Source organism: Nocardia sp. NPDC055053, from assembly GCF_053608285.1.
Map to the genome: position 1 here is coordinate 1 of NZ_JBSGVD010000022.1, position 102,595 is coordinate 102,595.

The 102,595-nt window shown below is 69.0% G+C and carries 99 protein-coding genes, 1 tRNA gene and 1 pseudogene; 42 read left to right on the forward strand and 59 right to left on the reverse strand.

Going from position 1 to position 102,595, the window contains the following annotated elements:
* Positions 1-164: 164 nt before the first annotated feature.
* Together ACWF82_RS22160 and ACWF82_RS22165 are read right to left on the reverse strand one after the other, a co-directional pair.
* Complete coding sequence (locus ACWF82_RS22160; RefSeq protein ID WP_452503886.1) at positions 165-1,292, reverse strand: transglycosylase family protein; 1,128 nt, start codon at positions 1,290-1,292, stop codon at positions 165-167.
* Positions 1,293-1,465: 173 nt separating this feature from the next.
* Positions 1,466-2,320, reverse strand: a complete 855-nt coding sequence (locus tag ACWF82_RS22165; protein ID WP_452503888.1) for a TatD family hydrolase — start codon at positions 2,318-2,320, stop codon at positions 1,466-1,468.
* Between the two features lies 1 nt (position 2,321).
* Between ACWF82_RS22165 and metG the strand changes: the two genes are divergently transcribed.
* The gene (gene metG / locus ACWF82_RS22170) at positions 2,322-3,890 is read left to right on the forward strand and encodes a methionine--tRNA ligase (RefSeq protein ID WP_452503890.1); all 1,569 of its coding nucleotides are present in this window, start codon (positions 2,322-2,324) and stop codon (positions 3,888-3,890) included.
* A gap of 43 nt (positions 3,891-3,933) precedes the next feature.
* Here the strand turns inward: metG and ACWF82_RS22175 are convergent, their stop codons facing one another.
* A complete protein-coding gene (locus ACWF82_RS22175; RefSeq protein WP_452503892.1) occupies positions 3,934-4,686 on the reverse strand; it encodes an isocitrate lyase/PEP mutase family protein in 753 nt (250 codons plus the stop codon).
* A 40-nt stretch (positions 4,687-4,726) separates the two neighbouring features.
* Positions 4,727-5,212, reverse strand: a complete 486-nt coding sequence (gene soxR / locus ACWF82_RS22180) for a redox-sensitive transcriptional activator SoxR (protein ID WP_452503894.1) — start codon at positions 5,210-5,212, stop codon at positions 4,727-4,729.
* 132 nt (positions 5,213-5,344) lie between these two features.
* On the opposite strand from soxR, the gene arcA reads away from it, so the two are divergent.
* Positions 5,345-6,586, forward strand: a complete 1,242-nt coding sequence (gene arcA, locus ACWF82_RS22185) for an arginine deiminase (RefSeq protein ID WP_452503896.1) — start codon at positions 5,345-5,347, stop codon at positions 6,584-6,586.
* 6 nt (positions 6,587-6,592) lie between these two features.
* Positions 6,593-6,952 (forward strand): GntR family transcriptional regulator, encoded by a 360-nt coding sequence (locus ACWF82_RS22190; RefSeq protein ID WP_452503898.1) that lies wholly within the window; start codon positions 6,593-6,595, stop codon positions 6,950-6,952.
* A gap of 46 nt (positions 6,953-6,998) precedes the next feature.
* On the opposite strand, the gene ACWF82_RS22195 is transcribed toward ACWF82_RS22190, so the two are convergent.
* Positions 6,999-7,202, reverse strand: coding sequence for a hypothetical protein (locus ACWF82_RS22195; RefSeq protein WP_452503900.1), 204 nt, complete (start codon positions 7,200-7,202; stop codon positions 6,999-7,001).
* 121 nt (positions 7,203-7,323) lie between these two features.
* Positions 7,324-8,919 (reverse strand): dolichyl-phosphate-mannose--protein mannosyltransferase, encoded by a 1,596-nt coding sequence (locus tag ACWF82_RS22200; RefSeq protein WP_452504065.1) that lies wholly within the window; start codon positions 8,917-8,919, stop codon positions 7,324-7,326.
* 185 nt (positions 8,920-9,104) lie between these two features.
* Between ACWF82_RS22200 and rsmI the strand changes: the two genes are divergently transcribed.
* Genes rsmI through ACWF82_RS22215 form a run of 3 tightly spaced genes read left to right on the forward strand, consistent with a single transcriptional unit; the run spans position 9,105 to position 10,994 of the window.
* Entirely contained in the window at positions 9,105-9,944 is an 840-nt protein-coding gene (gene rsmI, locus ACWF82_RS22205) for a 16S rRNA (cytidine(1402)-2'-O)-methyltransferase (protein WP_452504067.1), read from the forward strand.
* Positions 9,945-9,985: 41 nt separating this feature from the next.
* Entirely contained in the window at positions 9,986-10,528 is a 543-nt protein-coding gene (locus ACWF82_RS22210) for a helix-turn-helix domain-containing protein (RefSeq protein WP_452503902.1), read from the forward strand.
* Positions 10,425-10,994 (forward strand): PIN domain-containing protein, encoded by a 570-nt coding sequence (locus ACWF82_RS22215; protein ID WP_452503904.1) that lies wholly within the window; start codon positions 10,425-10,427, stop codon positions 10,992-10,994. The genes ACWF82_RS22210 and ACWF82_RS22215 overlap by 104 nt, the downstream gene beginning before the upstream one ends.
* A 33-nt stretch (positions 10,995-11,027) precedes the next feature.
* On the opposite strand, the gene ACWF82_RS22220 is transcribed toward ACWF82_RS22215, so the two are convergent.
* The 7 genes from ACWF82_RS22220 to ACWF82_RS22250 all read right to left on the reverse strand — a co-directional run bounded on the left by ACWF82_RS22220 (position 11,028) and on the right by ACWF82_RS22250 (position 18,928).
* A complete protein-coding gene (locus ACWF82_RS22220; RefSeq protein WP_452503906.1) occupies positions 11,028-11,474 on the reverse strand; it encodes a hypothetical protein in 447 nt (148 codons plus the stop codon).
* A gap of 41 nt (positions 11,475-11,515) precedes the next feature.
* Entirely contained in the window at positions 11,516-12,643 is a 1,128-nt protein-coding gene (locus tag ACWF82_RS22225; RefSeq protein ID WP_452503907.1) for a glycosyltransferase, read from the reverse strand.
* A gap of 78 nt (positions 12,644-12,721) precedes the next feature.
* A complete protein-coding gene (locus ACWF82_RS22230; RefSeq protein ID WP_452503909.1) occupies positions 12,722-13,705 on the reverse strand; it encodes a GAF domain-containing protein in 984 nt (327 codons plus the stop codon).
* A gap of 8 nt (positions 13,706-13,713) precedes the next feature.
* Positions 13,714-15,531: a putative bifunctional diguanylate cyclase/phosphodiesterase gene (locus ACWF82_RS22235; protein WP_452504069.1), complete on the reverse strand. Its 1,818-nt coding sequence runs from the start codon at positions 15,529-15,531 to the stop codon at positions 13,714-13,716.
* Positions 15,532-15,599: 68 nt separating this feature from the next.
* Entirely contained in the window at positions 15,600-17,738 is a 2,139-nt protein-coding gene (locus tag ACWF82_RS22240; RefSeq protein ID WP_452503911.1) for an Rv1355c family protein, read from the reverse strand.
* Positions 17,739-18,047: 309 nt separating this feature from the next.
* Positions 18,048-18,488, reverse strand: a complete 441-nt coding sequence (locus ACWF82_RS22245; protein ID WP_452503913.1) for an AraC family transcriptional regulator — start codon at positions 18,486-18,488, stop codon at positions 18,048-18,050.
* Positions 18,485-18,928, reverse strand: a complete 444-nt coding sequence (locus ACWF82_RS22250; RefSeq protein WP_452503915.1) for a GyrI-like domain-containing protein — start codon at positions 18,926-18,928, stop codon at positions 18,485-18,487. The genes ACWF82_RS22245 and ACWF82_RS22250 overlap by 4 nt, the downstream gene beginning before the upstream one ends.
* A 164-nt stretch (positions 18,929-19,092) precedes the next feature.
* On the opposite strand from ACWF82_RS22250, the gene ACWF82_RS22255 reads away from it, so the two are divergent.
* Positions 19,093-21,354 (forward strand): hypothetical protein, encoded by a 2,262-nt coding sequence (locus ACWF82_RS22255; RefSeq protein WP_452503917.1) that lies wholly within the window; start codon positions 19,093-19,095, stop codon positions 21,352-21,354.
* 2 nt (positions 21,355-21,356) lie between these two features.
* On the opposite strand, the gene ACWF82_RS22260 is transcribed toward ACWF82_RS22255, so the two are convergent.
* Positions 21,357-22,289 (reverse strand): alpha/beta hydrolase, encoded by a 933-nt coding sequence (locus ACWF82_RS22260; protein ID WP_452503919.1) that lies wholly within the window; start codon positions 22,287-22,289, stop codon positions 21,357-21,359.
* 331 nt (positions 22,290-22,620) lie between these two features.
* Here ACWF82_RS22260 and ACWF82_RS22265 point away from each other — a divergent pair, with 331 nt between their 5' ends.
* On the forward strand, positions 22,621-24,111 hold the full coding sequence (locus tag ACWF82_RS22265; RefSeq protein WP_452503920.1) for an MDR family MFS transporter: 1,491 nt from the start codon (positions 22,621-22,623) through the stop codon (positions 24,109-24,111).
* Between the two features lie 66 nt (positions 24,112-24,177).
* On the opposite strand, the gene ACWF82_RS22270 is transcribed toward ACWF82_RS22265, so the two are convergent.
* Positions 24,178-24,783 (reverse strand): hypothetical protein, encoded by a 606-nt coding sequence (locus ACWF82_RS22270; RefSeq protein ID WP_452503922.1) that lies wholly within the window; start codon positions 24,781-24,783, stop codon positions 24,178-24,180.
* Between the two features lie 244 nt (positions 24,784-25,027).
* On the opposite strand from ACWF82_RS22270, the gene lppU reads away from it, so the two are divergent.
* Positions 25,028-25,678, forward strand: coding sequence for an LppU family putative lipoprotein (gene lppU / locus ACWF82_RS22275; protein WP_452503924.1), 651 nt, complete (start codon positions 25,028-25,030; stop codon positions 25,676-25,678).
* 111 nt (positions 25,679-25,789) lie between these two features.
* Here the strand turns inward: lppU and ACWF82_RS22280 are convergent, their stop codons facing one another.
* Complete coding sequence (locus tag ACWF82_RS22280) at positions 25,790-26,434, reverse strand: DUF4097 family beta strand repeat-containing protein (RefSeq protein ID WP_452503926.1); 645 nt, start codon at positions 26,432-26,434, stop codon at positions 25,790-25,792.
* A 151-nt stretch (positions 26,435-26,585) separates the two neighbouring features.
* On the opposite strand from ACWF82_RS22280, the gene ACWF82_RS22285 reads away from it, so the two are divergent.
* Positions 26,586-29,723 (forward strand): BTAD domain-containing putative transcriptional regulator, encoded by a 3,138-nt coding sequence (locus tag ACWF82_RS22285; protein WP_452503928.1) that lies wholly within the window; start codon positions 26,586-26,588, stop codon positions 29,721-29,723.
* Here the strand turns inward: ACWF82_RS22285 and ACWF82_RS22290 are convergent.
* The 3 genes from ACWF82_RS22290 to ACWF82_RS22300 all read right to left on the reverse strand — a co-directional run bounded on the left by ACWF82_RS22290 (position 29,707) and on the right by ACWF82_RS22300 (position 33,110).
* On the reverse strand, positions 29,707-30,474 hold the full coding sequence (locus ACWF82_RS22290; RefSeq protein ID WP_452503929.1) for an ABC transporter permease: 768 nt from the start codon (positions 30,472-30,474) through the stop codon (positions 29,707-29,709). The genes ACWF82_RS22285 and ACWF82_RS22290 overlap by 17 nt on opposite strands.
* The gene (locus ACWF82_RS22295; protein WP_452503931.1) at positions 30,471-31,415 is read right to left on the reverse strand and encodes an ATP-binding cassette domain-containing protein; all 945 of its coding nucleotides are present in this window, start codon (positions 31,413-31,415) and stop codon (positions 30,471-30,473) included. The genes ACWF82_RS22290 and ACWF82_RS22295 overlap by 4 nt, the downstream gene beginning before the upstream one ends.
* A gap of 105 nt (positions 31,416-31,520) precedes the next feature.
* The gene (locus tag ACWF82_RS22300) at positions 31,521-33,110 is read right to left on the reverse strand and encodes an ArnT family glycosyltransferase (RefSeq protein WP_452503933.1); all 1,590 of its coding nucleotides are present in this window, start codon (positions 33,108-33,110) and stop codon (positions 31,521-31,523) included.
* Between the two features lie 376 nt (positions 33,111-33,486).
* On the opposite strand from ACWF82_RS22300, the gene ACWF82_RS22305 reads away from it, so the two are divergent.
* On the forward strand, positions 33,487-34,389 hold the full coding sequence (locus ACWF82_RS22305) for an alpha/beta fold hydrolase (RefSeq protein ID WP_452503935.1): 903 nt from the start codon (positions 33,487-33,489) through the stop codon (positions 34,387-34,389).
* Positions 34,361-35,200 (forward strand): MerR family transcriptional regulator, encoded by an 840-nt coding sequence (locus ACWF82_RS22310; RefSeq protein WP_452503937.1) that lies wholly within the window; start codon positions 34,361-34,363, stop codon positions 35,198-35,200. Before ACWF82_RS22305 ends, ACWF82_RS22310 begins: the two co-directional genes overlap by 29 nt.
* Here the strand turns inward: ACWF82_RS22310 and ACWF82_RS22315 are convergent.
* From ACWF82_RS22315 to ACWF82_RS22330, 4 genes are all read right to left on the reverse strand, one after another.
* On the reverse strand, positions 35,161-35,979 hold the full coding sequence (locus ACWF82_RS22315) for an SDR family NAD(P)-dependent oxidoreductase (RefSeq protein ID WP_452503938.1): 819 nt from the start codon (positions 35,977-35,979) through the stop codon (positions 35,161-35,163). The two genes, ACWF82_RS22310 and ACWF82_RS22315, sit on opposite strands and share 40 nt — an antisense overlap.
* A gap of 13 nt (positions 35,980-35,992) precedes the next feature.
* Positions 35,993-36,556, reverse strand: coding sequence for a DUF308 domain-containing protein (locus ACWF82_RS22320; RefSeq protein ID WP_452503940.1), 564 nt, complete (start codon positions 36,554-36,556; stop codon positions 35,993-35,995).
* Between the two features lie 133 nt (positions 36,557-36,689).
* On the reverse strand, positions 36,690-37,628 hold the full coding sequence (locus ACWF82_RS22325; RefSeq protein ID WP_452503942.1) for an alpha/beta fold hydrolase: 939 nt from the start codon (positions 37,626-37,628) through the stop codon (positions 36,690-36,692).
* A complete protein-coding gene (locus ACWF82_RS22330; protein WP_452503944.1) occupies positions 37,628-38,056 on the reverse strand; it encodes a hypothetical protein in 429 nt (142 codons plus the stop codon). The genes ACWF82_RS22325 and ACWF82_RS22330 overlap by 1 nt, the downstream gene beginning before the upstream one ends.
* Before the next feature lie 265 nt (positions 38,057-38,321).
* On the opposite strand from ACWF82_RS22330, the gene ACWF82_RS22335 reads away from it, so the two are divergent.
* The 4 genes from ACWF82_RS22335 to ACWF82_RS22350 are packed head-to-tail and all read left to right on the forward strand — an operon-like array spanning position 38,322 to position 42,544.
* On the forward strand, positions 38,322-39,158 hold the full coding sequence (locus ACWF82_RS22335; RefSeq protein WP_452503946.1) for an alpha/beta fold hydrolase: 837 nt from the start codon (positions 38,322-38,324) through the stop codon (positions 39,156-39,158).
* Positions 39,159-39,160: 2 nt separating this feature from the next.
* Entirely contained in the window at positions 39,161-39,607 is a 447-nt protein-coding gene (locus ACWF82_RS22340) for a VOC family protein (protein ID WP_452503948.1), read from the forward strand.
* Positions 39,608-39,629: 22 nt separating this feature from the next.
* Positions 39,630-41,105 carry a dihydrolipoyl dehydrogenase family protein gene (locus ACWF82_RS22345; protein WP_452503950.1) on the forward strand — a complete coding sequence of 492 codons (1,476 nt, stop codon included), beginning with the start codon at positions 39,630-39,632 and terminating at the stop codon, positions 41,103-41,105.
* Positions 41,102-42,544, forward strand: a complete 1,443-nt coding sequence (locus ACWF82_RS22350) for an aldehyde dehydrogenase (protein ID WP_452503952.1) — start codon at positions 41,102-41,104, stop codon at positions 42,542-42,544. Before ACWF82_RS22345 ends, ACWF82_RS22350 begins: the two co-directional genes overlap by 4 nt.
* A gap of 134 nt (positions 42,545-42,678) precedes the next feature.
* On the opposite strand, the gene ACWF82_RS22355 is transcribed toward ACWF82_RS22350, so the two are convergent.
* The 7 genes from ACWF82_RS22355 to ACWF82_RS22385 form a co-directional block, all read right to left on the reverse strand.
* Positions 42,679-43,716: an alpha/beta fold hydrolase gene (locus tag ACWF82_RS22355; protein ID WP_452503953.1), complete on the reverse strand. Its 1,038-nt coding sequence runs from the start codon at positions 43,714-43,716 to the stop codon at positions 42,679-42,681.
* 63 nt (positions 43,717-43,779) lie between these two features.
* Positions 43,780-46,494, reverse strand: coding sequence for an ATP-binding protein (locus ACWF82_RS22360; protein ID WP_452503955.1), 2,715 nt, complete (start codon positions 46,492-46,494; stop codon positions 43,780-43,782).
* A gap of 89 nt (positions 46,495-46,583) precedes the next feature.
* Positions 46,584-46,656 (reverse strand) — tRNA-Ala (locus ACWF82_RS22365).
* A 96-nt stretch (positions 46,657-46,752) separates the two neighbouring features.
* Entirely contained in the window at positions 46,753-47,802 is a 1,050-nt protein-coding gene (sepX, locus tag ACWF82_RS22370; protein ID WP_452503957.1) for a divisome protein SepX/GlpR, read from the reverse strand.
* A 136-nt stretch (positions 47,803-47,938) separates the two neighbouring features.
* Positions 47,939-48,589, reverse strand: coding sequence for a GNAT family N-acetyltransferase (locus ACWF82_RS22375; RefSeq protein ID WP_452503959.1), 651 nt, complete (start codon positions 48,587-48,589; stop codon positions 47,939-47,941).
* A gap of 12 nt (positions 48,590-48,601) precedes the next feature.
* Positions 48,602-49,861 carry a molybdotransferase-like divisome protein Glp gene (gene glp / locus ACWF82_RS22380; protein WP_452503961.1) on the reverse strand — a complete coding sequence of 420 codons (1,260 nt, stop codon included), beginning with the start codon at positions 49,859-49,861 and terminating at the stop codon, positions 48,602-48,604.
* A 54-nt stretch (positions 49,862-49,915) separates the two neighbouring features.
* Positions 49,916-50,842, reverse strand: coding sequence for a UTP--glucose-1-phosphate uridylyltransferase (locus ACWF82_RS22385; protein WP_452503963.1), 927 nt, complete (start codon positions 50,840-50,842; stop codon positions 49,916-49,918).
* Positions 50,843-50,929: 87 nt separating this feature from the next.
* On the opposite strand from ACWF82_RS22385, the gene ACWF82_RS22390 reads away from it, so the two are divergent.
* The 4 genes from ACWF82_RS22390 to mscL all read left to right on the forward strand — a co-directional run bounded on the left by ACWF82_RS22390 (position 50,930) and on the right by mscL (position 53,240).
* On the forward strand, positions 50,930-51,529 hold the full coding sequence (locus ACWF82_RS22390) for a 5-formyltetrahydrofolate cyclo-ligase (protein ID WP_452504070.1): 600 nt from the start codon (positions 50,930-50,932) through the stop codon (positions 51,527-51,529).
* 69 nt (positions 51,530-51,598) lie between these two features.
* A complete protein-coding gene (locus ACWF82_RS22395) occupies positions 51,599-51,880 on the forward strand; it encodes an FmdB family zinc ribbon protein (RefSeq protein ID WP_452503964.1) in 282 nt (93 codons plus the stop codon).
* Positions 51,881-51,969: 89 nt separating this feature from the next.
* The gene (locus ACWF82_RS22400) at positions 51,970-52,641 is read left to right on the forward strand and encodes an SAF domain-containing protein (protein ID WP_452503966.1); all 672 of its coding nucleotides are present in this window, start codon (positions 51,970-51,972) and stop codon (positions 52,639-52,641) included.
* Between the two features lie 155 nt (positions 52,642-52,796).
* On the forward strand, positions 52,797-53,240 hold the full coding sequence (gene mscL, locus ACWF82_RS22405; protein ID WP_452503968.1) for a large conductance mechanosensitive channel protein MscL: 444 nt from the start codon (positions 52,797-52,799) through the stop codon (positions 53,238-53,240).
* 78 nt (positions 53,241-53,318) lie between these two features.
* Here the strand turns inward: mscL and ACWF82_RS22410 are convergent, their stop codons facing one another.
* From ACWF82_RS22410 to ACWF82_RS22450, 9 genes are all read right to left on the reverse strand, one after another.
* On the reverse strand, positions 53,319-53,966 hold the full coding sequence (locus ACWF82_RS22410; protein ID WP_452504072.1) for an MspA family porin: 648 nt from the start codon (positions 53,964-53,966) through the stop codon (positions 53,319-53,321).
* A gap of 63 nt (positions 53,967-54,029) precedes the next feature.
* On the reverse strand, positions 54,030-54,698 hold the full coding sequence (locus tag ACWF82_RS22415; protein ID WP_452503969.1) for an MspA family porin: 669 nt from the start codon (positions 54,696-54,698) through the stop codon (positions 54,030-54,032).
* Between the two features lie 305 nt (positions 54,699-55,003).
* The gene (locus ACWF82_RS22420) at positions 55,004-55,663 is read right to left on the reverse strand and encodes an MspA family porin (RefSeq protein WP_452503971.1); all 660 of its coding nucleotides are present in this window, start codon (positions 55,661-55,663) and stop codon (positions 55,004-55,006) included.
* A 65-nt stretch (positions 55,664-55,728) separates the two neighbouring features.
* Positions 55,729-56,409 (reverse strand): MspA family porin, encoded by a 681-nt coding sequence (locus ACWF82_RS22425; RefSeq protein ID WP_452503973.1) that lies wholly within the window; start codon positions 56,407-56,409, stop codon positions 55,729-55,731.
* A 523-nt stretch (positions 56,410-56,932) separates the two neighbouring features.
* Entirely contained in the window at positions 56,933-57,124 is a 192-nt protein-coding gene (locus tag ACWF82_RS22430) for a hypothetical protein (protein WP_452503975.1), read from the reverse strand.
* A 5-nt stretch (positions 57,125-57,129) separates the two neighbouring features.
* A complete protein-coding gene (locus tag ACWF82_RS22435; RefSeq protein WP_229739653.1) occupies positions 57,130-57,624 on the reverse strand; it encodes a MogA/MoaB family molybdenum cofactor biosynthesis protein in 495 nt (164 codons plus the stop codon).
* Positions 57,625-57,671: 47 nt separating this feature from the next.
* Positions 57,672-59,219, reverse strand: coding sequence for a trypsin-like peptidase domain-containing protein (locus ACWF82_RS22440; protein ID WP_452503978.1), 1,548 nt, complete (start codon positions 59,217-59,219; stop codon positions 57,672-57,674).
* 96 nt (positions 59,220-59,315) lie between these two features.
* Positions 59,316-60,776 (reverse strand): ATP-binding protein, encoded by a 1,461-nt coding sequence (locus ACWF82_RS22445; protein WP_452503980.1) that lies wholly within the window; start codon positions 60,774-60,776, stop codon positions 59,316-59,318.
* Between the two features lie 8 nt (positions 60,777-60,784).
* Entirely contained in the window at positions 60,785-61,471 is a 687-nt protein-coding gene (locus ACWF82_RS22450) for a response regulator transcription factor (RefSeq protein ID WP_452503982.1), read from the reverse strand.
* A 302-nt stretch (positions 61,472-61,773) separates the two neighbouring features.
* Here ACWF82_RS22450 and ACWF82_RS22455 point away from each other — a divergent pair, with 302 nt between their 5' ends.
* The 6 genes from ACWF82_RS22455 (at position 61,774) to ACWF82_RS22480 (ending at position 67,429) form a co-directional block, all read left to right on the forward strand.
* Complete coding sequence (locus ACWF82_RS22455; RefSeq protein WP_452503984.1) at positions 61,774-64,542, forward strand: ATP-binding protein; 2,769 nt, start codon at positions 61,774-61,776, stop codon at positions 64,540-64,542.
* On the forward strand, positions 64,539-64,943 hold the full coding sequence (locus ACWF82_RS22460; protein ID WP_019049250.1) for a roadblock/LC7 domain-containing protein: 405 nt from the start codon (positions 64,539-64,541) through the stop codon (positions 64,941-64,943). The genes ACWF82_RS22455 and ACWF82_RS22460 overlap by 4 nt, the downstream gene beginning before the upstream one ends.
* Positions 64,944-64,949: 6 nt before the next feature.
* The gene (locus tag ACWF82_RS22465; protein WP_189025876.1) at positions 64,950-65,321 is read left to right on the forward strand and encodes a DUF742 domain-containing protein; all 372 of its coding nucleotides are present in this window, start codon (positions 64,950-64,952) and stop codon (positions 65,319-65,321) included.
* A gap of 4 nt (positions 65,322-65,325) precedes the next feature.
* Positions 65,326-65,925 carry a GTP-binding protein gene (locus tag ACWF82_RS22470; RefSeq protein WP_189027398.1) on the forward strand — a complete coding sequence of 200 codons (600 nt, stop codon included), beginning with the start codon at positions 65,326-65,328 and terminating at the stop codon, positions 65,923-65,925.
* A complete protein-coding gene (locus ACWF82_RS22475; RefSeq protein WP_452503986.1) occupies positions 65,918-66,703 on the forward strand; it encodes an MHYT domain-containing protein in 786 nt (261 codons plus the stop codon). The genes ACWF82_RS22470 and ACWF82_RS22475 overlap by 8 nt, the downstream gene beginning before the upstream one ends.
* 501 nt (positions 66,704-67,204) lie before the next feature.
* Positions 67,205-67,429, forward strand: coding sequence for a hypothetical protein (locus tag ACWF82_RS22480; RefSeq protein ID WP_452503988.1), 225 nt, complete (start codon positions 67,205-67,207; stop codon positions 67,427-67,429).
* 112 nt (positions 67,430-67,541) lie between these two features.
* On the opposite strand, the gene rpmF is transcribed toward ACWF82_RS22480, so the two are convergent.
* Genes rpmF through mrf form a run of 3 tightly spaced genes read right to left on the reverse strand, consistent with a single transcriptional unit; the run spans position 67,542 to position 69,286 of the window.
* Entirely contained in the window at positions 67,542-67,715 is a 174-nt protein-coding gene (gene rpmF, locus ACWF82_RS22485; protein WP_379311395.1) for a 50S ribosomal protein L32, read from the reverse strand.
* 3 nt (positions 67,716-67,718) lie between these two features.
* Entirely contained in the window at positions 67,719-67,985 is a 267-nt protein-coding gene (locus ACWF82_RS22490; protein WP_452503990.1) for a type B 50S ribosomal protein L31, read from the reverse strand.
* Positions 67,982-69,286: a ribosome hibernation factor-recruiting GTPase MRF gene (gene mrf, locus ACWF82_RS22495; RefSeq protein WP_452503992.1), complete on the reverse strand. Its 1,305-nt coding sequence runs from the start codon at positions 69,284-69,286 to the stop codon at positions 67,982-67,984. The genes ACWF82_RS22490 and mrf overlap by 4 nt, the downstream gene beginning before the upstream one ends.
* A gap of 103 nt (positions 69,287-69,389) precedes the next feature.
* On the opposite strand from mrf, the gene rpmB reads away from it, so the two are divergent.
* Genes rpmB through rpsR form a run of 4 tightly spaced genes read left to right on the forward strand, consistent with a single transcriptional unit; the run spans position 69,390 to position 70,400 of the window.
* Positions 69,390-69,626 (forward strand): 50S ribosomal protein L28, encoded by a 237-nt coding sequence (gene rpmB / locus ACWF82_RS22500; protein ID WP_019049258.1) that lies wholly within the window; start codon positions 69,390-69,392, stop codon positions 69,624-69,626.
* A gap of 8 nt (positions 69,627-69,634) precedes the next feature.
* On the forward strand, positions 69,635-69,805 hold the full coding sequence (gene rpmG / locus ACWF82_RS22505) for a 50S ribosomal protein L33 (RefSeq protein ID WP_068914580.1): 171 nt from the start codon (positions 69,635-69,637) through the stop codon (positions 69,803-69,805).
* Positions 69,805-70,110 carry a 30S ribosomal protein S14 gene (rpsN, locus tag ACWF82_RS22510; RefSeq protein ID WP_189025864.1) on the forward strand — a complete coding sequence of 102 codons (306 nt, stop codon included), beginning with the start codon at positions 69,805-69,807 and terminating at the stop codon, positions 70,108-70,110. The genes rpmG and rpsN overlap by 1 nt, the downstream gene beginning before the upstream one ends.
* Before the next feature lie 32 nt (positions 70,111-70,142).
* Positions 70,143-70,400 (forward strand): 30S ribosomal protein S18, encoded by a 258-nt coding sequence (gene rpsR, locus ACWF82_RS22515; protein ID WP_189025862.1) that lies wholly within the window; start codon positions 70,143-70,145, stop codon positions 70,398-70,400.
* An 82-nt stretch (positions 70,401-70,482) separates the two neighbouring features.
* Here rpsR and ACWF82_RS22520 read toward each other — a convergent pair whose 3' ends face one another.
* Positions 70,483-71,046: a LysM peptidoglycan-binding domain-containing protein gene (locus tag ACWF82_RS22520; protein ID WP_452503994.1), complete on the reverse strand. Its 564-nt coding sequence runs from the start codon at positions 71,044-71,046 to the stop codon at positions 70,483-70,485.
* 215 nt (positions 71,047-71,261) lie between these two features.
* Here ACWF82_RS22520 and ACWF82_RS22525 point away from each other — a divergent pair, with 215 nt between their 5' ends.
* Positions 71,262-71,705 carry a hypothetical protein gene (locus ACWF82_RS22525; RefSeq protein ID WP_452503996.1) on the forward strand — a complete coding sequence of 148 codons (444 nt, stop codon included), beginning with the start codon at positions 71,262-71,264 and terminating at the stop codon, positions 71,703-71,705.
* Positions 71,706-71,762: 57 nt separating this feature from the next.
* Here ACWF82_RS22525 and purH read toward each other — a convergent pair whose 3' ends face one another.
* The 6 genes from purH to sucC all read right to left on the reverse strand — a co-directional run bounded on the left by purH (position 71,763) and on the right by sucC (position 79,034).
* Positions 71,763-73,328 (reverse strand): bifunctional phosphoribosylaminoimidazolecarboxamide formyltransferase/IMP cyclohydrolase, encoded by a 1,566-nt coding sequence (gene purH / locus ACWF82_RS22530; RefSeq protein ID WP_452503998.1) that lies wholly within the window; start codon positions 73,326-73,328, stop codon positions 71,763-71,765.
* On the reverse strand, positions 73,325-73,981 hold the full coding sequence (purN, locus tag ACWF82_RS22535) for a phosphoribosylglycinamide formyltransferase (RefSeq protein WP_452504073.1): 657 nt from the start codon (positions 73,979-73,981) through the stop codon (positions 73,325-73,327). Before purN ends, purH begins: the two co-directional genes overlap by 4 nt.
* A gap of 58 nt (positions 73,982-74,039) precedes the next feature.
* Positions 74,040-75,566 (reverse strand): cell division protein PerM, encoded by a 1,527-nt coding sequence (locus ACWF82_RS22540; RefSeq protein WP_452504000.1) that lies wholly within the window; start codon positions 75,564-75,566, stop codon positions 74,040-74,042.
* Positions 75,567-75,678: 112 nt separating this feature from the next.
* Positions 75,679-76,743 carry a DUF5336 domain-containing protein gene (locus ACWF82_RS22545; protein ID WP_452504002.1) on the reverse strand — a complete coding sequence of 355 codons (1,065 nt, stop codon included), beginning with the start codon at positions 76,741-76,743 and terminating at the stop codon, positions 75,679-75,681.
* Positions 76,744-76,938: 195 nt separating this feature from the next.
* On the reverse strand, positions 76,939-77,856 hold the full coding sequence (sucD, locus tag ACWF82_RS22550) for a succinate--CoA ligase subunit alpha (RefSeq protein WP_452504004.1): 918 nt from the start codon (positions 77,854-77,856) through the stop codon (positions 76,939-76,941).
* A gap of 11 nt (positions 77,857-77,867) precedes the next feature.
* A complete protein-coding gene (gene sucC, locus ACWF82_RS22555; protein ID WP_452504006.1) occupies positions 77,868-79,034 on the reverse strand; it encodes an ADP-forming succinate--CoA ligase subunit beta in 1,167 nt (388 codons plus the stop codon).
* A gap of 520 nt (positions 79,035-79,554) precedes the next feature.
* Between sucC and ACWF82_RS22560 the strand changes: the two genes are divergently transcribed.
* The gene (locus tag ACWF82_RS22560) at positions 79,555-80,601 is read left to right on the forward strand and encodes a M23 family metallopeptidase (RefSeq protein WP_452504008.1); all 1,047 of its coding nucleotides are present in this window, start codon (positions 79,555-79,557) and stop codon (positions 80,599-80,601) included.
* Positions 80,602-80,761: 160 nt separating this feature from the next.
* A complete protein-coding gene (locus tag ACWF82_RS22565; protein ID WP_452504075.1) occupies positions 80,762-82,111 on the forward strand; it encodes a DUF1731 domain-containing protein in 1,350 nt (449 codons plus the stop codon).
* Here the strand turns inward: ACWF82_RS22565 and pcrA are convergent.
* The gene (gene pcrA, locus ACWF82_RS22570) at positions 82,108-84,693 is read right to left on the reverse strand and encodes a DNA helicase PcrA (protein ID WP_452504010.1); all 2,586 of its coding nucleotides are present in this window, start codon (positions 84,691-84,693) and stop codon (positions 82,108-82,110) included. The genes ACWF82_RS22565 and pcrA overlap by 4 nt on opposite strands.
* A gap of 298 nt (positions 84,694-84,991) precedes the next feature.
* Here pcrA and ACWF82_RS22575 point away from each other — a divergent pair, with 298 nt between their 5' ends.
* Complete coding sequence (locus tag ACWF82_RS22575) at positions 84,992-85,285, forward strand: chorismate mutase (RefSeq protein ID WP_022566231.1); 294 nt, start codon at positions 84,992-84,994, stop codon at positions 85,283-85,285.
* 90 nt (positions 85,286-85,375) lie between these two features.
* On the opposite strand, the gene ACWF82_RS22580 is transcribed toward ACWF82_RS22575, so the two are convergent.
* A complete protein-coding gene (locus ACWF82_RS22580) occupies positions 85,376-86,833 on the reverse strand; it encodes an NAD-dependent succinate-semialdehyde dehydrogenase (RefSeq protein WP_452504012.1) in 1,458 nt (485 codons plus the stop codon).
* Positions 86,834-86,915: 82 nt separating this feature from the next.
* Here ACWF82_RS22580 and pgi point away from each other — a divergent pair, with 82 nt between their 5' ends.
* Complete coding sequence (gene pgi / locus ACWF82_RS22585) at positions 86,916-88,556, forward strand: glucose-6-phosphate isomerase (protein WP_452504014.1); 1,641 nt, start codon at positions 86,916-86,918, stop codon at positions 88,554-88,556.
* Here the strand turns inward: pgi and ACWF82_RS22590 are convergent.
* The 4 genes from ACWF82_RS22590 to ACWF82_RS22605 all read right to left on the reverse strand — a co-directional run bounded on the left by ACWF82_RS22590 (position 88,525) and on the right by ACWF82_RS22605 (position 92,345).
* Positions 88,525-89,103 (reverse strand): potassium channel family protein, encoded by a 579-nt coding sequence (locus tag ACWF82_RS22590; protein ID WP_452504016.1) that lies wholly within the window; start codon positions 89,101-89,103, stop codon positions 88,525-88,527. The genes pgi and ACWF82_RS22590 overlap by 32 nt on opposite strands.
* A 50-nt stretch (positions 89,104-89,153) precedes the next feature.
* Positions 89,154-89,828, reverse strand: a complete 675-nt coding sequence (locus ACWF82_RS22595) for a nucleoside/nucleotide kinase family protein (protein ID WP_452504018.1) — start codon at positions 89,826-89,828, stop codon at positions 89,154-89,156.
* Between the two features lie 265 nt (positions 89,829-90,093).
* Positions 90,094-91,722, reverse strand: a complete 1,629-nt coding sequence (locus tag ACWF82_RS22600) for an acyl-CoA dehydrogenase family protein (protein ID WP_452504020.1) — start codon at positions 91,720-91,722, stop codon at positions 90,094-90,096.
* Between the two features lie 17 nt (positions 91,723-91,739).
* The gene (locus tag ACWF82_RS22605) at positions 91,740-92,345 is read right to left on the reverse strand and encodes a TetR/AcrR family transcriptional regulator (protein WP_452504022.1); all 606 of its coding nucleotides are present in this window, start codon (positions 92,343-92,345) and stop codon (positions 91,740-91,742) included.
* A gap of 63 nt (positions 92,346-92,408) precedes the next feature.
* On the opposite strand from ACWF82_RS22605, the gene ACWF82_RS22610 reads away from it, so the two are divergent.
* Together ACWF82_RS22610 and ACWF82_RS22615 are read left to right on the forward strand one after the other, a co-directional pair.
* Positions 92,409-93,176 (forward strand): crotonase/enoyl-CoA hydratase family protein, encoded by a 768-nt coding sequence (locus ACWF82_RS22610; protein ID WP_452504024.1) that lies wholly within the window; start codon positions 92,409-92,411, stop codon positions 93,174-93,176.
* On the forward strand, positions 93,173-94,477 hold the full coding sequence (locus ACWF82_RS22615; RefSeq protein WP_452504026.1) for a hypothetical protein: 1,305 nt from the start codon (positions 93,173-93,175) through the stop codon (positions 94,475-94,477). The genes ACWF82_RS22610 and ACWF82_RS22615 overlap by 4 nt, the downstream gene beginning before the upstream one ends.
* Here ACWF82_RS22615 and ACWF82_RS22620 read toward each other — a convergent pair whose 3' ends face one another.
* A complete protein-coding gene (locus tag ACWF82_RS22620; RefSeq protein ID WP_452504028.1) occupies positions 94,478-95,170 on the reverse strand; it encodes a TetR/AcrR family transcriptional regulator in 693 nt (230 codons plus the stop codon).
* A gap of 58 nt (positions 95,171-95,228) precedes the next feature.
* Here ACWF82_RS22620 and ACWF82_RS22625 point away from each other — a divergent pair, with 58 nt between their 5' ends.
* Positions 95,229-95,903 (forward strand): DUF4386 family protein, encoded by a 675-nt coding sequence (locus ACWF82_RS22625; protein WP_452504030.1) that lies wholly within the window; start codon positions 95,229-95,231, stop codon positions 95,901-95,903.
* On the opposite strand, the gene ACWF82_RS22630 is transcribed toward ACWF82_RS22625, so the two are convergent.
* On the reverse strand, positions 95,861-97,135 hold the full coding sequence (locus tag ACWF82_RS22630) for an alpha/beta hydrolase (protein WP_452504032.1): 1,275 nt from the start codon (positions 97,133-97,135) through the stop codon (positions 95,861-95,863). The two genes, ACWF82_RS22625 and ACWF82_RS22630, sit on opposite strands and share 43 nt — an antisense overlap.
* 237 nt (positions 97,136-97,372) lie before the next feature.
* Between ACWF82_RS22630 and ACWF82_RS22635 the strand changes: the two are divergent.
* Positions 97,373-97,651, forward strand: a pseudogene (locus ACWF82_RS22635) (phosphatidylglycerol lysyltransferase domain-containing protein); the annotation flags it as partial.
* 53 nt (positions 97,652-97,704) lie between these two features.
* Here ACWF82_RS22635 and ACWF82_RS22640 read toward each other — a convergent pair.
* Positions 97,705-98,397 carry a pyridoxamine 5'-phosphate oxidase family protein gene (locus tag ACWF82_RS22640; protein ID WP_452504034.1) on the reverse strand — a complete coding sequence of 231 codons (693 nt, stop codon included), beginning with the start codon at positions 98,395-98,397 and terminating at the stop codon, positions 97,705-97,707.
* Between the two features lie 79 nt (positions 98,398-98,476).
* On the opposite strand from ACWF82_RS22640, the gene pdxR reads away from it, so the two are divergent.
* The 3 genes from pdxR (at position 98,477) to ACWF82_RS22655 (ending at position 101,618) form a co-directional block, all read left to right on the forward strand.
* Entirely contained in the window at positions 98,477-99,868 is a 1,392-nt protein-coding gene (gene pdxR, locus ACWF82_RS22645) for a MocR-like pyridoxine biosynthesis transcription factor PdxR (protein WP_452504036.1), read from the forward strand.
* Between the two features lie 68 nt (positions 99,869-99,936).
* Complete coding sequence (locus ACWF82_RS22650; RefSeq protein WP_452504038.1) at positions 99,937-100,182, forward strand: DUF2630 family protein; 246 nt, start codon at positions 99,937-99,939, stop codon at positions 100,180-100,182.
* Positions 100,179-101,618: a dihydrolipoyl dehydrogenase family protein gene (locus ACWF82_RS22655; protein ID WP_452504040.1), complete on the forward strand. Its 1,440-nt coding sequence runs from the start codon at positions 100,179-100,181 to the stop codon at positions 101,616-101,618. The genes ACWF82_RS22650 and ACWF82_RS22655 overlap by 4 nt, the downstream gene beginning before the upstream one ends.
* A 1-nt stretch (position 101,619) precedes the next feature.
* Here ACWF82_RS22655 and ACWF82_RS22660 read toward each other — a convergent pair whose 3' ends face one another.
* A complete protein-coding gene (locus ACWF82_RS22660) occupies positions 101,620-102,489 on the reverse strand; it encodes an Fpg/Nei family DNA glycosylase (protein WP_452504042.1) in 870 nt (289 codons plus the stop codon).
* Between the last annotated feature and the right edge of the window lie 106 nt (positions 102,490-102,595).

Below are 102,595 nucleotides of genomic sequence, written 5' to 3' on the forward strand. Positions count from 1 at the left end.
ATGAGAGGCCGTTGCGCAAGCGACGAAGGAGCAAGCAACGGCCTCTCATCGGCGGGACATAAGGGGCCGCGAACACGCGCGCGCCAGCGCGCCAACAAACACAGCGCAGACTGTCCTGGGACCACCCGAACACCGGATCCGGAAATCCAGCGCGAACGACCCGATCAGCTCACACCGAGGCGACCCGTGCAGGCGGGCCAGGCGCCCCACCCCTGACGGGCGCGGGTCACTTCAGCGATGGCGATCTGCTCTTCGCGGGTAGCCAGATCCGCACGCGGCGCGTACTTCAACCCACCCTGGCGTTCCCAAGTGCTCTGGTCGAACTGGATGCCGCCGTAGTACCCGTTGCCGGTGTTGATCGCCCAGTTGCCGGTCGACTCGCAGCGGGCCAGCGCGTCCCAGATCGCGCCGTCGCGGACCGGGGGCACCTCGGTGCCGGGCTTGGCGCCCTTGCGGATGGTCTTGGGCTGGGCAGGGGTGATGACGTTGGAGTTGGTCTGCACGCGACCGGATTCGACGCCGTTGGTCATGGTGACCGCGAAGGTCGCCTCGTGCAGGCCGGGCTCGCCCGGGTTCTCGACCACGGTGCGGCTCATGTTCATGGTGACGTCCTCGATCACCACCTCGGCGGGATCGAGCGGCAGCGTCTCGGTGCGCTGCTCGATCCGCTGCCGGGTGACGGTGACCTGCATGTCGCCGGTCAGCGGGGTCTTCGCGGCGGGCTCGGCGAAGTCCTGATCCTTCAGCGGAACGCCCGCCGCGGTGAGGAATTCGCCGACCGTCGGCGCCGCGAGCCGAACGTCGACCGGGTCAGCGCCGCCGTCGAACAGCGTGATGGTGCGCGGGGTGTAGACGCTGAGCGCGGCACCGGCCAGCGGCAGCTTCTCGGTGCGGGTCGGCACGACGTGGGTGTCGGACGGGATCTGCATCTGGGCGAGCGCGTCGCCCGCGGTGATGCCGGTGGTCCACACCTTGCGTTCGGCGCCGTCGACGGTGATCGTGATCTCGCGTCCGCGGTTGAGGGTGATGGTCGCGCCGTCGCCGACCTTGGCGCCCGCCGCGGGGCTCACCTCGTCGTGTTCGGAGAGCTCGAAGCCCGCGTCGGCCAGGATGGCGCGCACATCACGGGACATGGTGCTGTGCTCGATCCGCTCACCGTCGACGACGAGCGCGACCGTCTTGTGGTTCGTGATCGCCGTCGCGGCGCCGACCAGCAGAGTCAGCAGCAAAGCCGCCACCGCCGCGTACAGCAGCGGCGAGCGTGACGAGTTGATCCGCGCAAAAGCCGACATGGTTACAGAACGATAACGACAAGGTTTGCGCCAGACAACACCGATGCGCCCGATCAGCGGGACCGCAGATCACGATTCGGTATAGACATCGCTGGTAGATAACAACCCGAACACGCGAAAGTGAGCCGAATCACGTTTGCCGTCCAGTCCCCTACCGACCAGACGAAACGCACCTAGCGGATGCGGTACAGCCGTCGCGCGTTCGCGGTGGTGATCTCGGCCAGCTCCGCCGGGTCCTGCTCGCGGACTTCGGCCAGCGCGCGCACCGTGTACGGCAGGCAGTACGACTCGTTCGGCGCACCCCGATACGGGTGCGGCGTCAGATACGGCGCGTCGGTCTCGACCAGGATCTGATCGTCGGGCACCAGCTGGGCCGCCTCCCGAAGTTCGTGCGCGTTCTTGAAACTGACCGTGCCGGAGAAGCTGAGCACATAGCCCTCGGCCACGCAGGCCTCGGCCATGGTGGCGTCGGAGGAGAAGCAGTGGAAGATCACCGTGTCCGGCGCGCCCTCGTCGAGCAGCACCGTGAGCAGGTCGTGGTCGGCCTCGCGGTTGTGGATCATCAGCGGCTTGCGGACGCGTTTGGCCAGGTCGATGTGCCAGCGGAAGCCCTCGATCTGGGTCTCGATGTCGGCGCAGCCGTCGAGCTTGCCTGGCCAGTAGTAGTCGAGGCCGGTCTCGCCGACCGCGACCACCCGCGGGTCGGTGGCCAGGCGTTCCAGCTCGGCCTTGGCCTTGTCGTCCAGTGCGTTGGCCCGCGTGGGATGCAGCGCGACGGCGGCGTAGACCCGCGGATCCCAGTTCGCCGCCTCGACCGCCCACTGCGCGGCGGCGAGGTCGTCGGCGACCGTCACCACATGCCCGACACCGGCCGAGGCCGCCCTGTCCAAGATCACCGCGGTCGACCCGGCATCGGTCGCACCGCAGGCATCGAGGTGGGTATGCGCGTCGATCAGGGGCGCGAGCGGCGGCGGAAGGGGTGGAGCCGGACGATTCTGGTTTGGCACGCGGATTACAGTAGTTCGCATCATGAGCGCACCTGAAGGCGCCGAGGCGCCCGCCTTCTACGTCACCACCGCCATCGCGTACCCGAACGGTGCGCCGCATATCGGGCACGCGTACGAGTACATCTCGACCGACGCGATCGCCCGGTTCAAGCGACTCGACGGTTATGACGTGTTCTTCATGACCGGCACCGACGAGCACGGTCAGAAGATGCAGCAGACCGCGGCCACCGAGGGCATTCCGGTGCAGGAGCTCGCGGCCCGCAACTCCGACGTCTTCGAGGCGATGGACAAGGCGCTCGACATCTCCTTCGACCGCTTCATCCGCACCACCGACGAGGACCACAAGGCCGCCAGCGTCGCCATCTGGGAGCGCATGCTCGCCAACGGCGACATCTACCTGGGCAACTACTCGGGCTGGTACTCGGTGCGCGACGAGGCCTTCTACACCGAGGAGGAGACCACCCTCCTCGACGACGGCACCCGCGTCTCGACCGAGACCCAGACCCCGGTCACCTGGACCGAGGAGTCGAACTACTTCTTCAAGCTCTCGGAGTACCAGGACAAGCTGCTGGCGCTCTACGAAGAGCGGCCCGAGTTCATCGCGCCATCGACCCGGCGCAACGAGATCGTCAGCTACGTCAAGGCCGGGCTGAAGGATCTGTCGATCTCGCGCACCACCTTCGACTGGGGTGTCCCGGTCCCCGGTCACCCCGATCACGTGATGTACGTGTGGGTCGACGCGCTCACCAATTACCTGACGGGCGTCGGCTTCCCGAACACCGATTCCGCCGGGTTCCAGAAGTTCTGGCCCGCGAACCTGCACATCATCGGCAAGGACATCACCCGTTTCCACACGGTGTACTGGCCCGCGTTCCTGATGTCGGCCGGCATCGAGCTGCCGGACCGCGTGTTCGTGCACGGGTTCCTGTACAACAAGGGCGAGAAGATGTCGAAGTCGACGGGCAATGTCGTCGACCCGCTCGCGCTGGTGTCCACCTACGGCCTGGACCAGGTGCGGTTCTTCCTGCTCCGCGAGATCTCCTACGGCCAGGACGGCAGCTACAGCAACGACGCCATCGCAGGCCGGATCAACAGCGACCTGGCCAACGAGTTCGGCAACCTGGTGCAGCGCAGCCTGACCATGGTCAACAAGAACTGCGACGCGAAGGCACCAGCCCCCGGTGAGTTCACCGAGGACGACCGCGCCCTGCTCGACCGCGCCAACGCCCTGCTGGACAAGTGCCGCGCCGAGTACGACGTCCAGCAGATGCACCTGGCGCTGGAGGCCATCTGGCTGACCCTCGGCGAGACCAACCGCTACTTCTCCGCCAACGCGCCGTGGGCGCTGCGCAAGTCGGGCACCGAGGAAGACCTGGCCAGGATGGCCACGGTCCTCTACGTCACCCTCGAGGTGGTGCGCATCGTCGCGATCCTGGTGCAGCCGGTGATGCCGGGTTCGGCCGCCAAGATCCTGGACCTGCTCGGCCAGGAGGGGCGCACGTTCGCCGATATCGCCACTCCCCTGGTCCCCGGTATCGACCTGCCCGCGCCGGAGCCGGTGTTCCCGCGCTACGTCGAGCCCAAGGAGTAAGAGGTTGTGGCGCACGGCTTCTCACCGTGCGCCACACCGCATCTCAGGTCCAGGCGGCCAGGAGCTTGCTCGCTTCGGCGCCCAGCGCGGCCTGCAGGAACGGACCGAAGCTGATCCGGGCGACGCCGAGTTCGGCGAAGTGGTCCTTGGCCGGAGTCCCCGGCTGCCCGATCGCGTTGACCGGCAACGGCAGTTCGCTCGTGAGCCTGCGCGCCACGTCGTCGGCATGCATGCCCACCGGGTACAGCACGTCGGCGCCCGCCTCGGCGGCCAGCGTCAGCCGGGCGATCGCGCGGTCGACGCGGTCGGCCTCGTCCCCGTCCTGACGCAGGAACAGATCCGTGCGCGCGTTGACGACCACGTGCACCCCCGCCGCGTCGGCGGCGGCGCGCAGCCCGCGCACGAGCTCGGCGTGTTCCTCGGGACTACGCAGCCGCTTGCCCTCGCTGTGCACGGTGTCCTCGATATTGAGCCCGACCGCGCCCGCCGCGAGGAGCCCCTCGATGAGCCGCGCGGGCTCGAGCCCGTAGCCCGATTCGATGTCTACCGACACCGGCACGTCCACCGCCCCGGTGACCTGGGTGACGCGCGCGAGCAGCTCGTCGTAGGTCATCCCCTCCCCGTCGCTACGCCCGACCGAGTCGGCAACCGGGTGACTACCCATGGTCAAGGCCGAAAAACCAGCGGCCACAGCAATATTCGCCGACCACGCGTCCCACACGGTCGGTAGCACCACCGGGTCCCCCGGCCGGTGCAGTTCGAGCAGAGTCTTCGCTTTCGCGTCCAGAGAGGTCATACCGCGATGATGCCGCACCGCGAGTATCCGCGCCGCCGGACTAGACGCAGCCGGTCCGCGGCGGGCAGTTCAGCTGGACATCGAGCACGCGCGCACCGGGGCCTTCGGCGCCGAGCCGGTCGTGTTCGTTGACGAGCTTGCACGAGCCGAGCGACAGGCAGCCGCAGCCGATGCAGCCGGTGAGATTGTCGCGTAGTCGGGTTAGCTGGGTGATGCGGTCGTCGAGGTCCTCGCGCCACGTGGTGGACAGCGTTTCCCAGTCGCGGCGGGTGGGCGTGCGGCCTTCCGGAAGCCGGTCCAGCGCCGAACGGATCTCGCTGAGCGGGATCCCCACCCGCTGTGAGATTCGGATGAAGGCGACCCGGCGCAGTGTTTCGCGAGCGTAGCGACGTTGATTGCCGCTGGTTCGACGACTCGATATGAGACCTTCGCGTTCGTAGAAGTGCAACGCGGACACTGCAACTCCACTACGCTCGGATAGCTGCCCGGGGGTCAGCTCCTTCGTTTGCCAATCGGCCGTCGTCATCTGCGCTCCTCCCGTTTTCGCCCTCAACAATACTTGAGGTATTCGTGTCGTGTACGAAAACGGCCGGACTCTCCCAGGCCAGGTCTGCGGGTCTTCCGTGCCGACACGGGCTCCTCGCATTACGGTTTCCGCATGGGAACCGCCCCCGACTCCCGCCTGGCCGTCACCTCCGAGGTCGGCACGCTCCGGACGGTGCTGCTGCACCGGCCCGGCGACGAACTGCGCAGGCTCACCCCGAGCAACAATGATCAGCTGCTCTTCGACGGCATTCCGTGGGTGGAACGCGCCCAAGCCGAGCACGACGCCTTCGCCGCCCTGCTGCGCGAACGCGGCGTGGAAGTGCTGCTGCTGTCCGAGCTGCTCGCCGACACGCTCGAGGTGAGCGGGGCGGCCAGAATCCAGGGTATCTCCGCCGCCGTCGATGCCCGCAGGCTCGGACACGGCCTGGCCGACCAGCTCGCCGCCGAACTGCGCAAAGTCGAGGCGCGCGAGCTCGCCGACATCCTGATGGCCGGGATGACCTTCGACGAGCTGCCCTTCGGCCCCGACACCACCTCGCTGGTGCGCCGAATGCACCACGGCGCCGATTTCGTCATCGACCCGCTGCCCAATCTGCTGTTCACCCGTGACTCGTCGTTCTGGGTCGGGCCGAAGGTGGCGATCACCTCCCTCGCCCTGCCCGCCCGGCACCGCGAGACCTCGATCACCGATCTCGTCTACGCCTTCCACCCGCGCTTCCTCGGCGTGCGCCGGGCCTACGAATCGCACACCGCGCCGATCGAGGGCGGCGACGTGCTGCTGCTCACCCCGGGTGTGGTGGCGGTCGGCGTCGGCGAGCGGACCACGCCCGCCGGCGCGGAAGCCTTGGCGCGCAGCCTCTTCGACGACGATCTCGCCCACACCGTGCTGGTGGTGCCGATCGCGCAGAACCGCGCGACCATGCACCTGGACACCGTCTGCACGATGGTCGACACCGACGCGGTGGTGATGTATCCGGGCGTGCGGGAAACCTTGCAGGCCTTCACGATCCGCCGGGAAGACGGCTTCTCCGCGCGCAGCGACCTCGACCGGATCAGCATCACCGGACCCGACCCGTTCCTGCCCGCCGCGGCCGCCGCCATGGGCATCGCGCGCCTGCGGGTGATCGACACCGGTCGCGACGGGCCGACCGCCGAACGTGAACAGTGGGACGATGGCAACAACACCCTGGCCCTCGCGCCGGGCGTGGTCGTCGCCTACGAACGCAACGAGATGACGAACTCGCGGCTGACCGACGCGGGGGTCGAGGTACTCACCATCCAGGGGTCGGAGCTGGGCTCCGGCCGTGGCGGTCCGCGCTGCATGTCCTGCCCACTGGCCCGAGACGAGGTGTGAGCGATCATGTTCCACGTCGAGCTGTCCGCCGATTCCACTCAGCCGCCGTATGAGCAGCTGCGCATGGCCGTGATCGAACAGGTCCGCGCAGGCACCCTCACCGCGGGCACCAAGATCCCCACCGTCCGCGCGCTGGCCGCCGACCTTGGCATCGCCCCCAACACCGTCGCCCGCGCCTACCGCGAACTCGAGGCCGACGGCGTCCTCGAAACCCGGGGCCGCCAAGGCTCCTTCATCGCCTCCTCCGGCGACCCCACCCGCGACGTCGCGGGACGCGCCGCCGTCGACTACGTAGCGACAATCCGGCGCCTCGGCCTCGACGACGCCGCGGCACGACATTTCGTGGAGTCGGCGCTGGACGGCTGAATCCGCCCGCCCGGCAGGTCCGCCGGGCGGGCGGCAATGCGCCGGACTAGCGGTACTTGAAGTAGTACTTGCCGTTCGACATCAGGACACAGTCCTGCGTGCCGCTCGGATGTGCCCGGTAGTCCGCATGGCACTGCGCCTTGTCATCCGGCGAATAGCCACGTGACAGGTTGTCGGCGAGCGCCGTCGCGGCAAACCCCGTGGTGACCGTCAGTGCGATCCCCGTGCCGATGAGCAGACGTGTGAACATGATGGGTCCCCTCCCAGAATGGTCGCGCCCAACTACGCGATCCGCCCGCCATCCTAATCGATGGTTCGGCTCTCCAGAAGATCAATCACTGTGCACCGCAAAGCTGTTCGGCGGCGACAGGTCACCGCCAGCTCGGTAGCCAGAGGTGGTCTTGCCAGCTGGCGGGGCTGATCGGCTGGGCTGTCAGGATCGGCCAGAGCCAGACGAAGTTCGCGATCACCAGGCCCAGGTAGATGCTGACGATGAGCAACCCGAGCGCGTACCGCTCGTTCACCGGGGCGGGCAGGTAGGTGCCGGTCGGGCTGCGCGGAATCCCCGCCGGTCTGGCCGAGCCGAGGATGTCGCCGAGGATCAGGGCCACGCCCATCGCCAGGAACGGCGCGAGTACCACCGCGTAGAAGAAGTACATCTGCCGGTCGAGGGTGAGGAACCAGGGCAGCAGGCCGGCTCCGTAGCCGACCAGCACGGCGGCGTAGCGCCAGTCCTTGCGCACGACCGAGCGCCACACCATCCAGCCGAGCGCGGGCAGCGCCAGCCACCACAGCGCGGGTGTGCCGACCGCCATCACGGCCTTCACACACTGTGCCTCGCCGCAGCCGGTGACGGAACCGTCGGCGTAGTAGTAGAGCATGGGACGCAGGCCCATCGGCCAGGTCCACGGCTTGGATTCCCACGGATGGTGGTTGCCCGAGGAATTGGTGAGTTCGGTGTGGAATTCCATCGTCCTGGCGCTGTAGTACCAGAGCGAGCGCAGCGCGTCCGGTGCGATGTGCGACCAGAATCCGCCTGGGCCGATGGGGTCCTTCGTCACGGCGGGGTTGCCGACGGTGTAGCGATACGCGCTGATTTCGTTGGCGAACCACGCCCAGTACGTCGCGATGTAGACCACGAGGGGAACCACTACGAGCGCGTACAGCGCGGGGCCCACGTCTCGAACCAGAGTGCCGACCCACGGCTTGCGCACCCCGTACGCGCGCCGGGCGCTCACGTCGAAGGCCACGCTCAGCAGCCCGAAAAACATGATGAAGTAGAGGCCCGACCATTTGGTGCCGCACGCCAGCCCGAGCAGCACGCCCGCGCCGAAGCGCCACCAGCGCACGCCGAGTCGTGGTCCCCAATCGGTGATTCCGATACGGCCTGCCAGATCGGCGGCGGCCATCCGTTCGCGGACCTCGTCGCGGTCGACGATCAGACAGCCGAAGGTGGCGGTCACCAGCAGCGCCATGAAGATGTCGAGCATGCCGATGCGGGAGGAGACGAAGGTCAGCCCGTCGGCGATGAGCAGGATGCCCGCGAACGCGCCGATCAGCGTCGAGCGCGACATGCGGCGCACGATCCGGATCACCAGCAGCACCAGGATGGTGCCCGCCAGGGCCGCGGTGCCGCGCCAGCCCCAGGCGTTGTAACCGAACAGGGCCTCGCTGATCGCGATGAACTGCTTGCCGACCGGCGGATGCACCACCAGGCCGTAGGCGGGGTTGTCCTCCACGCCGCCGCCGGTGACCATCTGCCAGGCCTGCGGCGCGTAGTGCTTCTCGTCGAAGACGGGGGTGCGCGCGTCCGTCGGGTAGTTCAGGTTCGCGAAGCGGGTGATCGCCGCGATCACCGTGAGCACGGCGGTGACCGCCCAGCCGCGGGCGGTGTCGAGCGGGCCGAAGTCGGGGGCGGGTCGCAGCGGAGCCGGCGCGACCAACGCCGCCGACCGCGACGGTGGCATCGCGCGCGTTTCGGTCACCGGGATCACGCACCGATCGTAGGCGGTGCGCCCAGCGAAGTCCGACCCGACACTGTTCCCCCTTGTTTCCCTGCAGATGCGCGATCCGGCGCGGCGGGACCGCCTGACAGAATGGCCGAACACCCCCGCCGCCGCACTCGATCGGTACGGCCAAAATACCGGAGAGGCTGGACAACACTGTGTTGGTCTTAGCGGCTACACCGATGGGCGACATCGGGGACGCGTCCCAGCGACTGCGCGACGCGCTCGGCTCGGCCGATGTGGTCGCCGCCGAGGACACCCGCCGGACCAAGTCGCTGGCGAAGGCGCTCGGCGTGGAGATCACCGGCCGGATCGTCAGTTTCTACGACCACGTCGAGACGGCCCGCATCCCCGCCCTGCTCGACGACATCGCGAGCGGTCTCACCGTGCTCCTGGTGACCGACGCGGGCATGCCCTCGGTCAGCGATCCCGGCTACCGGCTGGTCGCCGCCGCCGTCGAACGCGACCTCCCGGTCACCTGCCTGCCAGGCCCGTCCGCGGTCACCACCGCCCTGGCCCTGTCCGGCCTGCCGGTCGAACGCTTCTGCTTCGACGGTTTCGCCCCGCGCAAGGGCGGCCAGCGCCGGGAATGGTTGCGCACCTTGGCTTCCGAACAGCGCGCCTGCGTCTTCTTCGAAGCGCCCCACCGCCTCGCCGACTGCCTCGCCGACGCCGTCACAGTCCTCGGCCCCGACCGCCGCGCCGCCGTCTGCCGCGAACTCACCAAGACCTACGAGGAAGTCGTTCGCGGCACCCTCGCCGAACTCGCCGCCTGGGCGGTCGAGGGCGCGCGCGGCGAGATCACCATGGTTCTCGCAGGCGCCCAACCGGTTTCGGCTGACCCGGCCGACCTGGTCACCGAAGTGGAAACCCTGGTCGCAGGCGGCATGCGCCTCAAAGACGCCTGCGCCGAAGTCTCCGCAGGTCGCGGCGCCTCCCGCAAGGATCTGTACGAAGCAGTCCTGGCCGCCCGCTCCGCCGAGTAATCCGGTGTTGCGATTTTTTCGAATTTGACCCATGCTGGGGTATGGCTACTACGCATCGTGAGACCCTGCGGAAGGGCACAGTCCTTCCGCCGGAAGACCTGCGTGAGCTGCTGGACTTGTCCACCTTCCTCGAGCAACACGGTGAGCCCGCCGCGTTGCTGGGACCTGACGGCGCGCAGATTCCACTTCCGGTCGAGGTCTACGAGGTGCTCGTTCAGGTTGTCGCCGCGATGCGGAAGCGTCGCGCCGTGACCATCGCTCCCATCGAGCAGTGCTTGACCACGCAGCAGGCGGCTGACCTGCTCGGAATCAGCCGTCCCACCCTCGTGAAGCTGTTGGAGCGAGGGAAGCTGCAGTGTGAGAAGCCCTCTGGTTCGCGACACCGCCGGTTGCTCCTGAGTGACGTGCTCGACTATCAGGAACGTCGGCGCGCCGAGCGGAACGACGTGTTGAACGATCTGGTCCGCGACGCAGAAGAAGATGGGCTCTACGATCCTCCGGCCGAGGACTATCTACAGGCAGTCAGGGAAGCGCGGGCGGGCTGCACTGGCCAAACGGCATGCCTTCTGCCCGCTGTGGAGTGAACGAATCCTCGACGAGGTCTCGCGGGCGGTCGTAAAGGTCAATCCGCGTATCACCGAGGAGCGGATAGCGCGACGTGTCGACGGGATGAACGCGGCGTTCGAGGACGCCTGCGTGGAGGGCTGGGAACCGTTGGAGCAGTGCGTAACCGGACTGAGGGACGCGGCCGATCGGCATGTCGTCGCAGCTGCTGTCCGGGGGAATGCGGCCGCAATCGTCACCGACAATGTCAAGCATTTTCCGATCGAGGCGCTGGACCGTTGGGGGCTGCACGCGATCAGCTCAGATGACTTCCTGCTCGACGTGCTCGATCTGAATCCGAGCATGGTGCTCTCGAGCTTGATCGAGATGGTCGGGCGGCGAAAGAACCCGCCTGTCACGGTTGACGACATCCTCGTGGCTCTCGACTCGGCGAACGCACCGAGGTTTGTCCGGGAGGTCAGCTCGATCCTGGTCGAGGGAATCTGATCCGCACGGATGATGGCGCGGCGGGAGAGCAGCTCACTTCAGCGGCTGGACTCGCACACGTCCAGTCCATGCCTTCGACGATTGACTGTTGGACAGCAGCAGCACAATCCCTGGAGCCGCTGCGACAACCGCGACCTGCAACGCCGAATCGATTTCACCGTCAACCGCCTGACCCACGGCTATCAGGCCGGTGAGTGCCGTCCCGAGCGCTGCGGTCACCGAGACCATGATCCGCCCGGCAACATGTCTGCGCAGCATCAGGATCGCACCACCGGCCATAACGAGCACGGGGCACAAAAGAACCACCGCCACGGCCAGCACCCATCCGGAAGACTGTCCGCTCGCATTCACGTGGCGCTCGAGGCCTGTGATCACCAGAGCGAAGCCCAGGATGAAGACTGCGGCCACGACAGACACGGCAAGTGCCGCAACCGCCGCGGAAACAGGCACGATCCGCCTCGAGCCCACGGTGGAACTCATCGTCGGAATCCCCTTCATGATCTGCCCAGGCTACAGATAATTCAGCGGTCCAGGACCGCGAGCATGCCTGCTACCGCTCGGGGCCAGGTGAATTGCTCGGCGCGGGTGCGGGCGGCTTGGCGGCGGCCGGTGGTCGGCAGGGCGAGGACGTCGGTGACGGCTCGGGCGAAGGCGCGGGGGCGGTCGGCGGCGATGGCGCCGCATTCGGCGGTGACGATGTCGGCCAGGGCCGAGGAGCGGCTGGCTACGACGGGGGTGCCTGCGGCGAGGGCTTCCAGGGCGGCGAGGCCGAAGGTTTCGTGGGGGCCCGGCGCCAGTGAGACGTCCGCGGTGGCGAGGAGTTTCGCGACCATGGCGCGGTCGCTGATGAATCCGGTGAAGTGGACCGGCGGTTCGCCGCCGGGGAGGGCCGGCAGGGTGCGGGCGCGGCGTTCGAGTGACTCGCGGCGTGGGCCGTCGCCTGCGACGACCAGCCGGGCGGGGACGCCGGCGCGGTGCAGGGCGCCGACCGCTTCGATGCTGCGGTCGACCCGCTTCTCCACCGACAACCTGCCGCAGTGCACCAGCATCGGATATCCGGCGACGCCGAGGTCGGCGCGCAGCCGGTGGTCGCGGCGGCGGGGACTGAACAGGTCGAGGTCGACGCCGAGGGGCACCAGTTCCACATTGGGTGCGCCGATCCGCTGGAATTCCTCGCGGGCGAAGTCGGTCGTGCAGACGACCATGTCGTAGTCGTCGGCGGTGCGCCGGTTGGCGATGTCGGCGAAGCGGCGGGCGGCGGGCCCTGGCAGGAACTGGCCGAGCAGGCGGTCGAGCCGTTCGTGCGAGATCATCACGCTCGCGACCCCGCGTCGCCGGGCCCAGCGGCCGAAACCGCGCAGGGTGAGCCGATCGGAGACCTCGAGCACGTCGGGCCGCAGCCCGCAGAGCACATCGGCCACCCGCCGCGGATCGGCCGCGCGGTAACCACCGGTGCACGGAATCGCCAGCGCGGGCAAGGTGATTCGCAGTGCGCCGGTAGGCAGCACTTCCTCGCTGCGCCGCGGCCCCGGCACAATCAGCACCACCTCGTGACCTGCCGCGACGTAGCCCTCACCGAGGTGGTGCAAGGCGGTGCGCAGCCCGCCCGATCGCGGGCCGTAGAAGTTGGCGAGCTGCACGATGCGCACTCCCCGATCGTTCAGCGACGCGGGTGCACCCGGGAACCAGGCCGTGGAACAGCGCGTGAACAGCGGCGAAAGATGCGGCTAACCGGGCTCCGGCGCGCCGTCGAACCAGACCCGCAGCAGGCCGTGTCCGAACGCGGCGGTGGTCATCGCGACCAGTTCGGCCTGCGCGGTGAGCCATTCACCGTCGGCGAAGCGCACCCGCAGCGCGAGCCGCCGTGCCGTTCCCGGCTCGCGCGCTACATCGGCGCAGGCGGCGCGCAACGCGGCCAGGTCGTCCGGGTCGACGGTGGGCCGTTCCACCGCCCACCGGTCCAGCGGGGGCAGCGGTTCGGCGGCCCATTCGTAGATGATCGCGCTGGACAGCTCGACCAGGCCGATACCGACACCGGCGCGCTGCGATACCGCGCGCAGCATGGTCACGTCCGGGTCGGGCACCCCGTTGTGTTCGGGGACGGCGTGCATCAGGCCGCTCACCCGGCGCAGCCGCGGTGCGGCCCTGGCGACCATCTGGAACCGGCGCACCGCGTCGTCGTCGCCGAGCATGTCGACCTCGCCCTGCCAGTGCCCGCCGGGCACGAGCCCGGTGGCCATCGCGAAGTACTCGACCCTGCCGTCGAACCGCACCATCCGGCCGAAGGCGTCCGGCGGCGTGCGGACCACCCGCACCTCGGCCGGATCGCGGGCGAAGATGAGCTCCTCCAGACCCGGTCCGTGGTAGGCGAGTTCGCTGTCGGCCTCCCAGTCCCACGCCGCCACCTGCCGACGCGGCGGCACCGGCGCCGCGACCGGTCCGGCCCACAGCTGGACACCGTGGATCCCGTCGAACGCGCAGCGGACCGGCTCGGCCAGTACCAGCAGGCCGTCGGTCTCGACCCGCACCGAGACCTGATCGGCCTGACAGCGCCGCACCGCCGCCGCGGCGACACCCGCGCGCGCCTGCCCGAGTCTGCGGTGCAGCCACACCGGTCCGGCCCACTGCCTGACCTGCGTGCCTTCCGCGACGACGGTGGGGTCGAGATCCTCGACGAGGGTCTCGATCAGCAGCCACTCCCCGGCAGGCATCGCCGCGATCAGTTCGGCGCCACGCCGCGTCCCGCGCGTGGCAGATCGAGGTCGAGGGGGATGCGTCCCTCCCGCAGTTGCGCCTCGACTTCCTCGGCAGGCATGGGCCGGGCGATGAGGAAGCCCTGCGCGCGATAGCAACCGAGGCCGACCAGCGTCCTGGCCGCCATCGGCGTCTCGACGCCCTCGCCGACCACGCCGAGCCCGAACGAACCGGCCAGGCCGATGATCGACTTCACGATCGCCAGGTCGTCGTTGCTGTCGCCGAGGCGCTGCACGAAACCACGGTCGATCTTCACCGCGTCGACGGGCAGCGCCTTGAGGTGCGACAGCGAGCTGTAACCGGTGCCGAAGTCGTCGATGGCGATCTGCACGCCCATCCGCTTGAGCCCGCGCAGGGTGAGCCTGGTCCGCACGAGATCCTGCACGACGACATGCTCGGTGATCTCGAGGCAGACCGAGCTGCCGTCGATCCCGAAAAGGCGAAGAATGTCTTCGATGCGCTCGACGAAATCGGCGCTGACCAGCTGCACCGGCGACACATTGATCCGGATCACCACATTGGCTGCCAGCCCGCGGCGGCGCCAGTCGGCGAATTGCGAACAGGCCGAACGGATCACCCACCGGCCGAGTTCACCGGCCAGGTTGGTGGCCTCGGCCACCGAGACGAACGCGCCGGGCGGCAGCAGTCCGCGCGTCGGATGCTGCCAGCGGACCAGCGCTTCCAGCGCCACGATCCGGCCGGTGCGCAGGTCGACCTCGGGTTGGTAGTGCAGCACCAGCGAGCCGTCGGACACCGCGCTGCGCAGATTCAGCTCAACGTCGTCCTGGAGTTCGAACTGCGCGCGCATGGCGTCGGTGAACACCGCGACCCCGTTGCCGCCACCGGATTTCGCCGACAGCAGGGCATGGTCGGCGCGGCGCAGCACGTCCGACACCGAGGTCTCCCCCGGAATGCCCAGCGCGACACCGACACTCACCCCGCGGCTGACCGATTCCTGCCCCACCGAGACCCGGCGGCCGATGAGCTGCTGAATCCGGGTCGCCTCCAGCTCGGCCGCCACCGCGTCCATCGGCGCCGCGGGCACGATGACGAACTCGTCGCCGCCGAGCCGCGCGATCATGTCGCCGGGCTCGAGGTTCTGTTTGAGCCTGCGCGCCAGCGTGCGGATGAAATTGTCACCCGCGCTGTGGCCGAGGAAGTCGTTGAGCGCCTTGAGCCGGTCCAGGTCGAGGAAGAAAGTAGCGATCGGGCCCGGTTCGCCAGCCCGCAGCCGCTCCTCCATGTATTCGAGCAGGGCGCGGCGGTTGGCCAGGCCGGTCAGGTCGTCGTGCAGAGCGATGTAGCGCAGCTTCTCCTCGGCGACCACGCGCGCCTGCAGCTGGGCGAACAGCGCGGCGATGGCCTTGAGGACATTGAGTTCGCGCTTGGACCAGGCGCGGTCGCCCATCTTCACGAAGCCGAGGACACCGGTCGACTCGCCGCGCGAGACCAGCGGCACGCAGGCCATGGCCACCTCGGGAATGCCCGAGGACTTGCGGATCGTCTCCTGGTAGTCGGCGCTGTCGCGGCCGGGGCGCACGATCAGCGGCTCGGTCGCGTATTCGAGCGCGCGGAAGACCGAGTCGGCGTGCTCGAATTCGACCGTGTGCAGCGGGTCGGGATCGGGGACCTCGGGCCTGCGCGGCCATTCGGCGACGAGCACGGTCACGCGGCGCGCCCGGTCGGTGTGGCGCAGATAGCTGACGTCGACGTCGAAGTGCTCGACAAGGGCGGCGAGCACCCGCTCGCTCGCCGCCACCATGGTCGTGGCGTCGACACCCATCAACTCGGAGGCGACCTGCGTCACCAGTGAGTCGAGCGTTTGCCGAGGCACGTTGTCTCCGATCCGCGCTATCCGTCGTTCCTACTGCCGGGCACCGGCAACCGTCGACTGCGAACGCTCGCAGCCGCGGCGTAGCTCAGACGAAGAACCAATGCCACGTTCTCATCCTCAGGGATTCCCAACAGGTCCTGGAAACGCCTCTGAATGCTGGCAAGTGTATCTGTGAACTCGGGAGAAACGATGCGCAAATCCTCGCGTCGGTCGGCATACAGGAACACCGGGGACACGGGCTGCACCGCCAGCCCCAGCAGTTGCGCCCGTAGCCACACTCTTTCCGCCGCGGCACCGGCTCTCGCGTAGTCGGTCAAATCCGGAATACCCCCTGCGCGTGCGCGGAAACCGATCGCCACCAGAGCCGAGCTGGCCCGCACCCGGTCGACGGTGGATTCCCCGAGCGCGCCGCCCGCCGACCACTCGCGCAGCCGGTCCATCACATCGGTGCGGCGGCCGACCTGGAGCTTGGCCAGTTCGTCCGGCGCGGGTTCGAGGGTGCGCACGTCGATGCCGGTGCGCAGATCCTCGCCGGGCCAGCGCAATTCGGCGTAGAGCTGCCCGTGCAGCTGGGGTGTGAGATAGCGGACCCGGTCGCTCGCGCCCAGCAGCGCGGCCGCTTCGGCCAGTTGTTCCGCGCCGGTGATCGCGTGCACGGTGGCGTTCTCGGCCGCCGCGGCGGTGCCGAGCGCGGGCACGACGGTGCATGACAGCGGTGTCATCGCGCCGAGCCTGCGGTTGGTGTGCCGTTCCAGGGCGAGGGGATAGTCGGCGGCCAGATCGGGGTCGGTCCCCTCGCGCAGCGGTAGCCGGGCGAGCAGGGGCGCGGCCGGGTCGTCGAGGCGCCATTGCGGCTCGCCGAGCAGGCCGTTGGCGGCCGCGGCGGCGCGGGCGTTGTGCACGGCCGCACCGACCGCGACGGCGCTGCCACGCAGCTCGATGTCCATCGCGGTGGAGCCGGTTGGGTCGAGGGCGATCTCGATCAGCCCCGGTTCGCCGCGTAATCGCCACGGCTGCACATTGCCGCCCGACGGCGCGCGCTGGGCGCAGGCCAGGATCGCCGCGACGGGGTCGGCCGGTGGCGTGTCGGCGGGCGGCTCTGGCACGGTGTCGATGCCCTCGTCGAGGTAGCCGGGTTCGGCCAGCGAGTCCAGCGCCGCCTCGAGGTCGACGCGGGTCCGGCCGGAGGACAGCTTGGCGCCGAGCCCGATCCGGCGCACCGCCGCGGTCACGATGGCCGCGCCCAGCTGCACGTCGCTGCCCAATTGCGGCCAGGTGGTGATGGTCTCGCCGACCTCGGCCAGGCTGGCTGCCATCCGTGAGGAGAGCTGGCCGGGGTCGAGGATGCGCAGCACGTGCGGCGCCTTGGCCTTGGTGTCGAGGTCGGCCAGCTGGGCGCCGGTGGTCGCGCCGAGCAGGCCGTGGAAGGGCTCGCGGCCGGGTTCGAGGTCGTACCGCTCGACGTCGAACAGGCCGCGGTCGCTGGTGTCCATGAGCAGCGGGATCCGCCGCCTGCGCGCGGCCTCGCGGACCGCGAATTTGATGTCGAGCGAATCGCATTCCTCCACAACCACCGAGAGCCCGTCGAGGAACTCGTCGACCGTGTCGATCAGCACGCCCGCCTGCCAGATCTCGACCGGCAGATACGGATCGAGTTCGGCGATCCGGCGGGCGGTGACGACCGACTTGTTGACGCCGACATCGAACAACCCGCCCGGCACCCGGTTCAGATTCGACAGCTCGATGGTGTCGAAGTCGGCCAGGCGCAGCAGTCCGCACGCGCCTTCGAGCGCCAGCGTGTACGCGACCGAATGGCCGACGCTCTGCCCGACGACACCGACCGCCAGCTGCGCGAGGCGCTGCTGTTCGGCGCGGGTGAGCTTGTTGCGATTGCGGTCGGTCCGGATCGCCCGGAACGCGGCGGGGCCGAGGATCCCGACGAGGGCGTGGCGCCACGGGTAGTAGACCCACCGTTCCTCACCCGGATCGAGTCCGGACGGCGGCCCGGTGAGCTCGGCCAGTTCGGCGCGCATCCCGGCGCGCAGGTCGTATCGGCGGATGCCTGCCAGCTGCCGCAAGGTTGCCGCGTCGGCATGATCGGCCGGATCGAGCACAAAGGGGCGGTAGTCCGCCGTCTGCGGGTCCGGTTCGATCATCGGCGGATCCGACCCACGAACCACGTCATCGCGTGCCATCCGGCGCCGCGGTGAACGCGCCGCAACCCCGCGTCGTTGCGCGCTGCTTCGACAGCCATCGTGTTCCTAGCTCCGTGCTACGCGCCCGCGCGCGGTCGGCGTCCTACCGATGCCGACTCGTGCAGTATCCGTCATCCGAATGGAATGCACCAGGCGAGTGGCTAATTTTCCGGAAACCCCGCGCGACGGGTGAAGTATTCGCAGGTCAGAACATGCGCTCGGAGCGGTGGCGTCAAGATCCAAACCGATCGGTTCGAATCTGGCTACCCCTTAGCTATCGGCCGTGATCGAAACGAACAATTCTACGGTGTCCGGGCCGTGCCAGACCTCGATCTCCTCGCGATAGGCGCGCGAGATCTCCGCCGACGCCGTCGCGTCGTCGACCTGGGCCCACACATCCTCGACCGGATCGTGGTAATCGCCGTTGGGCGCGAAGCGCGCGTAGATGCCCCGGGGCACCCGCACCATGAGATCGCCGACCGGCACGTCGTCGGGGGTCGCGTATTCCCGTGCCACCAGCGCGTTCCAGTTGCCCGCCGGGTCGGGGACATAGACCGTGTGCAGCGGTTCGCCGCCGCCGGGCCGGTCGCGCAGGCGGTCCTTGAGGAACTCGATCAGATCGCTGTTGCTGACCTTGAAGCTCGGATGGACCCGCGGCACCGCCAGGCCACCGTAGAGTGCGCTGCCGCGCACGACGATCGTGTAGCTCATCGCGGATCGACCGCCAGATACAGGTCGATCTTGTACGCGTGCGGGTAGCACTCGAAATCGCCGGTGAAGGTGCGCTTGATCTGTTTGTGCTCCTCGGCATAGGCGATCTGGGTCCACAGATCCGTCATCACCTGCGGAAAGTTACCGACCGAGGAGAACCGCGCGTAGGTGCCGCGCGGCAGGCGGGCCGCCAGATGTCCGCGGGTCACCTGATCGAGCGACTCGCACTGGTAGCCGACGATCTGGGTGTTGTAGGTGCTCAGCTCACCGGTGTAGTCGGTGTAGGCGCTGGCCAGTGGACCGCCGAGGTCCTGGTGCAGGACCGCCGACCACGCGGCTTCGAGATCCCGGTCGCGCAGCTCACCGAGGGCGCGCTTGGGACTGCGGACCGGTAGACCGGCCACCCATGTCTCGTCCCGCTCGACGATTTCGAACTGCATTGATGACTCTCTCGAAGGGTCGGCTCGGTTGCGCCATGCTATCAACTTCGAACCCGACAGCGCTGACACACCGAGTTGTGCTTACCCCAACCTAACCACACCTGAGCTGGACAAACGTCCACCACCACGCCGTGACATCCCCACGTATTGTCCGATTCACGTCTATGCCCTATGCTCCCGCGCTCGTGTGGATACGCGCGGCGCTCGAACCGCGAAAGCAAGTGGTGCAGTGGGCGATTATCGTCGTGATCGCGGTACTCGCCGGCTATCTCGCGGTCTTGCTCGGCGACCCGCGACACTTCTACACCGACGACACCGAGGCGCAATACGTGCCGATGTGGCAGCTGCTCGGTACCGAACTGCGGGCGGGCCGGTTCCCGGCGATGGTGCCGTGGGAATGGATGGCGGGCAACTACAGCCTGGAGGAAGCCGGGCTCTACAACCCGGCGCAGCTGCTGGTGTATCTGCTCGCGCCCTCGTTCGACAATCTCGCGCTGTACGCGACCGCGGTGAAGCTGGTGTTCTCCGCGATCGCGGCGCTCGGCGTGTTCCGGATCTGCCTGGCCTACGGCGCCAGGGCACCCTGGGCCGCGGTGGCGGGCATCGCGTTCCCGTTCAGCGGCTGGTTCCTGTTCTTCGACGAGGCCAGCTGGTTCACCTCGCACACCGGCACCGCCTGGCTCGTGCACGCCTGGGCCTCTGCCGTGCTGTACGCGCGAGGACGGACAGGGCCGATCCCGCTGTTCGTGTTCCTGTACCTGGCGCTGACCATCCAATACGCCTTCCCCGCTGTCGAATCCGGCCTGATGATCGCCGCCGTCGCCGCGGGCGAGTACCTGTACCAGCGCCGGTGGGCGCCGGTGCTGCGGCTGCTCACCGCGTCCGGGCTCGCGGTGCTCGGCGCCATGGTGGCCAACCTGCCGATCCTGCTGTCCTCGCAGGCGACGTGGCGCGGTGACGTCTCCACCATCCACAACGACCCGTTCCTGACCGTGCCGTGGTCGGAATCGCTGAATGCGAGCCTGCCCAGCACGGTGCCCGCGTTCACCGCCTGGTGGGGCCATGTGCAGCCGTTGCCGATGGTCTATATCGCGTGGTTCGTGATCCCGGCGCTGGCCTTCATCGACTGGAAGGCCGCCGCGCGCGCCGCCGCCGACTGGAGCGGGATCGCACTGTTCGCCGTCGCCGCCCTGATGTGGACGGCGGGTCCGGGCGCGATCGGACCGCTGCGCTGGCCCGCCAGAGTGCTGCCGATGCTGGCGATCGCGCTGCTGGTGCTGGTGTGCGTGCTGATCAGCCGCTACGGCGTGTTCGCCGCGTCCAGGCGGCGGTACGCGGCGGCGGGCGCGCTGATCGGGTTGCTGTTCGTCCGGTCGTTCTCCGCCGCACCGAAACTGCTCGAACGGCATGTGCTCGCGGTGGCCGTTGTGGTGGCGCTCGGCGCCGGTGTCGTCTGGCTGGCACGCACCCGCGGAGTCACCGCCGCCGCCGCGCTGACCATTGTCGCGACCTTCCCCATCGCCTTCGCGCAGGTGGCCGCGGCGCCCTCGACGCCGATGTCGTACGGGTTCCCCGAACGCCGCTCCGAGATGACGGCCGCGTTCCCCGATTTCGGCGGCCGCACCCTGCAATTGGCCGACCGGATCATGGTGCGTGACGAGGAGCGCACCCTCGCGGCGACCTACGGTTCGATCGCGCTCGGCAGCTATGCCAAGAATCTCGGCCTGCAGTACGTCAACGGCTACACCCCCGTCGGGCACGCGGCGTTCGCCGGGTTGCTGTGCATGGCCTGGGACGGCGGCACCTGCCCCGACGCGTATCGCAGGGTGTTCGCGGTCGAGCCGTCGACCGATATCCCGATCGTCGATCTGATGCGGCTGGATCGTGTTGTCCTGCAACGTACCCAGTACCCCGACGCGGGCGCCAAGCCCGCTCCGGCGGGCTGGAAGTTCGTCGGCTACCCCGGTCACGAACAGCAGATCTGGGTGCTCGAGCGGGTCAACCCGCTGCCCTCCCCCGGTGACCTCATCGCGCACGAGTCGGGTGTGCACGCGACCGTGATGCCGGAGGCGGGCCTGACCAACCGGGCCACCGTGTCCTCGGGCACCGGCGGCCGGATCGTGTTGTCCCGCTTGGCCTGGCCGGGTTACACCGCCATGCTCGGCGACCGCGAGGTTCCCACCAAGGCGGTCGCGGGCGTCTTCCTCGCCGTGGATATCCCGCCGGGCACCAAGAACGCCCAGCTCACCGTCACCTGGCGGCCGCCGGGTCTGTCGATCAGTCTCACCAGCGCCCTGCTGGCGCTGATGGGCATCGGTGTCCTGCAGTGGTGGTTCCGGCGGGGCAGGCGCGACAACGAGATCGGGCCGGAACCCGTGGCGACCCCGCCCGCGCCGGTCGGACAACCGGCCACCGTCGAGGCCTGAGCTCAGGCCCCGATGGCGGCGGCCAGGTGCGGCCAGGCCTCGTGCAGGTCGGCCTCGAACTGGCCCCACGTGTGCGCGCCGGTCGGCCGCTGGATGTAGGTGGCCGGGATACCGAGCTGAGCCAGGCGGCTCGCGAAGGCGGCCGTGCACGCCCCGGCGATCGCTTCGACCGGCGGCATCGGCATCCCCCGGTCGGTCCTGCCGGGCAGGCCGCTGGCGGCGGACAGGAAGATCGTCTTGCCCGCGAGCCCGCCCGCGTTGGCGAAGACATCGTGTTCGCGCCACCCCGCGCTGCCTGGCACGCCCCACATGTTGCCCGGATTGCCGCCGCCGCGGACGGCCTGGGCGCTGGCCATGCCGATCCCGAGCGGGTCCGCGGCCCACGGGCAACCGCTGAACGCGGCGACGGCGGAGAACCGGGAACCGCCGCGGATAGTCAGATCCAGCGCCGAGGCCGCGCTCATCGACACGCCGGCGATGGCATTGCGTCCGCTCGTGCCGAGCACGCTATCGATCACGCTGGGTAGTTCGTCGGTGAGGTAGGTCTCCCAGCGCACCCGGCCGACAGTGGGATCGTCGGCGATCCAGTCGGTGTACAGCGTGAACGCGCCGCCGACGGGCATGACCACGTTGACGTTCTTGTCGGCGAAGAACCGCTGCACATCGGTGTCGTCCCACCAGGAGATCCCGTCGGCCCCGCCGCCGACGCCGGTCAGCAGGTACAGCGTCGGCGCTCCCGGACTCGCCGCCTTGATCACCCGGTTCTGGATCATCCGACCCATCGCGGGCGAGTACACATCGATTTGGACGGCCCGCTCTCCGAGCGGCGCCTCCCCCCTGACATGGGCCCCCGTTGTTTCGGCCTTCGCCTGGACACCGCCCAGCGAGGCGACGATCGCGCACACCACAGCAAGCCACACTCTCGATGTAGTCACCGATCCGGTATACCCCGTCAGGTCGGCGCACACACTCAGCCACGCCCGCCCCGTCGATTGCTTTCCGGCGCCGATTCTTCGAGAGTGACCAGGCTCACCATCAGTCGGATCTGCGAGTGAGAAGCCCGCTCTACCTGCGCGTTTACCTCATGCCGGTGCGGTGCTCGCGCCGAAAACAAGGTGATTTGTGTCGGTGGTGAGCGGAATACTGGCCCGCGCCCGATGAGTTGGACCGACGAAATCCGTCTTCTCTCTCGTGGTGCCGGGACACAGTCGACTCGGCATCGGGCCACCGCTCGCCCGCCGACCCCGCTGCTCCTGGAGGTACCCGATGCCAGCCGAACTATCCCCGCCGATGACGAAAGGCCGGACACCGACCGTCATCCGGGTGCTGGTGCTCGCGACCTTCGTCGTCATCCTCAACGAAACCATCATGATCAACGCGATCCCGCGGCTGATGAGCGACCTGCACGTCACCGAGGTGGCCGCGCAGTGGGTGTCGACCGCGTTCATGCTGACGATGGCCGCGATCATCCCGACCACCGGCTGGTTCCTGCAGCGGGTCACGACCCGCCAGGCCTACGCGGTCGCGATGGGCGTGTTCATCGCGGGCACCGTGCTCTCGGCGCTCGCGCCGACCTTCGCGGTGCTGCTGATCGGCCGCATCATCCAGGCGGGTGGCACCGCGGTGATGATGCCGCTGCTGATGACCACCCTCATGACCGTCGTCGCGGAGCAGGATCGCGGCCGGGTGATGGGCAACGTCACGCTGGCCATCTCGGTGGCGCCCGCCATGGGCCCGGTCATCTCCGGCCTGATCCTGCAGATCAGTATCCCGGCGCTCGACTCGTGGCGGTTGCTGTTCGTGGTGATGCTGCCGATCACCGGCGTGGTCACCTGGCTGGGTCTGCGGCAGCTCGAGAACGTCGGTGAACCGCAGCCGGGCGTGCTCGACATTCCCAGCGTCTTCCTGGCCGCCATCGGCTTCGGTGGACTCGTGTTCGGTCTGAGCAAGTTCCACAGCGGCAGCTACACCGTCCCGGCGCTGATCGTGGCCGGTGGCGTCGCCCTGATCGCCGCGTTCGCGCTGCGCCAGGTGCGGCTGCAGCGCGACGGCACCCCGCTGCTGGACCTGCGGGTGCTGCTGTCGGGCACCTACGCCAAGGCGCTGGTCCTGATGTCCATCGCGTTCCTGGCGATGATGGGTTCGATGATCCTGCTGCCGCTGTACCTGCAGAATCTGCGGCACCTGAGCCCGCTGGAGACCGGCCTGCTGGTGATGCCGGGTGGTCTGGCGATGGGTCTGCTCGGCCCGACCGTCGGTCGCCTGTTCGACAAGTTCGGCGGCCGCGCGCTGGTCATCCCCGGCTCGATCGGCATCGCCGTCTCGCTGGCAGGCTTCACCCAGGTCTCGCTGACCATGCCGTACTGGCAGCTGCTCGGCCTGCACATCCTGCTGATGGTCGCGCTGGCCGCCACGTTCACCCCGGTGTTCACCCTCGGCCTCGGCGCCCTGCCGATGCACCTGTACTCGCACGGCAGCTCGATGCTGGGCACCCTGCAGCAGGTGGCGGCCGCCTTCGGCACCGCTCTGGTCGTCACGGTCATGTCGGCCCGCAGCACCTCGCTCATCGCCGACGGCACCGACCAGATCACCGCCACCCTCGACGGTATGCGCCTGGCCTTCCTGGTCTCGGCTGCGCTGGCCCTGATCGTCATCGCCATGGCGGTCCTGCTGCCGAACCGCTCCGGCAACCCGCACGGTGCGCACGCTCCGGAACAGTCCGGCGAACCCGAGTCGCCGGAACTCGTCAAGAGCTGACAGTCCCTGCGAAAACCGCCACCCCCGGATCGCGTCCGATGCGATCCGGGGGTGGCGTTTTTCGTATCAGGGCTGGCCGCTGACGACCGCCGTCACCGCGTCCATGAACGACTGTCCACCGGTGATGGCGCCGCCCGCGATCGCGCCGACGACCAGGCCGACGGGCCCGGTGATGATGCTGAAGAAGCCGAAGCCGAGCACGGTTCCGATCAGCCCGCCGAGCAGGCCGCCGACGACGACGCCGACCACGTTCTGATTGACCTCGGCGGCAAGGCGTCCCATCGAGTTGATGGGCTGCATCTCACCGATGTTTTGCGCGGTCACTTTCGGGGTAAGAGTGAGTTTCCGGCCGTCTTCGCTGATTTCCTGCGCTACCGCCATACGACTTTCGGAAACAATGTAAGTCAGCGGTATTTCAGTAATCACGACACCGTTATCCGACTTCAACGACACCTTGCCACCGTTGTCGGTCAGTTCGAATTTGCCGTGGTCCACGGTGGTCGTGACGACCTTGGAGAAATCGGAGACAACGGTGTGGTAGGCGACGCCATGCTCGACGCCGGACGTCGAAACATCGTGGTTGTCCTGCGGTTTCGCATTCACAGTCCCCGCGGCGATGCCAACGGCCGCGACGGCCAGGAGGGTCGCCGGGATCAACGGGCCGAACTTCATACTGACATTTTCCTTCTCGGGTACCTCCGGTCGGCGTGACCGAATGGCGAGCAGCTGTACAGCGTCCGAAGCTTGTGGCAGAGAATGGCGATCGACCAGACCTGGCCGCGCATTGTTGCCGGATCGTGACCTAGTCGTTTGACCGAATCCGTTTGACCGAACAGGTGATTCGACTAGCGCGCGTCACATGGTGTAAGCATTTGCTTGATTCGAGGTGCAACAGTAAAGCTCTGGAGGACTGTCCGTGTCACGCCAACGTGTTCAAGCCGGTTTAGTCCTGACGGTCTTCATCGCTTCAGCCGCCCTGCTCGCGACCGTGGTGATGGTCGCCGCGATCTCCCTGACCTCGGAAGACATCGCGGGCAGCGGGCATCCAGCCGAGAACGTGAGTGCGGCAGCCGCATCGGGTGCGAACATGCCGTCGGCGCCGGTCGAACCTCAGCTACCCGCCCCCGTCGCCACTCTCAGCTCGGCAGCCAAGACGCCTATCGCGATCCAGCTGGCCGTCGATGACTGCGTGGTGGCCGACGGTGAGGGCGAGCAGGTCACGGTCGAGAAGACCGCCTGCGGCAGTGCCCCTTCCAGCTACAAGATCTTCGACAAGGCGCCGGCGGGCGGCGCCTGCCCGACCGACACCGATCAGACCTACAGCGAGCGGGTGGGTGCGGTCGAGCAGGGTTCGCTGTGCATGGACATCGACTGGGTGGTCGGCGGTTGCCTGGAACTCGGCGAGAAGAAGCCGACGCACATCGACTGCGCCACCGGGGGCACCACCGAGGGCGTGAAGGTGCTCGAGGTCAAGCACGGTGTCGCCGACGCCAACCAATGCGAGTCGGGCAATTTCGGATTCGTCTACAACCAGCGCAAATTCGTCGTCTGCGTAGCGCGGCTCTGAGGTCGTGCTCTTCGAGCTGCTTCAATCTCCTTGTCGAAGACACGCGCCGGAGCGCTGAATTGGCATGGGCCGCACCGGTTCGGCGCGGCCCATGCCAATGGCCGAGGCGGTTCACGCGGCGACGATGTGCCCGATGACGATGTCGCCGACGCTGTTTCGCGCGAACACCGCGACGGTGTCGGCCGGGTCGTGCGCCGCGGCGACCGGGCTGATCATGTTGTGCACGGTGCCGCTGGTGGTGTTGGTCTCCAGGCGCACCGCGCTGGTGGGGCTGATGCCGACCTCCAGCTCGCCGACGGAGGTCTCCAGGCGCAGTTCGCCGCGAACTGCTTCACCGATGCGGATGTTGCCCTTGGCCGCCTTCGCGGTCACCGAACCCTGCGGGCGCTCGATGACGATGTCGCCGAGCGAGACCGTCACGTCACACGAGCCGAGCGCACCGGCGCCGAGCAGGTGCCCGACACCGGCGGTGCTCTTCAGCTGCGAGCCGGCGGGGACCTGGATGGTCACCTCGATGGTGGGATTGCCACCGAAGGGGGTGTGGGTGCGCCAGCTCTTCGGCGTGGTCACCGTCAGAGCGCCGTCGATGAAATCGACGGTGGTCTGCTCGGCGGCGCGCACGTCGGCCTTCTTGGTCGCGTCGGCCGGCTTGATCTCGACGGTGGTGTCGCTGCGATCGGAGGCGATGACAGTGACACCGGCGGAGAGGACATCGACGGTGACGGCGATCGGGGCGGGGGTCTGGAAGGTGATCATTTCGTGCTCCTCGGTGGGTGTTGCTGTTCGGTTGATGTGACTACTGTCGCGAGCGCCGCTGACACGGACCTGACACCGGCCTGACGCACCCGCTGATACGAATTCCGGCCGGTCGAAGCAGGTGTCGCGACCCGTTGACGTCCGAGGCACAATGGGCCGGGTGCAGATCGGGATGCTTGGACCGCTGGAGATCCGAACAGAGGACGGTGGATCGATAGAGGTACCGGGCGCTCGGTTGCGGGCGCTGTTGATCGCGCTGGCACTGGAAGCAGGCCGCGCGGTCCCGAAATCGAAACTCGTCGACTGGATCTGGGACGAGCAGCCGCCCGCCGACGCGGCGAACGCCTTGCAGGCACTGGTCTCCCGCTTACGCAGGGCGCTGCCCGACGGGGCCATCGAGGTGCAGGCGGGCGGATACCGGCTGACGGCGCAGCCTCGCGCGGTCGACGCCATCCGTTTCGAACAGCTTCTCGACCAGGCGCGCGGCGGCGACGACGCGCACCAGGCGCGGCTGTTGCGCGAAGCCCTCGACCTGTGGCGCGGTCCGCTGATGCAGGACATCGGCGAGAGCGCGGCCTTCGACGCGGTGATCACGCGCTTCGACGGGCTGCGCCTGGCCGCCATGGAGGATCGCTACGAAGCCGAGCTCCGGCTGGGCCGTGGCCCCGAAGTCGTCGCCGACCTGACCGAACTCGTGTCCCAGCATCCGGTGCGGGAACGGCTCGTCGCCGCGCTGATGCGGGCACTCGGCGCCGCGGGCCGTGGCGCGGAAGCGCTGACCGTGTACCAGCGCGCCCGCGAGGCCCTCGCCGACGAACTGGGTGTCGACCCGTCACCGGAGCTGTCCGCACTGCATGTCGCGCTCTTGCGCGGCGAGGTAGGGGCCCGGCCCGCGGAACGCACGACGAACCTGCGCGCCGAGTTGACCAGCTTCGTCGGCAAGCGCGCCGACATCGCCGCGGTCCGCGAACTCATTGCGACACACCGGCTTGCCACGCTGACCGGGCCGGGCGGATCAGGCAAGACCCGGCTGGCCGTGGAAACCGCGCGCACCATGCTCGGCGACCTGCCCGACGGCGCCTGGCTGGTGGAACTGGCCTCCGCCGACGGCAGTGGCGACCTGGCGCAATCGGCCTTCGCCGCGCTCGGTCTCCGGGACGCGCTGCTCGGCGACGCCCCCAACGCCGACCCGATGGACCGGCTGATCGCGGCGATCCGCGACCGCGAGACGCTGCTGATCCTGGACAACTGTGAGCACGTGATCGAGGCGGCGGCGGCCTTCGCCCACCGCATACTCGGCGAGTGCAGGCGACTGCGGATCCTCGCGACGAGCCGGGAGCCGCTCGGCATCACCGGCGAGGCGCTGTGGCAGGTCGAGCCGCTGACATTGCCCGCCGACGACGCGGACGCCCGCGAGATCGAGACCTCCCCCGCCGTCGCGCTGCTGCGGGACCGGGCCGGCGCGGTGCGCAAGGACCTCGCGACCGATGCGGGCACCCTGGCGACCATGGCGCGAGTCTGCCGGGCACTCGACGGGATACCGCTGGCGATCGAACTGGCCGCGGCCAGATTGCGCACCATGTCCCTCGATCAGCTCGCGCACCGCCTCGATGATCGGTTCCGGCTGCTGACCGGCGGCAGCCGCACCGCGATCCCGCAGCACCGGACGTTGCGCGCGGTGGTCGACTGGAGCTGGGAACTGCTCAGCGACGCCGAGAAGAGGGCCCTGTGCCTGCTCTCGGTGTTCTCCGGCGGCGCGAGTCTGGAAGCGGCCGAACAGGTCTGCGCGGGCGAGGTCGAGCAGTGGGAGGTACTCGAGCTGCTCACCGCCCTCACCGAGAAGTCGTTGCTGCTCGTCACCGAGGACGAGATCCCGCGCTACCGCATGCTCGAGACGATCAAGCAGTACGCGGCCGACCGGCTCGCCGAGGCGGGTGACACGGAGTCGGCGCGCCATGCGCATCTGGCGTACTTCACCGGACTCGCCGCCACCGCGGAACCGCACCTGCGCCGTGCCGAGCAATTGGAGTGGCTCGCCGTCCTCGCGGCCGAGCACGACAACATCTCGACGGCGATGCGTGGCGCGCTCGCGTCCGGTGACGCGGCCGGGGCGATGGGACTCGCGGCGGCAGCGGGCTGGTACTGGTGGCTGGGCGGGCACAAGGCCGAGGGCACCGAGTTGGTCGTCGCTGCCGCCGAGGTACCGGGCGAGGTCGACAACGAGACCAAGGCGACGGTGTATGGCTTGGCCGTGCATTTCGGGACCTCGGGCCGCAACGGCGAATATGAGGTGCGGGATTGGATCCACAAGGCGTACCAGTTCGGCCGTGACAGCCGGAGCAGCCATCCGGCGCTGCGATTCACCGCCGCACTGGAACGCATGCTGGCCGGCCCGGACGAATATCTGCCCGCCTTCGAAGCGGTGCTCACCGACGACGACCCCTGGGCACGGGCATTGGCGCGCCTTCAGCTGGGCAAGCTGCGCACCGTGCTCGGCCACGCCGGGCCGGAGGCGGACGAATATCTCGAACAGGCGCTCACCGAGTTCCGTGCCCTCGGTGAACGCTGGGGGATATCGTTCGCGCTGACCGAACTGGCGAACCGCACCGCCATGCGCGGCGAATTCGCCGCCGCGTGTGAGCTGTACGAGCAGGCGATCGGGGTGGTCACCGAGGTCGGCGCGATCGAGGACGTGGTCGGGATGCGATCCCGGCAGGCCCAGCTGTACTGGCTGCTCGACGATGCCGAGGCCAGCGCCGCCGCCCTGACCGAAGCACAGCGCTGCGCGGACCGGACCAGCTGGCCGACCGCGCTGGCCGAAGTCGCCTTGGCGCGTGCGGAACTGGCTCGCTGGCGCGGCGACACCGAACTGGCCCACCGGCAGATCGACCTCGCGCGCACGCTGTTCGGCAGTGATGCCGAACAGCCGAATGTCAGTGCGATGGTGCACGGCCTGCTCGGCTACCTCGCCGATGACCTCGACAAGGCTCGCGCACAACACACCTCGGCCTTCCAGGCGGCCTCCGCGGCAGGCCATGCTCCGCTGATAGCCCAGGTACTCGTCGGCATCGCGGACCTGGCGCTGCGCGCGGAACGGTACGAGCAGGCCGCGCGCCTGCTCGCGGCGAGCACCGCGACGCGCGGGGTGCCCGACCGTTCCCAGCCGGATGCCGCCCGCATCGAGCGGACAGCACGACATCGCCTCGGTGATGTGGGATTCACCGAGGCGATGCGGGAGGGTGCGCTGGCGAGCAGGCAGGATCTGGTCGCACTCACGCTCGCTTCGTGAACGTCGCACGCGACCACAGGTATCCGACAACGGCGAACCCGGCGCACCAGGCGAGTGCCGCCGCGGTGTAGCCGCCGGACGGGGTGCCTGCGAGGAACCCGCGCAGGGATTCGATGATCGGCGTGAAGGGCTGGTACTGCGCGAACTGCCGGACGCCGGGCCCCATTTTCTCGGCGGGGACGATCGCGCTGCTCACGAAGGGCAGCATGATCAACGGCACCACCGACATTCCCGCCGCTTCCGGGGTCTTGGCTGCCATCCCGAGTGCGACGGTGAGCCAGGCCGCGGCGAAGGCCGTCGCCAGCATGACGCCGATCGCGCCGAGCCAGTGCGGCGCGCTCGCCGGGGAACGGAAACCCAGCGCGAAGCCGACACCGAGGACCGCGGCGATGGCGACCACATTGGTCAGGATGCTGGCCACGACATGGCCGGTCAGCACGGCGCCCCGGGACACGTCCATGACCTTGAACCGGTTGATGACGCCCTTGGTCATGTCGGAGCTCACCGAGACCGCGGTGCCGGACAGGCCGTAACTGATGGCCAGCATGAGCATGCCGGGCACCGCGTAGTCGATGTAGTTCTCGCCGACGTCGAACGCGTCGCCGAACACGTAGACGAAGATCAGCATCATCACCACAGGCATCAAGGCCGCGTTGAAGATCGTGACCGGGGTGCGGGCGATGTGGGTGAAGTTGCGGCGCAACATGACCGATGCGTCGAACAGGGAATCGGTGACGGAAAGAGTGCTCATCGTGCGTCGGCCTCCGTGGTGGCGTGCCCGGTCAGGGCGAGAAAGACATCGTCGAGATCGGGGGTGTGGATGGAGACCTGGTCGGCCTCGAGCGAGTGGGCGGCGAGCCGGTCCAGCAGCGCCCGAAGGGATTTCGAGCTGCCGTCGCCGGGAACCCGCAGGGCCAGCGTCTCGTCGTCGGGGGTGGCGCCGGGCAGGATCCGTGCCGCCGCCGCCAGTTCCGTGGTGTCGGCGAACCGCAGCTGGATGTGACTGCCGGGGACGCGGCGCTTGAGCTCGTCGGCGGTGCCTTCGGCGACGATGCGGCCCTGGTCGAGGACAGCGATCCGGTCGGCCAGCTGATCGGCTTCCTCGAGGTACTGGGTGGTGAGGAAGATCGTCACGCCGTCGGCGGTCAGCTCCCGCACGATCTCCCACATGGTTCGCCTGCTGCGCGGATCGAGTCCGGTGGTCGGCTCGTCGAGGAAGACGATCTCCGGCTTGGTGACCAGGGTCATCGCCAGATCCAGTTTCCGGCGCATACCGCCGGAGTAGGACGCCGCCGGCTTGCGCGCCGACTCCACCAGGTCGAATCGTTCCAGCAGTTCGGTGACCACCCGCTTGCCCGCCTTGCCGCGCAGACGGTGCAGATCCGCCATCAGCTTCAGGTTCTCCTCGCCGGTCAGCAGATCGTCGACCGCCGCGAACTGCCCGGTGACCCCGATCGCCGCGCGCACCGCCGCGGTCTCGGTGTCCAGGTCGTGGCCTGCCACGCGGGCGGTTCCACCGTCGGCCCGCAACAACGTGGTCAGGACGTTCACCGTGGTCGTCTTGCCCGCACCGTTCGGACCGAGCAGCGAGAAGATCGTGCCCGCCCCGACGGTGAGGTCTATGCCGTCGAGGATCGTCTTGTCCCCGTATGACTTCCGCAGCCCGGAGGCCGCGATCGCTGTGCTGTTCATGGGGACAACCGTCGCCGGTACAACTGATACCGCGCTGACACCGCCCTGACACGGCCGTGCCGGTGGTGTCTCAGGGGATGTCAGCGCGGCCTGGTGTGCTGAGCCTCAGTGCGTGGGTCGAGTAGTGGCCCGAGGGTCACGCCAGAGGCCCAGATCGAAGTAGAGCGTTGTCATGGAGTCCCACAGGGCCGGCCACGGCTGCTTCGGCCCTGTGCATCGCCAGACGGCGACCATGCGGTCGATGCCGGGGATACCCATGGGATCGTCGAGGTGCACCACGCGCTCCACCTCGGCGAAGCGGGATCGCAATTCGGGCTCGGCGGTATCCAGCCCGACATAGATCACCGAGGTCGTCGAGTCCGGTGGCGGGCCGAAGAAGCCGAAGCCCCGGCTCGGGCTGTAGGTGGCGGGCAGGTCGTACTGCGCGCCGAACTGCTCGACAGCGCCCGCCTGCCAGTAACCCTGGGCCATGATGACAGCGTTCGCCTTTTCCGCGGGCGTCAGCGTGTCGTACCCGGTATCGACGGCGGAAACCATGTCCGACCAATTGGTGGTTCCCCAAAACGCCGACCGGATGCCGAGATCGATGGCGTTCTCGGCCGGGCTGCGCCAACTGGGCGGCAGGGGCGTGACGGTGATCATGGCGATGAACGTCAGTACCGAGAGCCCGGCGATCGGAATCAACGCCACGTTCATCCACCGTTTCCGGTCGTACTGCCACAGGCCGACGGCACCGATGGCGAACATGGCGGGAAAGAAGCCGGTCGGATAATAGGGGCGACCGTGCGTGATGATGACGAATGTGGTCATGATCACCAGCGCGACCGCGATAAAGCGATACGGACGCAGCGACTCTTGTTTGAACACGGCCCAGAATCCGACGGCGATCAGCAATACGCCGAGGAAACCCGCCAAGCCGAGCCACTGCGGAATGAACCCCGGCGGACCGTAGCCCGTGGCGTCCTGCTCCGCGCCGATGATCGGGCCCATGGCCAGCTGTGGCCAGTTGTTGCGTGACTGCCAGTAGAGAATCGGGATCACGGACGAGGCGAGGATGCCGGTCGATACCCACAGCGCGGGGCGACGCAGGATTTCCCGGGGACCGCACAGGATGACGGCAAGGCCGAGGCACGCCCAGACGATCGGGATCATCCATTTCACCTGCATGTCAACGGCGGCAACCAGTCCCGCCACGACGAGCAGCCAGTCCTTGCGGGTACGAACCCAGCGGATGAACAGCCAGGTGATCACGGCCGTGAGGGTGGCGTCGAAGGAGAACGTGCTCAATATGACCTGGGTGGCCACAAGATAGGACGTCGCATAGGTGCCCGCGGCGAGCATCTGGACACGGTGGCTACCCCTGAGCTCGTAGGCGATCAGCGCCGACACCACGATCGCACCAACGCCCATCACGACCGCGGGAATGCGCAGTGCCGTCGCCGATCCCGGTGCGAGCTGGTCCGCGATCCAGGCGAACAGGGGCACCACCACACCCTGATCCGCGTAGGTGTAGTCGAGTCGTCGTCCAGCGGAAAGGAAATAGAGTTCGTCGCCGAAGAATTCGTACCTTCCCACCGTCACCGTCAGCGCTATCGCGGCGATCGAAGCGATCAGCGCGACGCCGCGAAAAGCGAACGACGGGTCGGTATCCGGAATATCTTCGGGCGCGGTGCGAACCGCGACGACCGCTGTCATGAACTGCCCCTGATGCTTTTCGACAGACGCGTTCGACACCCCCGCCCCGCGGTGGCGTCACGCTCTGTTCGCTGATGAACCGATTCCTCCCCGGCAGCGAACTTGATGAGCGCGAGCGCCCGAGGTCCTGCTCGGATTATTCAGTTTTACGAAACGTTAGTGGCTGCCGACATGGTCCGCAAATACACCGCACACCAATAGCCGTTCGCTGTGATTAGACCGGGTTCGGCGGGGTAATAAGTGATCTCGGCGATACATTGCGCGCGCCATGTATAAATGCCCCGAATTGATGAATTCGGCACGTAAATTGCAGAACGAGCCTTTCATCTGAAAGGACCTTGACCTTGACCGTGCGTCAGGGTTGCAGGGTTGCCGCATGACGAACAACAGCACTCCCCCGACTCGGCCTGCCGCGCCGATCGGCGGGTTCCAGGAAGTCGACGGCCACCGCGTCTACGTGCACCGCTCGGGCAGCGGCGGGCCCGCCGTGGTGTTCCTGCCGGGCGCGAGCGCGGTCGGCCTGGACTACTTCGGTGTCCAGCAACAGGTTTCACAGTTCACGACCGCCGTGGTGTACGACCGCGGCGGCACCGGCTACAGCGACGCCCTCCCACTACCGCGCACCGCCGCCGCCGTCGCCACCGAGCTGCGCGAGCTGCTGCGCGCCCAGCGCATCCCCGGCCCCTATGTTCTCGCTCCCCATTCGCTCGGCGGCTTCTACGCGCACCGGTTCGCGCAGCTGTACCCGCGGGATGTGGCCGGGCTGGTCTGGATCGACGGCCTGCACCGCGACTGGGACGAGTTCATGCCGCCCGCGATGCGGCTGGCCGAGGCGGAGCGGATGGGCACCGATCCGGAGCAGCTCGAACAGCTGCGCCCGGCTCTGCGCCAGATGCGCACCGAGTTGCTCGCGGCCTACCCGGAGCACATCCGGCGATCGCTGGTCGAGGCCAAGGAGAGCGACGAATGGACCCGCGTCGGCATCGCCGAGCGCAGCAATCTGACCGCATTGGCCGCCGAACTGCACGCCGGGCCTGGCCTTCCTGATGTCCCCGTTGTCGCGCTCAGCGCGCTGGGCCCCGACCCCACCCAGCCGCCGGAAACGCTGCGGCGGATGCAGGACGGCAGGCGGCGAATGGACGCGGCCCTGGTGCGCGGCCTCTCGCAGGGGGACCACCGCATCCTCACCGACACCGTGCACCACCGGCTCTGCTTCGACCGTCCCGACGCCGTGGTCGAGGCGATTCGCGATGTCGTCGACCGCGCCGCACGCGCCTAGACTCGACGTGATCATGTTCGGCGTAGACCCGAGGAGGACGGTGCTCACGATCGGCCGGCTCGCGGCCACCGCGGGCGTAACCGTGCGCACCGTCCGCCACTACCACCACATCGGCCTGCTCCCCGAGCCCGACCGCGACGCCTCCGGCTACCGCCGCTACAGCGCCCAAGCCGCAGTGGATCTCATCCGGATCAGAACCCTCGCCGACGCCGGTGTTCCCCTGTCCCGCATCGACGCGCTGCTCCACGCCCAACCCACCGAATTCGCCGCGGCCATCACCGATATCGACGCCGAGCTCCAGCGCAAGATCGACCAGCTCACCGAATACCGGAGCCGGATAGCCGAATTGGACAGCGGCGAACGCCTCGTCCTGCCACCCGAAGTCGTCGCCATCCTGAACCGCATGCGCGGCCTCGGCATCGGCGAACAACGGGTACTCCTCGAACGCGACTCCTGGATCCTGCTGCAAGCCCTCGACCCGGACGCCGTCCCCGACCGTATCCGCGAGAAGAACGCCGAGTTCGACGACCCCGAAACCACCCGCCTCTACCTCGCCGTCGACCGCTCCGCCACCTGGGACCCCCACGATCCCCGCCTGGACCAGCTCATCGACGACCTGGACGCCTGGGAAATCGCCCACGAACGAGACACCGCCGGACAGGCGACCCGCAAGCTGATCTCCTCGCGCATCTCCGAGGCGTCCCCGTCCTGGCAGCGCATCGTCGACGCCCTCACCCACCGAGCCGAACAGCGCAGGCACTCGAACCCGGATCAGCCCCGGGCGATCACGGCCTCGTCGCGTGTGGTGTGAAAGGCGGCCGCATCGGCGACGACCGCGACGCCGGTGCGGCCACCGTCGACGTCGATGACGGTGCCGTGGACGAAGGCAGCGTCATCGGAGGCGAGGAATACCGCCGCGGCGGCGACGGCATCGGGGTGACCGGTTCGCCCGGCCGGGGTGCCGTGCATCAGCAGTCCCACCGGCGGGTCGGTGTCGTTGCCGTCGTCGGGAGCCAGAATGACCCCCGGTGCGATGGCGTTGACCCGGACGCCCTGGCTCCCGAACTCGGCCGACCAAGCGCGGGTGAGGGTTTCCATCGCGCCCTTGGTCGAGGCGTACAGGGCGCCGACGGGCAGGCTCAGGCGCGCGACCCATGATCCGAGATTGACGACCACACCGCTACCTCGGCTGATCATCGCGGGCACGATGGCCTGGGTGAGGAAGAAGGCGGCTTTGACGTTGACGGCGTAGACGCGGTCGAAGGCCTGCTCGTCGGTGGTCAGGGTCGTCCCCGGCGGAAAGATGCCTGCGTTGTTGACCAGGATGTCGATGTGTCCGCCCAGTTGTTCGATCGCCGCCGCGGCGAGTGCCTGGCTGGCGGCGAGGCTGCCGTCGAGGTCGGCGCGGATGAAGTCGGCCTGCCCGCCCGCTCGGCGGATGTGGTCGACGACGGCCTCGCCGCGGGTTCGGTCGCGCCCGGAGACGATGACGTGCGCGCCTTCGGCGGCGAAGGCCAGCGCGGTCGCGCGGCCGATATTGCTGGTAGAGCCCGTGATCAGAGCTTTCCTGCCATGCAGTCGTGGTGCCATGGGGTCCTTCTTTCTATCGGGCCTTCCACGCCAGCAGCGCGGCTTGCGCGAGGAAGAAGACGCCGCCACCGGTGGCGTAGATGGACAAGACATCCAGGGACGGCGATTCGCCCGCGGCCTTGGCGACATAGGTCGCGCCGACCAGGAAGGACAGTCCGCCGGAGATCAGCGTCGGCCATTGCTTGCCGAGCACCGCCCCACGCCTGCGCAACCCGACAGCCAGCTGGGCCGCGCCCGACAGCACCGCCCAGATACCGAATACGCCCAGTACCGCGGCGGCACTGCCGGTCGTCCCGGCGATACCGAGAGCGACAGCGGTGACCGCGCTCAGCACGCCGTTGGCCGCGGTCACCCGGCGCTCGGGGCCTTCGGGCACCGCGCGGAAGTCGATCAGCGACGACACGGCATCGATCAGCGGGTAGCCGACCAGCAGGATGACCGCGACCGCATCCAGGGGGTCGTGAGCCGCCGCGAAGGCGAGCGCCCAGCCGATCGCCAGGACACCGCGGCCCAGCGACAGGCGGATCAGCGACGAACGCTCGGCGGCCGAAACAGTCGGTGTCGCAGTGCTGTTCATGAGGTACGTCCTACGAATTCCGGTGCCGACGGTCCGCGACCGTGCAGCACGGCGGTCTCCGACCAGATCAGCATCGCGATCGGTCCGCAGACGAAAAGCTCTGCGACAGGGGGTCGTTCGGTCTTGCGAGGATTCATGGCACGAGCCTTTCCTTGCTGCCGCCACGCGGCATGGATTGTGGTGAGCGGGCGAAGTCGCGGACCGCGGCGGCGAAACGCCCTGGTTCCTCCAGATGCCCCAGGTGACCGCTGTGCTCCAGGATCACCAGGCGCGAATCGGGGATGAGGTCGTGCAGCTCCTGTCCCCAGCACGGTCCGCAGATGACATCGAAGCGACCGACGACGACCAGCGCCGGGACGGTCAGAGCGGGCAGATCGGCGCGGTCGTCGACGAGATCGGGAGATCCGATCGCGTCCAGTCCCGAGATGTAGCCGGCGCGCAGCGCAGCGCGCACCGGAGCCCAGCGCGGTTCGTCACCCCAGTAGTCGGCGAGGTAGGCGGGCAAGATGCCGCGGGCGACGGCCAGGGTCTGCACATCGTTCGACATAGCCTGCATCGCACCGAAAGCCGCGAGCACCTCGGCCAATTCGGGGCGATCGGCGTTGGCGGCGGCGAAATCCCGGAGCCGCCGGGCGGCCTCCGCGCCGTGCTCGGGTCCGGTCACCGGTGCACCCTCGTAGAGGATGACGCCCGCGAGGCGGGCCGGACGGTGGATCGCGTGATAGGCGGCGACGAACGCGCCGTGCGAGTGACCGAGCAGATACACCGTCGGCACCGCGAGGTGATCGATGATCCGTTGCAGCGCGATGCTGTAGCGCTCCCGGGTGTAGCCGTGCGGATGTGTCGGCAGACGGCCGGATTCGCCGGTGCCGATGGCCTCGACATAGACCATGGTCAGGTGCTGTTCCAGCTCGGGCATGCGCAGGTACTCCCAGTGGATGCCCGGTCCGCCCGGATGGGCGAGGCAGACCGGGCCACTGCCGTACACGTGGTACCGCTGGGCGACACCGTCGGAGTCGAAGACGTGCGCACCCGGCGCGAGCACGCCGGAGTTCTGGTGCGGGAGCGACATCACGCGGCCCGCAACGGCCCGGCAAAGGACTTGCGCAGCGAGGACGGCCCGACCAGGGGCAGCAGCGCCGCCAGGACCTTGCCCTTGAACGCCCGCGGGGTCCTGGTCAGTTCGATATCGACACGGGTGCCCGCCTGCGTCGGCGTGGCGCGGAAGACCCAGCCGCCGCCGGCACCGAAGAGTTTGGAGTCCAGCGTGGTGATGGTGACGGTGTCGCCGGCCGGGTCCCACTCGTAGCGGGCGCGCTCCCAGGCCGCGGCGGTGCCTTCGGTGACCTCGGCCCAGGTCTCGCCACGCTCGTGGACGGCGAAGTGCTCGGCATCGATCGTCGGCCATGCCTCGGGACGGGTTGGCCCGAAGTCGGTGAGCACGTGCACGACCTCGGCGGGCGACAGGGTGGACATCAGGTGAAAACGGACAGTAGCCATGAGAAAACGATCGCCGTCCGGGACCTCGCCCCGAATCTGTCGGATGACGCTGGGACTGACGTATTCCAGCCCGTCCCAGCCGGTAGGGGACGCTCCCGCAGTGTGTGCGCGCCGGACAGCCCCCACCTGGGCTTCGTGCCGGACACCGCCGGTCCGGCGATGGTGACTACGTCATGGTCGGCGTCAGGTGACAGATGTGGCGCCGTGGCCGCGCGACCCATTGTGGAATCCGCACTGCTTCACCGTTCCCCGAAAGGACCATGACATGGTCGACATCCGACGCTCCAGCCGAGCGGTCGCGGCGATCACGGCCGTAGTGGCCGCGGGCAGCCTCGCCGTCGCCTGCACCGCGAGTACCACCACCAACGCCGGCCCCACCTTGGACGCGCCGAAGCCGACCATCGTGCTCGTCCACGGCGCGTTCGCGGACGGATCGAGCTGGAACGACGTCATCGACAAGCTCATCGAGAACCGGTATCCCGTTGTCGCGGCGGCGAATCCGCTGCGCGGGCCGGCCGCCGACGCCGCCTCGGTGCGCGGGTTGATCAGCCACATCGACGGCCCGGTCGTCCTGGTCGGGCACTCCTACGGCGGATCGGTCATCAGCGCCGCCGCGGCGGGCAACGACCAGGTCAAGGCGCTGGTGTATGTGGCGGCCTTCCTGCCGGCACCGGGAGAAACCGCGCTCGAGCTGACCACCAAGTTCCCCGGGACGACGCTGCCCGGCACGCTCGACCCGGTCGCCTTCACCCGCCCGGACGGCAGCGCCGGCACCGATCTGTACATCCAGCAGAGCAAGTTCCACGACCAGTTCGCCGCCGACGTTCCCGCGGACCGCGCGACCCTGGCCGCGGCCGCCCAGCGTCCGATCGATCAGGCCGCGCTCGAGGAGAAGGCCACCGTCGCCGCCTGGACCGACAAGCCCAGCTGGGACGTGATCACCACCAAGGACCTCAATATCCCCGTCGCGGCACAGCGGTTCATGGCCGAGCGGGCGCATTCCCAGGTCACCGAGGTCGAGGCCTCGCACTCGGTCGCCGTCTCGCACCCCGACGTGGTCGCCGATGTGATCGAGCGGGCCGCCCAGGGGGTCACCCCGTGATCATGGATTTGAAGCTCGAAGTCATCGTGCTGCCCGTCGCCGACGTCGACCGCGCGAAGGCCTTCTACAGCGATCGGCTCGGATTCCGTCTCGACGCCGACTTCGCGGTGGACGAGGGCTACCGCGTCGTGCAGCTCACCCCGCCCGGTTCGGAATGCTCGATCATCATCGGCACCGGTGTCAGCGCGGCCGCGCCCGGATCCGTGCGGGGCCTGCACCTGATCGTCACCGACATCGAGCAGACCGTCGCGGAGCTGACCGAGCGCGGGATCGAGGTCGACGGACCGTTCCGCGACGCCACCGGCGTGTTCCATCACCCCGGAACCGAAAACCGTGTCCCCGGCGTGGATCCGCAGCGCCGCTCCTACGGTTCGTTCGCCGCGTTCACCGATCCCGACGGCAACGGCTGGTTCCTCCAGGAAGTCACCCAGCGTGCACCCGGCCGCTGATCCGGCCGGCGAAGGCGAACCCATGTCCGAGAAGGAAACTCGTACCTACGATGTCGTGGTCATCGGCGCAGGGCCGATCGGCGAGAACGTCGCCGACCGTACCCGCGCCGCCGGGCTCAGTACCGTGATCGTCGAATCCGAACTGGTCGGCGGCGAATGCTCCTACTGGGCATGCGAACCCAGCAAGGCGCTGCTGCGTCCCGCCCTGCTCTATCGCGAGGCCGCGCGCTTCCCCGGCGTCGGCGGCGCGGTGACCGGCCGCCTGGACGTGCCCGCGGTACTGAAACACCGTGACCGCATGGTGGCCGACTGGAACGACCGGGACCAGGTCGACTGGCTCGACTCCGTGCGGGTCGACCTCATTCGTGGCCACGGCCGCCTCGACGGACCGCGGCGGGTGACGGTTCATACGCCCGAGGGCGGCACCGTACGGATCGCCGCCCGGCACGCGGTGGCGGTGTGCACCGGCACGTCGGCGGCCCTGCCGCCGCTACCGGGCTTGGACACGGTGCGGCCGTGGACAAGTCGCGAAGCCACCGCCGCCGATGACGTGCCCGGCAGGCTCGCGATTCTCGGCGCCGGGGTGGTCGCCGTCGAAATGGCCACCGCCTGGCAGGCGCTGGGTGCGCGGGTCACCCTCATCGCTCGCGAATCCCGGCTGCTCGGCCGGGTCGAGGCATTCGCCGCGGACCTGGTCGCCGAGCGGCTCAGGGAGGCCGGTGTGGAACTGCGGTTCGGTACCACCATCACCGCGGCGGAACGGGCGGGCGGCCCCGACGACGGTGTCCACCTCACCCTCGCCGACGGCACCCGGCTGGTCGCCGACGAACTCCTGCTCGCGACCGGACGCGCACCACGCACCGCGGACCTCGGCGTCGAGACCGTCGGCCTGACGCCCGGCCAGTGGCTCGACACCGACGACACCTTCACCGTGACGGCGGTCGACGGCGCGTGGCTGTACGCGGTCGGCGATGTCAATCATCGTGCGCTGCTCACCCATCAGGGCAAATATCAGGCCCGCATCGCCGGGGCGGTCATCGCTACCCGAGCGCGGGGCCGGACGTTGGACACCCAGAAGTGGGGCCCGCACGCCGGAACCGCCGACCTGGAAGCGGTGCCGCAGGTGGTGTTCACCGACCCGGAGATCGCCGCGGTCGGACTCACCACCGAGGACGCCGCCCGCGCCGGGCGGGTGGTGGATGTGGTCGACTACGACATCGGCCGGGTCGCGGGCGCGATCCAGCACGATCCCGGTTATCGAGGACGGGCCAGGGTGCTGATCGACCCGGAACGCCAGGTGATCGTCGGCGCCACCTTCGCCGGACCCGGCGTCGCCGAACTGCTGCATTCGGCCACCATCGCCATCACCGGCGAGGTTCCGATCGAGCGGCTGTGGCATGCGGTGCCCGCGTTCCCCACCATCAGCGAAGTCTGGCTGCGGCTGCTGGAAACCTATCGCGACCAACAGAATCCGGCCGCACCGGGAGAAACTGGATGATCACCTACGAACGGCTCTACATCGGCGGATCGTGGACCGAACCCAGCGAACCGGCGCTACTGGAGATCCTGTCCCCGCACGATCGATCGCTGCTCGGCGCGGCGGCACAGGCCCAGCCCTCCGATGTGGACCGCGCGGTGACGGCGGCGCACGCGGCTTTCGACGGCCGCGAGTGGCGCGACACCCCGGCCACAACGCGAATCGCGATGTTGCGACGGTTCAACCAGCTGCGTGAGGAACAGGCCGACCGGATCGCCGAGCTCATCACCACCGAAAACGGTTCCGCGGCCTGGTTCACCCGGGCAGGCCAGGCCGGTCTGACCCGGCAGGCGAATGCCTACTTCGCGGCCGCCGAGAACTTCGACTGGGAGCACACGCTCACGCCGTCGGACCCGGATGCGCGTGTGCGCAGCGTGGTCCGGCGCGAACCGGTCGGCGTGGTGGCCGCGGTGATCCCGTGGAATTCGCCCTTCTCCGCCGCGACATCGAAGCTGCTGCCCGCCTTGCTTACCGGAAACTCCGTGGTACTGAAGGTATCTCCGGAGAACTCGCTGAGCATGGGGCTGCTGGCCGAGCTGATGGATCGGATCGGCCTGCCGGACGGCGTGCTCAGTGTGCTACCCGCCGAACGGGATACGAGCGAGTACCTGATCTCCCATCCGCTGGTGGACAAGATCGCGTTCACCGGCTCGACCGGCGCCGGTCGCCGGATCGCGTCCATCGCGGGCTCCCAGCTCAAACGGGTCAGTCTCGAACTGGGCGGCAAATCGGCGGCGGTGATCCTGCCCGACGCCGATCTGACCGTGGTGATGAAGGGCCTGAAGTTCGCTGCGCTGCTGAACAACGGCGAATCCTGCATCGCCCACACCAGGATCCTCGCCCCGTGCTCCCGCTACGGGGAAGTGGTCGCGGCGCTGAGCGCGCTGGTCGAGTCCTTGCCGGTCGGCGACCCACGCGACCCGGAAACCTTCATCGGGCCGATGGTCCGCGGCGATCAGCAGCAGCGGGTCCGCGACTACATCGAGGCCGGAATCGGTGAAGGCGCGCGCCTGGTCTGCGGTGGCCCCCAGCTGCCGCCCGGCCTGCGGGACGGCTTCTATGTCACACCAACGGTTTTCGCCGACGTGACACCGGCCATGCGCATCGCACGGGAGGAGATCTTCGGCCCGGTCCTGGTCGTCATCGCCTACGACGACATCGACGACGCGATCCGCGTCGCCAACGATTCCGACTACGGCCTCTCCGGCGGCGTGTGGTCGGCGGACGAGGCCGCCGCGATGGCAGTGGCCCGCCGGATCCGGGCAGGCACGGTCACCGTCAACGGCGCGCCGGTCGGATTCGACGGCCCCTTCGGCGGCTTCAAGGCCAGCGGAATCGGCCGCGAATACGGCACCGTCGGCCTCGGCCAGTACACCGAATACCAGACCATCACCGTCTGACACCGACGGTCATCTCGACTACGGCGCGCGAACTCGCGGCCGCTCGTTCGCGAGCACCGGGCGCCGCATCGAGGTGCGCATCGGCCTGTGACCGCGTCCGGCTCCGGGCACGCCGAGCGCCCGGAGCCGGATATTCACAGCCGGTCGGCGTCGATGATCGCCTGTGCGAAAGGCTTCGGCGCTTCCTGCGGGACGTTGTGGCCGATGCCGTCGAAGACGCGATGCTCGTACTTGCCGGTGAACTTGTCGCGGTATCCCCTGCCGTCTTTGGCCGCGCCGTCGAAGTCGCTGCTGATGGTGATGGCGGGCACGGAGATGGCGGGGCCGGTGGCGAGAAGCTGTTCGTAGGCGTCGTAGTGCGGTTCGCCCGGCGCCAGGCTCAGCCGCCAGCGGTAGTTGGAGATGACGATGTCGACGTGATCGGGATTGTCGAAGGCCGCGGCGCTGCGACCGTACGTGGCGTCGTCGAAATCCCAGGCCGGGGAGGCGCGCCGCCAGATGAGCTTGTTGAAATCGTGGCGGTTGCGGGTGTATCCGAGGCGTCCGCGTTCGGTGGCGAAGTAGTACTGATACCACCACTCGAGTTCGGCTTCGGGCGGCAACGGCTGCTGCTGCGCGGCCAGCCTGGTGATGATGTATCCGCTCACCGCGACCATCGCCTTGACGCGTTGTGGCCACAGCGCGGCGACGATGTCGACCGTGCGCGCACCCCAGTCGAATCCGCCGAGGACCGCCATGTCGATGCGCAGGGCGTCCATGAAGTCGACGATGTCGCGCGCGATGGCCGATTGCTGTCCGTTGCGCACGGTCTGCGCGGACAGGAAGGTGGTCTCGCCGTAGCCGCGCAGGAACGGGACGAGCACCCGGTATCCGGCCGCGGCCAGCAGCGGGCCGACATCGGCGAAGCTGTAGGGGTCGTAGGGCCAGCCGTGCACCAGGATCACGGGCTGCCCGGTGACCGGCCCGAACTCTGCGTAAGCCACCTCGAGGACGCCTGCCTCGATCTTCTTGATGGGGCCGAGGCTCGTGTTGGCTCCCGATCCCACTCGCAGGGCCGCGCCGGGTGTGGCGGTGGCGGAGTCGGTGGCGCAGGCGCCGAGGGAAGTCACGGCCAGGCCGGCGGCGCCGGCCGCGAGCGCGCCGCCGAAGAGCCGTCGTCGATTGATGTCCATGTCATCGACGCTAGGCAGCGCACCAACCCCGCCGCGAGCGTCGGATGACGTACTCGGTGTCGCTCAACCGGCCGTTTCGTCCAGGGTGGGCAGCAGCGCCGCGAGGTCCCCACGTGCGCTGATCCCGAGCTTCGGGAAGATCCGGTGCAGGTGCGTGCTGACGGTCCGGTGCGACAGGTAGAGCCGCTGCCCGATCTCCCGGTTGGTCAGCCCCTGTGCCGCCAGTTGCGCGATGCTCAGCTCGTGCGGGGTGAGCCGCTCCCTGGCATCGGGGTCGCGATTCGGGCTCGATTCGCCGGCGCTGCGCAGTTCCAGGCGGGCCCGTTCGCTCCACGCGGTGAAGCCGAGCGCATCGAAAACCTCGCGCGCCGTGCGCAAATGGGTGCGCGATTCCACGACCCGGCGCTGTCGCCGCAGCCACTCGCCGTACGCGAGATGCAAGCGGCCGCGTTCGGCGGGCCAGCCGGTGAGATCCGCGGCCAGTGCGGCGGCGAACAGCTCCGCGGCATTGTCACCGGCGAGAACCGCTCTGGCGTAGCGCATTCCGATGTGCAATGCGGGCGAGGAGGTGGCTGCCGCCGCGGGTTCCAGTCCGCGCAGCAGTTCCGTCATGGCGTCGGTCTGCCCGGCGCGGACGGCGGCCTCGGCGAGTTCGGTGAGGAAATACGCGGCCAGCGCCGGTGAATGCGCCGGGTCGCGCGGATCGTGGACGCGGGCCAGATCGGTGAAGGCGTCATCGAAGCGGCCCTCACCGAGCGCGATGAGTCCGCGGGTGAGCTGCGTGGTGGCCAGCACGGGCCGCACGGCGGCGGCCAGTCCGATGCGTTCGGTCTCCGCGACGAGCGCCGCGGCCTGCGCGTAGTCCCCACGCAGCGCGGCGATCTCGGCCTGCACGCCGATGGCGGACGCGTGCATGAAGGGCTGCCCGGTCTCCAGCGCGAAAGCCGCGGCCTCGGCGGCGATCGGCGCTGCGGCGGCGAGGTCGCCGATCCGGGCCAGGCTCCAGGCCTGGATCGCGAGTGCCCTGGTCAGCAGCCCCAGCTGCCCGGCGGCACGGAATCCGGGCGCGGCCGCACCGGCGAAATGCGCGGCGAGATCGAAAGCGCCGACCTGGTAGGCCGCGCTGCTGAGAAAGTGATCGACCTCGGTCTCACGCCCGGTGGTCGCGGCCAGCGCCCGCAGGTGGCCGAGTACCTGTTCACCGCGTTCGAACGGGGCGACGATCGAGTCGATCGCGAGCTTGCGCGGATCGCCGTCGGGGATGCCGAAGGTGTCGGCGACCGTGAGCACCGCGCGCCGGGTATCGGGTCCGGGTTCGGACCAGAAGCACCGCGCGGCCGCACCCCACAGGATTCGCAGCGCGGCATCCGGAAACCCGTTCGCGGCGACCGAGGCAGCGAGGACGGCCAGTTCGCCGATGCGCGAAGGGCTTTCGCGCATTCCGTCGTCGAACCCGCTGGCCAGCCAGTTCGCGGTGGCCTCCTGCCCGGCCGTGAGGGGAAGCGTGCGCGCGGCGTCGACCAGTCGTTCGGTCGTCTCGCGACGCCCGGCGTCGATGGCCAGCTCGGCCGCGCGCAGCAGGCGATCCGCGCGCCGGCCTGGCGTGGCGCTGAGCGACGCGGCCCGTTCCAGCGCCGCGATCGCCCCACCGTGATGCCGGGATCGTTCGGCGGCGTCCTCGAGCGCCGCGGCGACCTCCTCGTCGGCTCCGGCGGTGCCCGCCGCCCGATGCCACACCTGCCGGTCCGGGGATTCCGCGAGCAGGTCGGCGATCGCCAGATGCGCCTTGCGGCGTTGTTCGGCGGTCGCCGCCGCCACGAGGGCCGAGCGGACCAGTGGATGACGGAACGTCACTGTGCCGGAGCGGATATCGATCAACCGGGCCGCCACGGCGGGGGCGAGAATATCGGCCTCCACGGTCGATCCGAGGAGAACCCCTGCGGCAGCGAGTGTTTCGGCGACCGCGTTGCCGTCGTCGAGCGCCGCGACCAGCAAGGCCGACCGGGTGCGTTCCGGCAGCTTCGCGCCGCGCGCCGAGAACGCCCGCTCCAGTCGTTCTGTCAACGGGAGGATCTGGGTAGATTCGGCGAGATCCGCTACGGCCGTTGGCAGTTCGGTCAACGCGAGCGGGTTTCCGTGCGCCTCGGCCAGCACCCGGCGGCGGAGCTGGGCAGGCAGGTCCGGTGCGGTGCTGTCGAGCAGCGCGTTCGCGTCGTCATCGGTCAGCGGACCGAGCCGCATCACGGTCAGCTCGGCCTCACACAGCGGTGAGTTCGTGCCATCGCGCACGGTAGCGAGCAAGGCGGCGGGTTCGGAGTGGATACGGCGCGCGACGAAGGCGAGGACCTCCGCGCTGGCGGAATCGAGCCAGTGCGCATCCTCGGCGACCACCAGCAGCGGCCGTTCGGCCGCCAGATCGGCCAGCAGTGTCAGGGCGGCGAGACCAACCAGGTGTGGGCTCGGCTCGGCGACGACGTCCGACATACCCAGAGCGGTCGTCAGCGCGTCGAGCTGGCGCGCGGGGAGCGCGTCGAACGCGTGCCGCAGTGGGTACAGCAGCCGATGCAGCCCGGCATAGGCGAGGCCGTGTTCAGCTTCCGCGCCCGAGGTCCGCAGCACCCGCAGCCCGGCGGAGGTCGCGATGGCGACCGTCTCCTCGACGAGCGACGACTTTCCGATTCCGGGTTCCCCCTCGATCAGGATGCCGCCGCGGTCGTCGGGGCCGTCCACGAGCGCGGCCAGTTCTTTCAGCTCGGCGACTCGTCCGAACGTCGGCATAGGTGGCGCGCTCCTCCCGGCCCCCTGACGGCATAGGGGCATACAGGGACAAAAAATCCCCAGGCTGTTGCCTGGGGATTTCCGGTGGGTGGAGCTAAGGGGAATCGAACCCCTGACCTTCTCGATGCGAACGAGACGCGCTACCAACTGCGCTATAGCCCCGTGCGGCTCTGGCGAACCGCGCTGTGACACTGTATCAGGCGTTGCGCCCGGATACCGAATCGGTACTCTGAACTGCTGTTATGCGGGTTCGACCAGTTATTCGCCGACTGCGCGGCCGAGATCTTCGACCCGGGTGCGTAGTGCGCGTGCGGTGGCCGGATCGAAGGTTTCCAGGTGCTCGAACATCGGGTCCTCGTCGTCGGTGTCGAGCAGGGTGGAGCGGCGGCGCAGGGCGCGGGCGGTGTCGCGGTCCATGGTGCGCCGGGTCGTCGCGGCCTCGGGGGTGGAGGTGGCCTCGCGGCGCTTGCCACGGGTGAGGCGGGCCGCGCGCTTGCGGCGGATCTCCTCCTCCACGTGGACCTGCTTGCGTAGGTAGGCCAGATAGCCGACCAGCACGGCCGTGGACAGGCCGCACGCCCACCAGAACATCGAGTTCAGCAGCAGGCCGAACGCGGCGAACAGGATGGTGGCGATGATGAGACCGAGGACGGCGCGCTGCCGGAAGCTGTAGCGGGCCGCGCGGGCGATGGCGTCGGCCTCGGGGTCGTAGCCGCCGCGGCCGCGCCTGTTCGGCACGAAGTCCTCGTCGAAGTCGTCGGCGTCCTCGGTGATGTCTTCGGTGACGTCTTCGAGGCGGGCCGGCGGCGCGGGCGGTATGCGCGCGGCGACCGGTGGGTCGGCCTCGTCATCGGACTCCGCGGAGTCCGGGTCCGGTTCCGCCGCAGCGTCATCGAGTTCGGCATCCGCGGAATCTGCAGTCTCGGTAGGCTCTTCGGGCTCGTCGACGACCGCGTCGCCGCCGAGATCGACCTCGGTGTCGGATGCGGCTTCGAGTTCGGGTGTGGGGGTGAGCTTCTCGTCGTCAGCTTCGGTGACGGGCTCATCGGCCGATGTCGTCATCCGATCCTCCGAATCAGTACGGTGGGGGTGCTTGCTCAGCACACGGGGGCGATAGTCGGGGTCACTCTCGTGACCGCCTGCCGCCCCGATGCGGATCCGCCGTTCGGCCCCGCCACGGTGCAGCACGCGCGTGGCGAGTGCGGCATCGGTGGTGCGGCGGATCCGGGGATGCCGGTCCGCCAGGATCGGGAACAGGACGAAGACCCAGAGCACGACGAGTCCGATCCACAGGATCGAATTCGGCATCGCGGTCATCACCTCCCGTCCCCGCCTGCGCGTTGTCCATCGTTGGACGCACTACCGACGTCCGTAGGTTAATTCGGGCACGCCTGCCCGCGCGGCAGGCGCGCCGTGCACACCTGCCACATGAGTAACAGAAATTTCACGGCAGCGCCGCTCGACCCTCCCTGACCAGGCGGTCAACCACCGTGCCCATGACTTCCTCGACCGTCAAGCCCACCAACAGGTGATCGCGCCATTCGCCGTCCACATCGAGGTAGCGGCGCAGCATGCCCTCCTCACGGAAACCGACATTGCGCAGGACCGCCTGGCTGGGCAGGTTCTCCGGCCGCACCGTCGCCTCGACGCGGTGCAGGCCGACCGGCCCGAAGCAATGATCCAGCCCCAGCGCCAGCGCGGCGGTCGCCACGCCCTGACCGCCGAGGTCCTTGGCCACCCAGTAGCCGATCCAGGCCGAGCGCAGCGCGCCGCGCACGATATTGCCGATGGTCAGCTGCCCGCTGAACTGCCCGTCGACCTCGATCACCAGCGGAATCATCGCGCCCCGCCGCGCCTCGGCCTTCAAGCTCGTCCACAGCGACGGCCAGTTCGACGCGTGATTGCGCGCCTCCCAGCTGCCGCGCCCGGTCGGTTCCCAGCGCTCCAGATGGTCCCGGTCACGCAGCCGGATGCGGCTCCACGCGGCGGCGTCGCGAAAACGCACCGGCCGCAGGGTCACTTCCCCGGCCGCCACCACTACCGGACCGAGCCGCGCGGGCCAACCGGGATGCTGGCCTGCCCGGAATACGTTCATCGACTCCACGTTTCAGCCGCGCTGCGCCAAGAACGCGACCCGCACCTCGTCACCGGTCCGGAAATCGGTGTCGTCGGGTTCGACGACGATCAAGCTGTTCGCCTCGGCCAGCGTCGCCAGCAGATGCGAGGATCCGCCGTTGCCGTTGCCAAGCGGCTGCACCAGGTAGTCGCCGGTCGCCTCGTCGCGCAGCAGCTGCGCGCGCAGGTAGCCCTTGCGGCCCGGCATCGAGGAGATCGGAGTGATGGTGCGGGCGTTGACGATTCGGCGCATCGGCTGCCTGCGGCCCAGCGCGATCCGGATCAGCGGACGCACCATCACCTCGAAGACCACCAGCGCGCCCACCGGATTCGACGGCAGCAGGAAGGTCGGCACCTCGTCGCGGCCGAGCCTGCCGAAACCCTGCACCGAACCCGGATGCATCGCCACCCGGTCGACCTCGAGCTCACCGAGCCCGTCCAGCGCCTCGCGCACCTGCTCCGAGGCCCAGCCGCCGACCGCACCGGCGATCACGACGACCTCCGAACGCACCAGCTGTCCCTCGACCACGTCACGCAACCGCCGCGGATCGGCGCTGATGATGCCGACCCGGTTCACATCGGCGCCCGCGTCACGCGCGGCCGCGGCCAGCGCGTAGGAGTTCACGTCATAGACCTGACCGGGGCCGGGCGTGCGATCGATATCGATCAGCTCGCCGCCGATGGAGATCACCGACAGCCGCGGCCGGGGATGCACCAGTACCTTGTCCTGGCCGACCGCGGCCAGCAGGCCGACCTGGGCCGCGCCGATGATGGTGCCGGCGCGGACCGCCACGTCACCGGGCTGCACGTCGTCACCGATCCGGCGCACGTAATCGCCCGAGCGGACCGGCTCGAAAACCTTGATCCTGGCGCGGCCACCGTCGGTGAATTCCAGCGGAAGCACCGCGTCGGCGAGCGTCGGCAGCGGAGCGCCGGTGTCGACCCGCACGGTCTGGCGCGGCTGCAACCGGATCGGCTGACGCGAACCGGCCACCACCTCGCCGACCACCGGCAGGGTGAGGTCGATCAGCTCGCCCTCCTCGTCGCGCACATCGGTACCGGCGGCGGTGACGTCGACGCTGCGCACCGCGTAACCGTCGATGGCGGCCTGATCGAAGCCGGGCAGCGGCCGCTCGGTGACGACGTCTTCCGCGCACAGCAAACCCTGGGCCTCGGATATCGCGACCCGGACCGGCCTGGGTGCGACCGCGGCCGCGGTGACCTTGATCAGCTGATCCTCAACCGAGCGCATCGAGCTCCTGTGTCTATCGGCGACTGCCTGCCTGTGTTCTACCGCGTACCGTACTCAGGCGTTCGGGGACTGGGGGTCCCACTCCGGGCTCAGCCGGAACTTCAGCCACTCGCGCAGTTGCGGACCATATTCCTCCCGCTCGAGGGCGAAATCGACGGCAGCTCGAAGATAGCCGCCCGGGTTACCCAAATCGTGGCGCGACCCACGGTGGACGACCACATGGACCGGGTGTCCTTCCGCGATCAGCAGGGCGATGGCATCGGTGATCTGCAGTTCCCCGCCGGCGCCCGGCTCGATCCGGCGCAGTGCGTCGAAGATCACTCGGTCGAGCAGGTAGCGGCCCGCGGCGGCCAGGGTCGACGGCGCGTCGGCCAGGTCCGGCTTCTCGACCATGCCCTTGACCCGCAGCACGTCGGCCTCGGCGCCCTCGGTCAGATCCTCCACGTCGAACACGCCATAGGCGCTGACCTGCGACTTCGGCACGTCGATGGCGCACAGCACCGAGCCACCGCGCTCCTGGCGCACCCGGCTCATCGTCTCGAGCACGCCGCACGGCAGGACCAGATCGTCGGGCAGCAGCACCGCGATGGCGTCCTCGTCGTCGTCGAGCACCGATTCGGCCTGGGCGACCGCGTGCCCGAGGCCGAGCGGCTCCTCCTGGACGACCGAGGTCACATCGAGCAGGCCGGGGGCCTTGCGGACCTTCTCCAGCAGCGCGAACTTGCCGCGCTCGGCCAGGGTGCTCTCCAGGACCAGGTCCTCGACGAAATGGGCGACCACGCCGTCCTTGCCCGGCGAGGTCACGATGACCAGCCGGTCGGCGCCGGAATCGGCGGCCTCGGCGGCGACCAGTTCGATGCCGGGGGTGTCGACGACCGGCAGCAACTCCTTGGGCACTGTCTTGGTGGCAGGCAGAAACCGCGTCCCGAGTCCGGCCGCGGGTACCACCGCAGTGCGGAAACCGGAAGTCTTCTCTGTCATGCGCATACCCTATCCATTCAGCGTGCCGTCCGATCGCCCGTCGCGACGATCCGGCGTCGGCAAGAGCTTAGGGTGGTCGCTGTGGAGATGCCCGGTGAGCGCACCAAATATGCGTGGCGCAGCCAGATCCTCGCCGAGCGCGCGCTGGTCGGGGCGGCCGAGCACGCACGCGAAGCGGCCGAGCTGGCGACGGTGATCGGGCCGCTGGCCGGGGCCGACGAGGTCGTCTGCGCCTACGTCCCGATCCGTGGCGAACCCGGCGATCTACGCATGCTCGACGCGCTGCGTGTGCGCAACGCCACGGTGTTGCTGCCGGTGACCGGGGAGCCGGGACCGCTGAGCTGGGCGCGCTACGAGGGCCCCGATTCCCTGCGCAAGGCCCGCTTCGGGTTGCTCGAACCGACGACAGCGACCCTGCCGCCGGACACCGTCGCCACCGCGACGACCGTCCTTGTCCCCGCGCTCGCGGTGGATCTGCGCGGCGTCCGGCTCGGGCGCGGCGCGGGCTACTACGACCGGACATTGGGCGCCGTCGAAGACGGGACCAGGCTCATCGCCGTCGTGCGGGATAATGAACTGGTCGACCGGCTGCCGGAAGAACCACACGACCGGCGGATGGGCTGGGCAGTGACGCCCGGCGGCGGACTGCGTGAACTGGGCCATGAGCTGCCCGTTTCGCCGGAATGAAACGGCGATTCGCGACGTTGGCAGTGTCGGCGGTAGAGTGCTAGATCGACGAGACTTGCGGAGGATCCTGTGCCAACTTATTCATACGCGTGCACCCAGTGTGACAACCGCTTCGACATCGTTCAGTCCTTCTCCGACGACACGCTGACGGAATGCCCGCAGTGCACGGGGAAGCTGCGGAAGCTGTTCAACTCGGTCGGCATCGTGTTCAAGGGCAGCGGTTTCTATCGCACCGACAGCCGTGGTGGCGCGTCCACCGCGAGCGAGCCCGCGAAGACGTCCTCGGATTCCAACGGCAGCAGCGGCACCAGCACCCCCGCGTCGAGCTCGGCGCCCGCCGCCGCGAGCTGATTTTCCCGGAGTTATCCACAGCCCCGAAGTTGTCCACAACCTGGACTTTCGGGGGCTGTTCCCCGCTGCCACGCTCCTAGGCTCGGAGCATGACTCGCAGTCTCGCCGATCTGGGACGTGGCAGTTCCTGGCGTTTCGCCCTCGGTAACCGGCCTGCGTGGGCCGATGCCCTGCTCGCGCGGCGCATCGCCGCCGCGGTGCTGGCACTGCTCGCGCTGGCGATGTTCGTCCGCGGCGATCCCGGTGATTCCCGGCGCGCCGTCGTGGTCGCCGCCCGTGATCTGGCGCCGGGCAGGCTCCTCACCGCCGACGATCTGCGCGTCGACCATCACCAATCCCGTTCGCTGCCTTCGGGTTCCGTCACCGAGACCGCTCCGCTGCTCGGCGCGACGCTCACCGGCGCGATGCGAGCCGGGGAGACCTTCACCGATCTGCGCGTGGTCGGACCGCGCCTTGCCGCCGCCGCGACGGGCAGCGCCGACGCGCGGATCGTGCCCATCCGGCTGGCCGATCCCGCGGTCGCCGATGTGTTGCGCGCGGGCGATCGGGTGGATGTCGTCGGCGTCGAGGACGCGGGCGGCCCCGGTGCGGCGAAACCCGCCCGCACCCTCGCCACCGACGCCGCCGTGGTGCTCGTCACCGCGACGGGCGAGGGGCGTTCGGGCGCGGAACGGGTGGTCCTGGTCGCACTGGGCGCCGAATACGCCACCGCGGTGGCCGGTGCCTCGCTGCGCACCGCGCTCACCGTCGTCTTCCATTGACCCCATGACACGGACCGCCACTGCCATCCCGGCACAGTTCGCGAGATAATTGCCAGAGCTCTGGTTAGCATCACCCAAACAGCACGACCGTTTCACATCATTCGCACCAGGAGCACAGCGCCTCCGGCCGGCTCCGAAACGAAGGAGATATCGGCATGCTCAAAGGCTTCAAGGACTTCCTGCTCCGCGGCAATGTGATCGACCTGGCGGTCGCCGTCGTCATGGGTACCGCGTTCGTCGCCATCGTCACCGCGTTCACCAGCGGGATCGTCAACCCGCTGCTCGCGGTCTTCGGCGGAAGCAACGAGGCGGGGCTCGGCATCCAGCTCGTCGCCGACAAACCGGCCACCTTCATCGCGATCGGGCCGATCATCACCGCGTTCATCAACTTCCTGTTGATCGCCGCGATTCTCTATTTCGTCCTCGTCCTACCCGCGACCATGGCGAAGAAGCGGTTCTCCGAGGAGGACGAGAAGCTCTCCGACAACGAAGTGCTCATCGAGATCCGGGATCTGCTGGCTCAGCAGGGCAGCACGTCGAACGGCAAACACGGCATGCTCACGGAACCGGCCGGAAGCGACGGGGAGCACAAGCACTGAGCCCCGCACGCGGCGAGATCGGGGCGGGTCTCGGCGGACTCACCCCGATCTCGTTGTGCTGGAGTCTATTTCAGAGCCTCAGCCGAGGCTGAACGGCTGGCCCCACAGGGTGACCCAGCTGATCACATTCTCGGTCTCCACCTCGACGCTCACGAACGAGCGCGCCTGCGCGTAGCCGCCACAGCCGGACAGGCCGATGGTCTCGTCGGCCCAGGTAACCGAGCCGCTGCCGCCCTCGAAGTAATTGCGGACCCGGTGGGATTCGTTGCCGTAATCGTCGGGCGCTTCCAGGTCGAGAACGTAGAAGGACCGCGTCTGGCCTGGGCCGAGAGTGAGTTCGCCGCCCGCGGCCCCCGCGGCCTCCACCGCTGCGCCGCCGGTCACCGCTTCGCCCTCGCCGGCCGCCCGGCCGCCCGCGATATTGACCTGGCAACCCACGGTGTAGCCGGGGTAGATCTTGCCGCCGCCGTCACCGGACACCGACACCTGCGCGCTCCCGGACACCCACGCATTGCGGTGTGCCGGCGTCGATCCCATCGACGGGTTGATATTGGCCGACTCGCCGACCATCTTGATGTTGACGACGGTGCCGTCGGACAGCACCTTGGTGATGTCGCCACCCGGCAGCGGAACGAAGGTGTCGGCATCGGCCGCGCCGGTGGAAAGCAGTCCCACTGCCACGGCCGCGAAACCGGCCGCGCGCGCCATGCTCTTACGGTTGATCAGCACAGTTGACCCCTCGAGGGTGAATTCGTGTGAACTAGCGAGAGTTTCGGTTCGGCCGCGGGATCAGCCGATGCTGAACGGTTGCCCGTACAGGGTGGTCTTGGAGTAGTGGTCACCGATGATCTCGACCACCGTGTACGAGCGTGCCTGGGCGTAGCCCGCGCAGCCCTGGATCTCGATCTCGGCGTCCTGGTACTCCACCGAGTAGACGCCCGGCTTCAGGATGTCCTTGGCGTCGATCTGGACGAAGGCCACCTCACCGGGGCCGAGGTCGACGCCGACCGCCCCGACCACCCCGGGTCCGTCCGTCGACAAGACACCCTGGAGACCGGCGCGGACCGCGTCGTCCCCGATGCTCACCTGGCAGCCGACGATGTAGCCCGTATTCAGTTGCGAGGCACCGTGCGTCGAGGAATTGTTGGAGCCGGAACGGTTGCGGGGCCCGTTGTTCGGCCCGACCTCGCCCTCCGGCGTGACCTGCACATCGGCCCTGGCATTGCCCGAGACCCAGACGACGCGGCCGACACCGTTGGCGGCCATCGACGGGGAGATGACGGCATGCTCGCCGGTCCGGGAGAGGGTGACGCCGGGGCCGAGCTTCTCACCGTCCGGCAACGGTACGAAGGTGTCCGCGTTGGCAGCACCGGCCGACAGCAGGCCGATCGTCACGGCCACTGCGGCGCAGGCGCCGACGGCGCCGCGACGCACGCGGATGGTGCGGTTCTCGCTCATACTTCCCCTCGAGGTGTACGCAAAATCGACCTCGACCGTCGAGGTCGATATCTGTGCTGCGCCCGGACCCAGCCCAGGCGGGTCCGCGAACCGCACCGCTGGCAACAGGGCAGGTACGCCCAGCCGGGAGGTGAATCGAGAAGCTGAAAATCACGAAACTCGTGGCGACATCGACTGTCTGGCAGTCGATTCGACATAAACATAATGAGGCGGACCGGCAAAGTCCAGCGAAACAGCATGGCAGGCACGACAAAACGGGCCGGTCGCGGAAGCGACCGGCCCGTGTGTGTTCGGGATCGAACAGATCAGCCGAGGCTGAACGGCTGACCCCACAGGGTCACCCAGCTGATGACGTTGTCGGTCTCGACCTCGACGCTCACGAAGGCGCGAGCCTGCGCGTAGCCGGCGCAGCCGGTCAGGCCGATGGTCGTGTCCGACCAGGTCACCGAGCCGCTGCCGTTCTTGAACTTGTTCGACTTGCCGTGCGACTCGCTGCCGAAGTCGTCGGCCTTCTCGATGTCGAGCACGTAGAACGACTTCGCCTGGCCGGGGCCGAGCGAGAGCTCGCCGCCGGTACCGACGCCACCGGAAGCGTTGCCCTCCCAGTCGCTTTCGACGGTGCCCTCACCGGAGACAGCGCCGCCGGCGATGTTCACCTGACAACCGACGGTGTAGCCGGGGAAGATCTTACCGCTGCCGCCGTCGGAGACGGTGACCTGCGCGCTACCCGAGACCCACGCATTGCGGTGGACGGGGGTGGAGCCCAGCGACGGGTTGATGTTGGCCGACTCGCCAACCAGGCTGATGTCGACGACGGTGCCGTCGGACAGCGTCTTGGTGATGTGTCCGCCCGGCAGCGGAACGAAGGTGTCGGCGTTGGCCGCGCCCGTGGAGAACAGGCCGACGGCCACGGTGGCCGCAGCGCTGACGCCCGCCATCCGCGCCATGAACTTACGGTTGATCATTGGATTCATCCCTCGAGGATTGAGTTCGCCGCAGCGAGAAGAAGATTCGTACAGTTCGAAAGACGTCAGCCGATGCTGAACGGCATGCCGTAGAGGGTGGTCTTCGAGTAGTGGTCGCCGATGATCTCGACCACGGTGTACGCCCGGGCCTGCGCGTAACCGGCGCAGCCCTGGATCTCGATCTCGGCGTCCTGGTAATCGATGGCGTAGGTGCCGGCCTTCTGGATGTCCTTCGAGCTGATCTGCACGAACTTGACCTCGCCCGGGCCCAGGTTCACGCCGATCGAACCGCCCGCGCTCACGCCGCCGGTGCTCACGCCACCGGACACACCGGCACCGATCGCGTCGTCGGCGATGCTCACCTGGCAACCGACGATGTAGCCGGTGTTCAGCTGGGAGGTGCCGTGGGTGGAGGAGTTGTTGGAACCGGGACGGCCGGTCGGGCCGTTCCAGGGGCCGACCTCGCCCTCGGGGGTGTCGGCGACCTCGGCGATCGCGGAGCCCGAGACCCACACGACGCGGCCCGCGCCGTTGGCGGCCAGCGACGGCGAGATCAGGGCGTGCTCACCCGTGCGGGTGATGGTCACGCCGGCAGGGCTGACCTTGTGGCCGTCCGGCAACGGCACGAAGGTGTCGGCATTGGCGGCACCGGTCGACAGCAGGCCGAAGGCCACGGCGGCCGCGGCAGCGCCGACGCCCGCGGCACGGGCTCCGCGGCGCACACCGGTGGTGCGGTTCTCGCTCATACTTCCCCTCATCAGGTGTCTAGCAGCCGGCCTCGACTTTCGAGGCCGAACGGATGGACCTCACAGGCCCAGCTCAGTGTGTCGCCCCTTTGTTGCCGTTACGTAACCAACTGTTATTTCGACGATACGGCCGGGGCCGGTGTGATGAACCCGAGCCAGGGTTCCACCGGGTGGTTCAACGCATAGAAGTTGGGGTACTGCGGGGACCAATAGTTGATGGCTCGATGGCGAACATTAAACGCTGCGCCGTCGTTCCGGCAACGAAAGAGTTCGTAAATTTCATTGTGACCCCAGACACAGGTGCGCACATCGCCACATGCTTTGACGTGCATCAATGCATCCGGGATGGGTCGTGTCAACGGGGATGGACCGGAGGTTGGTTACCGACCGGTTTCGAACGCTTATACGACAAAGGACCACGCTTTCGCGTGGTCCTGAGGAATTGTCACCTGGTCGCCATCACACCGAAAACCGCATTTCGGTGAGGGCTTATTACGTAGCAGCTACGTAGATAACGGTGCGGTCACCCGTGATGCGGCGGTACCTGCGAACGTAACCATTCGTCGTTGTCCGAGCGCCCGCCGCCATCGCCGCGCTCGTCGCCGGTGGTCTCGGGCAGCACGTCGCCGAAGATCCGCGCCAGCCGCGCGGCCTCGGCGGCCTTGCGCCTGACCGCCTCGGGATCCCGCGGCGACGTGCTGTCCTGGGAAGTCACTGCCCTCACTCGTCCAATCCGGAGAGCTCGCCGATCGCCCGGCTCGCGAGCGGGCCGAGGGTCGCCATGCCGTCGCGGATGGCCGCGCGGCTACCCGGCAGGTTCACCACGAGGGTGCTGCCGGAGATGCCCGCGACGCCACGCGAGAGCCCCGCGTCCAGCGACCCGGCTACCCGGCCGGACGCGCGCAGCGCCTCGGTGATGCCGGGCAGTTCGCGGTCGAGCACCTGCGCGGTGGCCTCGGGGGTGACATCGCGCGGGGACATCCCCGTGCCGCCGACCGAGATCACCAGGTCGACGCCGCCGATCACCGCGGTGTTGAGCGCGTTGCGAATCTCGACCTCCTCGGCCTGCACCGTCACCGAGGCGTCGACGAGAAAGCCCGCTTCGCTGAGCAGTTCGGTGACGAGCGGGCCGAGCGAATCCACGCCGCCATGTGCCGTCCGATCGTCGACGACAACAACCAGTGCACGCCCTGCCACGGGAGCATCGATGTCCATGCTCATCACCGTAGCGCTTACACACGACAGTGCCGCGCTCGAACGCATCATCGGCCGCCCTCCGCCGCGGCGGCGGTGAGCGTGACCTCGACGGTCTTGGCGTTGCCGCCCTGCTCGTCGGTGTAGGTGAGCTTCACCTTGTCGCCCGGCTGATGCGAGCGGACCGCCGCGATCAGCGCGTCGCCGGAATCGATCGGCCGGTCGTCGAGCCGGGTGACGACCGCGCCCGCCGGGATGCCCGCCTTGGCGGCGGGGCCGTCCGGGGTGACCTCGAGAACCCGGGCCGCGGTGTCCAGCGGCCGCAGCTTGATGCCGATCTGGGCGTAGGTGGCGTGCCCGGTCTTGATCAGCTCGTCGGCGACCCGGCGGGCCTGATCCACCGGGATCGCGAAGCCGAGGCCGATCGACCCGCTCTGCGCGCCCGCCGCTTCGCCGCCGAGGCTGGCGATGGCGGTGTTGATACCGATCAGCTTGCCCTGGGCGTCGACCAGGGCGCCGCCGGAGTTGCCCGGGTTGATCGCCGCGTCGGTCTGGATCGCGTCGATCACCGGGTTGACCTGGCTTGGCGTGCCCTCGCCGCTGGTGGAGACCGGGCGGTTGAGCGCGGACACGATGCCGGTGGTGACAGTGCCCGCGAGGCCGAGCGGCGAACCGATCGCGATCACCGGCTGACCCACCGCGAGACCGTCGGACGTGCCGAGTTCGATCGGCGTGAGCCCGCTCTTGCCGGTGGCCTTGATGACGGCCAGATCCGAGACCGGATCGGCGCCGATCATGGTGGCCGGGGCGGTGCTGCCGTCGCTGAACACCACCTCCATCTTCGCCGAGGCGCCGGCGCCCGCGGCGACGTGATTGTTGGTGAGGATCAGCCCGTCGGAGGACAGCACGACCCCCGAGCCCTCGCCGGAGGCGCGCGTACCGGCCACCTTGATCATCACGACACTGGGCAGCACCCGCTGGGCTACCGCCTGCGTCGAGCCGGCGGGCGCGTTGACGGCGTTGTTGACCGCGGGCTTGGGGACATCGAGCGCGTTGGTCACCGTCGCGGAGTCCGAGCCGGTGGCGAGCACGCCGACCACACCGCCGACACCACCGCTGACCAGGGCCAGCGCGGTCGCACCGGCGACCAGGCCGAGCCGCAGCGGCTTGCGCTGCGGTGCTTGCGCGGGCGCCGCGGCGAACGGGCCGGGCTGCGCCCCGAAAGGCGGCTGACCCGGCGCCTGGTGACCGTGCGGCGCGCCGTAAACCGACACGCCGGGCAGCGGAGCGGTGCCGTGCGACTCCGGCGCGCCGTAATGCTGCGCCGCGCCGGACGGCTGCTCGCCATAGTGCTGCGACGGGCCGGAAGGCTGCTCAGCGCTGTGGGAGTACACCGAGCCGTAGGGCTGCTGCGCGCCACCGTACGGCTGCGGGTGATGGGAGGGACCCGCGCCGAATGACTGCTCGGCACCGGACGACTGCGCCGGGCCCTGCGGCTGTGCCTGGCCGGGGACAGGGGCTTGCTGCCCGTGCTGTGCCTCGACGGGGTGATCCGCGCTGCCGGATCCGGGATCGGCGGGCCGGTCAGCGGGTCGCTGCTGGGGATCGTCGGTCATGGTTGTCTGTCTCCTCACGCTTGCTGACCAGCTTCGTGACGGCTACTGAGAGGCGGCTGAGATCGCCCCGTCAGTTCGCCGAGACTCCGTAGCCGATCACACCGGTCCGGCCTCGGAATCGTCCGGGACCACCGGCGCCTCACCGGGCAACACGATCCGGACCAGGGCGCCGCCGCGGTCGGAGGTGTCGACCGCGATCGTGCCACCGTGCTTGGTGACCACCTGCTTGACGATCGCGAGCCCCAGTCCGGAGCCGGGCATCGAGCGCGAGGCGGTCGTGCGGTAGAAGCGCTCGAAGACCAGTTCGCGCTCCCCCGCCGGAATTCCGGGACCGGCATCGGCCACCGCCAGTTCCAGCAGGCCTGGTCCGGCCGGGCGCATGGTGATGCGCACCCCGGCGTCGCCGGGGCTCCACTTGGCCGCGTTGTCGAGCACGTTGAGCACCGCGCGTTCCAGCCCGGCCTCGTGGCCGTAGACGAACCAGGGGCGCAGCTCGGCGGTGAAGGTGATGCCGGTGCGCCTGCGGCGGGCCCGCTCCAGCGCCCGCTCGGCGACCTCACCGAGATCGACCCGCTCGTAGACGGTTTCGGGCGCGTCCTCGCGAGCCAGATCGACGAGGTCGCCGACCAGCGTCGACAGCTCCTCGATCTGGGCGACGACATCGGCGCGCAGCTCGGCCATGTCCTCGTCGGGCAGCTGGGGCGCGCCCGGCCTGCCGGAGGCGATGAGCAGTTCCATATTGGTGCGCAGCGAGGTCAGCGGGGTGCGCAGTTCGTGGCCGGCGTCGGCGACGAGCCTGCGCTGGCGGTCGCGCGATTCGGCCAGCGCCCGCAGCATCGTGTTGAAACTGTCGGTGAGTCTGGCCAGTTCGTCGTCGCCGGTGACCGGGATCGGGGTCAGGTCGTCGGTGCGGGCGACCCGCTCGGTGGCAGCGGTCAGCCGGGCGATCGGGCGCAGGCCGGTGCGGCCCACAGCCGTGCCCGCCGCGGCGGCGAGCACGACGCCGCAGGCACCGACGACGAACAGCAGCCAGGCCAGCCGGTCGAGCACCTCCCTGGTGCGGTAGAGCTTCTGCGAGATGATCAGCGTCGCGCCGCTGTTCGTGCGTGCCGCGAGGACCCGCTGGTCACCGACGGTACGCAGCGAGGAGCTGTACTTGCCGTCGGCGACGGCGAGTTCCTGGGCGCCCACCGGCGGAATCGTCTGCTGCGGCGGCATGTACGGCTTGTGGTCGGCGTAGATCAGCGCCACGCCGACATCGTTGGAGAACAACCCGGCCAGCACGATCGTCTGGAAGCCGAGCGTCTCGAAGTTGTTGTTGATCATCGTCGCCGCGCGCGCCTCGAGCTGGGCGTCGACGTCGGCGTAGAGCGCGCGCGCCACCATCGCGTAGGCCGCGATCGAGGTGACCGCGACGGCGATGAGCACCACCGACGCCGCGAGCAGCGTCACCCGCCAGCGCAGCGACACCGAGCGCGTCAGCGGCATCGGCGGCCGCATCTCGCCGCCGTCCGGCGGCCGCCGCAACACCGCGACCACGGGTTCCTTGTGTGCCATCGCGCCGCCTACGGAGGTGTCTCGCGCAGCACGTACCCGACGCCGCGCACGGTGTGGATCAGCCGGTCCTCGCCGTCGGCCTCGGTCTTCCGCCGCAAATAGCCGATGTAGACCTCCAGCGCATTTCCCGAGGTGGGAAAGTCGTAGCCCCAGACCTCTTCGAGGATGCGCCCGCGGGTGAGCACTCGGCGCGGATTGGCCATCAACATCTCGAGCAACGAGAACTCGGTTCTGGTGAGGCTGATGGCGCGATCGGCACGCGAGACCTCACGTGTCACCGGATCCAGCGACAAGTCAGCGAACACCATCGCTTCCGATGCTTCCCCCGGGTCGGGCGCCCGGCGGCGCAGCAACGCGCGTAAACGCGCCAGCAATTCCTCCAACGCGAAAGGCTTCGGCAAATAATCGTCGGCGCCCGCGTCGAGGCCCGCGACGCGTTCGGAGACCGAATCGCGCGCGGTCAAAACGAGAATCGGCAGATCGTCGCCGGTGCTGCGGAGTCTGCGGCACACTTCCAGACCGTCCAGTCTGGGCATCATCACATCGAGAACCAGGGCATCGGGCCTGGCCGCGGTGACTTTCTCCAACGCGTCCATGCCGTCGACCGCCAGGTCCACGGTGTAGCCGTTGAAGCTCAGCGACCGGCGCAGAGATTCCCGCACGGCGCGATCGTCGTCGACTACCAGAATGCGCATGTGCTCAGTTTGCCGTGATCGACTGAGAACGCACTGAGAGGGTCGCGCCCGGCGGGGCTCACGACGACCCGAAGCAGAGCGGCGCGGCGGCCTGTCGCCCTTGACAAATCCACGTGAATCGTCTTTGTCTCAGCGCATATTCGGCGAATTACAGACCGAGTGGCCCGGATTGCCGTTGACCACCCGGCACGGTATCTTTCCTGCGATAAAAGAAGACCTCCAGTTGGTTCTGCGCTCGCATCGCTCCGCGACCTCCCCGCGCGGGCCGGGGTCACACGTGGAAGCAGAGGCAACGCACGCGGATGGAACCTGCATCGCGCTCCTGGCAATTCAGCCTGTCGAACTGGTCGGTAACGCGCAAGGTCGGTGTGGTGCTGGTGCTGCCGGTGATGCTGGCGACCACGTTCGCCGTGCTGCGGATCAACAACGAGCTGCAAACGATGACGCAGCTCGGCGCGGCCACCGAGCAAGCCACCGTCATCCGTCCCGTCGTCAAATTCGCCACCGCGACCGAACAACTCGCGATCGCGGCGACCGCCAACTGGGGTGCGATCGCCGACCCGCAGACCGACGCCGCGCTGACCACCTACGACCAGGCTCTCGCCGAGGTCCAGAACGCGCTGCGCTCGGCCAGGATCGACCCCGCCGTCGCGGCCGAACTCACCGCGGCCACCGCCACCGGCTCCACCCTGCGCAACACCGTGCGCGGCGGCTCCCCGGCGATGGTCGGCGAGCAGACCGACGAGATCGGTGAACGGATCGGCAACGCGCTCGCCAAGACCCCGCAGGTCGAGGACTTCGTCGTCCAGCGCTACTTCCTCCAGGTCACCGCGCTGCACCAGGCCAGAAGGGTGCTCACCCGCGAGCGCACGCTGGTCGTCTCCCCCGACGCGGGCCGCAGCCAGAGCGCGCGGGCGAAGATGCTCGTCGAGCTCGGCTCCGAGTCCACCATGATCAAGACCTACGGCATGATCCTGCCGGACAACGCGGGCAGCATGGCCGCGCTGCTCGACGCGGTCCAGACCAGGATCAGCGTCTTCAGCCAGAACAACGGCGATCCGACCACCAACGCCGCGGTGCTCAACACCCTGCAGGTCAGCGCCGACACCTACGCGTCGAGCATCGCCACCCTGCTCGACAACATCGACCACACGCTCGACACCAACACCGCGAACGCGCAGACCGCGGCGCTGCGCGAGACCACCCTGGTGCTCGGCATGCTGCTGGCGGGCCTGGCGCTGGCGCTGGCGGTCGCCCGCACGCTCGTCGTCCCGGTGCGCAGGCTGCGCCGCGACGCGCTCGAGGTCGCGCACGTGAAGCTGCCCGAAGAACTGTCCGTGGTCCGCAGCGGCGGCGCGACGCCCGAGATCGCCCCGGTGGGCGTGCACTCCACCGACGAGGTCGGCCAGCTCGCCCGCGCCGTCGACGAGATCCACGAGCAGGCGCTGAACCTGGCCGCCGACCAGGCCCGCCTGCGCCTGCAGATCGGCAACATGTTCGAGACGCTGTCGCGGCGCAGCCAGTCGCTGGTCGAGCAGCAGCTCGCGCTCATCGAGGAGCTCGAGCACGACGAGGACAACCCCTCGCGTCTGCAGACGCTGTTCCGGCTCGACCACCTCGCCACCCGCATGCGCCGCAACGGCGACAACCTGCTCGTGCTCGCCGGCACCGCGCTGCGCCGCGGTCATCTGCCGCCGGTGCCGCTGTCGGACATGCTCTGGAGCGCGGTCTCGCAGGTGGAGGACTACCAGCGGGTCGAGATCGGCAATGTGCCCGACGGTGTCGTCGCCGGTGAATCCGCGGTCGACATCGAGCATCTGCTCGCCGAGCTGATCGACAACGCGCTGCGCTACTCGCCGCCGAGCACCTCGGTGGCGGTCATCGTCGGGCGCGCGGTCGACGGCGGCTACCTGATCGAGATCACCGACCGCGGTCTCGGCATGTCGGCCGAGGATCTGCAGACGACCAACGACCGGCTCGCCTCCGGTGGTGAGGTCACCATCGAGACCGCGCGCCGCATGGGTCTTTTCGTGGTCGGCAGGCTCGCCAAGCGGCACACCATCACCGTCAGCCTGCGGCGCACCGCCACCCAGGCGCCGCAGCCGGGCATCACCGCGAGCGTGCATCTGCCCAGCACACTGGTCTCCCCGCCGCCCGCGTCGTCGGGTCCGGCGACCGGTCCCAACCCGATCGTGTCGACCGGTTCGCACGCGCTGGTGTCCCCGGCCATCGGCCCGCACGCGCTGACCCCGGCCGACATCACCGGACCGAACCCGATCATGCCGCCGAACGGCACCGGGCCGATCGGCATCCCGCTGCCGACCGGGCCGAACCCGCTGGTGCCGACAGGACCGGTCGCACCCGGTCTGGACTCCGAGCCGTCCATGGCTCCGTTGACCAGTGCCGGTCTGCCGCAGCGTCGTCCGGCGAACCCGCCGGCGGCCGAGCCGGTGGTGCCCGCCGCCGCGCCCGAACCCGCGGAACCGACCGGGTTGTGGGCCGAGCACGAGCACGACACCGACGACTTGCCGGTCGCGACGACCACCGCCTCGAACGGCACGGCGGACAGCTCCGCCGGCCTGCCGCAACGCGTTCCCTCCTCCGCGCTGAGCGAGCTCGCCGCGGCCAGGCAGACGCCGCGGCTCCCCGCACCCGAGCCAGAACCGGAGCCGGTCGCCGATGCCGACCCGATGCCGACGTCGTCCACCCGGCTGGCACCGGTGCCCGGCGAGGCGCCGACCCCCATCTACCAGCGGATGGTCTCCGAATGGCTCGTCGAACCCGCTTCCGCCGCTGCCGAATCCGGCGGCAACGGCGCATCATGGAGTTCCCCCGGCGACGCGGGCTGGTCGGCAGCGGCCAGCGCGGGTAGTCCGCCGACTTCCTCGCGCACCGTCGGCGGGCTACCGATCCGCAAACCGGGCGCTCAGCTCGTCCCCGGCGGACTCACCCCCGCCGAGGAAGCGGGCGCCCGCGATCCCGAGGAGATCCGCAACAACTTGACCAGACACCTCAGCGGCGTTCGCAGTGGCCGCGCCGAGATCCAGTACAACGACGGAGGCCTCGAATGAGCAACGCGCATCCCACGGACGAGAATCTGAACTGGTTGGTCGCCCGCTTCACCCGCGACGTGCCCGGCGTCTCGCACGCGGTGCTGGTCTCGGCCGACGGCCTGCTGCAGGCGACCAGTCCGCACCTGCCGTCGGACCGGGCCGAGCAGCTGGCCGCGGTGACCGCGGGCCTGGCGAGCCTGTCGATGGGTGCGGCGCATCTGTTCGACGGCGGCAAAGTGATGCAGTCGATCGTGGAGATGCAGCGCGGGTACCTGCTGGTGATGAGTGTCGGAAACGGCTCGCACCTGGCGGTTCTGGCCAACAAGAGCCACGACATCGGCCGTATCGGCTACGAGATGGCGTTGCTCGTCGACCGAGTGGGCTCGGCGGTCACCGCCACCGCCCGCTCCGCCGGCTGAGGTGAGATGTCGAGCCCGTACGGATCAGAAAACCGGCCGACGACCAGGGTCAGGCCCTACGCCCTGACCTCCGGCCGCACCGAGCCCGCGATCTCGCTGCCACTGGAGGCAGTAGTGGAAACGGTCTCTTATACCGCGCACCTGGAATGGCCCGCAGGGGATTTGCGCACCGAAATAGTGCGTCTGGGCACACATAGACTGTCCGTCGCAGAAATAGCTGCATACCTTGGCCGCCCACTGGGTATGGTCCGGGTGATGATCGGCGATCTCGTTGTCGGCGGGATTCTTCGAGTGCATTCGACGCTGACCGAGCAGGCGAGCTACGACGAACGCCGATCACTGATGGAGAGGACTTTGCGTGGACTCCGTGGCCTCTGAGGGCATGCGCCCGCCGAACCCCGATCAGCGGGTCGCGTCGACCAAGATCGTCGTGGCCGGTGGATTCGGCGCAGGCAAGACAACTTTCGTCGGTGCGGTATCGGAGATCGTTCCGCTGCGCACCGAAGCGATGGTGACCCACTTCTCCGACGGGATCGACGATCTCGCCGAGACGCCGGAGAAGGAGACCACCACTGTCGCCATGGACTTCGGCCGCATCGTGCTGCCGGGCAACCTGGTGCTGTACCTGTTCGGCACCCCGGGCCAGAAGCGGTTCTGGTTCATGTGGGACGACCTCATCCGCGGCGCCATCGGCGCGGTGGTGCTGATCGATACCCGCAGGCTGGAGGACAGTTTCGCCGCGGTCGACTTCTTCGAGGCGCGCGGCCTGCCGTTCCTGATCGCGGTGAACCGCTTCCCGAACGCCCCGCGTTTCCCGATCGCCGAACTGCGCGAGGCGCTCTCGGTGCGCGAGGGCATCCCGATCGTCGATATCGACGCGCGCAATGCCGTCGAGGTGCGACAGGCGTTGGCCGCGGTGACCGAATACGCCATCGCCCAGCTGGAGCCGCAGCAGTTCGAGGGGGCCGGCCGGCGTGGTTGACCTGCTCGCCGCGACGGGGGCCGAGACGTTCGGGCGTGGCACGGGCATCGCCTGGCTCGCGCTGGACATGTCGGGGCTCGGCGCGCTGGTGGCGTTCGCCTGTGTGCGGCATGCGAAGTACTCGGCCAAGTTCCGGCTCGTCTGGCTGACGATGGCCGCGGTCTCGCTCGGCGGGGTCGGGCTGTGGCTGGCGAATTCGCTGGCACTGCTCGGCATCCGGGTCCAGGACAGCATCATGCGGTACAACGTCGCGCTCGGCGCGGCGTCGCTGGCGATCGCGGTCCTCGGCGTGCTGGCCGGGTTGCTGATCGGCGGGCGGACACCGCACCTGCCCCGGCTGATCGTCGGCGGGCTGACGATGGGGTTGAGCGTCGGCCTGTCGACCTACCTGACCCTGGACGCGCTCGAAGTGCAGGGCCAGGTCGAAGAGTCGCTCGGCCTCATCGGGCTCGCCGTGCTGCTGTCGATGGCGCTGTGCGTGGCCACGCTGTGGGCTTCCCAGGTGGTCCGCCTGGTGGCGTTGCGGGTCGCGGCGTCCTTGCTGTTCGCGCTCGGCGTCGCGGCGGTGTACTACACGGCGGTCGCCTCGCTCGAGTTCACGGTCGATCCGGGCAGCCGGACGCCGACCGGCCTGCAGCTGTTCGATCTGGTGTACCCGATGTTCGTGGTCGGCGCGCTGGGTTTGACGGTGCCGATCACCGCGGTCCTGGTCGCGCCGGATCGGCGTGACGCGGTGCGGGCTCCCGAGCCGCGGCGTCAGCCGGTCGGTACCCGCTGACCGCAACCAGCTAACGCCCGGTTTGTCTGAATTATTGTGGGCGACCGCCCCGTTCGCCGAATGCGGGCGACCGGGGCGGATCGACTCCGAAAACCGCCCCTGAAGTGGCGATGAGCGGGTTCTCCTTAACCGGAGAACCCGCCCTCCCGCACGAGAGTACATACCCGCCAAGGACTCCGCATCAGTCGTTGGGGAATTTTCTTGTGCCACAAAACAAACCAAAAGTTGGTAATGTGCGTTCCGGCAATCGGCCAGCAAGCCTCCGGGCACATCCGTTCCAAGTGGCTTGTGTCACACCGTTAACCGGACGATTGCCATGGACCCCTTCACGAGGCTCTGAGCAGGCATGACCGCTGCCAAGTAAGACCCCTGGACACCAGGGGGCGAAGAACAGGCCGCTGACGGCGCGTTCGACCCCCACACCGCTCGCCAGCGGGTTATCGTCGGCCAGGGCGCATTCGTCTCGCCCAGCACATCCAAGGTTCGTTCGAAGGAGTTCGTATGGCCGTCAACGTGGTGCTCGACAAAGTTCTCGACAAGGAATTCGAGAACAAGACGCTGAAGGAAATCCTGGCCGCGCCGCCGTCGGCCCTGGCCGGCCTCACCGACGCGCACGACAAGCAGCTGCTCGACGCGCTGAAGATCAAGACCATCGCCGACCTGGGTAGCAACAAGTTCTTCCAGCTGGCCGCGGCCCTGGTCGAGCTGGCCGAGCAAGAAGGCTGAGACTGCGACAAAGCAACGGCCTGCCGGCGAAACCGGCAGGCCGTTGTCGTTGTCCGATCCCGATCCGGGTTGTCCCCTCCGAACCGCTCTCGAACCCCGATGTGCGGCGGACTCAGATCCGCGAGGGATCGATCAAGCCCTTCCGCACGGCACCAACGATACGACGTGGCACCTGATACTCGACGCCGCCCACCGTGACCGGGACCAGCTGTGGAACAGCGGCCTTCCACTGCGAACGCCTGCTGCGGGTGTTGGAACGCGACATCCTGCGCTTGGGGACAGCCACGGGTCAGCCCTCCTTGCCTGCGCGCGAACGCTTTCCGTACTTGCGCTCGAACTTCTCCACCCGGCCCTGGGTATCGAGGTTGCGATGGGTGCCGGTCCAGAACGGATGCGAATCCGAGGTGACGTCGACCATCAGCAGCGGATACGTCTCGCCGTCGGTCCATTCGACGCTGCGGTCGCTGGTCGAGGTCGACCGGGTCAGGAACCGCTTGCCGGTGCTCGAATCCTCGAACACCACGGGGTGATAGTCGGGGTGGATGCCCGCTTTCATGCTGTTTCTCCTCTCGGGTTGATGCGCTCGCTCGCCGCGGCCGGCGCCTCGGCGGAATCGGCGCAGGGGTCTTCGTGCCAGTCGCCGAAGGGGTCCTCCCACAACGCGACTCGCTCCGGCGCACGGTCGACCAGCAGCAGCTCGTCGTCCTCCACCAGCGCCCAGTGCAGGGCGTGGCGGATCTCGGCGGGGTCGGCGTCGTGCGCCAGGATCACCAGCGACACGTCGCGGTCACCGAACCGCTCGTCCCAGCGCAGCGCGGCCATCGCCCTGCGGGCAGGATCGGCGCCCGCCTGCTCCTCGGCACTCATCGCCGCCAGCCAGCGACCGGCGCCACCGACCCGAAGGCCGCCGCCGGCCGACTCCAGCCAGACCACCTGGTCCGGCTGGGTGGCCAGCCAGATCCGGCCGCGCGCGGTGACCACACCGTCGAACAGCACGTCGAGCGCCTCGTGCAGCCGAGCGGGATGGAACGGTCTGCGCGCGGCGAACTCGATGAGTGAGACACCGCAGTCGGTGGTCAGCGGTGGCTGACCGCGCAGCAGCGGCGCGTGGGCGTCGAAGCTCCGGCCGCGCCGCGCGTCGGCGGGAATCCTGGTCAGCAGGGCGCCGATCTCCATCGCGTCGAAGGCGGGGAGTTCGTCCAGCCAGGCCATCGGGGCCGCGGGTGCCATCCTGTCCAGCACGGCGTGCAGCCGTTCCCGGTCGAGCGCGTCGACGTCGGCGGTGAGCACCACCAGCGCGTCGGCGAAGTCGACCTGGCCGACGGCCACCTGGGCGACAGTCCGCTCGTCGTCGGCCGCGGCGAGCCCGCGATCGGCCAGCGCCTCGTCGCCGGTGGCGTCGGCGAGCCACTGCTGCCCGTCCAGGCAGGTCAGCGTGGCCTCGATCCGCACGTTCCGGCTCGCGGGCCCGTCGACCCGGTCGGCGACTCCGGTGACCTCGACCGTGTCGATCGCGTGGCACAGCGCCTCGGCCTCGATGGCCGGGTCGAGCGCGAGCACGATGCGGCGCACATGCTCGCGGGCGGCGAGTGTGCACAGCATCGGCAGCAGATCGGCCCGCAGCGTGCACGACACACAGCCGTGCGCGAGCTCGAGCACGGTGGTAGTGACGGTGCCCGCGGTGCGCACTGTGCGGCGCACGACGCCTTCGCGCAGCTCGGCGAGGTCGTGGTGCACGACCACGGTGCCCGCGTCCTCGCTCAGTGTCGCCGCGATGTGCTCGACGCCGGTCATGGCAGGTCCGGAGAAGCCGGCGAGCAGCACGACGGGCGTTCTCCGGTCGGTCTGGTCCAGCACCCGGATCCCCTTTCGATAACGATTTTCATTTACTTTAGCGCAACGGTACAGTGCGGAATACCTGTTGTCGAAAATGGTTGTCATACCCATGGAGGGAGGTCGCATGTCGGCCCACTGCCAGGTGACCGGTCGCAAGCCCGGCTTCGGAAAAGCCGTCTCACACTCGCACCGGCGCACCAACCGGCGCTGGAACCCCAACATCCAGCGCAAGACCTACTACCTGCCCAGCGAGGGCCGCCGCATCACGCTGACGGTCTCCGCCAAGGGCATCAAGACCATCGACCGGGACGGGATCGAGGCCGTTGTGGCCCGCATCCGGGCCCGGGGCGACAAGATCTAGGAGCGCACATGGCCTCGAAGTCGACCGATATCCGGCCGATCGTCAAACTCAAGTCCACCGCGGGGACCGGCTTCACCTACGTCACCCGCAAGAACCGCCGCAACGACCCCGACCGGCTGGTCCTGCGCAAATACGACCCCGTCGTGCGCAAGCACGTCGACTTCCGCGAGGAGCGCTGATGGCGAAGAAGTCCAAGATCGCCCGCAATGAGCAGCGCCGCGCGATCGTCGAGCGCTACGCCGCCCGGCGCGCCGAACTCAAGGAGCTCATCCGCAAGCCGGGCACCGGTGACGCCGAGCGGGCCGCCGCGCAAGCCGAACTGCGCAACCAGCCCCGCGACGCCAGTCCGGTACGATTGCGCAATCGGGATGCAGCCGATGGCCGGCCACGCGGCCATCTCCGGAAGTTCGGCCTCTCCCGTGTTCGTGTGCGCGAGATGGCCCACCGGGGCGAGCTCCCTGGGGTCCACAAATCGAGCTGGTAGACACCCACTGATCTCGTGAGAAGGAACATCGCATGGCAGTGAAGCGAGCACCGTCCAAGAAGGCACGCGCCGAGCAGGGCCGTAAGCCGAAGAAGAACCCGTTGATCGCCGCGGGCATCGAAGTCGTCGACTACAAAGACGTCAACCTGCTGCGCACCTTCATTTCCGACCGCGGCAAGATCCGCAGCCGTCGTGTCACCGGCCTGACCCCGCAGCAGCAGCGTCAGGTCGCCGTCGCGGTGAAGAACGCGCGCGAGATGGCGCTGCTGCCCTTCACCACCACCAAGTAGCCGTCAAACCAAAAGTGGCCCCGAAGCTGTTGCCTCGGGGCCACTTTCGTTGTGCAGGCGATGAACGCTGCGACTTACGTCATCACGGGATGGTGAGAACCTGGCCCGCGTTGATCAGATCCGGGTTGTCGATACCGCTGGCCGACGCGATCTCCTGGTAGCGGTTGCCGTCGCCGTAGAAACGCTCGGAGATGGCCCACAGGGTGTCGCCCGGCTCGACCGTGTAGGTCTGCGCGGCAGGCGGCGGCGGGACCTCTTCGGCGACCGGAGCGGCGGCGACCGGCTCCGGCTCGGGGGCAGGCAGCGGGTTGTCGGTGTTGGTGGCCGTGGCCCACGCGACCGAACCGTCGGTGCCGTAGAGCACGACGTTGCGGTCAGGCTGGATGACCAGCTTCTCGACGTTGTTGCCGTTGGTCTCGGTCGACCAGGCGGCCGAGCCGTCACCCTTGTAGAGGACGAAGTTGCCGTCCTCCTGCAGAACCGCGCGCTGCACGTCCTGCCCGTGAGTCTGGGCGGCCCACACGACGTTGCCGTCGGGCTCGGTCACCACGAGATTGCCATCTGGCTGCAAAGCCAGGGTGTACGCACCGCCGGTCAGGGACTGTCCCAGTCCCAGTTCTTCGCCTACGCGCAGCGTGTCGCCCACGTTCGTCCTTTCGAAGATCCAGTTGCAGAGCATCCAACTTCAACGATGCTCGCCGTACCCCACGGCGGCGCATCGCAAGCGAATGTAGTCCCCACCGAGCCGAAATGGGCGAGTTACGCGCAGGGTTCGCGGAAAGTTCACTGTGGGGACTGCCGCGTTGAGAACGCCGCACGCGGCCACACGTGCGCGTGCGCAACGCCGACTAGGCTCGCGACATGCGAACGACGTCGCGTTTCACCGCCGCCGCGGCCGCCATGGCCGTGCTGCTCAGCCCACTCACGGCCTGCTCGAGCTCCGACGACGCTGCGCCCCAACCCAATTCGACCACCGCGAGCGCGCGCCCGGAAGACGGCAACGCGAGCCTCGGCCACCGCTTCTCGCCCGATCCCACCATCGTCGACCCGCACCCACTGGCCTTCACGTCCTGGACTCGCCTCGGCGACACCATGATCGGCGTCAACTTCCAGACCGGTAACCCGGAGTGCTTCGGCGTCGACGCCACCGTCACCGAGTCCGCCACGGCCGTCTCGGTCGCCCTGCGCTCGGGCACCCGCGCCGATGCCGTCGGCAAGATGTGCACCATGAACGCCGTCTTCGGCACCGTGGAGATCACCCTGACATCGCCGCTGGGGGACCGTCAGGTCGTCGACGCGGGATAACGAAAACGGGTGCCGCACCGAGGATTCGGTGCGGCACCCGCTCGGGTTCGACGTGACTCAGTGCGCGAAGTGACGCGCTCCGGTCAGGTACAAGGTGACCCCGGCTTCCTTGCACAGTTCGACGGTGTCCTTGTCGCGGATCGAGCCGCCGGGGTGGACGATCGCGCGCACACCCGCGGCCACCAGGATCTGCGGACCGTCGGAGAACGGGAAGAACGCGTCGGAAGCGGCGACGGAACCCTTGGCCCGCTCCCCCGCGCGCTCGACGGCGAGCTTGCACGAGTCGACCCGGTTGACCTGACCCATGCCGACACCGACGGCGGCACCGTCGTCGGCCAGCAGGATCGCGTTCGACTTCACGGCACGGCAAGCGCGCCAAGCGAATTCGAGGTCGGCCAGAGTGGTGGCGTCGGCCGGATCGCCCGCGGCGAGGGTCCAGTTGGCCGGGTCGTCGCCCGCGGCGTCGAGGATGTCGCGGTCCTGCAGCAGCGCACCGCCGCTGATCGGACGCAGTTCCACGCCCTTGCGCCGCGGCGGCTCGGCGACCAGCACGCGCACGTTCTTCTTGCGCTGCAGCACATCCACCGCGCCGGGCGCGTAGCCGGGGGCGACGATCACCTCGGTGAAGATCTCGGCGACCTGCTCGGCCATCTCGACGCTGACCTCACGGTTGGCCGCGATCACGCCGCCGTAGGCGCTGACCGGGTCGGTGGCGTGGGCCTTGCGGTGCGCCTCGGCGATGTCCGCGCCGACGGCGATGCCGCACGGGTTGGCGTGCTTGATCACCGCGACGGCGGGCTCGTCGAAGTCGTAGGCGGCGCGCCAGGCGGCGTCACCGTCGGTGTAGTTGTTGTACGACATCTCCTTGCCGTGCAACTGCTCGGCCTGCGCGATGCCGACGGTGCCGTCGTTGCTGGTGTACAGCGCGGCGGCCTGGTGCGGGTTCTCGCCGTAGCGCAGCACCGCGGACCGCTCCCACGAACCGGCGACCCAGCCGGGGAACTGCTCGGTCTCGGGCTGCACGGCCGGCACGGCGACCGAGCCCATCCAGCTCGCGACGGCCACGTCGTAGCTCGCGGTGTGCTGGAAGGCCTTGGCGGCCAGCGCGGTCCGCTCGGCCAGGGTGAACCCGCCTGACTTCACCGCGGCGAGCACGTCGTCGTAGTCGGTGACGTCGACGACAACACCGACCGACGGGTGGTTCTTGGCGGCGGCACGCACCATCGACGGACCGCCGATGTCGATCTGCTCGACGCACTCGTCGATGCTCGCGCCGCTGGCCACGGTCTGGGTGAACGGGTACAGGTTCACCACGACCAGCTGGAACGCCTCGACCCCGAGCTCGACGAGCTGCTCGACGTGCTCGGCGCGCCGGGTGTCGGCCAGGATGCCCGCGTGCACGCGGGGGTGCAGCGTCTTGACGCGACCGTCGAGGGTCTCCGGGAAACCGGTCAGGTCCTCGACCTTGGTGACCGGAATGCCCGCCTCGGCGATCTTGCCCGCGGTCGAACCGGTCGACACCAGCTCCACGCCGGCGGCGTGCAGTCCGGTGGCCAGCTCGACGAGCCCGGTCTTGTCGTAGACGCTCACCAGCGCCCTGCGGATCGCCTTACGTTCACTCACCGGCGTGCTCGCTCATCTGGAATTTCTGCCTTTCGTCCGTCGGAGACAATGCCTCGCGTCGCGACAGCGGCGATGACCTCCGCCAGCAACCGTCGCTCGACAACCTTGATGCGCTCGTGCAGGGCGGCCTCGTCGTCGCCGGGCAGCACGTCGACCGCCTCCTGCGCGAGGATCGGGCCGGTGTCGACCCCGCCGTCGACCAGGTGCACCGTGCAGCCGGTGACCTTGGCGCCGTAGGCGAGCGCGTCACGCACACCGTGCGCGCCGGGGAACGACGGCAGCAGCGCGGGGTGGGTGTTGATGAACCGGCCGCCGAAACGCTCCAGGAACGCGGGGCCGACGATCTTCATGAAGCCCGCGGAGACGACCAGATCGGGCTGGAAGGCGTCGACGGCCTCGGTCAGCGCGAGGTCCCAGGCAGAGCGGTCGGGGAAGTCTTTCACCGCGACGCGGAAGTGCTCGATACCGGCGGCCTCGGCGTACTCGGTCGCCTGGCACACCCGGTCGACGCCGACCGCGACGATCTTGGCGGGGTACCCGGGCTCGCGCGCTGCGGCCAGCAGCGCGTTCAGCAGCGAGCCGGTGCCCGAGGCGAGGACGACGACGGTGGCCGGTGTCCCTGCGGGCTTCCACTGGGCAAACGAGGACGTCAGCGCTCTACTCCTGCGTGTGGGTCGGGTGGCGGCGATCGGCGATACCGCCGGGTCGAGCTTAACGACCGGTACTCTCGTCACCTTCCGGCAGGTCCGGCTCGACCACCTCGGCGTCGACGATGTCGTCGGCGGGCGGCGCCGCGGAACCGGGGGCGGCGATGCTCACCTCGACGTCGTCGTCGATGTCGGTGACCAGTTCGGCGTCGAGTTCGAGGGCGGGATCGTCGTCGTAGTCCTCGGTTTCGTCCTCGTCGTCGTCGTAGTAGTAGTCGTCCTCGTCGTCGTAATCGTCGTAGTCGTCTGCGTGGTCGTCGTAGTCGCCGGTGTGGTCGTCGTAGTCGTCGTAGTCGTCGACCGGGGCGGCGGGTGCGAGGAAACGGCGGGCGAAGACCATGCCGACGAAGCCGCCGAAGCCGAACCAGGTGACCATCAGCACGACCAGCATCAGCAGGTCGACCCCGACCCAGCCCACCGCGCCGAGTTGTCCGCCGCCGAGGATCGCGAGCACGAGGAACGTCAGCGTGGACAGCGCGGCGGAGGTGAGCGTCGCCCACGGTGCGCCGGGCCGGTCGTCGCTGGTGCGGCCGAGCTCGATGCCACCGAGCACGCCCACCGCGATCGGGACCAGCAGCAGCACCGGCCACCAGGCCACGGACGGCCCCTCCGGCAGTGGAATCAGCGCGGGCATGGTGGGCACCTGGCCCGCGGTGACCCCGAACAGCCCGACCGAGCCCGCGCCGAACTGCACGGCGGCGCCGGTGAGCAGACCCGCCGCGGCGATCACCACATTGGGCAGATACAGCAGCGACAGCAACGTCATGCCGAGGACGTCGGTGAAGTTGTGCGCCTGGTCGTAGGCACTGTCGAGGCGCGAGAGGTGCGTGCAGAACGACACGGCGGTCGCCAGCGCGGCACAGCCGAGCATCCGCAACACGGTCCGGCGAGCGGCGCGAGCACCGAGCACGGCCCATGCGGGGATCTCGACCGGAACCAGCGCGCACAGCGAAGACCAGGCCCTACCGGCGATTCCGCCCACGGCCGCACCGAGATACAGCACGATCACCCACCCGAACGCGGTGACCGGGCCCGGCGGTTCGAGCGGGGTGACACCGGCGGCGTCACCGGTGACGGCCAGGCAGACGGCGGTCATCAGCAGCGGACCGGCCAGCACCGCGCCGGTGAGCCAGCCGAGCTCGATCGGGGTCGGCCGGTTGGGCACCGCCCGCGCGCATTCGCGGGCCGCCACCAAGACCAGAATCGCGGTCGGTACCAGCGGCAGCAGGCCGAGCGTGGTCCGGCCGACGGTGAGCGGAATCTGATGGGCGGCAAGCCAGGTCGCGGCGACCGCGCCGGGCGCGCTGGTCAGGTCGGTGCCGGTGGTCAGCATGACCACCAGGACGAGCAGGATCGTCGCCGCGAGCGCGCAGATCGTCGGCCTGGCCGCGACCAGCAGCAGGGTCCGCGCCCGCTCGGGCGACAGCGACCACCAGGGCGGTTCGTGACCGTGCCCGGACGGCGGTGCGGTGGCCTCCCCGGCACCGCGTGACCCGGAGGTCCGGCGCACGAGGGCGTTACGGGAGCTCATGGCGATTCAGCGTGGCAGCTTCCCCGGCGGGCGCGGGTCAGGCGCGCCGCGAGCCCACAGGCACACCTGTGGGCTCGCGATCGAACCTGTGCCACGCGCGGCGGCCGTCGGTCTACTTGTTGTCGTCGTTCGGGCGGAACGCGGTGGTCGCGTCGGCCGCCGGATCGGCGGTCTGCTCACCACCGAACGGCTGAGCCTGACCGGCGCCCTGCTGCGGCTGTGCGGGCGAACCACCCTGCGCGCCACCGTAGGTCGGCCCGCCGAACGGCTGGCCCTGCTGCTGCCCGCCGAAGTTCTGGGTCGCGCTCTCGTCCGGACGCGGCTGCGCCTGCGGCGGCGCACCATAGGGCGACTGCTGCTGCGGCGCACCGTACTGCTGGCCGTACGGCGACTGCTGCGGCTGACCGTAGCCCGGCTGCGGCTGGCCCGGCTGACCGTAGGACGGCTGCGGCACCGACGGCTGGCTCTGCTGGCCGTACGGCGACGGCTGCTGGGTGGGGTACTGACCGCCGGTCTGGCTCTGGCCGTACCCGGTCTGGCCGTAGGGCTGCTGGCCGGTCTGGCCGTAGCCCTGCTGCCCGTAACCCTGCTGGCCGTACTGGCCGTACTGCCCCGGCTGCTGCTGCGGCTGGGCGGGTTTGGGCGCAGGCGCCTTGATGATGCCGAGCCCGAACAGCAGGCCGACGATCGCGGCGGCCGCGGTCAGCAGCGCGAACACGATCACGATGAAGGCGCCGAATTCGAGCTCGGCGCCCTCGGGCACCGAGAAGGTCAGCGCGAGCACGCCGAAGAGCCCGGCCACCGCGGTCGCCGCGGCGGCACCGAGCAGATTCTGCTTGGGCAGCAACGACACCGCGGCGAGCAGACCGGCAACCAGGACGATGGTGAGCGAGGCCGAACCACCGAAATACGCGAAGAAGCTGTCGGTCTCGTCGCTGGTCACCGTTGTGCCGCCGAGTGTCACCGGCTTGGCGCCGACGAACGGCAGGAAGCCGAGCAGGAAGGTCAGCACGCCGAGTCCGGCGGTCGCCGCGGTCAGAATGAACGGCAGCCCTTTGGCACCGGCATCGGCCGCGGTCGATGGTGCAGCCGCGGCGGCTCCGGTGCTCGGGCCCTGGCTGGGCGCGGCGGGTGTCGCGGGTGCGTTGTACCCGGAGCCCCCGGTCGGGTATGACATGTCGTCGTCTCCTTGTCGAGTCGTGCGCATCGGTCGCGTCGAACTGACTGGTGCTGATCCAGTACTTGACGCTACTGCACGCCACGTCCCAGGTCACCACCCACCGATCGGGCTGTGGATAACCACGCCCTGTGCAGAATCGACGAAGGCCGCCTCCGTCAAACCTGGAGGCGGCCTTCGTAGGTGTGCGATGGATCAGGCAGAAGCGATGGACGCCTTCTCCAGGATCTCGCGCGCCAGCGCGGCGGTCGCGGACGGCGTCTTGCCGACCTTCACACCCGCGGCCTCGAGCGCTTCCTGCTTGGCCTGCGCGGTACCGCCGCCGCTGGAGACGATGGCGCCCGCGTGGCCCATGGTCTTGCCCTCGGGCGCGGTGAAGCCCGCGACGTAACCGACGACCGGCTTGGTCACGTTGGCCTTGATGTAGGCCGCGGCGCGCTCCTCGGCGTCGCCACCGATCTCGCCGATCATGACGATGATCTTGGTCTCGGGGTCCTTCTCGAACGCCTCGATGGCGTCGATGTGGGTGGTGCCGATGACCGGGTCGCCGCCGATACCGATCGCGGTCGAGAAACCGAAATCGCGCAGCTCGTACATCATCTGGTAGGTCAGGGTGCCCGACTTCGACACCAGGCCGATCGGGCCCTTGCCGGTGATGTTGTTCGGGGTGATGCCGACCAGCGCCTCACCCGGGGTGATGATGCCGGGGCAGTTCGGGCCGATGATGCGGGTCTTCTCGCCCTTTTCGACGTTGTAGGCCCACGCGTAGGCGGAGTCCTGCACCGGGATGCCCTCGGTGATGACCACGAGCAGCGGGATCTCCGCGTCGATGGCCTCGATGATGGCGTCCTTGGAGAAGGCGGGCGGCACGAACGCGATGGAGGTGTCGGCGCCGGTCTTCTCGATCGCCTCGGCGACCGAGCCGAACACCGGCAGCTCGATGGTGTTGCCGTCGGCGTCGGTGTGGGTGACGGTGGTGCCCGCCTTGCGCGCGTTCACGCCGCCGACGACGTTGGTGCCCGCCTTCAGCATCAGCGCGGTGTGCTTGGTGCCCTCGCCGCCGGTGATGCCCTGGACGATGACCTTGTTGTCCTTGTTCAGGAAGATGGACATGTTCGTGTTCCTTACTTGGCTGCGGCCAGTTCGGCAGCCTTGTCGGCGCCTTCGTCCATGGTCTGGGCCAGCGTCACCAGCGGGTGGTTGGCCTCGGCGAGGATCTTGCGACCCTCGTCGACGTTGTTGCCGTCGAGACGGACGACCAGCGGCTTGGTGGCCGCGTCACCGAGGATCTCCAGCGCCTTCACGATGCCGTTGGCGACCGCGTCGCACGCGGTGATGCCACCGAACACGTTGACGAACACGCTCTTGACCTGCGCGTCGCCCAGGATGACGTCCAGACCCGCGGCCATCACGGAAGCCGAAGCGCCACCGCCGATGTCGAGGAAGTTGGCCGGCTTCACGCCGCCGTGGTTCTCACCGGCGTACGCGACGACGTCCAGGGTCGACATGACCAGGCCGGCACCGTTGCCGATGATGCCGACCTCGCCGTCGAGCTTGACGTAGTTGAGGTCGTTCTCCTTGGCCTTGAGCTCGAGCGGGTCGGTCGCCTCGACGTCGGCGAACTCGAGGTGGCCGGGCTGCCGGTACTCGGCGTTCTCGTCCAGGGTGACCTTGCCGTCGAGGGCGAGGATCTCGTCCTGCGGGGTGCGCACCAGCGGGTTGACCTCGACGAGCGTGGTGTCTTCCTTGACGAAGACCTCCCACAGCTTCTGGATGGTGACGGCCGCGGCGTCGAGCACGTCGGCGGGCAGGTGGCCCTGCTCGGCGATCGAGCGGGCGAAGGCCAGGTCGACACCCTTGACGGCGTCGACGGGAACCTTGGCCAGGCGCTCGGGGGTCTTCTCCGCGACCTCTTCGATCTCCATGCCGCCCTCGACCGAACACATGGCCAGGTAGGTGCGGTTGGAGCGGTCGAGCAGGAAGGAGATGTAGTACTCCTCCGCGATGTCCTTGGCCTCGGCGACCAGGAGCTTCTTGACGATGTGGCCCTTGATGTCCAGGCCGAGGATGTTCTGCGCGTGCGTGAACGCGTCCTCCGGGGTGGCTGCGTACTTGACGCCACCCGCCTTACCGCGGCCGCCCACCTTGACCTGCGCCTTGACCATCACCGGCTTGCCGATTTCCTCGGCAATCGCGCGAGCTTCTTCGGCCGTGTCGCAAACACGACCCTCGGACGAAGGCACTCCGTGCTTAACGAAGAGCTCCTTCGCCTGATATTCGAAGAGATCCATGTACTCACCGTCTCGTCTGCGTTGCTATGACAACGTCTTTGTTGGCGGCCCGACGTCGGTAGCGGGTCGGGTCGGACTCTAACCAGTCACATGGAGGGCCAATCGGCCACATTCATCCTAAGTGGCGCAGGTCACGACGTGTTACGGGAGGTCGGAAAAACCGCTGGCCAAGGCTACTGGCGAGTAGTTTTTCGGCTTTTTCCGACACCGTGGCAGGTCGGAACACCTAAAGCCGCGGCGCCCCACGATCTACTACGTTATGTCGTCGACGCACCTCACCCGGGAGACCCGAAAACGGTGAGAAATTCGGTCGCGTTACGGTGACGAATCTCACACGGGCGTGTAGGTTTTCGAGCAGCGCTTGCCACTCTGCAATCGCTTCGTTACCGTCAATGCGGTCGAAGTCACAACCAGGTCACGACAACCAGGTCACGACTGGCAAGTCAGGACTGAGGAGGACGACAAGCTTGAGGCACGTCAGCACTCGCTTGGAACAGCCGTCGGCGATTCGGCACGGCCGATGAACGACCGCTCCACCTTCACAGTCGAAGATCGCACCAACTCCGGCCACCGTTACCGGTATGCCGACGAATACACCTCGCATCCGCAGGCCCGCCGCGCCCCCGCCGCGCAGCCCGAGACCGCGTGGCCGCAGCAGGACGCCTGGCACGACCAGAACAGCTGGTCCGGCAATTCCGCGTGGACGCCCGCCGAGGACGAATGGACCGCCGACGAGTCCTATGACACCGGCGCCTACGACAACACCTGGCAGTCCGCCCCCATCGAAGACACCCCGGCGGCGCCCGAACCGCGCCGCGCCGAACGCCGTGGTGGCGCGCATCGCGTGCCCGCACCGCCCGCCGCGCTGAAGGGCCGCGCCGCGGTCATCGCCGTCGCCGCGGGCGCGGTCGTCGCCGCCGGTCAGGCCGCGATGGCCGATCCGGGTCAGCCCGCCGGCACCGTGGATTACGAGGCAGCGGGCCAGGTCTACGAGATCGCCGCCCAGTCGACGAGCACGGCAGACTTGGCGGACCAGGGCACCGGCGCCGCGCCGCAGGTACTCGACGCCAGCACCGTCGCCGACAAGAGCCACTTCGACGACATCCTCGCCAAGGGGCAGAAGTTCGCCGAAGACCTGGCCGCGCAGGAATCCGCCAAGCTGCGGCCGCTGTTCGCCAAGTTCACCTCCGGCAATTACACCTCCGGTTTCGGCGCCCGCTGGGGTGTGCAGCACCTCGGCATCGACGTCGCGGGCCCGATCGGCACCCCGATCTACTCGGTCGCCGACGGCACCGTCATCGAGGCAGGCCCGGCATCGGGCTTCGGCATGTGGGTGCGTGTCCTGCACGACGACGGCACGGTCACCATCTACGGCCACATCGACACCGCGACCGTGGTTCAGGGCGAGCGGGTCATGGCGGGCGATCAGATCGCCACCATGGGCAACCGCGGCTTCTCCACCGGCCCGCACTGCCACTTCGAAGTGTGGCTCAACGGCACCGACAAGATCGACCCGGTCCCGTGGCTAGCAACCCGAGGCATCAGCCTCGGTTCCCAAAGGGATTGAGAACCGAGTCACTGACAAGCGCGTGAACATGGGTAACTCCCCGCAGCGAGCAAACTCCGCTACAGCATCTCTGTCAGCCGCCGACGCGCCGCGACTCGGCACTCGAGTCTGGCCGAGATTCGCGGAGAGGCGGGGGAGCACGACGAAGTACACGCAGTTCATCGCGCTCGCACCGGAATTGGTGTGGAGCGTGCTGGCGGACCTCGAGCAGTGGCCGGAGTGGAATCCGGGTGTGCGGTCGGTGCGGATGCACGGACCGGTTGCCGTCGGTGCCACGGGTGACTATCTGCCCAGCGGGAAGTTCTCGGCGCGGATCCATGGGCGGTTCGGCGAGTCGTTCACCGTCACCACGGTGGTCCCGAATCAGGAGCTGAGTATCGAGCAGCCCGAACCGGCGGGCACCATGCACCTCACCTGGCGGTTGGCGCCGCGGGACGGCGGCACCGAGATCTGCCAGGAACTGCGATTCACCGGACCATCCGCCGGCGCGGCGCGCGCGGTCGTACGTCCGTTCATCGAAACCGATGCGCGCGTGAACTTTTCGCGGCTGGCGCGACTGGCCGGACTCGTCCCCGCCGACGACGCCCTCACCGTGGTCATCGCCGGCGGCACCGGCGCGCTGGGCACCCAGATCGCCGCCGACCTGACCTGCCGGGGACAGCGCGTCACCCTGCTCACCCGCCGTCGCAACCCCGCGCTGCCGTTCCGGCAGACCGAATGGGACGGGCGCTCGGTCGGCGCCTGGGCCGCCGAACTGCGGGAACCTGGCAAGCTCGCGGTGATCAATCTGGCTGGAAAGCTGGTCGACTGCAGGCCCACCGAACGCAATATCGCCGAACTGCGCAGCAGCCGAGTCGATTCCACCAGCGCCCTCGTCGCCGCCGCCGGGCTGCGCGACACCCCGGTCGACTACTGGGTGCAGGCCAGCACCACGGCGATCTGGTCGGACGCGGGCGAAACCCGCTGCACCGAAACAACTCCCCTGCCCGTCGGCCTCCCCCAGATGACCGGCGTCGCCCAGCCATGGGAAGAAGCCTTCGATCCGGCCCGCGCCGACCACTGGACGATCCTGCGCACCTCCATCGTCCTCGACCCCGACGCCCCCGCGCTCAAACGCCTCGCACAACTCACCAAGGCAGGCCTCGGCGGCCGCGTCGGCCCCGGCGACCAGTGGTTCAGCTGGATCCACATCGAGGACTGGCTGGCCGTCGTCCGCGCCACCCTCGGCCTCGACCCGGACCTCACCCTCCCCGACGGCATCCTCGTCGCCGCCACCGAATTCCCGGTCCGCAACACCGAACTCATGGCGACCCTGCGCCGCATCCTGCACCGGCCACCATCACCCCCGACCCCGTCGGCAATCCTGAAGGTCGGCGCGGTCGCCCTCCGCACCGACCCCGCCCTCGGCCTCACCGGCCGCCACGCCACCTCCGAGATCCTGCACAAGGCAGGCTTCACCTTCCGCTACCCGACGCTGGACGAGGCCCTGAACGACCTACTGCCGCACTAGAGCTTCACAATGGTCCGGCTGAACTGGGGAATCAGCCGGATCTTGCCCGCGGTACCGAAGTCGATGGTGACGGTCGCCAGTGGGCCGACACCATCGGCGGCGACCACCCGGCCGAGGCCGTACTTGTCGTCGCTGACCCGATCGCCCACGGCGAGAACCAGATCGGTGTTGTTCCGCTTGACCGCACCACCCGGCGTCGGCCTGCGCTGCCCGGTCCCACCGCGCACGCCGGGACGCTGATCCCAGCCGTCGCCCCGGGTCCAGTCACGCTCGAACCCGCTGTCCTCGCGCCTGCGCCCACGCTGCACCGGCGACACCACCGGCTCCAGCCGACGCCAGTCCAGCAGATGCTGCGGGATCTCCTGCAGGAAGCGTGATTCCGGGTTCGACACCGGCTGACCCCAGCCCGACCGCACCACGGCCCGCGAGAGGTAGAGCCGCTGCCGCGCACGGGTGATACCGACGTAGGCGAGCCTGCGCTCCTCGGCCAGCTCGGCCGGATCGCCCAGCGCGCGCATGTGCGGGAACTGCCCGTCTTCCCAGCCGGTCACGAAGACCACCGGGAACTCCAGGCCCTTCGCGGTATGCAGCGTCATCATGGTGACAACGCCCGACCCCTCGTCCGGGATCTGGTCGGTGTCGGCGACCAGCGACACCCGCTCGAGGAACGCGGCCAGCGAACCGGGTTCGGGTTCACCGTCACCCGCCTCCGGCAGCAGCCCTTCCTCGCGCGCTGCCTCGGCATTGTTGAACGCCTCGGAACTGAATTCGCGTGCCACGCTGACCAGTTCGTTGAGGTTGTCGAGCCGGGCGCCGTCCTGCGGATCGTCGGAGGCTTCCAGCTCGGCCCGGTACCCGGTGCGGTCGAGCACCGCGTCGACGACATTGCCGACATCAGGATACTCGCTGTCGGCACGCTTTCCGGCCGAGCGGATCTCGTCGAGCAGCTCGAGGAAACCGGCGATGGCCCGCTGCGCCCTGGTGTTCAGCAGCGCGACCTTGCCGTCGGCGGCATCGCGCAGCGCGGCGGCGAAGCCGATATCGCGCTGTTCGGCATGCACCGCGACGCAGGCCTCGGCGCGATCACCGATACCGCGTCGCGGGGTGTTGAGAATGCGGCGCACGCTCACCGCGTCGTCGGGATTCTCCAGCACCCGCAGATAGGCCACCACATCGCGGACTTCTTTACGCTCATAGAAGCGGACACCGCCGACCACCTTGTACGGCAGACCCATCCGGATGAAAATCTCTTCCAGCGCACGCGAATTGTTGTTGGTGCGATAGAACACCGCGACATCGCCGTAATTGGCATCGCCCGCATCGACCAGCTTGTCGATCTCCTTGGCGACGAAGGCGGCCTCGTCGTGCTCGTTGTCGGCGACGTAACCGGTGATCAATTCACCCTCGCCGGAATCGGTCCACAGCTTCTTCTCGCGCCTGCCCTCGTTGCGTGCGATCACCGCGTTGGCGGCCGAGAGAATGTGCTGGGTGGAACGGTAGTTCTGTTCCAGCAGAATCGTTTCCGCGTCGGGGAAGTCGCGTTCGAATTCCTCGATATTGCGGATCGTCGCGCCACGGAACGCGTAGATCGACTGGTCGGCGTCGCCGACCACGCACAGTTCGCTCGGCTCGACGCCTGTTTCCTCGCCCGCCTCGGCGCTGTGGTGGCCGACGAGCTCACGCACCAGCACGTACTGGGCGTGGTTGGTGTCCTGGTACTCGTCGACGAGGACGTGCCGGAACCGGCGCCGGTAGTACTCGGCCACCTGCGGATGGTTCTGCAGCAGCGCGACCGTCTCGCCGATCAGGTCGTCGAAGTCCATGGCATTGGCCGCCCGCAGCCGCTTCTGGTACTCGGCGTAGACCCGGGCGACCAGCGCGGGCAGTTCGGTCTCGTCGGCGGCGGCGTCGGCGGCGGCCTGCTCGGGCCCGATCAGCTCGTTCTTCAGATTGGAAATAGCGGTCGACAGCAAACGCGCCGAGTACTTTTTGGTATCGATGTCGAAATCGCGGCTGATCATCGTGAGCAGGCGGCGCGAATCATCGGCGTCGTAGATGGAGAAATTGGAATTCAGGCCCGGCAGCAGCGCGGCCTGCATCCGCAGGATGCGCACGCAGCTGGAATGGAACGTCGAGACCCACATGCTGGCCGCCCGCGGGCCGACCAGCCCGGCTACCCGCTCGCGCATCTCGGCGGCGGCCTTGTTGGTGAAGGTGATGGCCAGGATCTGCCCGGTGTGCACGCCACGCGCGGCGAGCAGATAGGCGATGCGGCGGGTGAGCACCGCCGTCTTGCCCGAGCCGGCACCCGCGACGATCAGCAGCGGTGACCCCGCGTGCACGACGGCCGCGCGCTGTTGCGGATTGAGTCCGTCGAGCAGGCGCTCGGTCTCCTCGGCACGCTTGTGTTCGCGCTCCTTGCGGCGCTGCTCCTGCTCGGCGCTGTGCCGGGCCGCCGCCTCGGCCAGCCCGCCGCCGGACGCGCCGGAGCCACCACCGTCCCGGCGCGATAGCTCCGCCGGGGCGGAAGCTGGTTCGCTGGGATCGGCGGCTGAGGCGTGGGGAGCGACCGTGATATCCATCGTCTGTCCACGCTACCGGCGGCCACCGACAGGCGGCGAACTGCCGGCTTCGCAGGTGATTCACAAACACAACTGTTTTGCATAGCTTGGGGCCCGTGGCACACTGGGCTGATGGTCGGTGCTTGTCCGCATGCCCGGATCGGCACTCGATCCGATATCGTGACGGTGAGCGCTGCTCTTTGCGCACTCCCGGGGGGATTTCGTACCGCCCATCGGGAAAGTTTCAGGGTGAAGGAACAGATCGGGTAACAGGCCGTCGGGCCCGACCGATCCCAGTTCTGACACGAGGAGATGAATGATGAGCACCCCTGCTACGACCACTGGGTCCGATTCGGCTCTGCCGCAGTCCGAGGCGGAAATCGAGAAGCTCCGTCTCGAGATCGACCAGCTCGACGCCACGATCCTCGCCGCGATCAAACGCCGGAGCGAGATCTCCCGGATCATCGGCCGTACCCGAATGGCCTCCGGCGGTCCGCGCCTGGTCCACAGCCGCGAGATGAAGGTGCTCGAGCGATTCAGTGAACTCGGCCAGGAGGGTCACACCCTCGCTATGCTTTTGCTCCGCCTCGGCCGAGGTCGCCTCGGGCGCTAGGCCACCCACAAACCACGCGGCGCGCAACCAGTTCGCCGCTTCCACAAAGCCGCCCCGGGTGCGACACCATCCCCGGGGCGGTTTCGTGTCTCAGGTCAGGGCGATGTACTTGGTGTTCAGGTATTCCTCGATGCCCTCGGTGCCGCCCTCGCGACCGAAGCCCGATTCCTTGACGCCGCCGAACGGGGCCGCCGGGTCGGAGATGACGCCGCGGTTGACGCCGACCATGCCCGACTCCAGCGTCTCGGACACGCGCAGCGCCCGGTCGAGATCGCGGGTGTAGACGTAGCTGACCAGTCCGTATTCGGTGTCGTTGGCGGCGGCGATGCCCTCCTCCTCGGTGTCGAACGCGACGATCGGGGCGACCGGACCGAAGACTTCCTCGCTCAGGATGCGAGCCGTCGGCGGGACATCACCGAGGACGGTGGCCGGGTAGAACCACCCCGGCCCGCCGGGCGCCTTGCCGCCGAGCAGCAGCTGCGCGCCCTTCGAGACGGCGTCGTCGACCAGCTCGCTGACGATCTCGCGCTGGTCCTCGCTCACCAGCGGGCCCAGGGTGCTGGCCGGATCGGTACCCGGTCCCATCACCACCGTGTCGGTCATGGCGGCGACCAGCTTCTCGGTGAATTCGGCGACCACACCGCGCTGGACGTGGAAGCGGTTGGCCGCCGTGCACGCCTCGCCGCCGTTGCGCAGCTTCGCCTGCATCGCACCGGCGACCGCGCTGTCGATATCGGCGTCGTCGAAGACGACGAACGGCGCGTTGCCGCCGAGTTCCATGGAGGTGCGCAGCAGGCGGTTCGCCGCGGCACCGACGAGCTTCTTGCCGACCTCGGTCGAGCCGGTGAAGGTGAGCTTGCGCAGCCGCGGATCGTCGATCAGCGGCCCGGTGACCGCACCGGAATGCGACGTCGTGACCACCGACAGCACCCCGTCGGGCAGACCGGCTTCGCTACACAGCTTGGCCAGCGCCAGCATGGTCAGCGGGGTCGCCGAGGCGGGCTTCACGATCATCGTGCAGCCCGCCGCGAGGGCGGGCCCGATCTTGCGAGTGCCCATGGCGAGCGGGAAGTTCCACGGGGTGATCGCCAGGCACGGACCGACCGGTTGCTTCGCCACCATGATCCGGCCGGTGCCCGAGGGCGCGTGCAGGTAGCGACCGTGCACCCGCACCGCCTCCTCGCTGAACCAGCGGAAGAACTCGGCGCCGTAGCGGACCTCGTTGCGGCTCTCGGTCAGGGCCTTGCCCATCTCGAGCGTCATGAGCAACGCGAACTCCTCGGACCGCGCGGTCAGCTGCTCGAACACCGCGCGCAGGATCTCACCCCGCTCGCGGGACGGGGTCGCCGCCCACGCCTCGCCCGCCGCGACGGCCGCGTCGAGGGCGCGCATCGCGTCGGCCGGGGTCGCGTCGGCGACCTGCGCGAGCACCGAGTCGTCGGCCGGATTACGCACCGCGAAGGTGCCACCGCCCGTCGCCTCGACCGGCCCGGAGCCGATCCACAAACCCTTCGGTACGAATTCAAGTACGTCACGTTCGGACACCATGTCGTCAGCGTAGGCCGCGCGGCATGTCGATGGCATCGATCCGACCGGCCGGTAGTAATCGAACGCTGTAATGTCGGCTGTCGTGAGCAGCGACATCACCGCGTCGGCGGCCTGGCAGGCACTGTCGGACAATCACCGCAGTGTCGCACCCCTGCACCTACGGAAGTTGTTCGCCGACGACCCGGCGCGCGGCCGTGAACTGACCCTGCGGGTGGCAGACCTGCACATCGACTACAGCAAGCATCGCGTAACCCGCGAAACCCTGGATCTGCTGGTCGATCTCGCGCGCACCGCCGGTGTGCCGGAGCGCCGCGACGCGATGTACTCCGGCGCCCACATCAACACCTCAGAGGACCGCGCGGTCGGGCATATCGCCCTGCGCCTTCCGGTCGGCGATCAGCTCTGTATCGACGGCACCGACGCCGACGCCGAGGTGCACGACGTGCTGCGCCGGATGGGCGAATTCGCCGATTCGGTGCGTTCCGGCGCCTGGCGTGGCGCGACCGGTGAGCGCATCACCGCGGTGGTCAATATCGGCATCGGCGGCTCGGATCTGGGGCCCGACATGGTGTATCGCGCCCTGCGCCATTACACCGATCCCGGGATCGAGGCCAGGTTCGTCTCGAATGTCGACCCGTGCGATCTGGTCGCCAAGCTGGCTGGTCTCGACCCGGCGACCACGCTGTTCATCGTCGCCTCCAAGACGTTCTCCACCCTGGAGACCCTGACCAACGCGACCGCCGCGCGCCGCTGGCTGGTCGGCGCGCTCGGTGAGGACGCCGTCGCCAAGCATTTCGTCGCGGTGTCGACGAACGCGGAACGGGTGGCCGCCTTCGGCATCGACCCCGCGCACATGTTCGGGTTCTGGGATTGGGTCGGCGGCCGCTACTCGGTGGACTCCGCGATCGGCCTTTCGGTGATGGTGACGATCGGCAAGGAGCAGTTCGCCGAATTCCTCAGCGGAATGCACGCCGTCGACAAGCATTTCGCGACAGCGCCGCTGGAGCAGAACGGCCCGGTCCTGCTGGCCATGCTCGGTGTCTGGTACACGAACTTCTTCGGCGCGGAATCGCGTGCGGTCCTGCCGTATTCGAACGATCTGGCCCGCTTCCCCGCCTACCTCCAGCAGCTGACGATGGAGTCCAACGGCAAGTCGGTACGCGCCGACGGCACCCCGGTGACCACCTCGACCGGCGAGATCTTCTGGGGCGAACCGGGAACCAACGGCCAGCACGCCTTCTACCAGCTGCTGCACCAGGGCACCCGGCTGATCCCCGCCGATTTCCTCGGCTTCGCCCGCTCGACCGACGACCTGCCGACCCGCGACGGCACCGGCAGCATGCACGACATCCTGATGAGCAACCTGTTCGCGCAGAGCAAGGTGCTGGCGTTCGGCAAGACCGCCGAGGAGATCGCCGCCGAGGGCACCGATCCGAAGCTGGTGCCGCACAAGGTGATGCCGGGCAACCGGCCGAGCACCACCATCCTGGCGCCGGAACTCACCCCGTCGACGGTGGGTCAGCTGATCGCGCTCTACGAGCACCAGGTGTTCGTCGAGGGCATCGTCTGGGGCATCGACAGTTTCGATCAGTGGGGTGTCGAACTGGGCAAGCAGCAGGCGCTGGCGCTGATGCCGCTGCTCAGCGAGCCGGAGCAGCCGGAGACGCAAGGTGATTCGTCCACCGACGAGCTCATCGAGTGGTACCGGTCGCATCGTCGGTGACCTCCCCCGGCGGGGGCTCCGGACGGAAGACGGCGAGCCTGCGGTTGACGCTGCTCGTCACGATGGCCGCTAGGGTGCCGATCACCACCAGGTCGAACGCGATCTGCACCATCGTCGCGATCCGGGCCACCTGACCGACGGCATGCACGTCGCCGTAGCCGATGGTGCCGAGAGTGGACATCGTGTAATACAGCGCGTCGGTGCGGGTCACCAAGCCGTCGAACTCGCCCGGTTGGTGTTGTTCCAGCCGGTAGTAGAACAGCGAGAAGACCACGCAGACGATGCAGACGACGAGCAGCACCCCGTCGACGCGGCCGCCCGCCGACGCCGGCGCGTTGAGGAAGTGCTCGATCCGCCGCCAGACCAGCCAGACCAGTCCGACTACGCCCGCGACGAAGCTGACGACCCCGAACACCTGGCCCGGCCAGTCGTCCAGCTCGAACACCCCGTTCAGCGGCACGCTGTAGTAGAGCAGCAGCGCGCACACCGCCGCGCCGGCGTTGCGAAGCGCATGCCCTGGTACCGACACCCGGCGAACTCGCGTCATCGCTCCATGATTGCCCGCCGCCGCCGATTTCCGCGGTACGCGCGCCGGGCTCAGCCGATCCGATAGCCCGCGTCCGCCGCCGTCAGCACCAGATCGGCGCGGTGTCTGCTCGCGGCGATCAGGTCGGCGTTGCGCAGATCGCTGTCGGTGACCTTCGTGGATGCCTCGGCCGCCGAGCGTCCACCGACGGTGTGCCGGTGCAGCAGTCGTTCGGTGAGGACCGCGCGCGGCGCGTCGAGATACCAGCAGGCGTCGAGCAGTCCGCGAACCTCGACCCAGCCGGGTGCCTCCGTATCGGTGAGCAGCAGGTAGTTGCCCTCCACGACGACAATGTCCTCAGCACGCACGACGACGCCACCCTCGGTCGGTTCGTCGATGGCCCGGTCGAACAGCGGCCACGGCACTGGCTCGCCGATCGGCGTCCGCCGCAACGCCCGCAAATCGGTGACGAACCCGGCCGCGTCGAAGGTGTCGGGCTCGCCCTTGCGAGCGAGTGCTCCTCGCGCGCGCAGCACCTCGTTACGCAGGTGGTAACCGTCCATCGGCGCGACCACGGCCGGTCGGCCGGAGCCGGTGAGTTCCGCGCAGAGACGCTGGGCCAGCGTCGATTTACCCGCGCCGGGCGGCCCCGCGATGCCGAGCAGGAAGCGCTGCCCCGGCGCGGCGCCCGGCGGAATCCGCCGAGCCAGGTCGCGCACCGACAGGATGCCGCTCACCGAGGTCACCGGATAACTCTAGGCGACGACGCACTCTGCCCGGGTGCCGTTACGACCGACACGGCATGGGCCTGTGGCGCTGCGGGCACTGCTGGATTCCGAAGCGACGATGGCATGGCGTCGGCCTCGAGCGCACCGTAGCCCTCGAATCGCAGCGCGGGTGGAGTCGCGACCGCTAGGTGACATCCGAGTAGCTGACCGCCCGGTCGCCGCCGGAGGCCGGTGACTCCTTGCCCGCGCGGACAACGCGGCTCACCGACCATCCGCGTCGGGTTCACTGCACGTCGACGAAGGCCCGCTCGATGATCGCGCCGGTATCCACTCCGACGGGCAGGGTGCCGAAGGCGATGCCCCAGTCGCCGCCGAGACGGGTCGCGCAGAACGCGTCCGCGACGGCCGGATGACCGTGGCGCACCAGCTGCGCGCCCTGTAGGACCAGCGCCATCAGTTCCACGACCTGACGAGCCCGGTACTCGATATCGGACAGGTCGCTGAGTTCCTTGCCGACCCGGTCGATCGCGTCGTCCAGGCGCGGGTCGGCGCCGCGGGCAAGGCCGACCTCGGCGACGTAGGCCTCGACGGTCTCGGGCTGACGGCCCATGGCGCGCAACGCGTCCAGCGCGGCGACATTGCCGGAGCCCTCCCAGATCGACATGAGCGGCGCCTCCCGGTACAGCCGCGGCATGCCCGATTCCTCGGCATACCCGTTGCCGCCCAGGCATTCCAGCGCTTCGGCCGCGTGCGACGGCGCGCGCTTGCACACCCAGTACTTGGTGATGGCCAGCGCGATCCGGCGCAACGCGGCCTCGGCCGGGTCGCTGCCCGCGCGGTCGGTGGCACCGGCAAGGCGCATCATCACAGTCGTGGCGGCATCGGACTCGATGACCAGGTCGGCCAGCACATTGCGCATCGCGGGCTGATCGATCAGCTTGGCGCCGAAGGCTTCCCGATGCCTGGCGTGGTGCACCGCGGTGACGGCGCCGAGGCGCATGCCGGTGGCCGACCCGATCACACAGTCGAGGCGCGTCATGTTGACCATCTCGATGATCGTCTTCACGCCGGCGCCCTCGGCGCCGACAAGCCAGCCGGTGGCGTTCTCGTACTCGATCTCCGAGGACGCGTTGGACTTGTTGCCGAGCTTGTCCTTGAGCCGCTGGATGCGGATCGGGTTGCGGGTGCCGTCGGGCAGCACGCGCGGCAGCAGGAAACACGACAGCCCGCCGGGCGCCTTGGCCAGGGTCAGGAACATGTCCGACATGGGCGCCGAGGTGAACCACTTGTGCCCGACGATCCGGTACGAACCGTCCGGCTGCGGCGCGGCGGTGGTGGTGTTGGCCCGCACGTCCGAGCCGCCCTGCTTCTCGGTCATCGACATGCCCGCGATGAGCCCGGCCTTGGTCGAGGGCTCGCGGAGGCCGAAATCGTAGGTGCGCGAACCGAGCAGCGGTTCGTACTTCGCGGCGAGCTCCGGGTTGTGGCGCAGTGCGGGCACCACCGCGTAGGTCATCGAGATCGGGCACATGTGCCCGGCGTCGGCGATGCCCCAGGTGTAGAACTTGGCGGCGCGGGCGGTGTGCGCGCTGGGGCGCTCGTCGAGCCACGGCGAACCGTGCAGGCCATGGGCGACAGCGACATTCATCAGGTCGTGCCAGTGCGGGTGGAATTCCACCTCGTCGACGCGATGGCCCCAGCGGTCGTGGGTGTGCAGCACCGGCGGGTACTCGTTGGCGAGCCTGCCCCACTCCTGCGCGGCGACATCGCCTGCGAGCCTGCCGAGTTCACGCACCTCGGCCTCGGCCCAGCCCGCGCCTTCGCGGTGCAGGCCCTCGATCAGCGCGGGGTTGCGCGCGGCGTCGAAGGGGACGAGCGGGGGTACCTGGTTGAACACTTCATGGGTGAGCATGGCCGGAACTCCTTCGACTACAACGATTCCGGGCGCGCACCGAGGGCGCGCACGGCGAAAGCAACCAATTCGGGGATGACGGTCTCGGCGTGCGGTGCCGCGGCCAGCGGGCCGACGAGCACCTCACCGATCGCGCCGACGAGCGCGGCGGCACTGACCGACGGGTCCTGCGCGGGCAGGCGGCCCTCGGCGATGCCGTGCGCGATCGCGGACTCGAACGACGCGGCGAAGGCGCGCCGGAATTCCAGCCGTTGCGCGTCGACGGCCGCGTCGACCGGCTCGGCCAGCAGGACATACGCGAGCTTCGGGTTCTTGAGCGCGCGCCCGGCGAAGGTCTCCACCGCCGCGCTGACCCGCTGCGTGACATCGCCCTCGGCCACGGCGGAGCGCACCGCGTCGACCTCGCGGGCGACCACGGTCTCGAACACCGCGGCGACGAGCTCGGCCTTGTTCTCGAACTGCTTGTAGACGGTGCCGGTGGCGACGCCGGCCTCCGCGGCGACCGCGGCCATCGACAATCCGGCGAACCCGTCGCGCGAGAGCACCCTGGTCGAGCCCTGCACGATCAGCGCCCGTTGCGCGTCGAGCCGGGCTTGCACGGCCGGGGTTCTGCGGTACACCATACGAAGAAGTGAACCACCGATTCACCCCTTCACACAAGAGGCATCTGGCCGTATGGTCGAAAGATGTCTGTACGCGTCGAACACGCGGGCCCGGTCACCACGGTGATCCTGGACCGGCCCGAAGCACGCAATGCCGTAGACGGCCCGACCGCCCGCGCCCTGGCCGACGCCTTCCGCGCGTTCGACGCCGACCCGAACGCCTCGGTGGCGGTGCTGTGGGGCGAACACGGCACCTTCTGCGCCGGCGCCGACCTCAAATCGCTGGGCACCGAGAACAGCAACCAGGCCACCGAGGACGGCGACGGCCCGATGGGCCCGACCCGCATGCGCCTGTCCAAGCCGGTGATCGCCGCGGTCTCCGGCTACGCCGTGGCGGGCGGACTCGAATTGGCGCTGTGGTGCGATCTGCGCATCGCCGAGCAGGACGCCACCTTCGGCGTCTTCTGCCGCCGCTGGGGCGTGCCGCTCATCGACGGCGGCACGGTGCGCCTGCCGCGCATCATCGGCGAGGGCAGGGCGTTGGACCTGATCCTCACCGGGCGAGCCGTGAGCGCGCCCGAAGCGCTGCAGATGGGCCTGGTCACCCGCGTCGTCCCGCCCGGCGAGGCCCGCCGGGTCGCCGAGGAACTGGCAGGCCAGCTGGCCGCCCTCCCCCAGACCTGCCTGCGTTCGGACCGCGCCGCGCTCTACGACCAGCACGGCCACCCCGAGGACGAGGCGATGCGGATCGAATTCCAGCACGGACTGAAAGCGCTCACCGACGGCGCGCTCGACGGCGCCGCCCGCTTCGCCGCGGGCGCGGGCAGGCACGGGAGCGCCGAAAACCGGTGACGGACCGGCTCACCGTCGTCGACGAGATCTTCCTGCGCACCCATCGCGGAATGGGCACACCCATCGCCCTCCAAGGGCTGTGGCGCACCGATGACGCGATGGAACCCGCACTACTGCGGGCGATTCACGACCGCCTGCGAGTCGGCGACCTCGGCCGCCGGGTGGTCCGCGCCCGGGTCCCCGGCGCACGCCGCGCCTGGCGGTCGAACATCCAGGCCCACCCCCTCGACCACGTCGACTCCCCACTCCGTGAGAACGCGATCCTGCCCTGGGCCGACACCCTCGGCACCGACCTCGACCCCGAGTTCGGCCCCGGCTGGCGCCTGTCCGCCGCACCACTGGAAGACGGCGGAACCGTTGTCGCCCTGACCTGTTCACACGCCATCGCCGACGCCCGCGGCCTCATCCACGCCGTCGCCTCAGCCCTTGATGAACTCGCCGAGGGCGCCAACCATCCGCCGGTGGCCGCACCGGTTCCGCGTCCGGGCGTGGCCACCAAGTCCTCCCCACAGACTTCGCCCACGGGCACCCCCGAAAAGCGCTGGAGTTCATCGATTTCGGACTGGTCCGATGCCAGGACCCAGTGGTCGACCATCATCGGCGGCACCGCACGAGCCCTGCGGCGGGGTGTTCCCCGGCCACCCGACACGAGCACTCCCGACCCTTCGCCGAACCGGGCCGTACACAGCATCCTGCTCACCTTCGATGCCACCGAGTGGGACACCACCGCTGCCACATCCGGCGGGACCCCGAACAGTCTGTTCATCCACCTCGTCGCGAACATCCTGTGGGAGATCGGATTCCAGCGCCCTGCGATCGCCGCGAGCCTGCCCGTCGACACCCGCGACGAACCGCGCGTCGACAACGACCTCGCCATGACCGAGATCGCGATGGAACGCTGCGACACCCCCGCGACCATCCGCGACAAGGCCCGCACCGCCTACCTGCGCCGGATGTCGAGCCCCGCCGGCCTGCCCGAGGAGATACTCCAGGTACTCCCCGACCGCTGGGCCTACGCACTCAGCAAGGGCGCGGGTGAACGAGACATCCTGTGCTCCAACATCGGAACGCTCCCGGAGTCCCTGCGCACCGTCGGCACACACCGCTGCGACCGGGTCGCGGCCCGCGCAATCCACCCCGGCCTCACCGAATTTCCCCGAACCCAGCTCTCCGGCTACCTGTCCCGGCTCGCCGACACCTACACGCTCGCCCTGGTCAGCCTGTCCTGCGACCGCGAAACACTGGACGCCGCAACAGATCGCGCTTGTACCGCCGTCGGGTTACGCGCAATGCCCTGGTGATCAGGCCGCCGTCATCCCGGTGAGCAATACCCGCAGCCCCCACACGAACTGATCCACCGAATTCCACGCGGCGATCTCGTCCAGGTGTGCCGCGGTGCGCGGCCACCGCATCGCGTCGACATCGTCCAGGGCGGCCCGTCGCTGGGCGATGCGCTCGGATTCCGGTGGCAGCGGCGGCGTTCCATCGGTTTCGGCGACTTCGAGGGCGACCGCGCCGAGGACCTGCACGATCACCGCGTACACCCCGTGCGCCCGCGTCTGCGCGGGCAGACCGCCGCGCGCCAGAGCGCCGAACATCGCCTCGCCGACATCGCGTGCCGCCGGCCCGTTCATCGGGCCCGACATCATCAGCGTCGCGACCGCGGGATGCGCGAGCAGCTGGTCGCGCAGCCCGAGGGCGAACTGGATGACCGCGGCGGTCCACTCGACGCCGGGATCGGACAGCGGGCCGAGCGGGACCGCGGCGAGCACCCGCTCGATCACCGCGCCTTCCAGGTCGGCGCGGCTGGCGACATAGGTGTACACCGCGTTCGGGTTGACCCCGAGCCGCGCGGCGACGGCCCGGATCGACAGGGCGTTCGGCCCGCCGTCGTCGAGCAGGTCGAGGGCGGTATCGACGACCTGTTCCTCGGTGAACGACCGCCGCGTCGGGCGCGGCGCACCCCGCTGACCTGTTGACTTCCCGTCCGGCATGCGGTGAACTGTACCCCGTACAGCTACCTGTACGCCGTACAGCCAGAACGGATCTCTCATGCGCACCAAGCCATGGCCCACCATCACGCTGCTGATCTCCGCCCCGATCCTGATGAACCTCGCGTTCACCGGCTTGGGTGTGTCGTTCGATTACCCCGACGTCCTGCAACTGCCCGCCACCGAAGCGCTGGCGAAATTCCGCGCCGAGCAGACCACCGTCGTCCTGCTCTTCGCCCTGCTCGCCGCCGCCGCCTGCGCCTTCGCGCCCCTGGCCGTCCTCGTCGGCAGGATCGCACCGATGCCATGGGCGGTGCGGGCAGGCGTCGCCGCCGCGATCGTGCAGGCGATCGGCCTGCTGCGCTGGCCCGTCCTCGTCCCGGGGCTGGCCGACCGCGTCGCGACCGAAGGCCCCGACTCCCCCGCGATCCACACCTTCGAGACCGTCAACACCGTCCTGGGCACCGTGCTCGGCGAAACCGGCGGCTACACCCTCACCGCGCTGTGGACGGCGCTGGTCGTCGCCGCCCTGCGCACCCCGCGCTGGTTCGCCGTCCTCGGCTACGTCAGCGCCGCCGCCATCGCCACCGGCGTCCTGGTTCCGCTCGGCGTCGAGCCCGCCGGGCTCACCAATTTCCTCGGCTACCTGCTGTGGAGCGCGTGGCTACTCGCCTTCGCCGCGCTGCTCGCCCGTCACGGCGCGATGCCGAGTCGTGTCGCCAGCCAGGGAAGCTGAACGCGGAGCCCGATGGACCACACCGCGAAATCGTGTCCACCGGGCACGATCTGCAGCCGGACGTCCATGCCTGCGGCCTTGGCCGCGTGGAACATCCGCTCGACCTGCGGCCGGTACTGCTCGTCGTCGGCGCCGACCACGAACGCGCCCGCGGAATCCGGGTAGGTCTGGCCGATCGGGTCGACCCGCGACAGCGCGGCGGTGTCGCCACCAAAGGCGGCATCGACCGTGCGCTGCCGGTCGCCGAGCGTCGGCTCGTCCGGGCCCGACATGTCGAGGAAGGTGGGATACACCTGCGGATAGTTGGTCGCCAGTTGCAGCGCGCAGGTGCCACCGTAGGACAGCCCACCCACCGCCCAGGCCCGCGGATCGGGTTCGATCTGCAGGTTCGCTTTCGCCCAGGCAGGCACGTCGACGGCCAGGTAGGTGGCGACGTCGCCCCGCCGCGAATCCAGGCACAGCGGACCACCGGTGCCGTCGGCGACAACGACGACGGGCGCCAGACCGCGGTGCGCACGGGCGAATTCATCCAGGGTCTCGGTCAGCCTGCCGTCGGCGAACCAGTCCTGCGATGTCCCCGGTTCGCCCGCGAGCAACACCAGGACCGGCAGCAATGGCCGCGGGTCCGCGAAATAGGCAGGGGGCAGGTAGATCTGGGTCTCCCTGGCAGCGAAACCGGAGGCGGTCGGCGGCACGGCCGCGGTCAGCACCTCGCCGGCCTTGGGCAGATCGCCGGGTGCCGACCACACCGATTCCAGCGGCCGCCCGCTGATCACCTGCTCGCGCAGCGTCAGCTGATCGGCGTGCACCCGCTTGACCTGGTCGATCCCGAGCGCGGCGCCCACCGTCGGATAGGACGGGTACCGCAGATTGATCCCGGTGCCGACCGCCACCAGCACAGCGACGGCCGCGAGCGCCGTCAACACCCCGGTCCACACCGTCCGGCGCACCAGGATCCGCGGGACGATCAGCAGAACCGCGGCCACGCCGATCGCGATCAGGATGTACACCGACAACCCGATCGGGTCGGGGTACAGCTGCCATATCTCTTCCACGAACAGGTACAGCGCGACGGTCAGGACGGCGGCGGCCAGCAGTGCGACCGGCATCGCCGCCCTTCGATAGCGATGCGCGCGGGGGAACAGCAACCACACCGCGCCCAGCACGCCGAGCAACGGCAGTGCCACCGGGAGCCACCCGGTGAGCAACGACAATTCGCTAACCCTCGTCATCGCGACCTCCATAGATGCACGTCCATAGATGCACGTCAACGCCCGAGCCGCGGGCCGCAAGCGGCCACGAGAACCTACGGTACACAGAGATCTTCACCGCGCCCGGATGCCGCACTCGCAGCAAAGGTGGATCGATGAACGACAACGCAGCTGCCGCCGAGCCGGATGACGGCGATCTTCTTCGCGCTCGCCGTCGGCTGGACCGAGTGGCGGCTGGGCACCGCGCGCACCGCGCTGGTGTCACTCTCCGGCGCTCCACTGGCCCGCAGCGTGGCGACCGAGGGTACCGAGCCGATCGATCGGCTACTCGAAGGGCTCGGTGCCGCCATGGAGCCGTACTACGGTTTCCGGTCGCTGCACATGTTCAAGGAGAAGTTCCAGCCCCGTCACGAACCGGTGTTCCTGTGCTACCGCGACGAGGCCGACCTGCCGCGGACCGGAATCGCGCTGACCAAGGCGTATCTGCCGGAGGCCTCGGCCAAGGAGCTGATGGCACTGGGCGCGTCGGGCCACTGATCCGCCGGTAGGCGTTCGGCCGACGACCGGACCCCGGAGCCGGCGGCGAGCGGTCAGCCGACGACGACCGGGCTCGGTGTCACCCGCGACGCGACATCGCCGGGTACCTCGACGCCCGGTTCGAGGTCGGCGGAGGTGACCGGCTCACCCCATACCTGGCGCAACGGCAGCACGCCCGCCCACACCCCACCGGTCTCGATATCGGCCTCGTCGTCCTTCGGACCGCCGGCGCGGACCTTCACCGAAGCCTCGGTGAGATCCAGTGCGAGCACCATCGTGGCCGCCATCTCCTTGCGGCTGGGCGGGCGCACCCGATCCCAGGCCCCCGGCGCCGAGTGCTCCACGATCGCCCGCAGGGCATTGTCGCGTTCGGACTCGTCGGTGATGAGCTCCGCCCGGCCCCGGATCACCGCGGACCGGAAGTTCATCGAGAAGTGCATGGCCGAGCGCGCGTACACCAGCCCGTCGACATGCGTCACCGCGACGGAGATGTCGGTGCCGATCGCGGCGCGCATATTGCCCGCGCCGGTGGAGCCGTGCAGATAGAGAGTGTCGCCCGCGCGGCCGTAGACGGTCGGCAGCACCACGGGCGACCCGCCGAGCAGGACACCGAGGTGGCAAACCAGGCCCGCGTCGAGCACCGCGTCGAGCTCGGCCCGGTCGATCCTGCCGCGTTCCTTGGAACGGGTCAGGGTGGTCCGCGGGGTCGGCGACAAAGGGGTCCGGGTGGCGTCGTGCGTGGTCATAAGATGAGCTTCGCCGAAGAAATGGACCGCGAATAGGTCCAATTCGACAGAAGATCAACAGGCCAATTCGAGGTAGGCGATGCTCGACGACCTTCCGATTCCGCTCGACCGGACCGCGGCCGAACCGCTGTCGGTGCAGGTAGCCGACGCCCTGCGCGCCGCGGCGACCGGCGGGGTCCTGCGTGTGAGCGACCGGCTGCCGTCCTCGCGCGCGCTGGCGCAGCGGCTCGGGGTGAGCCGGGCGGTGGTGTCGACCGCCTACGACCAGCTGCACGCGGAGGGCTGGCTCACCGGGCGGCGTGGTTCCGGCACCTACCTGAGCACGGCACCCGCCGCCGCGCCACCCAGCACCGATCCGGGCGACTTCGCCGACCCCGACGCCGGTCTGCTCGACCTCCGTCCCGGCGCGCCGTGCGCGGACGCCGTCGACCCGGCCGCCTGGCGACGAGCCTGGCGGGCGGCGGGCGACCACCCGCCCGATACCCGCAAGGACCGGGCGGGCGAGCCGGAATTCCGGGCGGCCGTCGCCGAGCACCTGCTGCGGCATCGCGGGCTGGCCGCCGGCGCCGCCTCGGTGGTGCTGGCGACGGCGGGCACCAGCTCCGCGGTCGGCGAGCTCGCCTCGGCACTGCTGCGCCCCGGCGACACCGTCGCGATCGAGGACCCCGGGTATCTCCGGGCCGTCGGCGCGTTCCGGGCGGCCGGTGTGCGCGTGCTGCCGGTCCCCGTCGACGGCGACGGATTGCGCGTCGACCTGATTCCGGCTGGGGTGCGCGCGGTGTATTGCACACCGGCACACCAGTTTCCGCTAGGTGCCAGAATGCCGGCCGCCCGCCGGGTCGAGCTGATCGAATTCGCCAGGGCGAATGGCATCTTCGTCGTCGAGGACGACTACGACGGCGAATTGCGTTACGACTCGGCGCCACTGCCGCTGCTGGCTTCGATGGCGCCCGACGTGGTCGTCCACCTCGGCACCACCAGCAAGATCATCGCCACCACCCTCGGCGTCGGCTGGCTCGTCGCCCGCCCCGGCATCGCCGACGCGGTACTGGCCCACCGCACCCACACCGGCACCACCTCGAGCCCGGCCGGTCAGCGGGTGCTCAGCGAGTTCGCCCGGCACGGCGATCTGGCCCGGCACCTGCGCCGCCTGCGCCGGGTCGTGCCGCCGCGCCGCGCGCTCGTCGTCGACGCGCTCGCCCGCCGCGGGCTCCCGGTCGTCGGCGACGACGCGGGCTCGCACGTGGTCGTCGAGCTCCCCGATGCCGCCGCCGAGCAGCACGCCGTCGACGCGGCCCGCGCCCGCGGTGTGCTGCTGGACGGTCTGGCCCGCCACCACCTGGCCGAAGAACACCGATTCGGGGTAGCGATCGGCTACACGGCCCTGAGCGCCGCGGAGCTGGCCGAAGCCGTGCCGATCGCCGCCGACTGCCTCGCCGCCGCACAGCCCGATCCACCGGCGCGGTCGTAGCATGGACCGAGACCCCGCGCGGGTCGCTGTTCAGGCACTACCCCTCCGACCATCGAAGTGGTGAGCACATGAACGATCACGACATTCTGGCGCGTATCAAACAGCTGGTCGACGACGAGCACGCCCTGCGAGCCAAGGCCATCGCGGGCGAGATCGATCCTGTCGCCGAACGTCAGCAGCTGGCCCAGCTGGAAGTGATGCTCGACCAGGCCTGGGATCTTTTGCGGCAGCGCCGCGCCCGCTACGGCTCCGCCGAGTCACCCGACGACACCACGCTGCGTTCCCCGCGTGAGGTCGAGGGCTATCTGCAGTGACCGACGCCGAATACGACGTCATCGTCATCGGCGCCGGCCCGGCGGGTGAGAACGCCGCCGCCTACGCCATCGCGGGCAGCGACCGCACGGCCGCGCTCGTCGAACGGGAACTGTTCGGCGGCGAATGCAGCTACTGGGCGTGCATCCCCAGCAAGGCGCTGCTGCGTACCGGCGCTGTCCTCGGTCTCGGCCAGGCGATGCCCGGCCTGACCGCGAGCGGCCCGCAGGTCGCCGATGTGCTCGCGCGCCGCGACACCTTCGTGCATCACCGCGACGACACTTCCCAGGTCGACTGGGCGAAATCCGCCCGTATCGACCCGATCCGGGGTGCGGGCAGACTGCTCGGCGACCGGCTCGTCGAAATCATCACCGGCGAGGGCATCCGCGTAGTGCGCGCCCGGCACGCGGTCGTGCTGGCCACCGGCACCACCGCCGCGATACCCGGTATTCCCGGCCTCCGCGAGGCGCTGCCCTGGATCTCCCGCGACGCCACCAACCTGACCGTTGTCCCCCGCCGGGTGGCGATCATCGGCGGCGGTGTCGTCGCCTGCGAGGCCGCGACCTGGCTGGCCGAACTCGGCGCCGAGGTCACCATGCTGGTCCGCGGCGACCGCCTGCTCCCCCGCGCCGAGCCGTTCGCCGCCGAGCTGGTGCTGCGGGGCCTGCGCGATACCGGCGCCGTCACGGTCCGGCTGCACACCGAACCGCACCTCGTCTCCCGGCGCGACCCCGAGGACACCGGGGTCGGCCGCGTCCACGGCGGTCCGGTCACCCTCGTCCTCGACGACGGGGAGCTCGAGGTCGACGAACTGATCGTCGCCACCGGCCGCACGCCTGCCACCGAAGCGCTCGGCTTGGACGCCGTCGGCCTGGCCGCGGGTTATGTCGAGGTCGACGACCAGCTGACCGTCCGCGGCGTGCCAGGCGACTGGCTCTACGCCGTCGGCGACGTGAATCACCGCGCGGCACTGACACATATGGGCAAGTACCAGGCCAGGGTGTGCGGTGACGTGATCGCCGCCCGCGCCGACGGCAAGCCCCTCGACAGCCCGCGCTTCACCGCGAGCGCCGACCATCAGCAGATACCCCAGGTCGTCTACACCGCACCGGAACTCGCGTCCGTCGGCCTCACCGAAAAGGAGGCGCGCGCCGCGGGCCACGCCGTCGGCACCGTCGAGCTGGACATCGCCGTCGCGGGCTCGGCCCTGTCCCGCGACGACTTCACCGGCCGCGCGAAGCTCGTCGTCGACACCGCCACCGAACGCCTGCTCGGCGCGACCTTCGTCGGCCCCGACATGGGCGAACAGTTGCACGCGGCCACCATCGCGGTGGTCGGCCGGGTTCCGCTGGAGACGCTGTGGCACGCGGTACCCGCGTTTCCCGCGGTCAGCGAATTCTGGCTGCGCCTGCTGGAAGCGTGGCGCGAGAAGCGGTGAGCTACTTGAGCAGACGCGACATCCGCCGGTCGGCGAGCACCTTGCCGCCGGTCTGGCAGGTGGCGCAGTACTGGAAGGACCGCTCCGCGTAGGACACCTCGCGCACGGCGTCACCGCAGACCGGGCACGGCTGCCCGGTCCGCGCGTGTACCCGCATGCCCGAACGCTTCTCGCCCTTGAGCCGGGCCGCGTCCCGCCCGACCGACCGGTCGACGGCATCGAGCAGCACCTCGCGCATGGCGGTGTACAACTGCGAAACCTTGTCCACCGGTAGTGTTTTCGTATTGGCGAACGGGGATATCTTGGCGGTGTGCAGGATCTCGTCGGAGTAGGCGTTGCCGATACCGGCGAGCAGCGTCTGATCCACCAGCGCCGACTTGATCCGCTGCGACGTGCCTTTCAGCAGCGCGGCGAACTCGTCCTCGGTCATCGCCAGCGCGTCCGGCCCGAGCCGCGCGATACCGGGCACGGCCTTCGGATCGTCGACGACGTAGACCGCGAGCCGCTTCTTGGTCCCCGCCTCGGTGAGATCGATCGAGGGCGTCGCACCCTCCGGCGTGAAGAAGTGCACCCGCAAGGCCAGCGGCGACTTACCACCCGGCTTGGGCGGCAACGGATTCGGCTCGTCCACCCACCGCAGCCAGCCACCGCGCGACAGGTGCGTGATCAGCCACAGCCCGCCGCAATCCATCCCGAGGAATTTCCCCCACCGCCCCGCGCCGGTGACATCACGCCCGGACAGCGCCGTGACCGGCGGGTCGAACGTCTTCACCGCGCTCAGCGCGGCCACGTCGACACGCCCAACCACCGCGCCGACGGCATGATCCCGCAGGAACTGCGCAAGCGCCTCTACCTCGGGTAGCTCGGGCACTGTGTCATTTTAGCGGCTGGCGCCGCGTGTTCGCGGCCCCGAAGGCTTGGCGTTGCGGCACCGCGGCTTGCGGCATGGGGGCCGACCGCCCGGGCCCGCCAAGCCC

Coding starts and splice junctions, on each gene's coding strand:
- ACWF82_RS22160 (WP_452503886.1), bottom strand. CDS start 1,292: ATGTCGGCTTTTGCGCGGATCAACTCGTCACGCTCGCCGCTGCTGTAC.
- ACWF82_RS22165 (WP_452503888.1), bottom strand. CDS start 2,320: ATGCGAACTACTGTAATCCGCGTGCCAAACCAGAATCGTCCGGCTCCA.
- metG (WP_452503890.1), top strand. CDS start 2,322: ATGAGCGCACCTGAAGGCGCCGAGGCGCCCGCCTTCTACGTCACCACC.
- ACWF82_RS22175 (WP_452503892.1), bottom strand. CDS start 4,686: ATGACCTCTCTGGACGCGAAAGCGAAGACTCTGCTCGAACTGCACCGG.
- soxR (WP_452503894.1), bottom strand. CDS start 5,212: ATGACGACGGCCGATTGGCAAACGAAGGAGCTGACCCCCGGGCAGCTA.
- arcA (WP_452503896.1), top strand. CDS start 5,345: ATGGGAACCGCCCCCGACTCCCGCCTGGCCGTCACCTCCGAGGTCGGC.
- ACWF82_RS22190 (WP_452503898.1), top strand. CDS start 6,593: ATGTTCCACGTCGAGCTGTCCGCCGATTCCACTCAGCCGCCGTATGAG.
- ACWF82_RS22195 (WP_452503900.1), bottom strand. CDS start 7,202: ATGTTCACACGTCTGCTCATCGGCACGGGGATCGCACTGACGGTCACC.
- ACWF82_RS22200 (WP_452504065.1), bottom strand. CDS start 8,919: ATGCCACCGTCGCGGTCGGCGGCGTTGGTCGCGCCGGCTCCGCTGCGA.
- ACWF82_RS22210 (WP_452503902.1), top strand. CDS start 9,986: ATGGCTACTACGCATCGTGAGACCCTGCGGAAGGGCACAGTCCTTCCG.
- ACWF82_RS22215 (WP_452503904.1), top strand. CDS start 10,425: ATGGGCTCTACGATCCTCCGGCCGAGGACTATCTACAGGCAGTCAGGG.
- ACWF82_RS22220 (WP_452503906.1), bottom strand. CDS start 11,474: ATGAGTTCCACCGTGGGCTCGAGGCGGATCGTGCCTGTTTCCGCGGCG.
- ACWF82_RS22230 (WP_452503909.1), bottom strand. CDS start 13,705: ATGCCTGCCGGGGAGTGGCTGCTGATCGAGACCCTCGTCGAGGATCTC.
- ACWF82_RS22235 (WP_452504069.1), bottom strand. CDS start 15,531: ATGGGTGTCGACGCCACGACCATGGTGGCGGCGAGCGAGCGGGTGCTC.
- ACWF82_RS22240 (WP_452503911.1), bottom strand. CDS start 17,738: ATGATCGAACCGGACCCGCAGACGGCGGACTACCGCCCCTTTGTGCTC.
- ACWF82_RS22245 (WP_452503913.1), bottom strand. CDS start 18,488: ATGAGCTACACGATCGTCGTGCGCGGCAGCGCACTCTACGGTGGCCTG.
- ACWF82_RS22250 (WP_452503915.1), bottom strand. CDS start 18,928: ATGCAGTTCGAAATCGTCGAGCGGGACGAGACATGGGTGGCCGGTCTA.
- ACWF82_RS22255 (WP_452503917.1), top strand. CDS start 19,093: ATGCCCTATGCTCCCGCGCTCGTGTGGATACGCGCGGCGCTCGAACCG.
- ACWF82_RS22265 (WP_452503920.1), top strand. CDS start 22,621: ATGCCAGCCGAACTATCCCCGCCGATGACGAAAGGCCGGACACCGACC.
- ACWF82_RS22270 (WP_452503922.1), bottom strand. CDS start 24,783: ATGAAGTTCGGCCCGTTGATCCCGGCGACCCTCCTGGCCGTCGCGGCC.
- ACWF82_RS22280 (WP_452503926.1), bottom strand. CDS start 26,434: ATGATCACCTTCCAGACCCCCGCCCCGATCGCCGTCACCGTCGATGTC.
- ACWF82_RS22285 (WP_452503928.1), top strand. CDS start 26,586: ATGGGCCGGGTGCAGATCGGGATGCTTGGACCGCTGGAGATCCGAACA.
- ACWF82_RS22290 (WP_452503929.1), bottom strand. CDS start 30,474: ATGAGCACTCTTTCCGTCACCGATTCCCTGTTCGACGCATCGGTCATG.
- ACWF82_RS22295 (WP_452503931.1), bottom strand. CDS start 31,415: ATGAACAGCACAGCGATCGCGGCCTCCGGGCTGCGGAAGTCATACGGG.
- ACWF82_RS22300 (WP_452503933.1), bottom strand. CDS start 33,110: ATGACAGCGGTCGTCGCGGTTCGCACCGCGCCCGAAGATATTCCGGAT.
- ACWF82_RS22305 (WP_452503935.1), top strand. CDS start 33,487: ATGACGAACAACAGCACTCCCCCGACTCGGCCTGCCGCGCCGATCGGC.
- ACWF82_RS22310 (WP_452503937.1), top strand. CDS start 34,361: ATGTCGTCGACCGCGCCGCACGCGCCTAGACTCGACGTGATCATGTTC.
- ACWF82_RS22315 (WP_452503938.1), bottom strand. CDS start 35,979: ATGGCACCACGACTGCATGGCAGGAAAGCTCTGATCACGGGCTCTACC.
- ACWF82_RS22320 (WP_452503940.1), bottom strand. CDS start 36,556: ATGAACAGCACTGCGACACCGACTGTTTCGGCCGCCGAGCGTTCGTCG.
- ACWF82_RS22325 (WP_452503942.1), bottom strand. CDS start 37,628: ATGTCGCTCCCGCACCAGAACTCCGGCGTGCTCGCGCCGGGTGCGCAC.
- ACWF82_RS22330 (WP_452503944.1), bottom strand. CDS start 38,056: ATGGCTACTGTCCGTTTTCACCTGATGTCCACCCTGTCGCCCGCCGAG.
- ACWF82_RS22335 (WP_452503946.1), top strand. CDS start 38,322: ATGGTCGACATCCGACGCTCCAGCCGAGCGGTCGCGGCGATCACGGCC.
- ACWF82_RS22340 (WP_452503948.1), top strand. CDS start 39,161: ATGGATTTGAAGCTCGAAGTCATCGTGCTGCCCGTCGCCGACGTCGAC.
- ACWF82_RS22345 (WP_452503950.1), top strand. CDS start 39,630: ATGTCCGAGAAGGAAACTCGTACCTACGATGTCGTGGTCATCGGCGCA.
- ACWF82_RS22350 (WP_452503952.1), top strand. CDS start 41,102: ATGATCACCTACGAACGGCTCTACATCGGCGGATCGTGGACCGAACCC.
- ACWF82_RS22355 (WP_452503953.1), bottom strand. CDS start 43,716: ATGGACATCAATCGACGACGGCTCTTCGGCGGCGCGCTCGCGGCCGGC.
- ACWF82_RS22360 (WP_452503955.1), bottom strand. CDS start 46,494: ATGCCGACGTTCGGACGAGTCGCCGAGCTGAAAGAACTGGCCGCGCTC.
- sepX (WP_452503957.1), bottom strand. CDS start 47,802: ATGCCGAATTCGATCCTGTGGATCGGACTCGTCGTGCTCTGGGTCTTC.
- ACWF82_RS22375 (WP_452503959.1), bottom strand. CDS start 48,589: ATGAACGTATTCCGGGCAGGCCAGCATCCCGGTTGGCCCGCGCGGCTC.
- glp (WP_452503961.1), bottom strand. CDS start 49,861: ATGCGCTCGGTTGAGGATCAGCTGATCAAGGTCACCGCGGCCGCGGTC.
- ACWF82_RS22385 (WP_452503963.1), bottom strand. CDS start 50,842: ATGACAGAGAAGACTTCCGGTTTCCGCACTGCGGTGGTACCCGCGGCC.
- ACWF82_RS22390 (WP_452504070.1), top strand. CDS start 50,930: ATGCCCGGTGAGCGCACCAAATATGCGTGGCGCAGCCAGATCCTCGCC.
- ACWF82_RS22400 (WP_452503966.1), top strand. CDS start 51,970: ATGACTCGCAGTCTCGCCGATCTGGGACGTGGCAGTTCCTGGCGTTTC.
- mscL (WP_452503968.1), top strand. CDS start 52,797: ATGCTCAAAGGCTTCAAGGACTTCCTGCTCCGCGGCAATGTGATCGAC.
- ACWF82_RS22415 (WP_452503969.1), bottom strand. CDS start 54,698: ATGAGCGAGAACCGCACCATCCGCGTGCGTCGCGGCGCCGTCGGCGCC.
- ACWF82_RS22420 (WP_452503971.1), bottom strand. CDS start 55,663: ATGATCAACCGTAAGTTCATGGCGCGGATGGCGGGCGTCAGCGCTGCG.
- ACWF82_RS22425 (WP_452503973.1), bottom strand. CDS start 56,409: ATGAGCGAGAACCGCACCACCGGTGTGCGCCGCGGAGCCCGTGCCGCG.
- ACWF82_RS22435 (WP_229739653.1), bottom strand. CDS start 57,624: ATGGACATCGATGCTCCCGTGGCAGGGCGTGCACTGGTTGTTGTCGTC.
- ACWF82_RS22440 (WP_452503978.1), bottom strand. CDS start 59,219: ATGACCGACGATCCCCAGCAGCGACCCGCTGACCGGCCCGCCGATCCC.
- ACWF82_RS22445 (WP_452503980.1), bottom strand. CDS start 60,776: ATGGCACACAAGGAACCCGTGGTCGCGGTGTTGCGGCGGCCGCCGGAC.
- ACWF82_RS22450 (WP_452503982.1), bottom strand. CDS start 61,471: ATGCGCATTCTGGTAGTCGACGACGATCGCGCCGTGCGGGAATCTCTG.
- ACWF82_RS22455 (WP_452503984.1), top strand. CDS start 61,774: ATGGAACCTGCATCGCGCTCCTGGCAATTCAGCCTGTCGAACTGGTCG.
- ACWF82_RS22460 (WP_019049250.1), top strand. CDS start 64,539: ATGAGCAACGCGCATCCCACGGACGAGAATCTGAACTGGTTGGTCGCC.
- ACWF82_RS22465 (WP_189025876.1), top strand. CDS start 64,950: ATGTCGAGCCCGTACGGATCAGAAAACCGGCCGACGACCAGGGTCAGG.
- ACWF82_RS22470 (WP_189027398.1), top strand. CDS start 65,326: ATGCGCCCGCCGAACCCCGATCAGCGGGTCGCGTCGACCAAGATCGTC.
- ACWF82_RS22480 (WP_452503988.1), top strand. CDS start 67,205: ATGGCCGTCAACGTGGTGCTCGACAAAGTTCTCGACAAGGAATTCGAG.
- ACWF82_RS22490 (WP_452503990.1), bottom strand. CDS start 67,985: ATGAAAGCGGGCATCCACCCCGACTATCACCCCGTGGTGTTCGAGGAT.
- rpmB (WP_019049258.1), top strand. CDS start 69,390: ATGTCGGCCCACTGCCAGGTGACCGGTCGCAAGCCCGGCTTCGGAAAA.
- rpmG (WP_068914580.1), top strand. CDS start 69,635: ATGGCCTCGAAGTCGACCGATATCCGGCCGATCGTCAAACTCAAGTCC.
- rpsN (WP_189025864.1), top strand. CDS start 69,805: ATGGCGAAGAAGTCCAAGATCGCCCGCAATGAGCAGCGCCGCGCGATC.
- rpsR (WP_189025862.1), top strand. CDS start 70,143: ATGGCAGTGAAGCGAGCACCGTCCAAGAAGGCACGCGCCGAGCAGGGC.
- ACWF82_RS22525 (WP_452503996.1), top strand. CDS start 71,262: ATGCGAACGACGTCGCGTTTCACCGCCGCCGCGGCCGCCATGGCCGTG.
- ACWF82_RS22540 (WP_452504000.1), bottom strand. CDS start 75,566: ATGAGCTCCCGTAACGCCCTCGTGCGCCGGACCTCCGGGTCACGCGGT.
- ACWF82_RS22545 (WP_452504002.1), bottom strand. CDS start 76,743: ATGTCATACCCGACCGGGGGCTCCGGGTACAACGCACCCGCGACACCC.
- sucD (WP_452504004.1), bottom strand. CDS start 77,856: ATGTCCATCTTCCTGAACAAGGACAACAAGGTCATCGTCCAGGGCATC.
- sucC (WP_452504006.1), bottom strand. CDS start 79,034: ATGGATCTCTTCGAATATCAGGCGAAGGAGCTCTTCGTTAAGCACGGA.
- ACWF82_RS22560 (WP_452504008.1), top strand. CDS start 79,555: ATGAACGACCGCTCCACCTTCACAGTCGAAGATCGCACCAACTCCGGC.
- pcrA (WP_452504010.1), bottom strand. CDS start 84,693: ATGGATATCACGGTCGCTCCCCACGCCTCAGCCGCCGATCCCAGCGAA.
- ACWF82_RS22575 (WP_022566231.1), top strand. CDS start 84,992: ATGAGCACCCCTGCTACGACCACTGGGTCCGATTCGGCTCTGCCGCAG.
- ACWF82_RS22580 (WP_452504012.1), bottom strand. CDS start 86,833: ATGGTGTCCGAACGTGACGTACTTGAATTCGTACCGAAGGGTTTGTGG.
- ACWF82_RS22590 (WP_452504016.1), bottom strand. CDS start 89,103: ATGACGCGAGTTCGCCGGGTGTCGGTACCAGGGCATGCGCTTCGCAAC.
- ACWF82_RS22600 (WP_452504020.1), bottom strand. CDS start 91,722: ATGCTCACCCATGAAGTGTTCAACCAGGTACCCCCGCTCGTCCCCTTC.
- ACWF82_RS22605 (WP_452504022.1), bottom strand. CDS start 92,345: ATGGTGTACCGCAGAACCCCGGCCGTGCAAGCCCGGCTCGACGCGCAA.
- ACWF82_RS22610 (WP_452504024.1), top strand. CDS start 92,409: ATGTCTGTACGCGTCGAACACGCGGGCCCGGTCACCACGGTGATCCTG.
- ACWF82_RS22620 (WP_452504028.1), bottom strand. CDS start 95,170: ATGCCGGACGGGAAGTCAACAGGTCAGCGGGGTGCGCCGCGCCCGACG.
- ACWF82_RS22625 (WP_452504030.1), top strand. CDS start 95,229: ATGCGCACCAAGCCATGGCCCACCATCACGCTGCTGATCTCCGCCCCG.
- ACWF82_RS22630 (WP_452504032.1), bottom strand. CDS start 97,135: ATGACGAGGGTTAGCGAATTGTCGTTGCTCACCGGGTGGCTCCCGGTG.
- ACWF82_RS22640 (WP_452504034.1), bottom strand. CDS start 98,397: ATGACCACGCACGACGCCACCCGGACCCCTTTGTCGCCGACCCCGCGG.
- pdxR (WP_452504036.1), top strand. CDS start 98,477: ATGCTCGACGACCTTCCGATTCCGCTCGACCGGACCGCGGCCGAACCG.
- ACWF82_RS22650 (WP_452504038.1), top strand. CDS start 99,937: ATGAACGATCACGACATTCTGGCGCGTATCAAACAGCTGGTCGACGAC.